74 protein-coding genes, 5 tRNA genes and 1 pseudogene are annotated in these 84,915 nt (G+C 41.1%); 35 read left to right on the top strand and 45 right to left on the bottom strand.

Annotated features, from left to right (window positions below):
• Positions 1-276: 276 nt before the first annotated feature.
• On the bottom strand, positions 277-741 hold the full coding sequence (gene sixA / locus QQJ93_RS16430; protein ID WP_089122580.1) for a phosphohistidine phosphatase SixA: 465 nt from the start codon (positions 739-741) through the stop codon (positions 277-279).
• 599 nt (positions 742-1,340) lie between these two features.
• On the opposite strand from sixA, the gene QQJ93_RS16425 reads away from it, so the two are divergent.
• Complete coding sequence (locus QQJ93_RS16425; protein ID WP_089122579.1) at positions 1,341-4,136, top strand: insulinase family protein; 2,796 nt, start codon at positions 1,341-1,343, stop codon at positions 4,134-4,136.
• Between the two features lie 240 nt (positions 4,137-4,376).
• Here the strand turns inward: QQJ93_RS16425 and fadJ are convergent, their stop codons facing one another.
• Both fadJ and fadI read right to left on the bottom strand, forming a co-directional pair.
• Positions 4,377-6,515 (bottom strand): fatty acid oxidation complex subunit alpha FadJ, encoded by a 2,139-nt coding sequence (gene fadJ, locus QQJ93_RS16420; protein ID WP_431313601.1) that lies wholly within the window; start codon positions 6,513-6,515, stop codon positions 4,377-4,379.
• Positions 6,516-6,520: 5 nt separating this feature from the next.
• Positions 6,521-7,873 (bottom strand): acetyl-CoA C-acyltransferase FadI, encoded by a 1,353-nt coding sequence (gene fadI / locus QQJ93_RS16415; protein ID WP_089122577.1) that lies wholly within the window; start codon positions 7,871-7,873, stop codon positions 6,521-6,523.
• Between the two features lie 298 nt (positions 7,874-8,171).
• Here fadI and QQJ93_RS16410 point away from each other — a divergent pair, with 298 nt between their 5' ends.
• The 3 genes from QQJ93_RS16410 to QQJ93_RS16400 all read left to right on the top strand — a co-directional run bounded on the left by QQJ93_RS16410 (position 8,172) and on the right by QQJ93_RS16400 (position 11,127).
• Positions 8,172-8,735 (top strand): sigma-70 family RNA polymerase sigma factor, encoded by a 564-nt coding sequence (locus tag QQJ93_RS16410; RefSeq protein WP_089122576.1) that lies wholly within the window; start codon positions 8,172-8,174, stop codon positions 8,733-8,735.
• The gene (locus QQJ93_RS16405; protein WP_089122575.1) at positions 8,728-9,447 is read left to right on the top strand and encodes a DUF3379 family protein; all 720 of its coding nucleotides are present in this window, start codon (positions 8,728-8,730) and stop codon (positions 9,445-9,447) included. The genes QQJ93_RS16410 and QQJ93_RS16405 overlap by 8 nt, the downstream gene beginning before the upstream one ends.
• 378 nt (positions 9,448-9,825) lie before the next feature.
• Positions 9,826-11,127: an outer membrane protein transport protein gene (locus QQJ93_RS16400; RefSeq protein WP_089122574.1), complete on the top strand. Its 1,302-nt coding sequence runs from the start codon at positions 9,826-9,828 to the stop codon at positions 11,125-11,127.
• Positions 11,128-11,213: 86 nt separating this feature from the next.
• Here the strand turns inward: QQJ93_RS16400 and QQJ93_RS16395 are convergent, their stop codons facing one another.
• The 10 genes from QQJ93_RS16395 to ccmA form a co-directional block, all read right to left on the bottom strand.
• Positions 11,214-11,960 (bottom strand): MlaA family lipoprotein, encoded by a 747-nt coding sequence (locus QQJ93_RS16395; RefSeq protein WP_089123559.1) that lies wholly within the window; start codon positions 11,958-11,960, stop codon positions 11,214-11,216.
• A 241-nt stretch (positions 11,961-12,201) separates the two neighbouring features.
• Positions 12,202-13,434 carry a c-type cytochrome biogenesis protein CcmI gene (gene ccmI, locus QQJ93_RS16390; protein ID WP_089122573.1) on the bottom strand — a complete coding sequence of 411 codons (1,233 nt, stop codon included), beginning with the start codon at positions 13,432-13,434 and terminating at the stop codon, positions 12,202-12,204.
• Complete coding sequence (locus QQJ93_RS16385) at positions 13,431-13,928, bottom strand: cytochrome c-type biogenesis protein (RefSeq protein WP_162497284.1); 498 nt, start codon at positions 13,926-13,928, stop codon at positions 13,431-13,433. Before QQJ93_RS16385 ends, ccmI begins: the two co-directional genes overlap by 4 nt.
• Positions 13,928-14,512 (bottom strand): DsbE family thiol:disulfide interchange protein, encoded by a 585-nt coding sequence (locus QQJ93_RS16380; RefSeq protein WP_089122571.1) that lies wholly within the window; start codon positions 14,510-14,512, stop codon positions 13,928-13,930. The genes QQJ93_RS16385 and QQJ93_RS16380 overlap by 1 nt, the downstream gene beginning before the upstream one ends.
• A gap of 2 nt (positions 14,513-14,514) precedes the next feature.
• Positions 14,515-16,491: a heme lyase CcmF/NrfE family subunit gene (locus QQJ93_RS16375; RefSeq protein ID WP_089122570.1), complete on the bottom strand. Its 1,977-nt coding sequence runs from the start codon at positions 16,489-16,491 to the stop codon at positions 14,515-14,517.
• 5 nt (positions 16,492-16,496) lie between these two features.
• Positions 16,497-16,982 (bottom strand): cytochrome c maturation protein CcmE, encoded by a 486-nt coding sequence (ccmE, locus tag QQJ93_RS16370; RefSeq protein ID WP_089122569.1) that lies wholly within the window; start codon positions 16,980-16,982, stop codon positions 16,497-16,499.
• Positions 16,979-17,185, bottom strand: coding sequence for a heme exporter protein CcmD (ccmD, locus tag QQJ93_RS16365; RefSeq protein ID WP_089122568.1), 207 nt, complete (start codon positions 17,183-17,185; stop codon positions 16,979-16,981). Before ccmD ends, ccmE begins: the two co-directional genes overlap by 4 nt.
• Positions 17,186-17,956, bottom strand: a complete 771-nt coding sequence (locus tag QQJ93_RS16360) for a heme ABC transporter permease (protein ID WP_089122567.1) — start codon at positions 17,954-17,956, stop codon at positions 17,186-17,188.
• Positions 17,957-18,074: 118 nt separating this feature from the next.
• Positions 18,075-18,743: a heme exporter protein CcmB gene (gene ccmB / locus QQJ93_RS16355; protein ID WP_089122566.1), complete on the bottom strand. Its 669-nt coding sequence runs from the start codon at positions 18,741-18,743 to the stop codon at positions 18,075-18,077.
• Between the two features lie 3 nt (positions 18,744-18,746).
• Positions 18,747-19,367 (bottom strand): cytochrome c biogenesis heme-transporting ATPase CcmA, encoded by a 621-nt coding sequence (gene ccmA, locus QQJ93_RS16350; RefSeq protein WP_089122565.1) that lies wholly within the window; start codon positions 19,365-19,367, stop codon positions 18,747-18,749.
• A gap of 350 nt (positions 19,368-19,717) precedes the next feature.
• On the opposite strand from ccmA, the gene QQJ93_RS16345 reads away from it, so the two are divergent.
• Genes QQJ93_RS16345 through QQJ93_RS16300 form a run of 10 tightly spaced genes read left to right on the top strand, consistent with a single transcriptional unit; the run spans position 19,718 to position 28,479 of the window.
• Positions 19,718-20,356, top strand: coding sequence for a sigma-70 family RNA polymerase sigma factor (locus tag QQJ93_RS16345; RefSeq protein WP_222104091.1), 639 nt, complete (start codon positions 19,718-19,720; stop codon positions 20,354-20,356).
• On the top strand, positions 20,353-21,024 hold the full coding sequence (locus QQJ93_RS16340) for a ChrR family anti-sigma-E factor (RefSeq protein ID WP_089122564.1): 672 nt from the start codon (positions 20,353-20,355) through the stop codon (positions 21,022-21,024). Before QQJ93_RS16345 ends, QQJ93_RS16340 begins: the two co-directional genes overlap by 4 nt.
• 40 nt (positions 21,025-21,064) lie before the next feature.
• Complete coding sequence (locus tag QQJ93_RS16335; RefSeq protein WP_089122563.1) at positions 21,065-22,015, top strand: YbgA family protein; 951 nt, start codon at positions 21,065-21,067, stop codon at positions 22,013-22,015.
• A 49-nt stretch (positions 22,016-22,064) separates the two neighbouring features.
• Complete coding sequence (phrB, locus tag QQJ93_RS16330) at positions 22,065-23,447, top strand: deoxyribodipyrimidine photo-lyase (RefSeq protein ID WP_089122562.1); 1,383 nt, start codon at positions 22,065-22,067, stop codon at positions 23,445-23,447.
• Between the two features lie 17 nt (positions 23,448-23,464).
• Complete coding sequence (locus QQJ93_RS16325; protein WP_284186121.1) at positions 23,465-23,899, top strand: nuclear transport factor 2 family protein; 435 nt, start codon at positions 23,465-23,467, stop codon at positions 23,897-23,899.
• Positions 23,896-24,627 (top strand): SDR family NAD(P)-dependent oxidoreductase, encoded by a 732-nt coding sequence (locus tag QQJ93_RS16320; RefSeq protein WP_089122561.1) that lies wholly within the window; start codon positions 23,896-23,898, stop codon positions 24,625-24,627. The genes QQJ93_RS16325 and QQJ93_RS16320 overlap by 4 nt, the downstream gene beginning before the upstream one ends.
• Positions 24,627-25,880 carry an NAD(P)/FAD-dependent oxidoreductase gene (locus tag QQJ93_RS16315; RefSeq protein WP_089122560.1) on the top strand — a complete coding sequence of 418 codons (1,254 nt, stop codon included), beginning with the start codon at positions 24,627-24,629 and terminating at the stop codon, positions 25,878-25,880. The genes QQJ93_RS16320 and QQJ93_RS16315 overlap by 1 nt, the downstream gene beginning before the upstream one ends.
• Positions 25,877-26,719: a DUF1365 domain-containing protein gene (locus QQJ93_RS16310; RefSeq protein WP_089122559.1), complete on the top strand. Its 843-nt coding sequence runs from the start codon at positions 25,877-25,879 to the stop codon at positions 26,717-26,719. The genes QQJ93_RS16315 and QQJ93_RS16310 overlap by 4 nt, the downstream gene beginning before the upstream one ends.
• 16 nt (positions 26,720-26,735) lie before the next feature.
• Complete coding sequence (locus QQJ93_RS16305) at positions 26,736-28,001, top strand: class I SAM-dependent methyltransferase (RefSeq protein WP_431313600.1); 1,266 nt, start codon at positions 26,736-26,738, stop codon at positions 27,999-28,001.
• The gene (locus QQJ93_RS16300) at positions 27,979-28,479 is read left to right on the top strand and encodes a DUF2878 domain-containing protein (RefSeq protein ID WP_089122557.1); all 501 of its coding nucleotides are present in this window, start codon (positions 27,979-27,981) and stop codon (positions 28,477-28,479) included. Before QQJ93_RS16305 ends, QQJ93_RS16300 begins: the two co-directional genes overlap by 23 nt.
• A gap of 38 nt (positions 28,480-28,517) precedes the next feature.
• Here the strand turns inward: QQJ93_RS16300 and QQJ93_RS16295 are convergent, their stop codons facing one another.
• The gene (locus QQJ93_RS16295; protein WP_089122556.1) at positions 28,518-29,786 is read right to left on the bottom strand and encodes a DUF2254 domain-containing protein; all 1,269 of its coding nucleotides are present in this window, start codon (positions 29,784-29,786) and stop codon (positions 28,518-28,520) included.
• A 190-nt stretch (positions 29,787-29,976) separates the two neighbouring features.
• On the opposite strand from QQJ93_RS16295, the gene QQJ93_RS16290 reads away from it, so the two are divergent.
• Positions 29,977-30,053: transfer RNA gene (locus QQJ93_RS16290), tRNA-Arg, on the top strand.
• 43 nt (positions 30,054-30,096) lie between these two features.
• On the opposite strand, the gene QQJ93_RS16285 is transcribed toward QQJ93_RS16290, so the two are convergent.
• The gene (locus QQJ93_RS16285; RefSeq protein WP_089122555.1) at positions 30,097-31,554 is read right to left on the bottom strand and encodes a diguanylate cyclase; all 1,458 of its coding nucleotides are present in this window, start codon (positions 31,552-31,554) and stop codon (positions 30,097-30,099) included.
• Between the two features lie 207 nt (positions 31,555-31,761).
• Positions 31,762-33,627: an ABC transporter ATP-binding protein gene (locus QQJ93_RS16280; RefSeq protein WP_089122554.1), complete on the bottom strand. Its 1,866-nt coding sequence runs from the start codon at positions 33,625-33,627 to the stop codon at positions 31,762-31,764.
• Positions 33,628-33,890: 263 nt separating this feature from the next.
• Here QQJ93_RS16280 and QQJ93_RS16275 point away from each other — a divergent pair, with 263 nt between their 5' ends.
• The 5 genes from QQJ93_RS16275 (at position 33,891) to QQJ93_RS16255 (ending at position 40,827) form a co-directional block, all read left to right on the top strand.
• The gene (locus tag QQJ93_RS16275; protein WP_170143415.1) at positions 33,891-35,990 is read left to right on the top strand and encodes a TonB-dependent siderophore receptor; all 2,100 of its coding nucleotides are present in this window, start codon (positions 33,891-33,893) and stop codon (positions 35,988-35,990) included.
• 88 nt (positions 35,991-36,078) lie between these two features.
• On the top strand, positions 36,079-36,849 hold the full coding sequence (locus QQJ93_RS16270) for an ABC transporter ATP-binding protein (RefSeq protein ID WP_089122553.1): 771 nt from the start codon (positions 36,079-36,081) through the stop codon (positions 36,847-36,849).
• Positions 36,850-36,918: 69 nt separating this feature from the next.
• A complete protein-coding gene (locus tag QQJ93_RS16265; protein ID WP_089122552.1) occupies positions 36,919-37,833 on the top strand; it encodes an ABC transporter substrate-binding protein in 915 nt (304 codons plus the stop codon).
• Positions 37,834-37,996: 163 nt separating this feature from the next.
• Positions 37,997-39,973 carry a Fe(3+)-hydroxamate ABC transporter permease FhuB gene (fhuB, locus tag QQJ93_RS16260; protein WP_089122551.1) on the top strand — a complete coding sequence of 659 codons (1,977 nt, stop codon included), beginning with the start codon at positions 37,997-37,999 and terminating at the stop codon, positions 39,971-39,973.
• Positions 39,974-40,302: 329 nt separating this feature from the next.
• Complete coding sequence (locus tag QQJ93_RS16255; protein WP_160117467.1) at positions 40,303-40,827, top strand: OmpA family protein; 525 nt, start codon at positions 40,303-40,305, stop codon at positions 40,825-40,827.
• Positions 40,828-40,984: 157 nt separating this feature from the next.
• Here QQJ93_RS16255 and QQJ93_RS16250 read toward each other — a convergent pair whose 3' ends face one another.
• Positions 40,985-41,569 (bottom strand): DUF938 domain-containing protein, encoded by a 585-nt coding sequence (locus QQJ93_RS16250; protein ID WP_089122549.1) that lies wholly within the window; start codon positions 41,567-41,569, stop codon positions 40,985-40,987.
• A gap of 443 nt (positions 41,570-42,012) precedes the next feature.
• Here QQJ93_RS16250 and QQJ93_RS16245 point away from each other — a divergent pair, with 443 nt between their 5' ends.
• Positions 42,013-43,617: an ABC-F family ATPase gene (locus QQJ93_RS16245; protein WP_089122548.1), complete on the top strand. Its 1,605-nt coding sequence runs from the start codon at positions 42,013-42,015 to the stop codon at positions 43,615-43,617.
• A 276-nt stretch (positions 43,618-43,893) separates the two neighbouring features.
• On the opposite strand, the gene yegD is transcribed toward QQJ93_RS16245, so the two are convergent.
• The 12 genes from yegD to QQJ93_RS16185 all read right to left on the bottom strand — a co-directional run bounded on the left by yegD (position 43,894) and on the right by QQJ93_RS16185 (position 58,337).
• Complete coding sequence (yegD, locus tag QQJ93_RS16240; protein ID WP_089122547.1) at positions 43,894-45,246, bottom strand: molecular chaperone; 1,353 nt, start codon at positions 45,244-45,246, stop codon at positions 43,894-43,896.
• 94 nt (positions 45,247-45,340) lie between these two features.
• Entirely contained in the window at positions 45,341-46,069 is a 729-nt protein-coding gene (locus QQJ93_RS16235; RefSeq protein ID WP_160117466.1) for a siderophore ferric iron reductase, read from the bottom strand.
• Positions 46,070-46,348: 279 nt separating this feature from the next.
• Complete coding sequence (locus tag QQJ93_RS16230; protein WP_089122545.1) at positions 46,349-48,520, bottom strand: TonB-dependent siderophore receptor; 2,172 nt, start codon at positions 48,518-48,520, stop codon at positions 46,349-46,351.
• 166 nt (positions 48,521-48,686) lie between these two features.
• On the bottom strand, positions 48,687-49,640 hold the full coding sequence (locus QQJ93_RS16225) for an AraC family transcriptional regulator (protein ID WP_244943692.1): 954 nt from the start codon (positions 49,638-49,640) through the stop codon (positions 48,687-48,689).
• A complete protein-coding gene (locus tag QQJ93_RS16220; RefSeq protein ID WP_284186120.1) occupies positions 49,640-50,941 on the bottom strand; it encodes a tetratricopeptide repeat protein in 1,302 nt (433 codons plus the stop codon). Before QQJ93_RS16220 ends, QQJ93_RS16225 begins: the two co-directional genes overlap by 1 nt.
• A gap of 44 nt (positions 50,942-50,985) precedes the next feature.
• Positions 50,986-51,672 carry an energy transducer TonB gene (locus tag QQJ93_RS16215; protein ID WP_089122544.1) on the bottom strand — a complete coding sequence of 229 codons (687 nt, stop codon included), beginning with the start codon at positions 51,670-51,672 and terminating at the stop codon, positions 50,986-50,988.
• A gap of 10 nt (positions 51,673-51,682) precedes the next feature.
• Positions 51,683-52,090 (bottom strand): ExbD/TolR family protein, encoded by a 408-nt coding sequence (locus QQJ93_RS16210; RefSeq protein WP_027697458.1) that lies wholly within the window; start codon positions 52,088-52,090, stop codon positions 51,683-51,685.
• A complete protein-coding gene (locus tag QQJ93_RS16205) occupies positions 52,087-52,596 on the bottom strand; it encodes a MotA/TolQ/ExbB proton channel family protein (protein ID WP_160117495.1) in 510 nt (169 codons plus the stop codon). The genes QQJ93_RS16210 and QQJ93_RS16205 overlap by 4 nt, the downstream gene beginning before the upstream one ends.
• Positions 52,597-52,631: 35 nt before the next feature.
• Complete coding sequence (locus QQJ93_RS16200) at positions 52,632-54,005, bottom strand: MotA/TolQ/ExbB proton channel family protein (RefSeq protein ID WP_089122542.1); 1,374 nt, start codon at positions 54,003-54,005, stop codon at positions 52,632-52,634.
• A complete protein-coding gene (locus QQJ93_RS16195; RefSeq protein ID WP_089122541.1) occupies positions 54,005-54,841 on the bottom strand; it encodes a DUF3450 domain-containing protein in 837 nt (278 codons plus the stop codon). The genes QQJ93_RS16200 and QQJ93_RS16195 overlap by 1 nt, the downstream gene beginning before the upstream one ends.
• A gap of 253 nt (positions 54,842-55,094) precedes the next feature.
• On the bottom strand, positions 55,095-56,519 hold the full coding sequence (gene gltX / locus QQJ93_RS16190; RefSeq protein WP_089122540.1) for a glutamate--tRNA ligase: 1,425 nt from the start codon (positions 56,517-56,519) through the stop codon (positions 55,095-55,097).
• Between the two features lie 348 nt (positions 56,520-56,867).
• Positions 56,868-58,337 carry an OprD family outer membrane porin gene (locus QQJ93_RS16185; protein ID WP_089122539.1) on the bottom strand — a complete coding sequence of 490 codons (1,470 nt, stop codon included), beginning with the start codon at positions 58,335-58,337 and terminating at the stop codon, positions 56,868-56,870.
• 544 nt (positions 58,338-58,881) lie between these two features.
• Here QQJ93_RS16185 and QQJ93_RS16180 point away from each other — a divergent pair.
• Positions 58,882-61,665 (top strand): heavy metal translocating P-type ATPase, encoded by a 2,784-nt coding sequence (locus QQJ93_RS16180; RefSeq protein ID WP_089122538.1) that lies wholly within the window; start codon positions 58,882-58,884, stop codon positions 61,663-61,665.
• 54 nt (positions 61,666-61,719) lie between these two features.
• Positions 61,720-62,601 carry a TraB/GumN family protein gene (locus QQJ93_RS16175; RefSeq protein WP_089122537.1) on the top strand — a complete coding sequence of 294 codons (882 nt, stop codon included), beginning with the start codon at positions 61,720-61,722 and terminating at the stop codon, positions 62,599-62,601.
• A 15-nt stretch (positions 62,602-62,616) separates the two neighbouring features.
• Here the strand turns inward: QQJ93_RS16175 and QQJ93_RS16170 are convergent, their stop codons facing one another.
• The 3 genes from QQJ93_RS16170 to QQJ93_RS16160 all read right to left on the bottom strand — a co-directional run bounded on the left by QQJ93_RS16170 (position 62,617) and on the right by QQJ93_RS16160 (position 63,921).
• Positions 62,617-63,129 carry an RNA methyltransferase gene (locus QQJ93_RS16170; RefSeq protein WP_089122536.1) on the bottom strand — a complete coding sequence of 171 codons (513 nt, stop codon included), beginning with the start codon at positions 63,127-63,129 and terminating at the stop codon, positions 62,617-62,619.
• A 273-nt stretch (positions 63,130-63,402) separates the two neighbouring features.
• Positions 63,403-63,479 (bottom strand) — tRNA-Pro (locus tag QQJ93_RS16165).
• A gap of 295 nt (positions 63,480-63,774) precedes the next feature.
• A complete protein-coding gene (locus tag QQJ93_RS16160) occupies positions 63,775-63,921 on the bottom strand; it encodes a hypothetical protein (RefSeq protein WP_284186119.1) in 147 nt (48 codons plus the stop codon).
• 139 nt (positions 63,922-64,060) lie between these two features.
• Here QQJ93_RS16160 and smrA point away from each other — a divergent pair, with 139 nt between their 5' ends.
• Both smrA and rluF read left to right on the top strand, forming a co-directional pair.
• Positions 64,061-64,642 carry a DNA endonuclease SmrA gene (gene smrA, locus QQJ93_RS16155; RefSeq protein ID WP_089122535.1) on the top strand — a complete coding sequence of 194 codons (582 nt, stop codon included), beginning with the start codon at positions 64,061-64,063 and terminating at the stop codon, positions 64,640-64,642.
• Positions 64,643-64,740: 98 nt separating this feature from the next.
• Entirely contained in the window at positions 64,741-65,799 is a 1,059-nt protein-coding gene (rluF, locus tag QQJ93_RS16150) for a 23S rRNA pseudouridine(2604) synthase RluF (RefSeq protein ID WP_089122534.1), read from the top strand.
• 84 nt (positions 65,800-65,883) lie between these two features.
• Here rluF and QQJ93_RS16145 read toward each other — a convergent pair whose 3' ends face one another.
• From QQJ93_RS16145 to QQJ93_RS16135, 3 genes are read right to left on the bottom strand one after another with little or no spacing between them, the layout of a single operon-like run.
• Positions 65,884-66,996 carry an ABC transporter permease gene (locus tag QQJ93_RS16145; RefSeq protein ID WP_089122533.1) on the bottom strand — a complete coding sequence of 371 codons (1,113 nt, stop codon included), beginning with the start codon at positions 66,994-66,996 and terminating at the stop codon, positions 65,884-65,886.
• Positions 66,993-67,937 carry an ABC transporter ATP-binding protein gene (locus QQJ93_RS16140; protein WP_089122532.1) on the bottom strand — a complete coding sequence of 315 codons (945 nt, stop codon included), beginning with the start codon at positions 67,935-67,937 and terminating at the stop codon, positions 66,993-66,995. Before QQJ93_RS16140 ends, QQJ93_RS16145 begins: the two co-directional genes overlap by 4 nt.
• Positions 67,937-68,896, bottom strand: a complete 960-nt coding sequence (locus tag QQJ93_RS16135) for an HlyD family secretion protein (RefSeq protein ID WP_089122531.1) — start codon at positions 68,894-68,896, stop codon at positions 67,937-67,939. The genes QQJ93_RS16140 and QQJ93_RS16135 overlap by 1 nt, the downstream gene beginning before the upstream one ends.
• A gap of 123 nt (positions 68,897-69,019) precedes the next feature.
• Here QQJ93_RS16135 and QQJ93_RS16130 point away from each other — a divergent pair, with 123 nt between their 5' ends.
• The 3 genes from QQJ93_RS16130 to QQJ93_RS16120 all read left to right on the top strand — a co-directional run bounded on the left by QQJ93_RS16130 (position 69,020) and on the right by QQJ93_RS16120 (position 69,779).
• On the top strand, positions 69,020-69,166 hold the full coding sequence (locus tag QQJ93_RS16130; protein ID WP_284186118.1) for a hypothetical protein: 147 nt from the start codon (positions 69,020-69,022) through the stop codon (positions 69,164-69,166).
• A gap of 307 nt (positions 69,167-69,473) precedes the next feature.
• Positions 69,474-69,560, top strand: a tRNA-Leu gene (locus QQJ93_RS16125).
• Between the two features lie 145 nt (positions 69,561-69,705).
• Positions 69,706-69,779 (top strand) — tRNA-Cys (locus tag QQJ93_RS16120).
• Positions 69,780-70,041: 262 nt separating this feature from the next.
• On the opposite strand, the pseudogene QQJ93_RS16115 reads toward QQJ93_RS16120, so the two are convergent.
• Positions 70,042-70,179 (bottom strand): annotated as a pseudogene (locus QQJ93_RS16115) (IS5/IS1182 family transposase); the annotation flags it as partial.
• 74 nt (positions 70,180-70,253) lie between these two features.
• On the opposite strand from QQJ93_RS16115, the gene QQJ93_RS16110 reads away from it, so the two are divergent.
• Positions 70,254-70,646: a hypothetical protein gene (locus QQJ93_RS16110; protein ID WP_089122530.1), complete on the top strand. Its 393-nt coding sequence runs from the start codon at positions 70,254-70,256 to the stop codon at positions 70,644-70,646.
• An 829-nt stretch (positions 70,647-71,475) separates the two neighbouring features.
• Here the strand turns inward: QQJ93_RS16110 and ybaK are convergent.
• The 8 genes from ybaK to hemA all read right to left on the bottom strand — a co-directional run bounded on the left by ybaK (position 71,476) and on the right by hemA (position 79,488).
• Positions 71,476-71,946 carry a Cys-tRNA(Pro) deacylase gene (gene ybaK, locus QQJ93_RS16105; protein ID WP_089122528.1) on the bottom strand — a complete coding sequence of 157 codons (471 nt, stop codon included), beginning with the start codon at positions 71,944-71,946 and terminating at the stop codon, positions 71,476-71,478.
• 99 nt (positions 71,947-72,045) lie between these two features.
• The gene (gene ushA / locus QQJ93_RS16100) at positions 72,046-73,707 is read right to left on the bottom strand and encodes a bifunctional UDP-sugar hydrolase/5'-nucleotidase UshA (RefSeq protein ID WP_089122527.1); all 1,662 of its coding nucleotides are present in this window, start codon (positions 73,705-73,707) and stop codon (positions 72,046-72,048) included.
• A gap of 187 nt (positions 73,708-73,894) precedes the next feature.
• Entirely contained in the window at positions 73,895-74,761 is an 867-nt protein-coding gene (gene kdsA, locus QQJ93_RS16095; RefSeq protein WP_089122526.1) for a 3-deoxy-8-phosphooctulonate synthase, read from the bottom strand.
• Between the two features lie 57 nt (positions 74,762-74,818).
• Positions 74,819-75,634 (bottom strand): SirB1 family protein, encoded by an 816-nt coding sequence (locus QQJ93_RS16090; RefSeq protein WP_089122525.1) that lies wholly within the window; start codon positions 75,632-75,634, stop codon positions 74,819-74,821.
• A 70-nt stretch (positions 75,635-75,704) separates the two neighbouring features.
• Positions 75,705-76,085, bottom strand: coding sequence for a SirB2 family protein (locus QQJ93_RS16085; protein ID WP_089122524.1), 381 nt, complete (start codon positions 76,083-76,085; stop codon positions 75,705-75,707).
• A gap of 70 nt (positions 76,086-76,155) precedes the next feature.
• Positions 76,156-77,004, bottom strand: a complete 849-nt coding sequence (gene prmC, locus QQJ93_RS16080; RefSeq protein ID WP_089122523.1) for a peptide chain release factor N(5)-glutamine methyltransferase — start codon at positions 77,002-77,004, stop codon at positions 76,156-76,158.
• Between the two features lie 5 nt (positions 77,005-77,009).
• Positions 77,010-78,098 carry a peptide chain release factor 1 gene (prfA, locus tag QQJ93_RS16075; RefSeq protein ID WP_089122522.1) on the bottom strand — a complete coding sequence of 363 codons (1,089 nt, stop codon included), beginning with the start codon at positions 78,096-78,098 and terminating at the stop codon, positions 77,010-77,012.
• A 130-nt stretch (positions 78,099-78,228) separates the two neighbouring features.
• Entirely contained in the window at positions 78,229-79,488 is a 1,260-nt protein-coding gene (gene hemA / locus QQJ93_RS16070; protein WP_089122521.1) for a glutamyl-tRNA reductase, read from the bottom strand.
• A 256-nt stretch (positions 79,489-79,744) separates the two neighbouring features.
• Between hemA and lolB the strand changes: the two genes are divergently transcribed.
• Genes lolB through QQJ93_RS16055 form a run of 3 tightly spaced genes read left to right on the top strand, consistent with a single transcriptional unit; the run spans position 79,745 to position 82,299 of the window.
• On the top strand, positions 79,745-80,407 hold the full coding sequence (gene lolB / locus QQJ93_RS16065; protein ID WP_160117465.1) for a lipoprotein insertase outer membrane protein LolB: 663 nt from the start codon (positions 79,745-79,747) through the stop codon (positions 80,405-80,407).
• Positions 80,407-81,327: a 4-(cytidine 5'-diphospho)-2-C-methyl-D-erythritol kinase gene (gene ispE / locus QQJ93_RS16060; protein ID WP_416376233.1), complete on the top strand. Its 921-nt coding sequence runs from the start codon at positions 80,407-80,409 to the stop codon at positions 81,325-81,327. The genes lolB and ispE overlap by 1 nt, the downstream gene beginning before the upstream one ends.
• A 27-nt stretch (positions 81,328-81,354) precedes the next feature.
• Positions 81,355-82,299 (top strand): ribose-phosphate pyrophosphokinase, encoded by a 945-nt coding sequence (locus QQJ93_RS16055; protein WP_027697493.1) that lies wholly within the window; start codon positions 81,355-81,357, stop codon positions 82,297-82,299.
• A gap of 65 nt (positions 82,300-82,364) precedes the next feature.
• On the opposite strand, the gene QQJ93_RS16050 is transcribed toward QQJ93_RS16055, so the two are convergent.
• Positions 82,365-82,583: a hypothetical protein gene (locus QQJ93_RS16050; RefSeq protein WP_089122518.1), complete on the bottom strand. Its 219-nt coding sequence runs from the start codon at positions 82,581-82,583 to the stop codon at positions 82,365-82,367.
• A 191-nt stretch (positions 82,584-82,774) separates the two neighbouring features.
• Between QQJ93_RS16050 and pth the strand changes: the two genes are divergently transcribed.
• The 3 genes from pth (at position 82,775) to QQJ93_RS16035 (ending at position 84,865) form a co-directional block, all read left to right on the top strand.
• Positions 82,775-83,365 (top strand): aminoacyl-tRNA hydrolase, encoded by a 591-nt coding sequence (gene pth / locus QQJ93_RS16045; protein ID WP_089122517.1) that lies wholly within the window; start codon positions 82,775-82,777, stop codon positions 83,363-83,365.
• Positions 83,366-83,434: 69 nt separating this feature from the next.
• Entirely contained in the window at positions 83,435-84,526 is a 1,092-nt protein-coding gene (gene ychF, locus QQJ93_RS16040) for a redox-regulated ATPase YchF (protein ID WP_089122516.1), read from the top strand.
• Between the two features lie 262 nt (positions 84,527-84,788).
• Positions 84,789-84,865: transfer RNA gene (locus QQJ93_RS16035), tRNA-Met, on the top strand.
• Positions 84,866-84,915: the final 50 nt, after the last annotated feature.

The following is an 84,915-nucleotide window of genomic DNA, read 5'->3' as shown; positions in this document are numbered from 1 at the left end:
GAAAGATTCGTGCAGGAATGTAATCACCTTTCAAATGAATCTGACGCAGTGTAAAGGCTTGGATGAAGCTCCCGAAGGGCAAGTTAAAACAAGCTTTATGCGGCGTTAAATTAAATAGAGATAGAATACTATGATCATATTCAATTTGCCTTGCCTAAAACTTGTTTTAATCTTGCTGAAACTCGCATCTTGAAGTTACTTGGGTATACAAGTAATTTAGGTATAAGGGAGACGACGTTAGCCTCCTTTAATGAAAATCTTGAATGCTCAAAACCATTACGGCTGAGCTTGCCATAACAACTGCCCTTTACGTGTATCGACATCGAAATCAATACAAGCAATACCTGAAGTAGGGAACATTGGGGGCGGAATGTCTGTGACAAAGTCTGCGGTTAAATACCCCACTAGAGGTAAGTGAGAAACTAACAAGATATTCTGCAAGAATTGTGTTTCTGCTAAAGCACACACGTACTCCACGACAGATTCAGAATCCCCATACGGTGTAATATCTGCACAGTCTTCAACCCTTTCCGCCTTTAATAAAGGTTCAATAGTTTGCCATGTTTGTTGAGCTCGTAAGTATGGGCTAACCAATACCAAATCAAACTCATCATAACCCTGCTCTTTACAATACTGCGCCATTTGATAAGAGCCATCTCGTCCTATTGAACTCAATGGACGCTCAGCATCCGATGCTGCAAAAGTTTCCGCATCACCATGGCGCATAATAAAAATTTGCATACTCAATCCTACATAACAACTTAAATATTGATCGAACCAGGTCGCCTAACAAAGCTAGACTTTAGTATAACAACTCCAAGATAAATATTATCTAAAATCGTAATTTTAAAATGAAAAAATGACAGAAATGATCACTTGACCACAATAATCGAGACTATTATTTGATTTCATCTTAATAACTCACATAAATCGTTTGCAGCCTAACGGCTAAGCGTCATAATTAATATACCCGAGTGACTTGGGTATATACCCAAGTGACTTCAAGATGCAGAATTCAGAGCTATCATCCAAGTTCTTAGACAAGGAAGATTTATGCGGAATGTAAACACCTTTCAATTAAATCTGACACTGGCTAAGAGCTTGGATGAAGCTCCCAAAGGGCAAGTTAAAACAAGCTTTATGCTGCGTTAAATTGAGCAGAGATAGAATCACTATGATCATATTCAATTTGCTTTGCCTAAAACTTGTTTTAATCTTGCTGAAACTCGCATCTTGAGGTTACTTGGGTATATATTCAAAGCCACATATGAAAGACGCACTAAGTCTTCTAACGGTTCATCGTTATTAGTGCCCTAAGGACTCATCTCAAGGAGTGTATCGTGCACATCAGTCCAAACGATCAAAAACAATATCGCCATATTACACTCAACAACCAATTGCGCGTATTACTCGTCCACGATCAACATGCGCAAAAATCCGCTGCTGCTCTAGCCGTTAACGTTGGTCACTTCGATGATCCTTATCATCGAGAAGGCTTAGCCCATTATTTAGAACACATGCTGTTCCTAGGGACAGAAAAATACCCTGCCATCGGCGAGTTTCAATCATTTATCAGTCAAAATGGTGGTAAAAATAACGCATGGACAGGTACTGAACACACCTGCTTCTTTTTTGATGTCGTTTCCGAAGCCTACCCAGAAGCATTAGATCGCTTCAGTCAGTTTTTTATTGCACCACTTTTCAATCAAGAAGCCTTAGAAAAAGAACGTCAAGCGGTAGAATCAGAGTTTCGTTTAAAACTTAAAGATGACATGCGACGCTTATACCAAGTGCATAAAGAAGTAGTTAACCCTGAGCATCCATTCGCTAAGTTTTCAGTCGGTAATGTTGAAACACTGAGTGATTTATTTGATGAGAATGGAGAACCAACAACATCCATTCGTGATGAAATTATCGAATTTTACCGTCAGCAATACTCTGCGGACTTAATGACTGTCACTTTAGTTGGCCCTCATTCACTCGCTCAATTAGAAGAAGCGGCCCACAACTATTTTACTCCCATCATCAATAATCAACGCTCAGGAAAAAGCATTAATATCCCACTGGTTCGCGAGCAAGATGCCGCAAAATTTGTTTGTGTCGAACCAGAAAAAGACTCCCGTAAATTGATGATGACGTTTAACTTTCCAAGTATGGACAAGTTTTACCAATCTAAGCCTTTATCTTATTTTGCCCATTTACTTGGTGATGAAAGTGAAGGTAGCCTACTTCAGCATCTTAAAACCAAAGAGCTGATTACTTCATTAACCGCTGGTGGTGGTATTAGTGGCAGTAATTTTCGAGAATTCTCGATCAGCTGTAGCCTCACTAAACAAGGCTTATCAGAAATTGAATATATTGTGCAGCGTATCTTTGAATTCATTGAGTTAATTCGCCAACAAGGACTTGCTGAATGGCGATATTGTGAAAAACAAGCGGTACTAGAATCTGCCTTCCGTTTCCAAGAAGCCTCGCGTCCCATTGATATTGCCAGCCACTTAGTCGTCAACTTACAAAACTACCAACCGGATGATGTCATCTATGGCGACTACATGATGAGTCATTACGATGAAGGCCATTTACGCCAACTACTACGCCATTTCACCCCATATAATATGCGCGTTATGTTGATCGCAAAAGGTTTGCAATACGATCGCCAAGCTAAATGGTACAACACGCCTTATTCGATTCGTTCGATTACTCAACAAGAGCTTGAAGCTTGGACACAACCAGAAAGTACAGGTGAGCTTAAACTTCCTGAGCCCAATCCCTACATTTGCTATGAACTTGATCCTGCACCGTTAGAAAGTGAATCAACCCTACCTGAGCTTATTGAAGATAAACCGGGCTTTCGTTTATGGCATCTACAAGAGCCAGAATTTCGCGTACCCAAAGGGCTTGCTTTTATCGCAATTGATAGCCCGCATGCCGTTTCAACAGCACGTACCATAGTCAAAACTCGCTTGTGTGTTGAAATGTTCCTCGACTCACTGTCTAAAGAAACCTACCAAGCTGAAATTGCCGGTATGGGTTACAACCTCTATGCACACCAAGGCGGCGTGACTTTGATGTTGTCAGGGTTCACACAAAAGCAAGCTCAATTACTCGATGTCATTATTGAACGTTTTGCCTCTCGCGAATTTAGTCAATCACGTTTTGATTCAATCAAGCGACAAATGCTACGTAATTGGAAAAATACCGCTAAAGATCGTCCCGTTTCTCAATTATTTAATGCGATGACCGGTATTTTGCAACCAAACAACCCACCCTACCCAGTACTGATTGAAGCATTAGAATCCATTGAAGTAGATGAACTACCTTCTTTTGTGAGTGCAATGTTGGCTGAATTGCATATTGAAATGTTTGTCTATGGTGATTGGACAAGGCAAGCAGCGACAAATCTGGCTACCAGCTTAAAGTTAGCGTTGCGTGTAAAAGACCAACAATACGAGGAATCACTGCGACCACTTGTGATGTTAGGTGACAGCGGAACCTTCCAGCGAGAAATTCATTGTGACCAAGCAGATTCAGCTTTGGTGGTGTACTACCAATCACCAGAAATTTCCCCCGAAAATGTTGCTCTATATACATTAGCTAACCATTTAATGTCAGCCGGATTCTTCCATGAAATTCGCACGAAGCAACAACTCGGCTATATGGTTGGCACAGGTAATATGCCACTTAATCGCCATCCTGGTTTAGCGCTGTATGTACAATCGCCCAATGCCGCACCTAGTGAGTTAGTCGCCTCAGTCGATGAATTTTTAAATGCCTTTTATATGGTGTTATTAGAGTTGAACGAACAACAATGGCAAAGCAGTAAGCAAGGCTTGCTCAATCAAATCATGTCACCAGACAGTAATCTACGTGCACGTGGTCAACGTCTATGGGTTGCGATTGGTAACAAAGATTATGAATTTAATAACCGAGAAATGGTCGTCGAAGAAATTTTGAAGCTAGACCGTAGCGAAATGATCCGCTTTGTCGTCAATACTTTAAAGCCAAGAACCGCCAACCGCTTAATCATGCATTCAAAAGGCACAGAGCATGCTGATGCACCCGATTTAGAGGCGGGATTAGAAATAGGTTCTATTGATGAGTTTCAATTGCGACCTAAAGATGTCGACTTAGGCTAGTTTCGAGTTTCGAGTTTCGAGTTTCGAGTTTCGAAAAAGTAAAAAGCTTTGCACTCAACATGCAAAGCTTTTTGTTTATTATCACCATTCAAATTTATACCCAAAGTAATTGGAGTTGCAGTGAGGCGGCAAGTGAAAGAGGCCCCATGAGCATAGCTCGCCTATGGCTTTCTTTATAAAAAGATAGAGGCGAAAGAACGCCGTCAACAAAGCTGCAGCTTCAAGTACAAAGGGTATAGACTATGGGTAGAACTTATCTCCTGTACCGGCACGAGTTAACAGCCCATCACACGGAGCAAAACGACTGCCGTATTTCTCAGCGTACTCGTTCATGGTATCGACTAATTTCACTGCGCCAATTTGATCAATATAACGGAATGGACCTCCAAGGAATGGTGGAAAACCAATACCGAAAATAGCACCAATATCACCATCTCTTGGGCTAGCAATAATACCATCATCTAAGGCTCGAACCGCTTCATTGATCATGAGAAGTACGCAGCGCATGGCGACCACTTCTTCATTAAGGATCGACTCAGGGCTAAGTTTAAGTAAGCGATAAACCGACTTATCAACTTCTTTCTTTTTGCCTTTATAGGTATAAAAACCTTTACCGCTCTTACGTCCTTTACGGCCATCTTTTAGCAAAGTATCAAACACATCTGGCGCTTTAAAACGTTCACCAAGTTCTTCAACTAGAATTGGGGTTATTTTAGCGCCGATATCAACGCCAACTTCATCAAGCAACGCAATTGGCCCAACTGGGAAACCAAAGTTGAGCAATGATTCATCAATATGTTCAATCGGCTCACCAGACAGCAAAATTTTTGCCGCTTCATTCATATAAGGCGCCAGAATTCGGTTAACGTAAAAACCTGCTTTATCTTTAACAACGATCGGCGTTTTACCTTGTTTACGAGCAAACTTCACCGTGGTTGCAATCACTTCCTCAGAGGTATCTTGGTGTGGGATCACTTCCACCAATGGCATTTTATCTACTGGACTAAAGTAATGCAGGCCAATCACATTCTCAGGTTTTGCCGCACCCTGAGCAATTTTACTAATTGGTAATGATGATGTATTAGTAGCAAAAATAACGCCTTTTTTAGCTTGGGCCTCAATATCACGCACCATGCTTTGTTTTAATGACAAGTCTTCAAACACCGCCTCAATTACCATGTCTTTTTGACTAAAGCCCGTAAAGTCCGTGCCACAAGAAATAGCCTGCATCTGCTTTTGTAATTGAGCTTTACTAATAGCGCGACGTTTCAGCAACTTAGTTAATAAGTTATAACTGTAGTTCATGGCATGTAACACACCATCATTCGAGACATCTTTAAAGCGTACTGGCACATTCGCTTTAGTAGCAGAAACATAGCCAATACCTGCCCCCATCAAACCACCACCAAGAATGCCCACACCTTGAACATTTTTAGGTTGTGCTGAGCTACCAAAATCTTTTTTCATTTCGGTAGTCGCAAAGAAAATAGAACGTAAAGCGCGAGATTCAGAAGTCATGACCAACTTACCAAATTCTTGCGCTTCTTTCGCTAAACCTTCTTTGATACCTTTCTCAAGACCGTATTGAATCACTTGTAAAATAGCTTTAATTGCTGGGTAATTGCCACGGCTCTTTTGATTGGCTTTTTTAGCCGCTTGTTCAAAAATCACCTTACGACCAAACCCCGTATTGGCCATTAAGGACTCTTTGATATCTTTCTTAGCTTTACGCTTAGATTTACTAATAAATTGTTGTGCAGCTTGCAACAAGATAGATTGCGGCACACAAGCGTCTGCTAAACCTAATTTTAATGCTTTCTTCGCGCGTAATTGCTTACCAGTTAAAATCATATCCAGGCTATCAAGTAAACCCACAAGACGAGGTAAACGTTGAGTACCACCCGATCCTGGCAATAAACCAAGTTGTACTTCAGGTAGACCTAAACGCGTCGCATCACTATCACTACAAACACGATAGTCACAAGCGAGCGCTAACTCCAAACCGCCTCCTAGACAAGGGCCATGAATCGCCGCCACAATGGTAAATGGTAGTGATGAAAGACGATTAAACATCTCTTGGCCTTGAGTCGCTAAGCTTTCCGCTTCTTGCGCAGATTGGCAAGCATCCAGCATTCGAACATCGGCACCAGCAATAAAGTTATCCGGTTTTAAAGAGTGGATGATCATTCCTTTGATATCAGATTTCTTTTGCTCTAACTGCTCAAAAATCGCCTGCATTTGTTCAGCAAACTCTGCCTGGAGAGTATTCATTTTTTCATTAGGTACATCCACCGCAAGCCAAGCAACTTGGTTATCATCCACGGTTAAAGTAAACGCATTATTGGTTGAAGCATGCTCTGCTGAAAGTTGATTATCCATAGTCATTATTCCACTCCTTCCATCTGTGCTTCATTTTTTTCAGCTTCTAATTTATCAACTTCTAGAATAACAGCAGCCCCTAAACCGCCGGCCGCACATGCAGTAGTTAATGCTAAGCCTCCGCCTCGACGTTTTAACTCACGTAAAGTTTGAGTCATTAAGCGTGCGCCAGTCGCAGCAAATGGGTGGCCGTAAGCTAATGAGCCACCAAGTACATTAAATTTATCCATATCAATGACGCCGATTGCTTTATCGCGACCAAGTTTTTCTTTGGCAAAAGTTTCTGAGGCAAACATTTTCACATTAGCAAGCGTCTGAGCAGCGAAAGCTTCATGCATCTCAATCAAGTCAAGATCGTCAAGCTCAAGCCCTGCTCTATCAAGAGCAATAGGAGTGGCATAAGATGGGCCCATTAACATATCTTCTTCTACTTGAATTGCTGAGAAAGCATAAGAACGAATATAACCCAGCACTTCTAAACCAAGTTCTTTCGCTTTACTTTCACTCATCATCAATACCGCCGCGGCACCATCGGTTAGCGGTGTACTGGTTGCTGCGGTCACGCTACCAAAATTACGGTCAAAGGCTGGACGAAGTTTGGCATATTGCTCAATCTGTGAATCTTGACGAATATTATTATCTTGATGAATCCACTCTTTATAAGGCTCAGGATAGGCAGTCATGACTTCATCTTGAATTAAACCATCTTCCCACGCTTGCGCTGCTAAAGTATGAGAACGGTGTGCTAATGCATCTTGATCTTCTCGGGCAATTTGATGAGATTTCGCCATTTGCTCGGCCGTTTGCCCCATTGATAAACCAGTCGAATATTCGGCAACGGCAGGTGGAACAGGCATAAGGTCTTTGAAAGATAACTTACGTAAAATCGATAACTTTTGAGGTAGGGTTTTTGCTTTACTCAGTTCTAATAAGCTTTGTGCAAGCGGCTTAGACACACCAATAGGAAGAACGGATGAAGAATCTGCCCCACCAGCAATCCCGATTTCAATATTGCCAGCCACAATGCTTTCAGCAACATTGATTGCAGATTGGAAACTCGTCGCACAAGCACGCGTAACGCTGTAAGCATCCGTTGAAACATTCATACCAGTGCCAAGTACTATTTCACGGGCAATATTAGGTGCTGCTGGCATTTGAACGACTTGACCAAATACCACTTGATCGACAAGTTTAGGGTCAATTTGAGTACGAGCAAGTAATTCACTCACCACCATTTTACCAAGATCAACCGCTGGTACTTCTTTAAAAGCAGTGCCTTGACGAGCAAATGGGGTTCGAAGACCGGAAACAATAGCGATTCGGTCACCATTGCGAGCTTTTACTTCCTGATGAGTCATATTCTTTCCTTTTTAATGTCCATATCTTTACGTTTCTAATTGCTTAACCGTAAAGAAAAATCACGTGGTCAGACCTCTGATTGTATACAAAGCTTTTTAAACATCAAACTAAAGAGGTCAGTTTACTAAAGTACAAATAAAAACTTGTGACATAAACAATCAAATACAGAATTAACAGTAAAACAACGCCACACATTCAGAAACACCACAAATGATCAGCAATTTTTACCTTTTCCTCTTCCTTTCTACAGCAAAAGCAAACACACTAATCATAATAAAGGCAATTTTAAGGATTTAGATGGCCATTTCTAAAATATTTGGAAAGAAAAAAGACCATAGCACGGTCAATAAGGATATGAATAAACAAAAACGTTATGAGTCCCTAGTTAGGGCGTACCATCGCGATTTATATCGTTATGCGTATTGGTTATGTAAAGACCAGCATATTGCCGAAGATCTGGTGCAAGAAACTTGTCTGCGTGCTTGGAAAGCCATCGATAGCCTAAAAGATGAGAAAGCTGCAAAGCCATGGTTGATTACTATTTTACGGCGTGAAAATGCTCGGCGATTTGAACGTAAACAATTCGATTTAGTCGATATTGATGAGCCAGGTAATAGTGGTAAAACAGATGATAATGAGCATCATCAGCAAAAATGGTTACAGAAACAAATCATGAATCTAGATATTGAATATCGAGAACCATTATTCTTGCAAGTGGTTGGAGGGTTCACTGGTGATGAAATTAGCCAAATCCTTGATCTCAATAAAAACACCGTGATGACTCGTTTATTCCGTGCTCGCAATCAAATCAAAGAGCAACTTGATGCAACTTCACCATCTCAGGGGGCCATACATGGATGATTTAGAATTTAGACGCCGTTTACTCTCTGATCCGAATGATAAGAGTGATGATATTTTGGCTGAACTTCGTACTAATCCACAGAATAAAAATTATGTCGAAAGCCTGCAAGAACTAGATAAAAAAATCGAACAAGCATTCAAAGTCGAAGTGCCTGATGACTTGGCAGATAAAATTATTTTCCAAAATGCTTCTATCAAGCCTACATTGCATCTAACCAGCAAAGCTTGGGCTTTAGCAGCTTCGATTATCTTTACTTTCGGTTTATTAATTGGCCAAGTCAATTGGGGTAACTTACTCATCAAACCCGCCTATGCTCAGCTCGATAAAATGGCTATCAATCATATTCTTGATGAAGAACCATTTATTGCCAATATGAATGAAGGAAGTACTAAACAAGAGATACAATCAAAACTCAATGTATATTCTTATCAGCTTAATGGTGATTTTCCATATCATATCTATTACTTGAATCATTGTGGTTTTAGCCAAGAGCACCATGCTCTACATATGGTATTTCAAGGTAAACAAGGCCGTGTTACTGCATTTGTTTCAAACATTGAAGCTAAGCAAACCAGTCAGTTTACGCAAGATAATATGCAAGGTGAAATCATACCGCTTACCCAAGGTAGCTTAATACTGGTTGGCGAAAAAGGTGAAGATATTGCCGCTTTATCGCAAAAAATTGCGCCGATGTTTCACTTTAACCAATAAAATTTAATAAAAAGCCACCATCGAGAATATAGTAACTACTGTCTCATTAAGTTGATAAGTAGTTACTATTACTTAAAAATGAACCAATCCATTAAAATCAAACACTTACCATACCCACACCATTTAGACCAATTCATACAGTAAATACCACCCCACAAGAAACCACGCAGCAGCAAATAAAAACACCAAAACCATTAACATTGAATTCACGTAAATTAACCGAAATTAGCATCACATTCCCTACTTTTAGCAGATTTTAATCAATGGTCGGATATGTTAAACACTTTGTTACTCCCATAATGCGCCTCCTTTATAAGATCCATCCCATTTTCAAACGCAACACGAAAATAAAACAAACCATAAAGTAGGTATTATCCAATGAAAAAGTTGAATGTGTTCACCACATCCACTCTTGCAAGCGCTTTATTAATCGCATCGCCATCTGTTTTTGCTGCAGGTTTTCAAATTGCAGCTCAGTCTGCAACAGGTGTGGGACGCGCATACGCTGGTGACGGTATCATTGCCGATAATGCCTCTGTAATGGCAATTAACCCGGCTGCCATGGCGTTATTTGATAAAACTTCTTTCACTATGGGCGCAACGGCAATTAAACCCAAAATCTCAGTGAGTGATGGTACTTACAATAGTAGCCTTAATGGCTCAAGCAATATGCCTGTTAGCTATGATGACGCAGGTAACCTCGCAGTCGCACCTAACATGTTTTTAGTTGTACCTCTCGATGATAAATGGGCCGTAGGTGCTGGTTTATATTCTAACTTTGGTACGGAATCTGAATTTGATTCTTCATTCCCAGGTGAATATGGTGGTACATCGAGTATAATCAGTGCTGAATTAGCACTAGCGGCTTCTTATCGCGTCAATGACCAATGGAGTTTTGGTGCAGGCTTAGACATTATCTATGGTCATGGAGAGTTTAAACGAAGCTTAGCCGTTGATGGTAATACCGATATCACAATTGATGTACCAGGAGTACCTTCAGGATTAGACCCTAGTTTTCCAGTAAATGTAAATAGAACTATTAATGCTGTAGACGTAGATGCATCTGGTGCAGGCCTTGGTTGGAACATTGGTACCACGTACGAGCTCAACGAAAATAACCGTTGGGGTATTTCTTACCACGCTAGTCCTGAAATTCATGCTAAAGGAAAAATTGATGGCCCAGCTGGGATCACTCTTGCCGATGAAATCGTGGTGCCTTTACCTGGTTTTGCACAGATCTCTGGTTACAATCGCTTTGAAGGCACTAAGTTTGCCATCAGCTACACGGTTCAATGGACAGACTGGAGCAAGTTTGATGAATTAGCGACTGCTGGACCTGATATCTCACTACAAAAATTTGAGTGGAAAGATACTTGGAGCTATACGATTGGCGGTACTTACTACTTAAATGATAAATGGACACTACGCACTGGTTATATGTTTGACCAAGGTGCTCAAGATGAAATCACTACCATTGCAGTTCCGGATTCAAACCGTAACTGGTTATCTGCTGGTTTCTCTTATGCGCCAACTAAAGACTCAAGCATCGACTTTGGCTTCACTTATCTATTAGGCGTTGATGTTGATGCCCATGAAGAGCACGAAGGGATTTCAAGTATTGATGCCGTAACACATACTGATGCCATCATCACAGGTGTTCAATACAACAAAACATTCTAATTTAAACTCTAAAGCTCAAGCCTTACTGCAATTATGTAGTAAGGCTTTTTGTTTAATTACTATTTAATTTCTTATGTAAATCACCCTTAGTAATCATGCCCTAAGTACTCTTCTAAAAGATCTTCATCTAAAGCTGGCTCTGGCTGTTTACTGATTTCCGCTTTAAAGTCTTGATGCTGTATGTAAATACTTTTACTTAATTTATAAGGATCTGGAGAATTACGTAGCAATCCTTCTTGGCTTATTAGTTCATAGCGTGACTCTAATCCTTGAAATGCCCACTTGCCAGCCTTTTGCCAGAAGGTTAGCCAGTTTAAAGGGATGTACAAGCCATCGATAGTATCAGCAGCATCGCGCACTGTGACAGGGCCGTAAGCTGGCAACATTAGATAGGCTCCATTACCAACTCCATAATGCCCTACTACATCACCAAACTCTCGACTAGTACTGGATATATTAGCCATCGATGCAACATCAATGAAACCGAGCAAACCAATCGTACTGTTGATCCAAAAACGGCTAAAATTCTCCACCGCTTGGTCACCATTGCCCATCAGTAAGTTATTCACTGCATTCGCCGGCTCATCAAGGTTGTTTAAAAAATTATTCAGTCCAGTATGGATTGGCCAGGGTGTCCATTCCATGTAGACAATAGACAACGGCCGAACAACATAAGGATCGAGCACCTCAAAGTTAAAATCCCACATCAAACGGTTGAAACCTTCAAAGAAGTCACCATCATCATGATCTGTGGTCGATTTCTCCGAGGAAGTAACCGTATTATTTGGAGTGGTAGAGGCTTGTTTTTCAGGCGTAGAGCTACAGCCTAGCATCAGAGTTGATGAGAGGAAGATAAGCGAAAATGAATAATTGTTTTTTATATCACCCAAGCCGCTACATCCTATGTTAGCTTAAAAAATTATTAACTTATCCCCAAATCAGAAACCTCAACAAAACTGCTGCTTCAAGTATAAAGGGTATAAAAAAAAGGCAACGTAATTCAATACATTGCCTTTCTATAATTAAAGAAGAATATGCAATAACGTTAATTGTATTGCATCTTAATGTTAATTATCAATATTTCTTCTCAATTGAAATTACCGCATCATCACCAAGATGAATTGGCAAACTTTCACCATGCCAATCACCTTCACGAGTAGCGACATTACCATCACTATCAATACGAGCTTTCACCATGATGTCAGACAAGCTTGATAACTTACGGCTTTCAATCATGCTGTTACTATCATCTAAAACTACGGTCACAGGGAATTGTGAGATTGGGTAACGTGCTGCCGCAACCGGCATAGGTGCACCATCCGCAGTATGTACAGAGACAATCAACACACCTGATTCTGGTAATTTCACTTCTGGTGATAAAGAGACCGTGACCTTAACCGGTGTGCCTTGGTAGGTTTTTTGCTCTGGATGATTCGTTGCATCTAACTCACGCTGAGCCGTTTTAATACTACGAGAAAGCATGTCGTAGCGGTCATCATCTTTTCCGATCTTATCTTGAAGCGCTTTCCAGTAGTCGATAGCTTTGGCGTAATCACCACTTTCATAGGCACTAAACGCCAATAATGAATAGACACGCAGGTCGACATCAGGCTGTTTTATTAATTGCGCTAAAATCGAATCGGCTTTTTGTAAATCAACTTGATCCGATGAGAACATTAACGCTTGAGCTAGGCTTAATTGCACATCTTGATTATTCGGCATCAAATTATCGGCTTTAGTCAATGCACCTATCGCGGTTTCAATATCACGATTCGCCAAGCCAATACGACCGAGTAATACCCAGCCCGTCGCATCGTCTGCATTATATTGCAAGCGAGAACGTAGCGCTAAAGTCAGATCCGTCATCTCCTGCTCAGTTAATTCAACACCTTGAGGGTTCATCAATTTTTGAGATAAGACAGGTAAGTTATTTTCAACTTGTTTCCAATGGGCAACCTTACTATGCGCACCATATAAGGCATACACCCCATAAGAAGCGATCGCCATAAAGATCACTAAAGGTATTGCCATCCACTTCACTGCAGCAGAATCTGTCTTTTGCTGTTCAGCAACCGGAATATCATCTAATAAAGACTGTTTTAAATCTAAAACCAGATCATCTTTATTACCGACAATACCGGCCTGGTCTTCAGACTCTAATTCTGCTAAACGATCACGAAAAAACGCTTTATTTAAATCATCACGTTGTTCCGCTTCATCAACCTCTTTAGGCTTTAATAGTGGGTATAAAACAAACACGCAAGAGATGGCGAGTAAGATAATTGTTCCAATCCAAAATGCTATCATGAATCACTGCCCTTCTTGTCGTTTGAATCAGATTCTTCTAAAAGCTCTTTTAAACGTTGCTCTTGTGCTTTATCCAATGATGTTGAATTTTTCACTTGAGCAGCGGCTGATTTTCGTCGGCTACGTATCACAATAAAACCGAATCCAAAGATCACTATGCCTAATGGCGCAAGCCACAAAACTGCCGTTGATGGAGTTAATGGTGGATTGTAGGTTACGAAATTACCGTAGCGTGCCACCATGTAATCAACGATCTCTTGCTTAGACTGACCGTCTTTTGTCATTTGATAAACTTTCAAACGCAGATCTTTTGCCAATTCCGCATTGGAATCTGAAATGGAGTTATTTTGACACTTAGGACAACGAAGCGTATGGCTTAACTCTTGAAACTGTGCTTCTTGCTCTGGTGTATCAAAATCAAACACTTCAATCGCAGACATCGCTGGTACGGCAAATAACATGCATAGCAGCATTAATAGTGAAGATTTTTTCATCATTGGGCACGCTCCATCGGAATTGGCTGCAATGGTGTTTTTTGACCTTCTAGTTTGTTATACAAAGGCAATAAGGTTTCGTTCCAGTTTTCAACATTCACATCACCCACGTGGCGATATTGAATATGGCCATTGGCATCAATCAGGAAGGTTTCTGGTGCACCGTAAACTCCAAGATCTAATCCAAACATCCCACTACCATCGAATAGCACGACTTGATATGGGTTACCAAGATCCCTCAACCATTTTTTAGCTTTTTCACGGTCATCTTTGTAATTCAAACCAACAATTTTTACGCCTTGCTCTGAAAGCTTATTTAAAAACTGATGCTCAGCATAACAAGTTGGACACCAAGTCGCCCACACGTTAAGTAGCAAAGGTTGTCCTTGAAATAAGCTTTGATCATAGGTTTTATTTTCTTGGAATAAATCTTCTAACTTAAATTCAGGTACTGTTTTACCAACCAATACTGATTCTAATTTGGTTGGATCATCACCATCAGCATTACGAGTGAGCTGCGTGGCAAACACCACAACCAAGATGGCAAATAATGCCAAAGGTGCAAACAAGATTTTACGGTTCATGGTTACGCCTCCTTCTCGGCTGATTCCGTTGATTTAGCAACTTTTTTACGGAATCGATAACGTTTGTCACTGATCGCTAACGCACCACCAATCGACATCAAAATAGCACCAAACCAAATCCAGCGAATAAACGGTTTATAGTAGATTCGAACTGCCCATGCATCCGTTCCTTCTAAACGCTCACCCATTGCAACATACAAGTCACGAGTGAAACCGCGGTCAATTGCTGCTTCAGTCATCATTGAACGAGCCGTATGATAGAAACGTTTTTCAGCATGCAGTTCGTTTACATAGTTACCATCTTCACTGATGATGAAATCGGCAATAAAACCTTCATAGTTCGGGCCGTCATGGTCACGTACACCAGCAAAATCAAACTGATAACCATGAATTTCAAACTTATCTCCAGGTGCTAAACGGACATCACGTTCAATGCTGTAGTTTTGTACCATCGCAATACCAATGATCGTGACAGCAAGTCCAATATGACCCAGCATCATCGCCCAATGGCTACGTTGCAACTTAGTTAAACCTTTAAAGAAGGTATGACGGTGTGTCGCACGTTGGTGTAATTCAAAGCCGTGCATCGTAAAGATCCAAATCGCCATGAACCAACCCAGTGTAGCAAGCGGCATAAATTGCTTAGACGAAATTAATGCAATCGCCGTTGCGCCAACCACTGAGACTACCAGTGACACAAGCATCGGTACTTTCACTTCCGATAAATTATCACGCTTCCAACGTACCATTGGACCAATACCAAGGATCAAGGTAAATGGCACAATTAACCAAGTGAATAAAGTATTAAAGAATGGCGCACCAATCGACACTGACCCCATACCAATTTGCTTATGCACTAGAGGTAACAAGGTACCAATTAATACGACGACTAAAGCGGCAATCAACAAAATATTGTTGGATAACAAGGCGTTTTCACGTGAGATAAGTGAGTAGTTACCACGCACACGCACTGACGCGCCTTTGAGTGCAAACAGCAATAGTGAGCCACCAATAACTAACGCAAGGAAAGCGAGAATAAACATACCGCGAGCAGGGTCCGATGCGAATGAATGCACCGAAACCAAGATGCCAGAACGGACCAAGAAAGTCCCCAACAAGCTCAACGAGAACGCACTGATCGCCAGTAATACTGTCCAAGCTTTAAAGGTGCCGCGTTTTTCGGTTACCGCCAATGAGTGCATCAAAGCCGTACCCGCTAGCCAAGGCATGAAAGAGGCGTTTTCCACTGGATCCCAGAACCACCAGCCGCCCCAGCCTAATTCGTAGTATGCCCACCATGAGCCTAGTGCGATACCAATAGTCAAAAATACCCATGCCGCAGTTGTCCAAGGACGAGACCAACGGGCCCAAGCGGTATCTAAACGACCAGTCATTAATGATGCAATAGCAAATGAGAATGCGACCGAGAAACCAACATAACCCATGTACAACATTGGTGGGTGAATAATTAAACCCGGATCTTGTAATAGTGGGTTTAAATCACGACCATCAATCGGGAAGTAAGGCAAGGTACGTAAGAATGGGTTCGATGTCAGAATGATAAATAGCAAGAAACCAATTGAAATCATCCCCATCACAGCTAATACGCGAGATACCGATTCTTGCGGCATTCCGCGACTAAACGTTGCTACTGCAACTGTCCAGATAGCTTGAATAAGTACCCAAAGTAACAAAGAGCCTTCGTGTGCGCCCCATACCGCGGTTAAGCGATAATACCAAGGCAGTAAACTGTTCGAGTTACTTGCCACATACTGCAAAGTAAAGTCATTACTGTAAAATGCCCAAAGCAGCGTCCCAAATGAAAACGCTAGTGTCAAAAACATCCCCCAAGACAGAGGACGTGCCATGCCCATTAAAGTGCGATTATTAACACTCGCACCATACATAGGCAATGCACTTAATAAAATAGAAAACCCTAATGCAAGAATTAAGGCAAAATGTCCAAGTTCAGCAATCATTGCACTTATTCCTGATTTTTCATGGTGTGGGTTTCATAGTCATAATCAGCATTATGGCCTTTATTCATGGCATCTTCGATTTCGGAAGGCATGTAGTTTTCATCATGTTTAGCCAATACTTCAAATGCTTCAATAGTTCTTTCATCAACCAGTGTACCTTGAGCAACGATGCCCTGACCTTCACGGAATAAATCCGGCAGAATACCTTCATAAGTCACAGTAACTGTAGGACCAATATCTTTTAGATCAAAGCTCACTTTCAACGAATCTGGATCACGCTTAACCGATCCTTCAACCACCATACCACCGATACGTAAACGCTCTCCGACATGAGGCATAGTGCCATCTGGTTTGCCATTGACTAACTCAGATGGCGTATAAAATAAATTCATATTCTGATTAAGCGCATACATGGTTAAACCAACCGTACCTGCTACACCAATCAGAATAGCCAAAATGATTGCGAGTCTTTTTTTGCGTCTAGGTGTCATAGTGTGTTTTCCATCTTTTTCGCCGCTTGACGACGTTCTTCACGGTCAATTTTTTGTTGAATTTCTTTCAATAAAGCTTTGCCATCTGAAACACTTTTCCAGTACACAACCAACATACTAAAAAATGTAATTCCAAAAGAAGCCCAAACATAAGCGGCATACCCACCCATGTTTAAAAAATCACTAAATGAGTCAAAGTACATTTATTTCACCTCTGCTGATTTTGAGCCTTTGGCTGCATTTTGTTTTACCAATTGCAAAACCCAAGGGCGGTGACTTTCACGGCGAATTATTTCAGTACGGAAACGAACCATAGTGACCGCACCGAAGAAGAAGGCAAAACCAAAAATATTACACAGTAAAGGCCATAGCATGTCTGGAGCAATAGAAGGCTTACCAATCTTGGTTATGGTGGCACCTTGATGTAAGGTATTCCACCACTCTACTGAATAGTGGATGATAGGAATATTGACTACCCCAACAATTGCCAAAATACCGGCAGCTTTTGCTGCGGTTTTTTGATCATCAAAAGCGTGATAAAGTGCAATTACACCTAGGTAGAGAAACAATAAAATTAGTTCAGAAGTTAAGCGAGCATCCCACACCCACCAAGCGCCCCACATTGGTTTCCCCCAAACCGCACCAGTAATGAGAGCAATAAAAGTATAAACCGCACCTATTGGTGCCATCGCAGAAGCCGCCATATTCGACAACTTAAGCTGCCAAACTAAGCCAATAAATGCGGCAATTGCCATTGACATATAAATGCCCATCGACCAGATAGCAGAAGGTACATGAATATAAATAATGCGAAAGCTATCGCCCTGTTGGTAATCGGCAGGCGCAAAAGCAAGCCCCCAAATGGTACCTACTAGCAATAACCCAAATGCCAAGACAGAAAACCAAGGCAATAACGTTCCGCATAGCTGATAGGTTCTTTCAGCTTTTGCGTATGGATGTAACCATTTCCACATTTTGCTTCTCACTTTGTTTTGTAGGCTATGTTTGCTCTACTTTATAATTTTTAACTTAAATCATATTCGCTTGCCGTTGATCCACCACAAGCACCATTTATCATTAATGGATTTATTATTAATTCACACTGATGCGTAACGATGCGCTAATCGCAAATGGAGTCAAAGTTGCTGCGCCAAGTAACATTGCCCCCAGAATCGCTAGTTGACCTGAATAACCAAAACCACTTGTCGCGGCTTCAATTGCAGAAGTGGCAAAAATAAGAACCGGAATGTATAAAGGTAAAACCAGCAAGCTTAACAGTACACCACCTTTTTGTAGCCCCACCGTTAGCCCAACACCAATCGCACCAATAAAACTTAAGGTCGGCGTACCAAGTAGTAAGGTAACCACCACAGCCAACCAAGTCTGAAAATCTAGCGATAACAGGACCGCGAGTAACGGACTAATTAAAATTAAAGGCAACCCGGTTAACAACCAATGAGCAATCACTTTAGAGATCACCACTAATGGCAAAGGAATTGGCAATAGCATTAATTGCTCTAATGCCCCATCATTAAAATCATCTCGAAATAAGCGCTCTAAAGATAACAGAGCCGAAAGCAATGCTGCTACCCAAATGATGCCAGCTGCAATACGTGCTAACAAATTCGGCTCTGGACCTATACTTAAAGGAAAAAGCGTAATAACAATAATAAAGAACCACAGAGGGTTAAATACATCGGCTTGACGACGATAAGCAATTAATAACTCGCGACGAATAATGGCCAGCATACTTGAGATCATTATTTACTCTCCCAACCGAATGGTTTTAAGTTGATCCATTTCGGCAAACATATCTTGGTGAGTGGTAAACAGTACCATCCCTCCCTTCTGCGTATGCTCCATAAACAAAGCTTCAATCACTTTAATGCCTTGCTTATCGATGGCAGTCAATGGCTCATCTAAAATCCAAAGTGGGTGACGGCTTAACCATAAACGTGCTAGTGCTACACGTCGTTGTTGCCCTGCCGATAACTTACCCGCTGGAATATCTTCTTTACCTGCCAAGCCAACTTTGGCCAACGCCATCCAAATGTCATCTTCTGTGACGTCTGTTGAGCCATTTAGTTTCTGATAAAATGAAAGATTCTCAAATGCAGTCAGTTCTTTTTTGACACCAGTTTGATGTCCGATAAATAATAAATCTTGATGAAAGGCATCGCGGTCTTTACGAGTTTCAACGCCTTTCCAAATAATTCTTCCGGCTTCACTATCACCTAAACCAGTAATAATTCGCAGCATCGTGGTTTTGCCCGAACCATTACGACCCTCAACCTGGACGAGATCACCAGCTGACACAGAAAAGCTTATTGACTCAAATAATTCTCTGTCATCACGAATCGCTGTTAAATCACGCACTTCCAGCATATATCTTCATCTATAGTTAAAGTTAAGGGGGCGCTTATGTTACCACAGGAAAACACTCTCGGAAGAGTTAACATGTAAAGCATCTAACGAATGTTCAGGTAATCACAAAAATAACCAAAATACGGCTTATTCTGTGAATAAAAACACAACGTCAGGTATAAATCCCTTATCGATAATAACGGACTGACATATCATACCCATAACCCTAAAGAGGTATAGTGGTTATCAACTGAGGTTTTAATGATTTGAGTCAAAGTTGGCTATATACCCAATCATAAAAAAATAAAAGTGATCCCATTATTAATCACACACGTAATACAGGTATCAATTGTTATTAGGTATTTGTCATTATGTATCCAGTCATTCAACAGCTAGGTGTTCAAAAACACGCTGGCAAGAAGATAACAATGAGAGCGGAAATCAACGACCATAATGAAGTGACACCACCGCTAGAGCAGTGGTTATGTGATATTGCCAATCAAAGAGACAAGCAGGCTTTTCAACGTCTGTTTATTTGGTTTGCGCCTAAAATACAGCGTTTTGGCATCAAACAATTCAATAACCCTGAAACGGCTAAAGAATTATTACAAGACACCATGACGAATGTGTGGCGTAAAGCTCATTTATTCGACATGGAAAAAGGCGCTGCCACCACTTGGGTATACACCATAATGCGTAACACTTCTTTCGACATGCTCCGTAAAATGCGCACTCACAAAGAAGATCAACTAAGTGATGATATTTGGCCACTCGTTGAAGCAGAAACAACCGAAACCCTCAGTTTTGATGACCACTTAATGAGTAAGAAAATTGAGCGATACCTTAGTCGACTTTCTCATGATCAACGCCAATTGATTGAAGGCATATACTTCAAGGATCTATCACAAGAGCAACTCGCTACCCAGTTTAATATTCCTTTAGGCACTGTGAAATCACGTTTAAGACTGGCAATCGCTAAATTGAAACATCTTATGGGAGAAAATTCATGAGACACCATCCAACACATGAATTAATGACCGTTTTCGCAAGTGGTGAGCTACCAGCATCATTGAGCATCGCCGTCGCAGCCCATCTTGAATTATGTCATGACTGTCAAACCCTTGCCGATCGCATTACTCAACAAGCTGCTCAGCAGGAATTCACTACACCGTCATCGACACCTTCTCAGCAAGATCATGAAGATGATTTCGCTGATATGATCGCGCAAATCACTCAAGATGATGCTCTATTAGATACCTTGTTTGATACCACCGAAACAGCAGAACAGACTATAGAATTTAAAGGCCAGCACTACACCTTGCCAAGAGCACTACAATCTCTGGTACTACAAAAACCGCAAAAGCTCGGCAAACTGACTCGTTCTCGAATTGACTTACAGGAAGGTAGTCTTAAAACCAGCTTATTACATATTGAACCCGGTGGTAGTGTTCCTATGCATACCCATAGAGGGTTTGAACTAACATTATTACTTGATGGTGAATTTGAAGATGAAATGGGTAAGTATCAAAAAGGTGATTTTATTTGGCTAACCGGAGAACATGAGCATACTCCAACGACCACAACCGGGTGCTTATGCTTCACGGTATCAAATGATGCGTTGCAATTTACTCAAGGGATTTCAAAGCTACTGAACCCTATCGGGCAATTTATTTATTAACCTCCGTTGATTTTACTAGGCAGCAAGGAGTAGCCATAGCATGAAACAACCAGAACAAAAGCCGCAAATTGGAATTAGTGCCTGTGTCGCCGGAGAGCAAGTGCGCTTTGATAAAGGACACAAGCGTTCTGATTTTTGTATGAGTCAACTCGCTCCTTTTGTTAACTACCAAACTTTTTGCCCAGAAGTAGCGATTGGCTTGCCAATCCCCCGCCCCACCATTCGTCAGGTTCAACTAGGTGACGAAATACATGTCAGCCGTCCTGATGGAGATGGCGATGTCACACAAGACTTAATCAAGTACGGTCAAACAGTGGCCAGTAAAATCGATCACCTTAGTGGATTTATTTTTTGTCAAAAAAGCCCGAGTTGTGGCATGGAAAGAGTAAAAGTTTATCAAGAAGACGGTAAAGGCAGTACCGCCTCTGGCATAGGCTTATTCGCCAAACAAATCATGACGCTTAATCCGAATCTACCTTGTGAAGAAAACGGTCGTTTAATGGATCCGGCACTACGGGAGAACTTTATGATTCGTGTGTTTACCTATCGCCATTGGCAAGATTTATTAGCCTCTGGGTTAACTAAACACAAACTAATTGAGTTTCATAGCGAACGTAAATATTTGCTAATGAGTCACCATCTCATTAGCTATAAAGAAACCGGCCGCCTACTTGCCCGTGCTGATCTCACACTAGAAGAAATGGCACAACAATATATTACGTTATTAATGTCGGGGTTAAAGCATGTGGCAACGCATAAAAGCCACACCAATACGCTGCAACACCTGCAAGGCTACTTCAAAAAAGTCCTAACAAAACAGCAAAAAAGCGAGCTATCCACTCATATTAATGACTTCCGTGCCGGGTTAGTTCCCTTATTGGTGCCACTCACTTTGATTAATCATTATCTAAAAGAATTTCCTCAACAATATTTAGCGGCTCAAGTGTATTTATCACCCTACCCACAAGAGCTTAAATTGCGCTACATCTGAAATTGTTGTTTTTCTTTATATAAAAAATTTATCAGCAAAAAGGTAAACCATGAATCTTGTTTGGTTTCGCAATGATCTGAGAGTCGACGATAACCCAGCCCTATACCACGCTATAAAAGCGGGTAAGCCATTTCACGCTTTGTTTATTTCCACGCCTTTACAATGGCAACAGCATGATATGGCACCAATAAAAATTGATTTGATTGAAAGACATATCAACTTACTGTCACAGCAACTAGGTTTGCATGGCATTCATTTTAAACACATTGAAGCCAGTGACTTTGCCGAGCAAGCACAAGCGCTCATCGCATATTGTCAGCAGCAACGTATTGAAAATATTTTTGCTAATCAAGAAGTTGAACTTAATGAACAACAGCGTGACCAAGTTTTATTAGATCATGGCTTATCCTTAACGCTGTTTGAATCTGACGTGATTGTCTCTAAAGGCGCTGTTCTCAATGGTCAGAACGAAATGTACAAAGTATTTACGCCATTTAAAAAAGCGTGGGCAAGTTCATTAGCAAGAACCCATGCCGCTCCTTTACAAGTTTCCTTGCCATCATTAAAACCTGTTAGCAACCCTGTCATTACGTTTAACATTACTAAGCAAGATTCTACCAAGTGGCCTTTGGCGAATACCGTATTGCAGCAAGTGCTTCCGAATTTTCTAACCACTAAATACCAAGACTACCATCAAGACCGAGACTACCCGGCGATAAAAGGAACTTCTGGTTTATCTCCCTACTTAGCGATTGGTGCAATCAGTGCAAAACGCGTGTTTGCTGAACTCTCTCACCATTACCCCAATGCTTTAGAAGTGATTTCACAGCCGCAAGGGAGTTGGCTCAACGAATTGGCGTGGCGTGATTTTTATCGTCATTTGTTGCATCACTTTCCAAAGCTAAACAAGCATCATAATTTCAATGACAAATACGACCATTTACCTTGGCCCAATGCTCCTGAATTATTAGCCGCCTGGCAACAAGCCAAAACCGGTTATCCGATAGTCGATGCCGCAATGAGACAGTTAGTACAAACCGGTTGGATGCATAATCGCTTAAGAATGATTGTCGCAAGCTTTCTCACCAAACATTGCCTCGTAGATTGGCGACTAGGTGAAACGTTTTTTATGCAACACTTAATTGATGGCGATCTCAGTGCCAACAATGGTGGTTGGCAATGGGCCGCGGGCACAGGTTGTGATGCGCAACCTTACTTTCGAATATTTAATCCGATCACGCAAAGTGAAAAATATGATCCAGATGGCAGCTTCATCCGTAAGTACTTACCAGAGCTGGAGAATGTACCCTTAAAACATTTGCATTTTCCGCACACTTACTTAAAGCAACACAGTATGGATACTTATTGGCCAGCGATTGTCGACCACCCCACCGCAAGACAGCAGGCGCTAAGTTTCTATAAAGCAGGATAGCAATAAGGAGACACCACATGATGCAGGCTTCGGAACGGATTTCCAGCTTTATCGAGACTTACCAAAAACTCAATAAAGACAATTTGCAGTTATTAGCGGATATCTATGATCCATCAATCCAATTTCAAGATCCGCTACACCAAATTAGTGGCCTAGATAGCCTACATCACTACTTTGAAAAACTGTATGCCAACGTTATCCACTGCCATTTTGATATTCACGATTCTTTTTGCCAAGACCAACAAGCTGCCATTTATTGGACTATGCATTTACAGCACCCTAAGCTCAAATCTGGCCAATTGATTCTGGTTGATGGGCACTCTCACCTTATCTTTGATGAGCAAAAAATTACACACCACCGAGATTACTTCGATATTGGCAGCATGCTTTATGAACAACTTCCCATCATTGGTACAGGCATTAAATACATAAAGCAGAGGGCAACCTCATGAATAATCAACCAAGCATTTTAATCACTGGTGCATCATCTGGTATCGGGCGTGCTTTAGCGCTGCATTACGCAAGTGCAGGTTATCAAGTATGGGCAGGAGGGCGTAGTATCGAAAAGCTACAGCAACTTTGCGAACTGCACCCAAATATTCTGCCACTACTGTGTGACATCACCAATTTTAATGCGGTTAAAGCGAGCGTCAGTCAATTACCTGCATTAGATATATTGCTACTCAATGCGGGCACTTGTGAATATATCGATGATGCCAAGCATTTTGATGGCGCACTTTTTGAAAGGGTTATCACTGCCAATGTCATCGCAATTGGTTATTGCTTAGAGGCTTGGCTTCCATTAGTTAAGCAAAGTGGCAACTTAGCGATAACCAGCTCCAGTGCTTCTTTTTTACCTCTGCCTAGAGCAGAAGCTTATGGTGCATCCAAAGCTGCTGCGACGTATCTAGCTCGAACTTTAAGCATTGATCTAAAAAAAGACAATATTCATGTCAGTGTGATCCATCCTGGCTTTGTAAAAACGCCGCTCACAGATAAAAATGATTTCTCAATGCCATTTTTAACTACCCCAGAAAAGGCGGCTGACATCATTTTCAAAGGTATTAATAACAATAAAAACGAAATTCATTTTCCTAGAGTATTCACTTGGTTACTCAAGGCCCTTTCTTTATTACCTTTCTTTTTATGGCAAAAAATAGCATCAAGGATGACTTCATAATGAAGAATATTGCGATCATTGGCTCCGGTATTTCAGGTTTAACCTCAGCATATCTTTTAAGCCGAGAGCATAACGTCACCGTTTTTGAAAAAAATAATTATATCGGTGGGCATACAGCAACCAAAGACATAGAAGTCGATGGTAAATGCTATGCCATTGATACTGGTTTTATTGTCTATAACGAACGCACTTACCCAAATTTTATTAAGTTATTAAATCAATTGGGTATTACTGAACAAAAAACCGAAATGAGCTTTAGCGTGATGAACCCTAGTGCTAACTTGGAATATAACGGCAGTACTATCAATACGTTATTTGCTCAACGTTCAAACCTATTCAAACCAAGCTTCTGGCGTTTAATCTTAGAAATTCTACGCTTCAATAAACTATGTAAAGCTTTATATGAACGAGATGATATCGATGTCGAATTAACTCTAGGTGACTTTCTCAAGCAACATAAATTTAATCAGGCATTTAGCCAAAACTACATTCTACCGATGGGTGCAGCTATCTGGTCAAGCAGCTTAGTAGAAATGACTCAATTTCAGCTCAAGTTTTTTGTGCGATTTTTCTATAACCACGGACTACTTGATATTCAAAACCGTCCGCAGTGGTTTGTTATCCCTGGTGGCTCAAAGCAATATATTTATCCACTTATTCAATCATTCGAAAACAATATCGAATTGAATAGCCAAATAAAGTCGGTCTCTCGAACCGATTCAGGTGTCACTTTACTGTTTGAAGATGGTCACTCTAAGCAGTTCGATGAAGTGGTATTTGCTTGTCATTCCGATCAAGCTTTACATTTATTAAGTGACTCTAATGCACAAGAACAAGAAATCCTATCTAGCATGCCCTACCGAGATAACCAAGTCGTGCTACATACCGACACCAATCTATTACCGAAACGTCGCTTGGCATGGGCAAGTTGGAATTATCATTTAGATTCAAACCAAAACCGCCCAGCTTGTGTCACCTATAACATGAACATACTACAAGGACTAGAATCGGACACCACGTTTTGCGTGACCCTCAACAACACGGACCGAATTGATACCAACAAAATCCTTCAGACTTTTAACTACTCGCATCCTATTTTTAATCAAAACAGTCTGGCCGCTCAACAACGTCGCTTAGAAATATGTGGTAAAAACAATACGCATTTTGCCGGTGCTTATTGGCATAACGGTTTTCATGAAGATGGTGTTCGCAGTGCAGTAGAAGTCGCTCAACGCTTTGGTATTTCATTATGACGACCACAGCGCAACCTTTCGATTTTCAACATGGTATCTACAAAGGCAAGGTGCGGCATCGTCGTTTTTCTCCGGTTCTACATAGCTTTAACTACCCGATTACTATGCTGGGCATTAATGTTGCCGAACTCGATAGCTTGAATGATCAACATTGGGCATTTGGCACTCAATGGTACAAACCGGTTCGCTTTGCGCAAAAAGATTACATTAAAAGTGAACCAGGTGAATTGCTGCAACGTATTAAAAGCAAAGTCGCTAATTTAGGTGGCGAGTGGGACGGTGAAAATGCAGTAATGCTGGCCCAATGTCGCTGTTTTGGTGTGTATTTTAGCCCGGTTAATTTCTACTTTTGTTTTGAAAAATCAGGGAATTGCAAGTACATGTTAGCTGAGGTAAGCAATACCCCATGGAACCAACGACACTATTATTTAGTAGACATGTACTTGGTGAATACCGAAAACGAGAAAATGACTGATAAAGCATTTCATGTGTCACCTTTTATGCAAATGAATATGCAATATAAATGGCGAGTAAATCCACCAGAAGACAAAGCCTTTGTTCATATCGAAAACCATGACAAAGACCAACAGAGTAAAAAAATATTTGATGCCACGGTGGCGCTTAGCAAGCTTGATATGAAAGGTAAACTGGACATGAAAGCCAGTCAATCAAAAACTAGGCAACTAAGAACTAGGCAATCAAACACAAGCCAACCTGCCAGCAAGCTAGATTGGCTAACACTACCTTTTATGAACTTTAAAGTTTTACAAGGTATTTATTGGCAAGCACTAAAGCTATTTAGCAAAAAAGTCCCATTTGTGCCTTATAGAAAAACATAACAACGGAGTGTTGATGATGGAACAAACTCAATCCCTACAAAACAATAAAAGTAAAAGTGGTTGGTTCGGCAATCAATGTCGTCACTTAGTGTTTAGCCTACTCAACAAAATGGATGATGCTTATATTGAAATCGATGAAGGTAGCCAAGCGACTTTCGTGGGAAATCCTAACGCACAATTAAAAGGTCACATCACCATTCACGATAACAACGTTTTCCGTGACATCATCAAAGGCGGGAGTATTGCCGCCGCAGAAGCCTATATCGCACAACGCTGGAGCACACCTGATCTCACTTCTTTGATTCGTATTTTTGCACGTCATCAGGTTCAACTTGATCAACTTGAAAAGAAAACCAGTTGGATTTATACCTTTAAAAACCTCTTAACGAATCGATTAAACGCCAACACAGTGTCGGGCTCTAAAAAGAACATTTTGGCACACTATGATTTAGGCAATGAACTCTACACTCGATTCCTTGATGATCGCATGATGTATTCATGTGCTCTCTACAACCAACCCAGTGATACTTTAGCTGAAGCGCAAACCAATAAGCTCCAAGCCATTTGCGATAAACTTGATTTACAACCAAGCGATCAACTGCTGGAAATAGGCACTGGCTGGGGTGGTCTGGCGATTTATGCTGCTCAACACTACGGTTGCCATGTCACCACCACCACCATTTCTGAAGAGCAATTTGTTTATGCTCAACAACAAGTTAAACAACTTGGACTTGAAGATAAAGTCACTCTACTTAAGCAAGATTACCGCCACCTAGAAGGTCAATACGATAAACTGGTTTCAATTGAGATGATTGAAGCGGTTGGACATCAATTCTTACCGACCTTTTTTAAGCAATGTAATGACCTATTAAAACCAAGCGGTAAATTATTGATACAAGCAATCACGATTGCCGATCAACGTTATGAACAGTATCGAAAAAGCACCGATTTTATTCAAAAATACATCTTCCCTGGAGGTTGCTTACCTTCATTAAATGTCATAAATCAGCAAGTTGCACAATCCACCGATATGATGATCGATAACATTGAAGATATCGGCCTGCACTACGCTAGAACACTTGTCGACTGGCGCAGCAATTTTGAACGCAATTGGCATAGTATTCAACCGTTTGGCTATGATGAGCAATTCAAACGCTTATGGCATTATTACTTCTGTTATTGTGAAGGGGCATTTATGGAAAGAGTGATCAGCACCCACCATATTGTGATGCGTAAACCTGGCTACTTAAGTAAACAAGATGCATCGATTCTCAATTATTAATTTCATAATATTCCAATCCTGTTGGGCGTTAGCGGCTTCGTTTCCTGCTAGCGCTCCTTTTTTTATGATTGGACTATTAGGTGTACATTTTGCCCTAACACCAACGCGCAAAGCTGATGGTTTTTTATTGATAGCAGCACTCGCTGGTATTTTGGTTGATCAATTCATGGTGTGGATTGGCATATTAGAAGTAGATCAACCGTGGATTCCAATCTGGTTAATACTACTGTGGGGCCACTTTATCTTATGTCTTAATCACAGTTTATTATGGTTAAGCAAATTAGCTTGGTATTGGGTGGCATTTTTAGGTGAAGTATTCGGAACCTTGAGTTATTGGAGTGGCCTGAAACTTGGTGTGTTTAACACTGAACTTAGTCAGCCATCCTTTATTCTTAGTTATGCGATTGCTTGGACAATTTTATTACCCATTTTAAGTTACTGGGCGAAAATAACTCGAGAGCGATATATACTTAAGTGACCTCAAGATGCAGAACTGACTTAGGTATATCTAATCGATTAATCTCGCCCAAGCATGCTAGCATTTCTAACCAATTGTAGATCTTCATCTAATGATAACGCTAATTGGCTGCGCTTTAATGAAAGCGTAGCATGACGTTTCGCTGCGGCTTTCATTTTATCATCTCCCACCATACACAACGCTGTTAAGGCTTTTTGCAAATGAATTCCCACTTCGACACAGCTTGCGCCATCACGAGCAATAGAAGTAAAAGCATCATCAAACATATCCTCTATATTGACTTCTGGCACTTGCACTCGGTCATAATATGATTGCTGTTCATCCTCTTCCGGAACGGGTTCACTCCAACACACAAACAATCTCACTAGACTGCCTATTACTTTAATCGCCGAACCCGGGTCATTGACCGCTGGCGATAATGCTTTACCTGCAATTTCAGATAGCACGATAAAACCAAAGCGCGGATCATCATCAAACAAACGGTCTGCCCCTATTTGATAAGCAGCTAATACACTTTTGTAATCAAACTCTTGCTCTGATTTCTCAGAGATCACTTTAGCAATCACCGTACCTGGCGCGACAAATTTACCGGGTAATACGGATAGCACCACCACGGCATCATTATCTTCAGCCCAATGGTGCAAACGACTAATATCAATATGTTGAATGTAACCAACCGATGTTGCTACCACCGCTTCTCCTTGCTCAGTATCCACACAAGGTGCACCTGAACGATTGGGAGCATTACGCAAACGAATTAATGACTGCATTGCCACACTCTCGACCCGATCAACTGTGTTCCCCACTCGACCAAGTCTAGCTAAGCGATCAACCCAACGAATAAACGTCAAAATAACTAACGCAAAAACTAAGCTGGTTAAAATAAACAATACAAATAAACCGGCGATGTCAAAAACATCATTTTTTATCGCAGTCAGGGCTACAATGCTAAAAATAAATGAACCAATAAACCGTGATAAAGCGTTTTTAGACACATCATCAGACACCACAACACTAAAAGCGCGTGGCGTGGCAGAAGTACTCGCAGAAGTATAAGCGGCTATCATCGAACCAACAGAAAAAGTAGCAATCATCAACATGCTCGACGACATAATCTCAAGCAAGGCCACAATAGAATCTAGGCTAATCGGTGGGACAAATAAGCCAGCATTATAATGATCAGCAAACTTAGCAATAAAGACTGCACATATGGAACAGAAACACATCCATAATGGCTTCACCCACAATTTATCTTTAAGACGATTATATAAAAAACGCAGGTGATCTCGAGAATAGCTAGCCGCCATAAATTACCCTTAACTCATTATTGGTACGAATTAATTAAAGAATTAAGCAGAAAATTAAGCAATTAAAATTCATCAAGAATTGAACTTGTGAGCAAAAAAACAACGCTTGTGCAGAATTCAGCTGAGGAAAGCTATCTGAGTATTGGATTATCTATTTAAAATCCGTATTATTCTGAAGGTTAGTCTTTTGGTCCCCATAGCTCAGCTGGATAGAGCGTCCCCCTCCTAAGGGGAAGGCCGTAGGTTCGACTCCTACTGGGGACGCCATTAGGCTAAAAATAACACCTATCGATAATGGCCTAACCAATTTCTAGCCCTTTTTCTCATACAGCAATTCATCAACTCTTTTATAAACTTGGTCGAAAGTCTCATTTGGTAGCATTTGAGTTGTCGCACTGGTGATTGTAACCTCAACGCCCACAGAGTCTATAGAGCGCTCCTGAACTTCTTTTTCTAAACGTGCCGCTATTTTATAAGCTGGCTCTAGAGGTAGATTAGGTAAAACAATTAAAAATTCATCCCCCCCCATACGTATACAATAATCGTGACAACGTGTGCATGTCGTTAAGCTGTCGGCTATGTGCAGTATTGCTTTATCTCCTATCTGATGACCATAATTATCATTGATTTTCTTAAACTTATTGGCATCAATAGCAATAATACAGACAGGGTTATTTTGTTTATTTAACAGATCAATTTCTTGGATCACCTGCTCATCTAAAATTCGGCGATTATATAGGCCGGTCATCGAGTCATGCGTAAGCTGTTCTTTTAGTAGTAATTTTTCTTGTTTTTGTCGTTGCAATGATGACCAAACTAGATGAAAGATTATCGATAGCATGACCAACAAACATAATTCAGGAAACAGTTTTGTAGAAAAATAAAGAACATCATAATATGCAACTAGTGCACCTAAATTTGGAACTTCATACTTATAATGAAATACATCCCAACTGTTATATCTCGCCTCGCTTACAGGAACAGAAATATCACTACCATTAAACACTAAATCTACTTGAATTGACTTTTTTAGATCTGGATAAAGCCGAATAATAGTTTTTAACTCATCAAGTTCAATATCCGTTCCAATATCAACAAATATCTCACCTTGATAATAAACAGGAGTAATTACTGAAAATACTTTACCGTCATCCAGTAAGTTTTGATAGGGCAAAGTAAAGAAAAAACCATATTGTTCAAGGTCTTTTATATATCGATCTTCTAATCCTTTACGGAACCTCTGAGGCTTAATCATTCCTTCTTTTATAAAATGTTCCCTATTTTCCAGTAGACGGATATTTGATGAGTAAACAAATTGATATTCATAGTTGACTACAAAATGATTGTGGAATTTATTCGCCTTACGGTAATTATTCCAAATTTTATCCATTGCCAAAAAACGATTACCATTTTCAACTAAAATTGCAGGTGGCTTGCCATAACCAATTAACATGCCATTAGCTGCCACATTTGGATAAACGCCTTGATTGAAGCCATATTCATTACGTGAAGGAAAGTAATGTAAATCTGCATTCGAGATCACACTCGGTGAGGTCTTAACTTTAGAGCCGTGTTCAATCATCATCTGCGCGTAGTTAGCATCGGAAACATTGTTATCACCAATTTGCTGTAAGGTAGATGTAAAAATATCAAAGACAGATTTCAAATAAGAACGAGATTTATTTACTTCATAAATAAAACTCATGGCTAAGATAGCAATAATCACGACTGTGTTGAGTAAAGCTCGAACGTAACATTTACCTAGCATATACAACCAACCTATACTTAAATGAGACGAGTTACCGACCTATTCGAGAAATTGAAAAAATAAGGGCGAGAGTATAGAGTGGTGACTCTTTAATTAATCTGCGCGAGCACGCAATAATGTAAAACTCCAAAAAATCCCTACAAAAAAAAGGCTTTTTACCAAAGTAACAAGCCTTTCATTTAATATCAATTTATCTAGAGCAATAAGTTATGATACTTTTGTATCCTCAAGCGAATCTGCTTCATCGCTTCCTAAAAACCCTCCGGTTTGATGCGCCCAAAGTTGTGCATAAATTCCACCTTGTGACAATAATTCTTGATGCGAACCCTGTTCAAGAATTTCACCTTGGTCAAGGACGATTAAACGATCCATTGCAGCAATAGTTGATAAACGGTGCGCAATGGCGATAACCGTTTTACCTTCCATCAATTCGTATAAACTTTCTTGAATAGCCGCTTCCACTTCTGAATCAAGTGCCGATGTAGCTTCATCCATAATCAAGATTGGCGCATCTTTTAGCAACACACGAGAGATCGCAATACGCTGACGTTGACCACCTGATAATTTCACCCCACGTTCACCTACTTGCGCATCGTAACCTACGTTGCCAAAAGTATCGGTTAGGCTTTCAATAAACTCATGCGCATGAGCCTGCTTAGTTGCCGCAAGAAGATCTTTTTCTGTCGCATCAGGACGGCCATATAGAATGTTCTCTCGAATTGTGCGGTGTAGTAACGAGGTGTCTTGCGTGATCATACCAATCTTACCGCGCAACGAGTCTTGTTGAACTTTAGAAATGTCTTGTCCATCAATACGAATCGTGCCACTTTCCAAATCATAAAAACGTAGCAATAAGTTAACCAGGGTTGATTTACCCGCTCCAGAACGCCCGACTAAACCAACCTTTTCACCCGGCTTAATATTCAAATTCAAATCGGTGATCACGGCTTTATTTGACTCGCCATAATGGAAGCTTATCTTATCAAAATCAATTTGGCCGTTATCGACTTTAAGTGCTGGTGCATTTTCAACATCTTGAGTCACAACGGGTTTAGACAGGGTATTCATGCCATCGACCACTGTACCAATGTTTTCAAAAATAGCGCTAATTTCCCACATGATCCATTTAGACATGCCTTGGATACGCAATGCAAGGCTGATCGCCACGGCAATAGCACCCACAGTGATCATACTGTTCATCCATAAGCCAATCGACAGAGCTGCGATAGAGAAAAGCAACAGGTAGTTGAGCATATCAATACTGAATAAGAACACCGTTGCGAGACGCATTTGCGCGTAAACGGTTTTCAAAAATGACTTCATACCCTTTTCTGCATATTCCGTTTCGCGGTTAGTATGCGAGAACAGTTTTACCGTTGCGATATTGGTATAGCTATCAACGATACGACCAGTCATTAATGAACGTGCATCAGCCTGTTCAGTGGCAATGCGTTTCATTTTAGGAACAAAATAAACTTGAGTTAGCACATAAGCCACTAGCCAAACGAATACCGGAACCATCAGCCATAAATCAGCCTGCGCCATTAATACAAACATAGACACAAAATAGACTGTGATATAAACCAGCATATCGGCAAATTTCATCACCGTTTCACGGATAGCGAGCGACGTTTGCATCACTTTAGTGGCAATTCGCCCTGCAAAATCATCTTGGTAAAACGTCACACTTTGGTTAAGTAGATAACGGTGTGCTAACCAACGAATCGACATAGGGAAGTTACCAAGTAACGTTTGGTGCATGATCATCGAGTGGAAAAAGCCAATCACAGGGATCACTACAATAATTACCAAGCCCATACCAATAATACGTGCTCCCTCAGCATCCCATAATGTTTCTGGCGTATGAGTCGAAAGCATATCCACAATCGAGCCCATAAAGCCCATTAAAGAAACTTCAATAATGGCGATACACGCACTCAAAATAGACATAAACAGAATAGGTAATAGAAAATCGCGGCTGTAATGCATGCAAAAAGCAAACAAGGTACTCGGCGGAGTATTGACCGTATCTTTAGGGAAAGGCTTAGTTAAACCTTCAAAAAACTTGAACATAAAATGGTTCCATTCAGAAATGAGGCGTTCAAAAGTTGAATCGAGTGAGACTCAATAAAGACATGTGCTACCGCCTAATCCGGCAGTAGAAATGTGCCGCTATCATAAAGGGAAAATGGTCAATTTCCCACCCCCTATTGATATCGATCATGATCTTCTTTCCTTTATTAATAATTTTGCAAATTAATTCTAGGCAGGGTCGTTGAAAATGAATACAATTTAAAACAATAATGATTCTCAATTAATAAACAATGGATTGATTTATGTCTTTCGCTTTGCACCCCGTTTCACAAGCAGTCTCTCGCACTATGAAACCTGCTCTTGGACTTTCTTTAGCGCTTATTGCTATGCCCTCTTTTGCTGAAGAAGAAACCTCAACTGAAAATTTAGATACCATTACAGTAACGGCTTCGGCGTTAAAGGTTGAGACACCACTCGCCGAAACCCCTCGCAGTGTGTCTGTGATTGATGAAGAGCAATTGTCAGTACAGCAGCCGCAAAAATTGGATGAAGCGCTGCGTTACCAACCAGGTGTAATGACTCAACCTTATGGTTCAGACAATAATACTGATTGGTTCAAAATTCGTGGCTTTGATGCGGCAACTTATCTCGACGGTAACCGTCTATTTAATACAGGCTATTATACTTGGAACCTTGAACCTTACGGCTTAGAACAAATTGAAGTGCTAAAAGGTCCAGCATCTTTACTTTATGGTGAAGCGCCTCCGGGTGGTGTTGTTAATGCAGTGAGTAAACGACCTGGGTATACCGAAGGTGGTCAACTAGAAGTGAAAGGTGGTAGCCGTAATCTCCATCAGATCGGTATTGATACAACGAGCTTTGTTGATGAAGATGGCGATGTGCGCTTTCGCTTAGTCGCTTTAATGAGTGAGCAAGATGGTACTTTAGATGACACTTACAATAATCGTGTTTATCTCGCTCCAAGCCTTGCATGGGATATAAACTCCGATACTTCAATTACCTTCCTTGCTTCATGGCAACAAGATGATGGCGTACCAACCGCTGGCTTCTTTCCAGCTTATGGCACTTTAATTGACACACCACAAGGTACAATCGACCCAAGCACCAACTATGGTGAACCTGGTTACGATAAAAATGAAAGTAATCAATACTCGCTTGGTTATGAATTAGAGCATTACATCAACGATACTTGGCAGTTCAAGCAAAATACTCGTTATGCATATACTGACTTACTACTTCGCAGTACTTATGCATTTGGTAGTGAAACCAGTGCAGATTTAGGTCGTGGAATTGTTTATCGTGATGGCTCAACGCAAATGTTAAGTATGGATAACCAATTCATCGCTAACTGGGGGCTAGGTAATACCGATAACACCACCCTGCTAGGCGTGGATGTGCAACAGTTCAAGAATGACAGTATGGAAGCTGATGACTGGGGGCCATATGGTGGCACCACACCAAACATTGATGCCTTCCACCCTCAGCATGGCAATATTGTTCCAATTGACGACCGCGCCACTCCAGTTCATATCAAAAAAGAACAGCTAGGCGTTTATGCTCAGCAACAAGTTAAATTCAATGAAAAATTTATTGCCAAATTAGGTGGCCGCTACGATATCGTTCGCCTCCAAAATGAAAATGTTACCAGCGACGAAGATATTCATAATGATCACTTCTCACTCAGCGGTGGCGTCATGTACATCACTGAGTTCGGATTTACACCTTATGTTAGTTATTCTGAATCATTTGAAGTGATCGCATCGGTGGATGCTTCAACCGGTAAAGCTTATAAACCACTAGAAGGTAAACAAACTGAAGCTGGCTTCAAATACGAACCATCTTTCTTTAATGGCTACTTTAACTTTGCTTGGTTTAATTTAAGCCAAGAAAATGGCCTAGTGTATGACCCGACAACGGCTCAACAAACTCAAACACAAGAATTAACATCACAAGGTGTTGAACTTGAAAGTGTTACCCACGTCACCAAAGATTTACTAGCAAGAGCAAACTACACCTATACCGATGCAAAATCGGATGATGGTCTAGGGAATGAACAGCGCACCGCTCTAATTCCTCGTCATATGGCATCAGGTTGGTTGGAATATGATTTTTCTAGCCTAGGCCTAGATAGCTTTGTGGTAGGTGCAGGCGTTCGTTATATGGGGACTTCTGTTGGCTCAACATCAGATGGTTCAGGTACACTACATGTTCCAGCTGTTACCTTATACGACGCCATGGCTCGCTACGACATCACTCCTAAATGGCGTGCGCAAGTTAACGTTAATAACTTGACCAATAAAGAGTACGTTTCAAGTTGTGACTATTACTGTTACTACGGTGAAGAAATGTCTGCAACAGCGACAATCAATTACACTTGGTAAAGAAACACCTTAAACTTACTAGGGCTATTGAGTACAATGGCCCTAGTTTTTGTTTTGTAGTACTCAATAAATAACCCCAGAGAAAAATATGTTCAAACTCAACCAAGTTCGCGTCCACCGAGATAATCGCGACATTCTATCAATAGATGAACTTTCCATTCCTAGTGATGGGTTGACGGTTGTGCTTGGCCATAATGGTAGTGGTAAATCGACACTAGTTAATCTGCTTTCAGGACAAGCGGAAGCAGACTCAGGACAAGTGACACTCAACGAGACTGAAATTTCTGAATTCTCCCAAAAACAACTCGCTAAAGAAATTGCTTTTTTACCACAAAAACTGCCAGATGTTGCAGGGCTTACGGTACAAGAATTAGTACGTTTAGGGCGTTTTCCTTGGCGTGGTGTATTTGGTCGTTGGCAAAATGATGATGAAAAAATCATTATCGAAGCTATGCAAAAAACGGGCGTTAAGCAATACGCCAATAACCTTGCCGATAAACTTTCTGGCGGTGAGCGTCAACGTGCTTGGGTTGCCATGTTACTCGCACAACAATCTCCGGTGCTTATTCTCGATGAACCCACTTCTGCCCTCGATATTCATCATCAATACCATTTAATGGATTTACTGCAAGAGCTAAATCAACAAAGCGGCTGTGGCATTTTAGTTATCTTGCACGATCTGAATTTAGCGCTCCGTTATGCCACCCATATTGTGGCTCTAAAACAAGGTAAGATAGCCTTTAGTGGTGCAAAGGAATTACTGCTCGATGATCAACGATTAACAGATTTATACGAAACTGATATCCAACTTTTAGATCACCCACAGCAAGATGATCAAAAAATAGCCGTCGTCATTTAAAAGCCAGAAAGATTTATCAATTATTGCTTTTCCTAGCGACTAGGAACTAGAAACCAGGAACTCTTCTACATGAAAATACGCATTCAATTCATCACATTTATGGCTGCACTTTTCTCTTTTTCCAGTGTTGCTTCCATAACTGTCACCGATAGCCTTGGCGAACATCAATTAGATAGCCACCCAAAACGTATTGTCGCTTTAAATTGGGATCTTGCAGAGCAATTACTTGAACTTGGCGTGACTCCAGTTGGTGTGCCAAATATCAAAGACTACACCACCTGGGTAGTCAAACCGACCATTCCTGAATCAGTGCAAGATCTTGGTACTCGCGCAGAACCTAATATGCAAAAACTAGCGGAATTAAAACCTGATCTCATTTTGGCGGCCTCACCACAAAAAGATCTGATTCCTCGTTTACGAACGATTGCACCAGTGCTGTATTACCAGACCTATAATGCCGATCAAGACAGCGCTAAAGCAGCCATTGAGAACTTCCGCAACATTGCGGCTGTTGTCGATAAAAGTGACATAGCGGAACAAAAACTCAATGCGATGGACCAACGTTTTGCCGATTTAAAAGCACAACTAGAAACTGCGTTTAATGGTGAAATGCCAAGTGTCGCTGCAATGCGTTTTGCTAACCAAACTTCTATCTATTTATACGCGAGCAATTCAACCACTGACTACGTGATCCATCAACTCGGTTTAACCACTGCGCTCCCTCAACCAGCCAAAGAATGGGGGATCGTACAAAAACGAATTACCGATCTACAACATATTAAAGATGGCTATGTGATCTACTTCGGTCCATTTACGGATGCGCAAAAAGATCAATTACATAAGTCTATGCTCTGGAAAGCGATGCCATTTGTTCGTAATGGCCATGTCAATGAAGCTAAATCGGTGTGGAACTATGGTGGTGCAATGTCAATGCAGTATATTGCAGAATCCATCACCGAAAGTTTGTTAGAGATAAAGCAATGAATAAAAGTTCCTAGGTTCTAGTCCCTAGTTCCTAGGAAAAGCTTGGTGGGTAAAAGTAATCGCTTTAATGCCAATCAAATCAACAACACCAAAATGTTATAAAAATCCACTAATCTGCTAGGCTCCAACCTAGGGACTAGGAACTCGAAACTAGGAACCCGACATGTCTTCCCTTCGCTTCCCTATCATCATTGCTACTTTCACCGCTTTATTGTTGATCTTGTTCGCTAGCCTCCAAATTGCTAACCCTTTGTCCATTTCTCAACAATGGCATTTATTGATGGGGGCAGAAGCACAAGAGTTTGCTGATTTCAATTTTGTTTACGCACAACTTCCTCGTGCAGTAATGGCCATTATCGTTGGGGCAATGCTTGGCCTAGTCGGTAGTTTGATGCAGCAATTAACTCAAAACTCATTAACTTCCCCACTCACACTTGGTACTTCTTCCGGTGCTTGGCTTGCTCTCATCGTGGTCAACGTATGGTTCCCTAACCTTGCAAGTGATTACATGGCACTTTCCGCAATGGTCGGGGCAATGTTTGCAATGGGGCTTGTTATCACGATAGCTGGGCCAAAAAATATCACTGGCTTACCGTTGATTTTATCCGGCATGGTCGTCAACATCTTATTTGGTGCAATTGCGACAGCGATTATTTTACTTAACGATCAATACGCTAAAAATGTGTTTATTTGGGGTGCTGGTGATCTTGCGCAAAATGGTTGGGAAATGGTGCAATGGCTACTGCCTAGGCTCTCCGTTGCTCTCGTATTACTGATTATTGCACCACGAATTTTAAACTTAATGCGTTTAGGGCATCAGGGCGCAGCCGCTCGTGGTCTCAATGTTATTCCTTATTTTATTGTTCTGATAGCTCTTGGATTATGGGTAGTCTCCGCTTCTATTACGGCGGTTGGTGTTATCAGCTTTATTGGTTTATTGTCACCTAATATTGCTCGTGCCCTAGGTGCTAGAACACCAAAAGCTGAACTTTATATCAGTATGATCATTGGTAGTATCGCACTTTTAACGACTGACATACTCGCGTTATCCATCAGCCAATTCACCCAAGAAATGATTCCAAGCGGAACCACTGCAGCAGCTATCGGTGCGCCCGCTTTGGTTTGGTTCAGCCGCCGAGCGTTAAAAGCACAAGATCAAATATCTATCAAACTCCCACCAAGTAAGGCACAACTTTCAAATTTAGTCATACCAAGTCTAATCATCATGACAAGTGTGATGCTCATTATCAGTGCCACACTATCAATGACAGACAATGGCTTACTCTGGGCAATTCCCGATAGCTTTACATGGGACCTTCGCTGGCCTCGCTTCGTGACTGCACTTGCCGCAGGTGTTGCATTAGCTGCAGCGGGTACCGTATTACAACGCCTTATCTACAACCCATTGGCTAGCCCTGATATTCTTGGTATTTCCGCAGGTGCAACCTTCGCGTTAGTTGCCGCTACCGTATTTTTAGGATCCAATATTTTTGCGTCAGGTTCATTAATTGCCTTTGCGGGTAGTATGATGGTGCTTGTAGTTCTACTACTTCTAGGACGTAAAAACCAATTTGCTCCATCGAGTATGATCTTAATTGGAATCGCCATCAGCGCATTAATCGAGTCTTTAGTTCAGTTTGCACTAGCAAAAGGAACTCAAGATAGTTACACCATTATCGGTTGGTTAGCAGGTTCAACATATCGAGTGTCAGGACAAAGTGCCATTATATTAGCCCTTAGTGTCACCGTGATTTTTACCGCCTTAATCAGCGTTTCTCGTTGGTTAACACTTATTTCAGCAGGTCGTCAATTTGCTTCCGCTCGCGGTTTAAATGTACAAGCTACCAGCGTAATCCTACTTTGTAGTGTCGCTTTACTCTGTGCTTTAGTTACTACCACCATGGGCCCAGTTGCATTCGTTGGTTTATTAGCACCACATATGGCCGTAATGCTTGGCGCTAAACAAGCACGATCTCAATTATTAGTGGCTGGGCTTACTGGAGGGTTACTTATGTTAATTGCAGATTGGATTGGACAAAGTATTTTATTCCCAATGCAAGTGGCAGCAGGCACCGTTGTTTCAATTGTTGGCGGAAGCTACTTTTTACTCTTATTAATCCGAGGTCAAAAGAAACATTAATTGTGAATTCCCTTTAAGGGTAATTTTCATATATATCCAAGTAATGATTACAACATTAAACTTGTCCTTTTTATGAAAAATAACATACATTTAACAAGGTTTATTTTGTAAATGCTTGTTTTTCATTTATTATTACCCATACTGTAAGTGGACGTTGAAGCGATACATAAATTAAATACAAGTAGTTGTAATTAAATGTAATCTTCAACTATATTTAGAATCACTAATTAAGTTCTCATTGATGGCTCTAAAAGAATCTGCTTAGCTGAAGGGCTACAAAACGACAACGTTTTATAGTTAAAATCGGAGTAATAATAATGGAAAAAAGTATGAAAAAGAATGTTTTAGGTATGGCTTGTGCTCTAGGTCTAATGGCAACATTAGCGGGTTGTAGCTCAAGCGAAGAAGTTGCTGAACCAGCAACTGAAACAACAACTGAAGCTCCAGCAACTGTAATGGCTCCAATTAGCCTAAGTGCTGATCTACTATTCGATTTTGATTCAGCAACACTAAAAACCACTGATTCAATTGATGAAGCTGTAAGCAAAGCATCTGATGCTCAACTTAAATCAATTACAATCGTTGGCCACACTGATAGCGTAGGTACTGATGAGTACAACCAAAAACTATCAGAAGAACGTGCTCAAGCAGTTGCTGACTACCTAGTAAACAAAGGTTTTGACTCAAGCTTAATCTCTGTTAGTGGTGAAGGTGAAACCTCTCCTGTTGCTGACAATGACACAGCTGAAGGTCGTTCACAAAACCGTCGTGCAGACGTAACGGTTTCTGCTGAAATTGAACAACCAGCGCCAGTTGCTGAAGATTCAATGGCTGAAGACGCAGCTGCAGAATAATAATCGTACTATCCACGGCTCACCTTGTTGGTGAAGTTAGCTAAATAAGTATGTTAGAGAGTGAAGTCATTATGGCTTCACTTTTTTATTTACCCCGTATTCATCTAATACCATCTATCTTCACTCCTTTTAGATTGATTACTTTAAATAATTGACCTTAATCTTTGAACCAGACTAAAAGGAAATTATTGGCAGGCATAGGATGAATCGCGCTTAATGTCATTCCTGCTGCCCATTCTTTTAGTTGTCCAATATCACGAATACCACCACGTCCTTCACTGCGAATCTTTAGATCGAACGCTTGATTACTCTCGCTCGTAAATTCGCCATTTACCTTCATCGGCCCATACTGACAAAACACGCCGCCTTTCGGTAAATGCTTGGCAACCAACGCCATCATCGTCTTGGCTTCTTGTGGTTGCATAATATGAGTAGTATTAGCGGTGAATACTGCATCAACATTGATAGGTGGCCATTGATCACGGCCGAGCATAAACTCCACAGGCGATTGAATATTGAATAGCGTACTCTCACTTATCCATGCATTAATACTGCCATGGTTTTCAACAACATCACTGGTTTGCCATATTAAATGCGGTAGATGTTGCGCAAAAAACACCGCGTGCTGTCCAGTACCGGAACCAATTTCTAAAACCTTAGAAGCATTTGAAAAATACAGAGCAATCACGTCTAAGATCGGTTGTTTATTTCTCTCACACGATGGTGCATTTTGCTTCGCCATTAATAAAACTCCCTAAATTAGAATAGTGAAATCAGAATAACATTTGTTATTCGTTAATCCTGAACTTTCTTGTCTGTTCTTTAAGCAATAAGTCTTTATACCCAAATGGCCTCAAGATGCAGAATTCAGAGCTATCATCCAGGTCTTTAAGCAAGGAATATTTGTGAAAGAATGTAAGTACCTTTTGAGTAAATATGACGCTGCATAAAGGCTTGGATGAAGCTCCCGAAGGGCAAATTAAAACAAGCTCTATGCAGCGTTATATTGAATAGAGATAGAATAACTATGATCATATTCAATTTGCCTTGCCTATAGCCTGTTTTATTTTTGCTGAAACTCGCATATTGAGGCCACTTGGGTATATAATCCGCCGCCTATTTACACTTCAATTTTGATGCGTTCTACCCGCTACTCAGAGCTCCCCATCACCTAAGGATATTTCTTTGATTTCAACCGCAAACATCACCATGCAATTTGGTGCTGAACCTTTATTTGAAAACATCTCAGCCAAGTTTGGCAACGGCAATCGTTATGGCTTAATCGGCGCTAATGGCTGTGGTAAATCGACTTTCATGAAAATCCTTAGTGGTGCACTTACGCCAAGCTCAGGCAATGTATCCATTACTCCAGGGCTAAAGCTGGGCGTACTGAGCCAAGATCAATTTGCCTTTGAACAACATAACGTCATTGATGTTGTGATCATGGGTGATCGCAAATTATGGGAAATAAAACAAGAACGTGACCGCATTTATTCTTTACCTGAAATGAGTGAAGAAGATGGCATGAAAGTGGCTGAACTTGAAAGTGAATTTGCTGAAATGGATGGCTACACAGCCGAAAGCCGTGCCGGTGATATATTGATCCAAGCGGGTATCGAAGAAGAATTCCATTTTGACCTAATGCAGCGTGTTGCACCGGGTTGGAAACTACGTGTGTTACTAGCTCAAGCACTATTTGCTAACCCAGATATTTTGTTGCTCGATGAACCAACCAACAACTTGGATATCCACACCATCAACTGGCTGGCAGAGGAATTGAATCAACGTAAATGCACTATGATCATCATCTCGCATGACCGTCACTTCTTAAACTCAGTGTGTACTCACATGGCGGATATCGACTACGGTGAACTTCGCATCTACCCAGGAAACTATGAATACTTCCTTGAAGCTTCTGGTCTTATTCGTGAGCAATTACTCGCGAGCAATGCTAAGAAAGCTGCGGAAATCAGCGAACTGCAAGATTTCGTCAACCGTTTTGGTGCCAACGCCTCAAAAGCCAAACAAGCCAGTTCTCGTGCGAAGAAGATGGATAAAATAAAACTGGATGAAGTGAAATCATCAAGCCGTATTAGCCCATCAATTGATTTTGGTGAGGGTAAAAAACTACACCGGTTAGCATTAGAACTTCAAGATCTTGGCCACGCTTTTGAAGATGAATTACTGTTTGAAGGCGGTAATCTATTACTTGAAGCTGGTACTCGCCTAGCTGTTATTGGTGAGAATGGTGTAGGTAAAACCACCTTACTACGTTGCCTAGTTAAAGACTTGGCACAAAACCAAGGTGTGGTGAAATGGTCAGAAAATGCTTCTATCGGTTACTGCCCGCAAGACAGTACCAAAGATTTCGATAACGACTTAAGCATTTTTGATTGGATTTCCCAATGGCGTACCACCAAACATGATGACTTAATGGTACGTGGTATTTTAGGTCGCCTTCTATTCACCGCAGATGATGCGAATAAAAAAGCACGTAACTGCTCCGGTGGTGAAAAGAACCGTCTATTATTTGGCAAACTAATGATGCAAGACATCAACGTTTTAGTAATGGATGAGCCAACTAACCACATGGATATGGAAGCAATTGAAGCCTTAAACTCAGCACTTAAAGTCTACAAAGGCACTTTAATATTTGTGAGCCACGATCGTGAATTTGTATCATCGCTTGCGACATCGATCATTGATATGAAAGACAAAAAACTAGTGAATTTCCAAGGCACTTATGATGAATACTTAGATCATCAAAAGAAAATGATGGCAGTCGCTTAGTAACAAAAGCAAAGCAACTAAATGAAGGCAGTGATCGCTAAAATCACTGCCTTTTTATTTGTATTATACCAATCACACTAATTAGATGGTCAGAAATTGCGTAGGAAAAAGGCTTGAGAACAAGGCGAAAATTTTCGATAAGTGGTTATTCTACAATCAACTTTCTTATAAACGAAAAGTGCAACGAAGTTATCGAGCTTTTTAACAAGCAAGAATGATTAGATAATTAGTACGATTGGTATTAGTTAAGACAAGACCGACTCACCAAAATTCAAATCAACCAAACACCGTTTGCGCCCAACGAGCTAAACCTGCGGTCACCGAGCCAAAATAGTTACCACTGACAATCGGCACATTAGGTAATTGTCGCTCTAATGCTTGGCGTAAAAAAGGCGAGCGAGCGCTACCGCCAGTCATAAAGATCACATCCGGTTTTCTGGCAGCTTGGCTCATCACTTCCGTTACCAAGTCCATCATTTTTTGCACAGGGGTATCAACCGCTTCTACCATTTGATCGAGGCTGATATCAAGCTCTAGCATCTCGGAAGCCACTGGCATTATCAATGAATGCTTTTGAGTATCCGATAAGCCGATCTTAGCCTCTTCCGCTTTGCGCACTATTTGATAGCCTAGCGTGTGTTGGTAAACGGCTAATAAGCGCGCTAACTTCTCTGGTTCTTTGGCTTCTTTTTGTAATAACTTTAATGACTTGAAATTCGCTGCTTCGTAGAAGTCTTTTTGTGCCACCACATTGTTAATTGCAATCGGGTTCCAAAACTGAGTGATCGGCATTTCAATACCACTATTCATTTGAGTACCAAAACCCATGAGCGGCATTATTTGTTTAAACGCTAGATAAATATCCAAATCGTTTCCGCCAACCCGTTGACCACTGTGACCTAACAAGCTTGCGCTACGGTCGGTTTTTTGTTGCCAATCTGGCCCCATTTCAATCAAGGAACAGTCAGTCGTACCACCGCCAATATCTACCACTAATACGGTCTGGTTTTGGCTTAAGGTACTTTCGTATTCTAAACCTGCTGCAACGGGTTCAAATTGAAATTCAATCTCTTTAAAGCCTGCGCGAGTTGCGGCGTGTAATAAAATACTTTCCGCTTGACGGTTGGCATCGATACCACCACGACCATGAAAATTAATCGGACGGCCAATCACGGCTTGAGTCATATCTTGTTGACTAGAAAGCTCAGCTTGGCTCTTGATGTTCTTCATCATGCTACAAACAAGATCTTCAAAAAACACCAGTTGAGTCGGATGCAAACCGCTCGCTCCTAAAAAGGATTTCGGCGATTTGACGTAGTAGACTTCTTGCGGATCGGAAAGGTAAGTATCCAGCGCCTGCTGACCAAATTGAACATCGCCCAGTTGCAGCTCAATATCTTCTTCACGGTTCAGATTAATTGCGCGTCGTAAGGCTTGCTCACCAGCGGTATCTTTCGGTTGAACTTGCATAAAACGATACAGATATTCGGCTACCGATTCACGAGTAGGAGCACAAATAGTCGAAGGGATAAAATGACTGTCACCTTCTAGTGGCAATAAGCGAGGCTTGCCATTTTCCATCATTGCTACAGAACAGTTTGCTGTCCCATAGTCAAAGCCAATAAACATACATACCTCTGCGACACTCAAAAAAAGGGGCGCTGATGGTAGCGTATTTGTTATATCAAATCCAATAAGTCAGAGAGCTAAACTCGCGCGGGAATTATTTTGCTCTTGGGCAGTTATCACACAAATTGCGACCATCACAGCGGTACACCATACAACAGGTCGTACGGACATAAAGCCATTTATTTTCGACTAAATCGTAATGCAGTGAGTCCATAGCCTTGGTCGATAAGCCAAACGCTTCTAACCAACGTTTAGCGTGTTGAGGGATATACTCTTGTGGTAGGTCTTTATGCAAATCTTGCAAGCGTAATAACGCCATCACCAATAAATCGGCAAGAACATGCTTAGTAAAGCCCGGGCGAATACGCACATTCTCATCAAGCTGAGTACGGTAATCTTCAAATAACGGTAATAACTCGTTAGCAGCAATCTTAATCAGCTCTTCAGGCTCGCCATCATGCATAGGTACATCTTGCAGTGTAAAGCCTGCCACAAAGTTTGCATCACCACGCCACTGTTGAGCAATGGTCGACATAGCAGGTAATGCATGAATGCCATAGATACTGATAAAACTAATATAAACAGGCTGCCAGACAAGTAACGTCCATGTGCGGTTTAACCAATACGCATGGCCTGCTTCAGGGTGAGAGAGCTGAAGTTTGGCGTAAATATCGTGCAGTAGTTCTTGGTTGTTATGCTCCGAAAGTAACCAGTCATCACCTAGTGGAGCTTGCATGAGTTCATTGTGGGACAATTCACCTCTAAGATAAGGCGTCACATGGTCGGCATAGTGGAATAATTGTTGATATCTAGGATCACTCACAGCAAGGCTCATTAAACTTAATTACGTTAAACGCAATGATACTAATTTTCATTTAGATTAAAAAGTAAAAAGATGCTTAAAATGCGCGAAAGTTGTTTCATGTGATGTGCTGCGAGTAGTATGAAAAGATATTACCGAAAGAAAACCGTCATCCTGAAAAACTAGGCTCGAGCGAAGCGTCCCCGGTTCTCATGACTTCTTATTTACTCGCATCAGTCAACAAAAAAGAGCCAACCAACGGCTAGCTCTTTACAGTAATGTGATAAGTGATGCTATACGCTAGAACTTATAATCAAACTTAAATTCTACGGTACGCTCTTCACCATACCAGCAGTTTGCTGAGTCGTAACAAGTGAACGTATCTTCATCAAATAAGTTATTGACGCTTAAATTAACCGCTGCACCTTGTAGGCTATTAGTTAAATACGCTAAATCATAACCTATAGATAAATCGACTACCGTGTAATCTGGCACGGTATCGGTGTTAGCTGCATCCATTTGACGCTCACCAATATAACGTGCACCTGCACCGAAGCGAGAACCACCTAAAATACCGTTATATACGTAATAGTTAGTCCATAATGTCGCGGCATTCTTAGGCACATAAATTGGTGTTTTGCCTTCTAACCCTGTCGTATCTTTTGTAATTTCCATGTCGGTATAGGTATAGCTTGCTGCCACATCCCAGTTATCTGTTAGCATAGTACGGGCTTCAAACTCTGCACCTTGTGAGCGGATTTCACCCACTTGGATTTTACCTTGGTAGCTTGGATCATTTGGATCCGGCACCACTACATCGCTTTTAATAATGTGGAACAATGAAGCAGCCATAGAAGTTGCATAATCTGAAGATAAGTACTTCACACCACCTTCAATTTGTTGGCCTATCGATGGCTCAAAGCTATCACCACTACTATCAACACCAGCTACCGGTTCAAAGCTAGTTGCATAGTTAACGTATGGCGACCATCCTGAATCGAATTCATACATCGCACCAACGCGATAAGAAAAGTTATTTTGATCCGTTTTAGTAATAGTACCAACATAGTCACTGGTGGCTTCATAATTATCAAGACGTCCACCTGCCATCAATACTATTCGGTTAATTCGCATTTGATCTTGGAAGTAAAAACCTAACTGTTCGACTTTCACATCATCTATATATACACCAGTAGCGGTTACTTTTGAGCGATCGATTTGATTGTTATTCGGTGCGAAAGCATTAAAACTTGGCGCCGTATAACCACCATCATACCCATAACTAGTATAGTTTGAGCTGCCTTTTAGGTGCTGATAATCAATACCAAACAATAAATTATGTTCAACTGGACCTGTAACTACTCGACCTGATAATTGGTTATCAATCGTGAAACCTTCTGAATCTTCATCTGTACTATAGATGTAACGGTCTAAGTTACCAGTAGAAGGATCCCAACCCGCTGCTGCGTGGTAAGTATTTTCCTGATAAAGGTCAGCTTTCATGAAACGAGCATTTTGTAAGAACGACCAGTTTTCATTGAATGAGTGATCGATCTTATAACCAGCCATCCAGAATTCACGTTCAAACTTGCTCCAGTTTTTATCCCCCATTGAGGCATTTTTATCTATGCTACCGTTCGGGTTATCCCATACAGAACCAGAAGCCGGCATTGCTGAGTTCATGCCCATATTAGGATCGTTCTGATAATAAAAATTGAAGTTCACAAGGGTATTATCAGTCACATACCAATCAATAGACGGCGCAATAACGTAACGTTCTTCTTCAGTGTAGTCGACTTGTCCATCTCGATGGGAAGCAGAACCGATCAAACGGTAATAAACATTTGAATCACCAAACTGGCCCGTTGTATCGATGGAAGCTTTGACTAAGTTACGAGAACCCGTCGCAATCGAAATATCAGTATTACGTTCTTTTTGTGGTGATTTGGCTATCAAATTGACCATGCCACCCGGAGGCATTGCGCCATATAAAACTGAACTTGGTCCTTTGAAGATTTCGACACGTTCTAAAGCAATTGGGTCAATTTGTGGCTGTAAGTTCCAACCGACCAAATACTGTAAAACTAACCCATCGTAGTACATTTGGTTGTTTTCAAAGCCACGGATGTTGTAGTTGTCATACATGGTGACACTGCCACCTTTTAGCTCTGCATTAACACCTGGAGCATAACGCAACGCTTGCTGAACAGATGTCACACCACGATTTTCAAAGTCATCAGAATTGATCACTGAAATAGCCTGAGGGGTTTCTTCAGGTTCAAGTGAAGTTTTAGTCGCAGTATTACGATAAGTTTGACCCAGTACCGTAATGGTCTCTTGTTCTGTAGCCGCTGTTTCTTCAGCCATCAAGTTAGGGGCAAATAAAATACTCGTAATTGCTAAAGCCAATGGGCTAGCAGTGAGCATCTTTGATGTGTGAGAAGCTGATTTTATATTTTTCAAGCGAGGCATTTTCCCTTCCTGCAAATGGTTGCTCATTATTCAACGATAATCATTATCATTTCTAAATGATATCTATTTGCAACAATGGAAAGTTAACAATTTGGTGCATCTTTAATATTTGAGGGAACTTTTTGTGGTGTCTACCAAGGCAGCTTCAAGGAGATGTCATTTGAGCTTAAGATTTATGATTCTCAATCGGTAACCAATACTCCATATAAGCATCCGGTGAGTTCAGTTGATAATTAGCCGAATAGATTTCCAATTCAAAACCGTCTACCCCACTATATCCACTTTGAGGTAACCAATCGCTAAATAACCATTCCAGTTTCGATTTAAGCTGCGCGATCTCACCGCGATGAGGTAGAACAACATACTCTTGATCGGGAATATATAACGGTTTTAAATTCTTAGGTAAGTTATTACTACACTCTTCCGATGCCCAATAGGTCAAACGGTCATCATGGAGTGATAAAGTATCAATAACGCCATAGCGAAGAGCAGGTGTAGTATTGCCTGCACCGTTGCTAATAGAGTCTTGTGATTTTAAGCGTTCAAATTCATGCCAAATAGTGGGTACTAATTGCTGAAAATCAGGCTGGGAAGAAAATAACCCCCCTATCTCTCCTTGATAGCCTGCTAAACAAAATGCTGGCTTGTATTCAATTCGAATTTGGGTGAAATCATGATCGCCTATCTTCAAGGGTAATGCTTGAACATTTGTGCTTGAGGGAGCAATAAAGGTGATAGGTTGGCGTAATCCAGTACGAATACCACGTTTACGGTACTCTCTTGGTGAACAACCAAAAAACTGCTTAAAGGAACGGCTAAAACTAATTTCAGAGTTAAAACCAAAAGCTAGTGCAACATCCAGCACTCTATCTGTAGACGAATCTAAAAGACTTTCAGCGGCGCCACTCAGTTTTAATTCACGGATATATTGCGCAACATTTACCCCTGTCTTGGCAGTAAATACGCGTTGTAGCTGCCAACGAGACCAACAGCTTTTTTGTGCAATATCATCCAAAGATAATGGTAGAAATAGGTGATGATGAATAAACTCTAATACCTTTTCGATTCGAGTAAATTGTGCTGATTGCACACTACACCTAACCATCTCAGTCTCTGCCATTAAGAAGACATTCCTTGAAGTTCATCTTGCGACTGACTTTGCAGTTTATTATTTAAGAATACAATCCAAGTTTGTGCAGAAGCCGATGGTTGCACTTCATTAAGACGCTTAGCCTCTGCAAGTGCATCGTTATATTTTTCTAAGCGATACAATAATTGAATTTTCGCTAAACCAAATTCAGATTTTTTAGCATAGGGTTGTGCTTTGTCGATCACTTGGTTGGCTTTATTGTAATCTTTTTGTTGAATATACAACTGCGTTAGGGGCCAGTAATATTGAGCATCACGTTTGGCTAATGCTTCCCAACTTGCAATAGCTTGGGGCCATTCACGCGCCATTTGATAGTAATAAGCTTGAGTCTTTTGGTTAGTAACTGTTTTACTCTCTGGGTAAGCTTGGAACATCTCTTCTAAAATTCGCGCACCACGCTCTGGAATTTTATTTTGCGCATACAACTGAGATAAGGACTTATAGTCATTGGCCGTAAATTCAAGATTATGCTTTTTAGCCAAAGAATAGGTTTCAAGTGCCGATTGATTTTTATGTTGTTGCAACTGAGTGGAAATTTGTTGTTGCCACCACGCTTTATTATTAGGCTCAAGACGGATCAAGTGCGTTAATGTACCTTCAGCATTTCCCCATTGCTTTAACCTAAATTCAGCGATCACTTGCATCCGTAATGCTTGTAAACGTTTTTTAGCATCGGGGGCTTGATATCTAATCACAGAACTCCGAACCTGTGCCCATTGCTGTTGTTGGTAATAAGCGGCTGCTAAACGAAAGTACACTTCATTGGTGTCTTTTTTAAATTGAGTTTTATCTGCACCACTTGGGGTATATTTGACGGCTAATGTATTGCGATATTCTTTGGCGGCATTAGCAAAGTCTTGCTCAGAATATAAGATATCGCCCAACATTCGATTGGCTTGCCACTGAACTTTTGGTTCTAAAACATTTAATCCAACCGCCTTTTTTAACGCTGTTATTGAAGATTTTGGTTGCTCGGCTTGCCAGTAATAGATCGCTAAAACTCGATTCACAAACGCTTTATCATAATCCGCTTTAGGATCATAAGACGTTAACACTTTAATCGCTTTATCGAGGTGGTCATTTTGTGCCAATTCACTAGCTTGAGTCAGTTTTTTACCGGTATAAGGCGTCACACCTGCGGCACTACTATTGAATGACACAGCAAATAGACTGATCAGAAGACACACCAATATTGCCTTCTTATTTAACAAAGAAAGCAAAAGATTGTGAAATAACTTATCCATACTCAACATCATAAGTTTGACCATCATTTTCTTTAGCCTTTATCCATTTACCATTAGTTATTAGTTACAGGCTATTGGTTTATCTTAAATTCAATTTTAACTTGTTGCCCTGGCTGCTTCACTGCGCTACCACCTTCAATTTGAGGTTGATACTTCCAATTACGTAAAGCTTGTATTGCTGGACGAACAAAAGCTTTCGAAGGCTCAGCTTCAACCACTTCAATATCTTCAGGGCGACCTTGTTCATTGATGGTAAATGACATCACCACATAGCCTTCCACTCGGCGCTTCAACATTCGTTGTGGGTAGGTTGGTTGAGCTCGATATAACGGCATTGCTTGCTGTTGTTGACCTACCCCTTGAGAAATATTATTGCTGACATTAATGTTGGGCATATTAATCGCCACGCCAACATCCGAGAATGCCATACTAGTATCAAGATCAACTTGAGGCGCCTGAACCGATGGCATTGAAGCTGCAGGCGTCGCTGGTGTTGATAATGCTTGTGGTTGCTCTGGTACTTTGGGCGGATCTGGTAATTGACGCTGACGGCGTTGTGAATCAGAATCTTGCTCTTGCATCACCACATCAAACGCAAGTGGTCCTTGGTCATCGGTTACGCCGGTTTTAACACTCCCAACCATCCAAGACATAAAAGAAAACAAGGCTATTGCGGTCACTAAACCAAGCGGGATTGCAATCAACAAGCGTAGCGATGCGTTATTCATATTGTGAGCTGTACTACTGTCACTCATCATTCATTCTCGCTTAAGACTTATCAGCCGTGGCTAAAGCAATTTTTGAAATACCAGCCCCTTTGGCAGCATCCATCACTTCAACAACCGTACCGTTATAAGCGTGTTTATCCGCCTGTATCACTAAGCTAGCATCAGGTTTATCAATCGCAATTTTTTCTAATGCTGCTTCTACTCGTTCGACGTCCACTCGACGTTTATCGATGTACACATCGTTCGCGGCGGTCACAGCAATAAAAATACCTGCATCTTTTTGCGCAGTCGCATGAGAGGCTTGAGGTCGATTAACCTCAACACCTGATTCATTCACAAATGAGCTGGTTACGATAAAGAAAATCAACATAATAAATACGATATCAAGCATCGAAGTTAAATCGACTTGCGCTTCTTCTTTTGCTTTTGTGGGACGAACTAATCTCATTCGCCGCTCCTTAATTGTTGTTCTAAGTGCAGCTCTTTACGAGTTGCGACTTTCACTAAACGAGAATGGGCAAACATTCCAGCTAACGCGGCGACCATGCCAGCCATTGTTGGTAACGTTGCCATTGAAATACCTGATGCCATTAATTTAGGATCATTACTGCCAGATATAGACATCAAATCAAATACGGTGATCATACCGGTTACCGTACCGAGTAGACCAAGCATTGGGCATAGGCTAACCAGCACTTTAATAAGGTCTAGGTTTTGCGTCAGCATCACATGAGCTTGCTGTAACATGCCTTGCTTTTGTGCCAGTGCGTACCAAGAATCATGTTCGTTGCGTTGCTTCCATTGACCTACCCAATCAGCCTTGGCATGACGATAAGACAAACTCAAAAAGAGAATACGCTCAATAATCAATACCCAGCATAAAAGCACAACCGCACCTAGCCACCACAACACTTGCCCACCACGCGCCATGAACTCTAAAAGATGAGAGTCCATCAGCTCAGGGAATTGAGTGGAAATCCAAGCCAACATTACGCATTAGCTCCGGCGAAATTTGTTGCCGATAAATTAGCTTTATCTGATTCAATTTCCGCGCGGCGAGCCACTAAGCTTACGCCTTGTTTTTCAAGCGTATTGCGGATCACTTCTGCGCGATTTGAAAGGATATTATGCGCTAGCAACAACGGCATTGCTGCCACCAAACCAAGTACAGTGGTAATCAAAGCCATTGAGATACCGCCAGCCATTACTTTCGGATCACCATTGCCAAATTGAGTAATAACTTGGAAAGTTTCGATCATACCGGTTACCGTTCCTAATAAACCTAACATTGGCGCAAGAGCTGCGAATAACTTCAGCATCGACAAACCACGCTCTAAGCCTTGTTGCTCATCGAGAATACTTTCTAGTAGGCGGAGCTCTAATGATTCAACTGACTGTTTTTTCTCTTTGTTATACACATTAAGAATACGGCCTAGTGGGTTATCATCGGTTGGGTTTTCCGGTTGTTTTAACTGCTTTGAGATTTGCTGCTGCGTCATTATTAAGCGAACACCGCGAACCAGAGCAATGATTAAGCCAATCACTAAAATTGCAATGATGATTTTACCGACAACTCCAGCTTGATCGATACGTTGCATCAAGGTTGGTTGATGTGCATATTGTTCAAGCATCACACCACGAGTAGGATCGATAAGTATGGCTTGATTCGCATCTTGCTTAAAGCTTGCCAGAGTTGGGGCATCCGATGGTAGCGCTAAATAGTTGGAAGCTTGCTGACGAGCAAAGTCCCATTTCACATAACCTTGCTCAGTGAGTAGTGCCATATCGCCAATACGTAGCGCATTCACTTGCTGAGTTTTACCATCACCTTGTACAAACGGAAGTGAAACAGGTGCGACTTCGCTGCCAGTAGTCACTTTGTATTGCATCGCTTGCCATAGGCCATTAAGCAGTTTTAAAGATGGTAGTGTATCGGTGCTGATCACTTTGTCTAATGTGGCATTAAAGGTTTTTCCTTGTTCGCCAAGCAGTGACGTTTCATAGCTTAACTGAACATCTTTAGCGGCTTGGCGTACTACACCAAACAATTCGCCTAAACTACCTGTCGCTAACTGAAGCTCTTTTTCTTTCTCTGCCAAAATTTCTTCATTGGCAGAAAAAGTATCACTCAATTGAGCATTTTCTTTTTCAATTTGTGCCAATTGTTTGGCAAGTTGGTCGCGCTTAGCTTGTAGCGCAGCACGTTGCTGAGCACTTAACGCAACGCGCTGTTGGTTATGTGCATTTTCCGTTTGTTGTTCCGCTTTCGCTTTATTGTCTAGTGTCGCGAGGTCATCGGCAGATGCACCCACACTCACAATCGCTAAACTGATTGAAGTAATAATAAGAGACAGTAACTTCATTATTTTGCCTCCTGAATAGAAGAATTAGATGCAGGAGCTTGAGTCACAGAAAGCGGTAAACGTAATAAACTTGGCGCTTGTTGCTTATTAGCTAATGCATAAGCTTGATTAATATCCGACTTTTGATCCGCTGGTACTTCTCGCCATTGTTGTTTAGTTTGAGACCATAACCATGCATGTTGTGAATCTTTACTGCGAGCGAGTAACACTACTTTACCGACGTACAATAAATCGACTTGGCGAGTATCATCTTGGTTTAGCTTAATTTGACCTTCATAGATGCCAAGCTTTGAGCCATAGTCCATTTCAATTTGGTAGGCTTCTAAAATTCTGCGGTATTTTTCTGCATCGGAAATATCTGAACGCCCCATTAGAGTTTTTAGTTCATCGAGACGCTTTTCTCGACTCACAAGACGAACAGGTACACCTTGCTCTAATGAAGATTGCAAACCATCAATCATGTGATACATCAAAGGGACTACCCCTTGGCGAGTTTCTTCTACATTAGTCAGTTGATCATCAATACTCACTTTTTCAGCTTCTTGACTTTCCACCAGCTTTTTCAAGTGAGTTTGATATAAAGATAGATTATCAACTTGATCTTGAAGGCGCTCTACTTCCGCTTGTAGTTGGAAACTCTGATCGGAATTAGAATCAATTTTTTGTTGTGCGTTTTTTGCCACTTGATTGGTTTGACGCTCAATACTGCGTGCATTATCCAAAGAGTCTGCCTGGGCTGAAAAACTAGAAATGACTAATAAAGCTAAAGTAATACCTTTAAGCTTGGTGCTCGCTTGCGCATAACGAGGAAGTGTTATTGATGATGGAAACTGCATGATTAAGTCCGTTCAATATAAGACGTCAGATAAACCAACGGATTTCAGTGAAGAAAACATTCTATATGATAAAAACGGAAAAGTTAATGATAATAGTTACCATTAAGAACAAATATCAAAAATAACCTTGATGTAAATCAGGTTTATTTGATTTTTATATCAATCAAAGCCATTAAATGGCGTAAAAAAAAAGCCGATCAATCGATCGACTTTTCATCAGGTGTTTTATACCCAAACCTTCAAGTACGCAGGGTTAAGCGTTTGCTTCACGTTCTGCAATAAAAGCTAGTGCCATTTTGATGCGAGAAATTACACGTTCTTGACCAATTAACTGCATTACTGCATCAACAGAAGGAGATTGACCACCACCGGTTACTGCAACACGAAGTGGCATGCCGATTTTACCCATACCGATTTCTAGCTCTTCACATACTTGTGCGATAACACCGTGTAAGTTTTCAGTTGTCCAATCGTTCAAGGCCTCCACTTTGCTTAACGCTAACTCAAGAGGACCTTTCGCGACGCCACGTAAATGTTTCTTTGCTGCGCCGGCTTCAAACTCTGAGAAATCTTCATAGAAATAACGAGATTGTTCAGCAAGCTCAATAAGAGTATTACAACGCTCACCAACCAATTTGATCACATCAGTAATCACTGGGCCATTTTCAATGTTGATGCTTTGGTTATCTAAGTGCCATTGCAGGTGCTCTGCTACGTATTCAGGCTCTGACGTTTTGATGTAGTGGTTGTTTAACCAAAGTAGTTTATCAGTGTTAAATGCTGATGCTGATTTGCTGATCGCATTCAAGCTGAAGAACTCAATCATTTCTTCGCGAGAGAAGATTTCTTGGTCACCATGAGACCACCCAAGGCGAACTAGGTAGTTATTGAGAGCATTCGGCAAGTAACCTTCATCACGGTATTGCATTACGCTTACTGCACCATGACGTTTTGAAAGCTTAGCGCCATCATCACCTAAGATCATTGCACAGTGTGCAAACGTCGGAACGGGTGCGCCTAGTGCTTCGTAGATGTTGATTTGGCGAGGTGTATTGTTGATATGATCTTCACCACGAACAACGTGTGTAATACCCATATCCCAATCATCAACCACTACACAGAAGTTGTACGTTGGAGAGCCGTCAGTACGACGAATGATCAAATCATCCAATTGACTATTTGCAATTTCGATACGGCCACGGATTTGGTCTTCAAAAACCACTGAGCCTTCTTTCGGGTTGCGGAAACGAATCACGCATGGATCACCGTCTTTTGCTGCTTGATTTACCGCAACAATTTTTGGATGATTCGCATCATAGCGAGCCATTTCTTTATTCGCTTCTTGTTCTGCGCGAATTTCATCAAGTAGTTCTTTTGATGCGTAGCACTTATAGGCTTTGTCTTCAGCTAGTAGCTTATCAACCATTTCGTTATAACGATCAAAGCGCTTAGTTTGGTAGTAAGGGCCTTCATCCCAATCCAACCCCATCCATTGCATGCCTTCTAAGATCGCATCAACCGCTTCTTGGGTTGAACGTTCAATGTCGGTATCTTCGATACGTAAAACAAATTCACCGCCTTGGCTTTTTGCGTATAACCAAGAATAAAGAGCAGTACGAGCACCGCCTACGTGAAGATAGCCTGTTGGGCTAGGAGCAAAACGTGTTTTAACCGTCATCAAAATTACCTTATCGAGTGTTTTACAAAGCAGGTTTTAACTCACTGAGTGGTGAAACCAATGCAGTGGCAAAATGTTGGGCACATTCTAGCACCCAATGCTAGGCACTAAAATAGCCAACCAATAAATTGACTCGAACAAGAAGAAAAAGGAAACATCAATAAGACATTTCCTCTTCTTATACCCAAGTGATTTCAAGATGCGAGTTTCAGCACCTTGAAATCACTTGGGTATAGCTATATCAATTTAGGATTTTGAATGAATGGCGGCCACCTTCATTCGGCAAGTGGCTCACAACATAATGCCATGAGACCACTTGATGTTGCTGTTAACTCAAGACTTCCGTAATTATTTCACTGTGAAAGGAATGGTTAAGGTTACTTTCAAGTCATTTTCATCTTGGAAGGCATTTGAGTAAGGAGCCCAGTCGTTTGCATTAGAGTCATTAACATAATGGGTGTAGTAAATTCCAAAGTTAGCCCCTTTTAATGCACCACTTTGAATTGAGTAGTATGCAAACGCACTACCTGAGTATTCTACTAAGTCATCAATACCTTGTTGGTCAGAATCCGCACCAAATGCATATACGCCATTAACACCGACTGTAAAGCCAGGTGCACCTAGATCGGAGAAGTCACGTTTTAACTCTGCGAAGAAACCTAGCTCGCCATCGTGGTTGAAATCCGAACGGTTATTCCACCAGATATCGTAAGCACCGTTTGAACCACCGTATGCTTCGGTTAAGCGATACGCCATATTACCTACGTTACCGCGAGTATCTTCTGAATCCGCTGAAGTGTAGGTACTTTCTAGACGTAGGCCGTATTGACCAAAAGTTTTAGATGTTAACAATACTGCTTGGAAAGCCGTTTTATCATATTGGTTGTCATCATCGACCACATACACTTGTGGAGAAATATACCAACCACCATCAGTGGTCATTTTAAATTTGGCGTGGGCATTTTTACGGTCACCATCCGTTAAACCAGCGTAAGCAACATCAATTAACATTTGATCATTAATGGTATAACGCATACCTACCGAGTAAGCATCACCGGCATCTTCAGCATTTGGTCCTGTACCTGTTCGGAAGCTGTAATCATGTTTGTACCAAGGCGCTTTATAGGCATCAGCATAGACAAAACCTAACGCAACAGGGCCAAAGTTCAGACCAACTTCCCCACCTTCATAAGTACCTGCGGCGTACGACCAGTTCACACCCATTGCAGTTGGTACTGTTGGTTGGAAGTAACCACCACGTGCAAAACCATATTCGCCAAGCTTCACTTTCACAGCAGCAGTTTGGAAAGCTGCGCCATTATCAGTACAGTCTGAGTTCCAAGTGCCCGAACACCCGGTGTTAGAACCAGGACTCATTTCGTATGGATTATTGACATTCCAGAAGTTCATTTCATGGTCTGGAGAACCGTTATTCCACATATCAAATGTGCCATACACGTTCAAATCCAAACCAATAATATCTTTTGCGTAACCCGATTTAATATCTAAACCGGCATAAATTGAACCATGGTCTAAGTTGGTATATTTAGAAGTGTCATGACCATTAGCATCAACTTTGGCTCGTGTACGGTCGCGCATCCAAACATTAATCGCACCATTTACCGTGGCATCTTCAAAAAATCCGCCTTCGTATGGTTTTTCTGCAACACCTTCACCAGCGACTGCTGGGTCATTCGGTGCAACATCATCCGCTGCATAAATTGCACTAGAATAAACTGAAGCACCAAGTAGTAAAGATGTAACAACACTACTGATTACTGTTTTCTTAAGTACAGTCCTTTGAGAAGTGATTTTCATATTTTTCCCCTATATTTTTATATTGTTCCTTAACAAGCTCTAGCTGGTGAACTTGTCTGGAAATGTTCCACGAGATAAGAATCCCACCTTTTTTTTAGAAGAAAATTAAATAAGAGATAAAATATGAACCAGCTCAAATCAAACACGGCATAAAAAAATATTATTAATAAAAAACAAATAGATAACTTAAAATAAAAAAACATAAAGCAAATATAAATGAGACATAGATCAACTTACTTTAGCTATTATTAGAACTATCAAGATCGAGTTCACACTCTTTTTATAGCCTTACTAATGTAATGAGTGTGTAAGCATCGGAAAGTTTGAATCTAAACACATTTCTTCTAACGTAAAAAACGTTAATATCGATTAAATTCATCAGGTTAAGAAATGAACACCTAGTTAGAGGTGAAAATAAAGTTTGATAAAACACCAGTCAATTCGCCAAACAATCAAATATATTGCACTCATCTTCTTGACCCTACCCTTGTGGGAAGGTTTATAGTGCAATCATTCCCCAGTAACGAATGTTTGAGAGGCCGCTATGAATCATTATCAATTAACATTGCATGGGCTAAATTGCATGGGCTGTGCTAAAAAAGCGCGCACTAAATTAGAAGCGCTCATCAATACCCAAGTTGATTCGATAAGTCCAACTCAAGCAGAGCTACATACAGAAGCAACATTAAGCGACATTAACCATGCGTTGAGTGAGTTTGGTTATCACGCAGAGCAGACCTTATGTTTTGAGCTCACTGGCTTAAATTGCGGACGCTGTGTGGCAAAAGTAGAAACCGCTTTAAATGAACTTCCTAACATTAGCCAAATGGAGGTTAGTAAGCATTCACTACGGATCACTAGTGTTTATGAAGCTTCTGATATTACTGATGTGATTAATCAACTTGATTATCAAGCCAAACAAGTAGAGAACGCATCATTCGAACCGGAAAAGCCATCCAATCAAAATGAAACGGCTGCTGCATCGCAAGTAGAACAACCTGCCCCTCAATTAGAAGACGTCAACGATTCATCCATCGCTTTGCATTTCTTAATTTCTGGCATGACGTGCGCCAGTTGCGTCTCATCAGTAGAAAAAGCCATCGCTTCACATCCACAAGTGAGTCGCGCTCAAGTCAATTTAGCCGAGCAAACTGCATGGGCTTACCTTGAACAAAACAATGTTGAGAAAGGTAACAATGCGAAAGAATCAGAGACTTTATCTGCACAGATTATTGAGCAGGTAAAAACAGCAGGGTACCAAGCAGAACGCATTCAAAATGACGACCAAATGCGAGAGCAACAACAAGCTCAATTTAGTAAAACTCAAAAGTCACATCGTAATAGTGCTATTGCAGGTATTATTATTGGTGTTCCTTTAATGCTGTGGGGCTTATTAGGTGGCAGCATGATGATCACTAACCCTCAATCTCAATGGGCTTGGGGAGTGATTGGCATTATTTGTCTCGCGCTACTGGCAACCGCTGGTAAACCGTTTTTCATTAATGCTTGGCAAGCACTGACTCACAAACGTGCCACTATGGATACCTTAGTCGCTCTCGGTACTGGCGCCGCTTGGTTATATTCTATGTTGGTAGTGATTGCACCAAACTGGTTTCCTGAACAAGCTCGTCATGTCTATTTTGAAGCCAGCGCAATGATCATTGGTTTAATCTCGCTAGGCCACTATATAGAAGCAAAAGCCAAAGCAAGGACGACCGATGCGCTGCAAGGTTTGATCAACCTACAGCCTAAAACGGCTACGCTCTATCAAAATGGTGAAGAAAAACAAATCGCCGTAAAAGATATTCAAACAGACATGATAGTGCGAGTGAAACCCGGTGAGCGTATTCCAATTGATGGTGTGGTTGTCGAAGGTTCATCTTATCTTGATGAAGCGATGCTCACTGGTGAACCCATTGCCGCACTTAAACAAAAAAACGACAAAGTGTTTACTGGCACCATCAACCAAGACGGTAGTTTATTAATTCAAGCGACTATGGTTGGCGAGCAGACTACTCTGGCACGCATCATTCAATTAGTGCGCCAAGCTCAAAGCAGCAAACCTGCGCTAGCTCGTTTAGCGGATCAAATCTCATCTGTATTTGTGCCGGTAGTCATTATGATTGCCATTATTGCCGCAGCAGTGTGGTATATATTTGGCCCAACACCACAAGCCAGTTATATGTTGGTTGTGGTGACTACCGTTCTAATCATTGCTTGCCCTTGCGCACTTGGCCTTGCCACTCCACTATCGATTACGGTAGGGGTTGGTAAAGCGGCAGAGCTTGGCATATTAATTAAAGATGCCGAAGTGCTACAAACCGCGAGCCAAATTCAAACCATCGTCTTTGATAAAACCGGCACGCTAACTCAAGGAAAGCCAAGTGTTCAAAGTGAATTCTGCTTAGTTTCAAACACAGAAAAACTGTGGAATGATGTTTATCAGTTGGAAGCTCAATCTGAACATCCATTGGCTCAAGCGGTTTGCCAATATATTAAACAGACATATACGAGTATTGATACCTCAAACACAAAGGTAGAGCACTACCAAACCGAACGTGGTTTAGGCCTACAAGGTAAAGTAAGCGGTCATCAGTACTGGATTGGTAGCCCACGTTACCTAGAAGATAACCAAGTATCGCTAACCGAGCATCGCAATTCACTCACACAGCTTGAAAAAAATGCCGAAACGCCAATTTTGATTGCTCAAGATGGTGAACTAGCTGCCATCATTGGGGTATCCGATCCATTGCGCGAAGAGTCGAAACAAACCGTCAACCAATTGCACAAAATGGGTATCGAAGTAGTACTGCTGTCGGGTGATCATCCATCGGTAGCCAATGCAATAGGTAAACAACTCGGGATTGATAAAGTCATTGCTGGCGTGCTGCCAGATCAAAAAGCACAACATATCAGCTCACTGCAAAATTCAACTGAAAATAAGCGAGTGGTTGCTAGACGTATAGTAGCGATGGTAGGCGATGGCATTAATGATGCGCCAGCATTAGCTCAAGCCGATGTTGGCATTGCGATGGGAAGCGGCTCAGATATTGCCATAGAAAATGCCAATATGACTCTACTTAAATCATCACCATTAGCAGTAGTGCATGGCATTGAGTTATCTAAAGCTACAGTAAAAAACATCAAGCAGAACTTACTCGGAGCTTTTCTTTATAACAGTTTAGGCATTCCAGTGGCGGCAGGTGTACTGTATCCATTTTTCGGTATTATGCTCAGCCCTGTTGTGGCTGGCGCAGCAATGGCGCTTTCATCCATCACAGTGGTGAGTAATGCCAACCGCTTAAGATTATTTAAACCCAAGCAGTAATCAAAATACAGTAGTATGCTTATGTGATTGATATTATTTACCTTCAAGGCTGATATGAAAAACTGGCGTCCTCTTCTACTTTCTTTATTGTCACTGCCCTCTTTATTATTTGCTACGACAAGTCACTCCGAACCATTGGTTTGGAAAGCAACTAAAGGGCAGCAGCAATTAATGCTGATCGGCACCATTCATTTGGGACATAAAAGTATGTACCCACTGCCGGAAGTGTTAGAGCAATTTTTAAAAACCAGTGACGGATTAGTATTAGAGGCCAACCTTGAAGAAGGCATGCCACCAATAAACTTTGATGGTGTCATACTTACTAAGCAAGTTCTCACTTCAGAGCAAAGAGAGCGACTTGATAAAACGGCGACAAAACTCAAACTCGACCCGATTATGTTACTCAATTTACCGCCTTGGTTAACTGCAGTCAGCATTGAGAATCAAACTTTTGAGTCACTTGGTTATGATGCCAGTGAAGGCGTTGATCAGACCATACAAAAGCAAGCTCAAGCATTAAAAATTCCATTGCTAACTTTTGAAACTCTTGCCCAACAACTCGATGTATTGCAAAACCTACCAGATAACGGCAAAAGCTTATTACTTGATGCAATCAGTGATGAAGATCAGCAAAGTGAAGATGTTTATTCATGCATGATTCAAAGCTGGCAAGATGGCGATCAAGACAACTTACTCAAACTACTGGAGACATCAGAGTGGGATCTGCAAACCAGCGACGCCCTTCTGTATAGCCGCAATCAAGATTGGATAAAGAAAATCACTGACCCATCGTTTCTATCTCCAACAGGTCAATATGTTATTGCGGTAGGCGCGTTGCATTTAATCGCCGAGCAAAATTTGATTCAAACACTGACAGAGCATGGTTACCACGTTACTCAGGTAACCACCAGTAAAGACAGTTATTGTCAGTTTTAGAGGCTATTGAAGAAATTAAACAACTTGCAAGTGATTACGATTATCACGACTTTTACGAATTAATTCATCGCCCTGCTCAACATTCGATGATTTAGCCAACCGGTCATACAGCAAGACATTAACCGTAGCGGCTAAATTCATACATCCTACTGTTGGTACATAAACGACTGCATCAGCTTTCGACACCACACTTTGCTCGATACTGCCATCTTCAGGACCAAACACATATAACGCTTTTTCTGGGTGCGAAAACTCAGGAAGAGCAATCGCCCCTTCAGCTAATTCAACACACACGATTTTAGTATCTTTATCTAAGCCTTGTAGCATGTCATCAACACCATCAAGTGGAATATGACGCGCAACACTTTTTGTATCAGTATGAAACTTAGCCGCTTTTTCATATCGAACACCAGTATAGCGCACTGCATCAGCACGATAACAACCTGCCGCGCGCATCACAGCGCCTACATTCGAAGGGCTCTTGGGATTGGTTAAACCTATAGTGACGTGATTATTTGAATTATTCATTATCAATAACTAGAAAAAATGGAAGTCGGATAATAGCAAAAAACATCACCATTTTTGGTATGTTTTTTAAGTGATCGGTGAAGAGCCAAGATTCTAATATCAGGCGAACCCCCGACTCGTCGGGACTAAATGCAAAAAAGGCTCTGCATTTCTGATGCGGATTTCTTAATATGGTCAGTGAAGAGCCAAGATTCTAATATCAGGCGAACCCCCGACTCGTCGGGATTAAATGCAAAAAAGGCTCTGCATTTCTGCAGAGCCTTTTCTTAAAAGTGGTCGGTGAAGAGGGATTCGAACCCCCGACCCTCTGGTCCCAAACCAGATGCGCTACCAAGCTGCGCTATTCACCGAAGTTTTACTTTCGCTTTTAGTTAATCAAACTAGAGGGTCGCCCTCTGGTCCGCTCATTCCTAAAAGCCGGAGATGCACTACCAAGCTGCGCTATTCACCGGAGATGCGTATATTACGGATTTTATTAGTAAGCGCAAGGGGTTTTAGGCAATTATTTTACGATTTTAAAAAATAACGTTCGTTTGCTGATTTTATAATCAGATGCGATTCCCATATTCCCCTGCACCGTTATAATTTATCTATATATACCCAAGTGACTTCAAGATGCAGGATTCAGAGCTATCATCCAAACCTTTAGGCAAGGAAGATTGGCGAAGGAATGTAGACACCTTTCAAACCAATCTGACGCGGCATAAAGGTTTGAATGAAGCTCCCGAAGGGCAAGTTAAAACAAGCTTTATGCGGCGTTAAATTGAGTAGAGATAGAATAACTATGATCATATTCAATTTGCCTTGCCTAAAGCTTGTTTTATTCTTGCTGAAACCCGCATCTTGAAGTTACTTGGGTATAGTCAAAGTAACTGACGTTTCAGCCTCAAGTACGAAGGGTATAACAGCTTTCCATCAAGTGGTGATGATTATGACAGACGATAACGATTTAGACTTATTCCAACAAATGATGGGCGATGTTAAACCGATAAAGCAAGATACGACTATTCGTACCAAAGAACGAACAATCACTGAAGCTCATTTGGCTAGACGCCAAGCCGCCGTCTCCCTATCTGAAGAGTATGACGAGTATCTGTCGCTAGATAATGCTCCTATGTTGAGACCTGATGATATTTTGGAATACAAAAAAGATGGCGTTCAAGATGGTGTATTTCGTAAGCTACGTTTAGGTAAGTACCCTATTACTGCTAAATTAGATTTACACCGTCGCACCTTGGAACAAGCTCGAGAAGATGTCGTCTCATTTTTACGCCAAGCACAACGTCTTGATACCCGAAGTGTCTTAATTGTTCACGGTAAAGGTGAACGTTCTAACCCACCAGCACTAATCAAAAGTTATGTCGCAGCATGGCTCGAGCAAATTTCTGATGTGATGTGTTTTCATAGCGCTCAACCTTTTCATGGAGGAAGTGGCGCAGTATATGTCCTTATCAAGAAAAGCGCCGAGATGAAATTAGATAACCGAGAGCGCCACCAAAAACGTATGAGTTGAATGAGTAAATCTGCTAAACTCTACTACCTTCATCGCTCAAGCTATCTTTTTGATATATCGCTGAGCATTTCCGTTGTGAAACGTCAAAAGAGATTATTATGACCCACCAAACTGCTGCTATTCGTTTAAATAAATTTATCAGTGATTCCGGTTTCTGCTCACGTCGTGAAGCCGACAAGCTTATCGACCAAGGCCGTGTAACCATCAATGGCATCGTGCCAGAAATGGGGACAAAAGTACTGCCTGGTGATGATGTTCAAGTCGATAACAAGCCGATAAAAAGTAAAGAAAAGCCTATCTACATTGCCCTAAATAAACCAACGGGGATCACTTGTACTACTGAGCGACACGTTGAAGGCAACATTGTTGATTTTATTGGTCACCGTAAGCGTATTTTCCCTATAGGACGTTTAGATAAACCCTCTGATGGTTTGATTTTCTTAACCAATGACGGTGATATCGTAAATAAAATCTTGCGTGCCGGTAATGCCCATGAAAAGGAATATGTGGTACGTGTTGATAAACCGATCTCTGAAGAGTTTATTGCTAAGATGGGGTCTGGTGTCGATATTTTAGATACCACGACTCTACCTTGTCAGGTTAGCAAAGAAACTGATTTTTCATTCCGTATTGTCTTGACTCAAGGTTTAAACCGCCAAATTCGTCGCATGTGTGAAGCGCTTGGTTACGATGTTTATAAACTGCGTCGCGTACGCATTATGAACATCACCATTGATGGTCTACCAAATGGTAAATGGCGTTATCTCACCGATGCTGAAATTACTGAAATTCATAATATGATTGAAGGCTCCGTTGGCACCGAAGAAGCCTCTAAAGTGGCAGCTGACGGTCACACCATCGCAAAAGCGACAGACGCAAAACTGCACGATGCTCGCAAGCAAGCACAAGCTGAAAAAGAACGGGAACTGAAAAAAGAACAAGCGGGGCAATTTAAAACTTACCGCGGCAAGGGTGAATTTGAACGTAAACCTAACAATTCACAAAGCCGCAATGGTGAACGCTCTGGTGGCAACCGTAGCCGCAATCAAGACACGCCGAAATCGGGTTCGAATTCTCAAGGCAAACCAACCAACAAAGGCTCTCGCTTCGGTAATTCAAACAGCAGCACCATCAAAAAATGGACGCCAAAGAAGTAACATCTAAGTCATGAAAATGAAGCCCATGAAATATTCACTTTCATGGGCTTTTACTTATCTGAAATTTTTCTACCTAAAATAAACTTAGTCCAAGGTTTTCTTAAATCGTAAAGCGGCAACAATAATTCCGCCAACCGTAAAACAAGACAACCAAATCACGTCTCTATACAAATCTCCCAAATCTGCCCCTTTTAATACTAAAGCTCGAATCAATGACATGTAATGGGTTGCAGGTAATATCTGGGAAATCCATTGGGCAATGACTGGCATGCCTTCAATCGGAAACATAAAGCCCGACATTAATATCGACGGCAAAATGACAAACAAGGTTAATTGCATTGCTTGCAGTTGGGTTTTCGCAATAGTGGAAATCAATAAACCGAGCGTCAAACTGGCAGAAATAAACACTAGTGAACCAAGGAAAATATCGATAATAGAACCGTTAATCGGTACACCAAATATCCAATGGCCAAGACTAAGTACTATGGTAACTTGCAACAAACCCACGAATATATACGGCACAATTTTAGCAATCATCAATTCCAACGAAGAGACAGGTGTGGTGATCAATAGCTCTAAGTTACCCTGCTCCGATTCACGCACTATCGCAATACTGGTAAACAGCACCATGGTCATACTTAAAATGACTCCCAACAAGCCGGGAACAATATTAAGTGCGGTTTTCTGGCTGGGGTTATAAAACACCGTCATAGCAAAAGTTCTATTGTCTGGGCGTTGGTCTGCTGAAATATTGCCAAGCTTTTCAGGATAAGAAACCGGCAAATTCTGCAAAGCTAAAATAGAGGAACTTATCATGCTATCCGAACCATCAATCATCCATTGACCAAGTTCTCGGCCTTGTGCTTGGCGCTGAGCTAAATCGTGAGGTAAAACTAACGCTGCGCGTATCTCACCAGATTCAATCGCTTGCTGAGCTTCTGTGGATGAGTCGTATTGATGAATGATATCTACCACCTGTGAAGCTTTAACCGATTCAATAATCCAACGCGACGCTTGAGTATGGCTTTGGTCGACAACCGCAACAGGAATATGTCGCACTACGGTATTTATCGCATAGCCAAATAACAAAAGTTGAATAAGCGGAAGCATCACAATCATGGCATACGTAAGCCTGTCACGAGATAACTGGCGAAACTCTTTCATCATGATGGCTTTCATACGAAATACGTTGATCATTGACGTCCTTCTCCCGTAACGCTGACAAATACATCCTCTAACGTAGGCCGTACGATTTCCATTTCTGCTGTAGCCAATTCCGGCATGGCTTGACGTAACCATTCAATTGGCTTGTCGATATCTTGATAAATCAACACTCGTAGGCGAACGCCTAACTGAGCTGCGGTTCGGATCTGCTCTTGCTCCAATAGTTTTTGCTTCAGCTGACGTAAGTTCTCCGCTTTTATCTCTACCACATTAACGCCCATTTGCAGCATCAAAGCTTCGGGCTCACCATCCGCCCGCATTTTACCTGCTTCCATAATCGCTAAACGGTGGCATTTTTCTGCTTCATCCATGTAATGAGTAGTGATCAAAATAGTAGTACCTTGATCGGAAAGATCGAAGAGTTTTTCCCAGAAATCACGACGATTTTCAGGATCAACAGCAGATGTCGGTTCATCCAAAAATAACAATTCTGGCTGATTCATAGTGGCAGATGCCAAAGATAAACGTTGCTTTTGTCCCCCACTCATCCCTTTAACTCGCTGCTTTCTTAACTGATCTAAGCCATAAGTTTGAAGCTGTTGTTCAATGCGTTGTTTTAGTTGTTCTTTCTCCATGCCATAAATTTGTCCCATAAAAGTGAGATTTTCTTCTACGGACAAATCATCATATAGCGAGAATTTTTGCGTCATGTAACCGATTTTTAAGCGTAGTTTCTCGGCATCTTTAGGAATTTGATAACCCAAAACATCTATTTCACCCGAAGTAGGTGTCAACAAGCCAGTTAAAGTACGAATAGTAGTAGATTTGCCGCAGCCATTAGGTCCTAAAAAGCCATAAATACACCCTTTGGGTACCGTAAGAGAAATATCATCAATCGCTTTAAAATTGCCAAACTTTTTCACAACATTTTTGGCTTGAATAGCGATCTCGTGCGGGGGATTGGATTGAGTCATTAGATTCCCTCCAAATCCACTTGCAAAGGAATGCCAGCCGGTAATGAATTTGCTGCTTCTGGTAGGTCGATTTCGGTTAAATACACCAAACGTGAACGATCTTCTTCCGTCATAGTGCGATATGGCGTAAATGCAGGTTCAACCGAAATCCATCGTACTGTGCCTTTCATCGCCTCGTCCACACCATCAATATGGACGTTCAACGAAACGCCAGCATGAATTTTATGTTTGTAAGGTTCGGGCATATACACTCGGGCATAAGGTTTTGCGTTGGCTTGTACTATAGCTACCACCGCACGATCCGGTACACGCTCTCCTAAATGATAAGGCAAGGAATCTAAAATCCCATCTCGTGTGGCAATAATAGAAAGTTCATCGAGTTTATGTCTTTGCAGCACAACTTCAGCTTTAGCGGCTGCCAATTGGGCTTGCGCCGATTCAATATCCTCAACTCGGTTACCTTTTGTGAGTTTTTGCCAAGTTTGATAAGCCGAATCATACGTCGCTTTGGTGGCATCACGCTCAGCCAAGGCATTATCACGTTCCGAAATCGACACAAGTTTTTTGCCTAGCAGTTCCGACATGCGAGTGTAATGCTTTTGTGCATCAATCAACTTAGCTTTAGCGTTAGCAAGGTTGGCTTTAGCCGCATCAATATCTTCAACTCGTTCACCATTGGACATTTTGGTCAAATTCGCCTTCGCTTGAGCCAACTCAGCTCTGGCTTTAGCCAAAATAGCTTTCTGGTTTTTATTATCTAGTTGCAGTAATAGTTGCCCCTTTTCAACCTTGGAACCTTCTTTTACCGGTAACTCAATGATGATTTCACTAGCTGTTGAGAGCAAACTAATACGCTCTCGTTCTAAGGTACCTGACGCTTGAGTTGAGTCTTGTGGTGAGCAACCAGAAATGAGTACCCCAAGAATCACTATTACAAAAGCACCTATTCTTTTAACCATGATTTTCTCACCCAATATTTATACCGCTGTTAAGTCTAATGATTCTCATCATTTATACCCAAGTAACTTCAAGATGCGAGTTTCAGCAAGATTAAAACAAGTTTTAGGCAAGGCAAATTGAATATGATCATAGTTATTGTATCTCTATTTAATTTAACGCCGCATAAAGCTTGTTTTAACTTGCCCTTCGGGAGCTTCATCCAAGCCTTTACACTGCGTCAGATTCGTTTGAAAGGTGATTACATTCCTGTACGAATCTTTCTTGTTTAAAGACTTGGATGATAGCTCTGAATTCTGCATATTGAAGTCACTTGGGTATAAACTTAGCTCTTGTTCTATAAATAAAAAAATAGTACCTCAAATTCTATGGATTACAGAAGTCAATTGAACAAAACAATAGCAATACTGGGTATAAAGGAAACAAAAAGCCCAAAAAGCAGGCACTTAAACGCATTTTTAATAAAAAAAGGTTTACCTATTCGCTCAATGCGCTAAAGTACGCCTCGTTCTCCAGACAAACGGGGAATGATGGTGTTCTAACTTTTCAGTTAAGTGCCCTGTAATTTAGATTACATGTGCCCTGGTGGTGGAATTGGTAGACACAAGGGATTTAAAATCCCTCGGCGTTCGCGCTGTGCCGGTTCAAGTCCGGCCCGGGGCACCATCTAAAAATCTGGATAATATGTTAAAGATAAAGACGTTAAGTTTTTCGGTTTAAAATCCAGTCAGTGGTTCCCACTGCGTCGGTTCAAGTCCGGCACATCATATAAACACTTCAAAAGTTCTATTCAAAAACACCTAAAAAAAATGGCGCCTTGGCAGAGTGGCTATGCAGCGGATTGCAAATCCGTGGACCTCGGTTCGACTCCGGGAGGCGCCTCCAAATTTAAAAAGCCTGACTAGAAATAGTCAGGCTTTTTGCGTTTATATGCTACGGTTTTTAGACTCAACAACACATTTTTGCCCCTTTTCTCGTTAGTACTTTTACTTGTACTCATTCACATCTTGTCAATACGAGCTTGCCCTACGAAAAGTTCTCCCTATCTTTTATTCGTTATCCGGTCGGTATCATGAGGCAGAGCGATTATATTGGGAAAAAACTTTATAACTGTGGTCAATGTTACTTGACTACTACAGTCACTTCATGGAATACCTGTTCTCATTTGGTAGAGTTCCCCATCAAAGAGCATTCGGTGTTCAGATTTGTTATAAATACGACCTATACTTTTCACTACTTTCTGTAGCAGTTCCCACCAAATATAGGCTAATATTGTTCTTGGCAAAAAATTATAACAGGCTAGTTGTGCCGCTCAAAAAACACTCACAAAAGATCTGCATGCCCTAGGAAACTGAAAAAATGAAACTATTAAATAAAGCAATTCTACTTATGGCACTTGCGGCTTTTGGTACTCAAGCAACTACCATAGTTCCTAGTGGTCAACTTTGTGATTTTGCTGCTAAGGAATATGGAGTCATGCATTCAAAGTTTAATGGGCATGACCTTGAAACGGAATATGTTAGTGAAGGTGATAACGTTTGTACTATAGTAGTAACGTTGAAAGGAGATGCGATTCAAGCGTATTACGACAAGTTAGATCCTAACCAAGTTTATGGCGACCTTGATGCTGCTATAGACAAGCTTACTGGTAATCTTAAAGAAGGTATTGTTTTGAAAGGTAAATTTATTACTATGTTAAAAGTAAAAGGTAATGGTTTGGTTACCACCTTTACAAAAAGTAAAAACTTTTAAATCAAGAGAAAATTGCTTTAGTGCTATCAAAGAGTAGTGAAACTTTTCTTAAATAGACAACACATATGACGAAAGGCAATATTCATTGGCTATTACACAAAGTCCTGCTGTGGGACAAGGTTTCCTCTATACTTCATACTTACCGCAGAGCGCGGTTGTTATACGCAAGGAGTCTGTTTGACACCGGAAACGATGAATTGGATAACTCAAAAGGTTCCTGAATTTTCACAACTCAGAGATGATGAACGAGAAGCTGTCAATGACTTTTCATTTCTGTGGAGCTTATTCGAAGGCAGTGTCCTAAACTGTCATTGCAATGTTGACAAGATTAGGCGCTTCGTAAGGAACCTTGAGCAAACTAATAGGTTGGCTACTATCAGTATGTCTCCCTATGTCGGTTACCTTCGTAATCGCTACTACGTCGATGGAACCCTTACAAATCATTATCAACATTTGCATATTGCACGAAGTGGTAATCCTTCAGAGGTGGTGCAAATGTTGTGCAATGAAAACAGTAGTCATTCTATTCAGTTAATTGGCTGCTTGGTTGTTATATTCCGGCTGAGAAATAACTTGTTCCATGGTGAGAAGTGGAGATATCGGTTACAAGGACAGCTTTATAATTTTCAACAAGCAAATCAGTTTTTGCGTAATGTCATGGACTGTGTATAACAAAGCTGTAGCGGATCAATTTACGTTGTGCTGGGCGTTGATGCGAGAAACTTATCTAGTATTCATTCAGTTGTAGTCTTTGCAATATTCAGAGTAATCAAAAAACTGGTAACTCACCACTTCTACTAAAACGAAATTGTCCAAAAATGCTTTACCCCTAACACAACTCCACAAACTTCGCTCTCGTTAAATTCGCCAGATCTTGTGGGTCAAGCTCTATCTCTAAGCCTCGCTTACCAGCAGAAACGCAAATAGTATCAAAGTCGAGGGCCGATTGATTAATGAAGGTCGGCAAGGCTTTCTTTTGTCCTAATGGGCTGATTCCCCCTACCACATAACCTGTGGTTTTCTGGGCAATATCAGGATCTGCCATTTCTGCCTTTTTTGCGCCCGCCGCTTTTGCGGCTTGCTTTAAATTCAACTTGTTCTCAACAGGAATAATCGCTACCGCAAGATTTTTCGCTTCGCCATTAAGGCAAAATAATAAGGTTTTAAATACTTGTGCTGGATTTTGTCCTAGTACCTCTGCCGCCTCCAGGCCATAACTTGCCGCATTAGGATCATGTTTGTATTGATGAACGGTATGAGGAATTTTTTTCTTTTTAGCGAGATTAATTGCCGGTGTCATAATTTGCCCTTAGAAGCGCTTATCTTTAGAAACTAAAACAGCGCTGAAGTGAGCGCTGTTTTATTTTAAATAAACTGAACTTCAGTTCAATGATTTAGCTTATTTGATATATTTAATCTCACCATCCGGCTCGTAATCGGCTGCATTGATTGGGTTATGTGTTTCTAGGTAGTCTTTTAATACTTCTGCATCAACAAACCCTGTATTCACAAAGCCCGGCTTATCATCAATTTTTGGATAGCCATCACCACCCGCAGCATTAAAGCTTGGGATAGAGAAACGGTAGATTTTATTTGAATCAAGCGGCTTGCCACCAATAACAACATTGCTCACTTTGTCTTTCGTAACCGTCATAGATATACCAGCAAATTGCACGTAGGCACCAGAATCAACAGGTTTAGTGGCCACTACATTGAGGTAATCCAACACATCACTGCCTTTCATATCCATATAGGTAACGATGTTGCCAAATGGCTGCACTTTAAGAACGTCTTTGTAAGTAATATCACCCGCAGCAATCGAGTCACGTACGCCGCCCGAGTTCATAATGGCAAAATCCGCGTTCACTCGTTCCATGTGCGCTAAGCCAATTAAGCGACCTAGGTTAGTTTGTTGGAAGCGCACTACGTTGCGATCCCCTTCAAGCTTGCCGTTTGAATAAGAAATTTGAACGTTTAGTTGCTCTTGGCCTTTGTCTTGATATGGCTGTAAGAAAGCTTTTAGCTCAGGATCTTGTGGGATTTCAGCTTGTACTAACTCTTTTTTCTTCTCACCATTTACGTTGATGGTTTTCTTTAAATTTACCGGAATAAGGTTATAGCTCACCATGTTGAGTTCACCATTTTTGAACTCAAAATCGGCGCGACCGACATATTTACCCCATTCGTGTGCTTGTACAATCCAAGTGCCATTTTGTTTATCTGGTGCACATTCATCACCCGGCTTGTAGTCTTGTTTTCTGTGGTTTTCAGATTCCATACACACTGGCTCTTGTGAGTGTCCACCGACAATCATATCCAATTCACCTTGGGGTAAATAGCGCGCTAGAGTGACATCACCCGGCGCATTGGCACCACTTAAACCATTGTCATAGTGGCCCATGTGAGTCACCGCGAAAATCAGATCGGGCTTTTCATTAGCTTGAAGTTGCTCAATCACTTTCTTAGCTTCAGATTTCGGATCTCGAAATTCAACATCGCCAATATATTCAGGGTTACCAATCTTGGCGGTATCTTCGGTAGTTAAACCGATGACCGCAATTTTGATCCCTTGTTCATCGAAAATTTTATAAGGCTGGAATAATCGCTCACCGGTTTTTTTATCGTAGATATTGGCAGAAAGCATTGGGAAATTAACCCAATCACGCTGCTTCATCAGTACCGATAATGGATTATCAAATTCATGATTCCCTACCGCCATTGCATCGTAGCCAATTTTATCCATGCCTTTAAAATCAGGCTCAGCATCTTGCAAGTCCGACTCAGGTACACCGGTATTAATATCACCACCAGAGAACAGTAAAACATTGCCCCCTTCTGATTGTACTTGCTTCCGAATGCTATCAATTAAGGTTTTACGTGCCGCCATGCCATATTCACCATCTTGGTTATGCCAGAAGCGACCATGGTTATCATTGGTATGCAGTACGGTAAGCTTATAGGTTTTGTCCGCTTGCCACTCATGCCCTGATTGATTAGAACAAGCGACAACGGAAGCTAAAGCAATCGCAACGACTGACGTTTTTAGTACAAAATGTTTCATCGATGAATACCTGTTAAGAGTGTGAAAAGAAAACTTTAAGTGACAAAAGTCTAATTCATTGAATATGCTTACGTATTAGAAACACATAAAAATGATAAATCGATCACAAATACATAGTGAGTAATATCAAAAACAAAAAAACCAGCCCGTTATAAGCTGGTTTCTAAAGAAGAGATTGAAAGTAGTATTATCGAATATCGATATGCTCAAAGCCTTTGATTAAATCATCAAGCTCTTTCATTTGCTTCAAGAATGGTTCTAGCTTATCTAGTGGTAATGCAGACGGGCCATCACATTTCGCTTGGTCTGGATTTGGATGTGCTTCGATGAATAGACCCGCAATACCGGTTGCTAGACCCGCTTTAGCCAGTTCTACTGTTTGCTCACGGCGGCCACCAGAAGCGGCACCAGAAGGGTCACGCATTTGCAGTGAATGCGTCACATCAAAAATGATTGGGCTACCGTTTGATGCATTTTTCATTACACCAAAGCCAAGCATATCAACCACTAGGTTGTCATACCCCATGCATGAACCACGCTCACATAAAATGATTTTATCGTTACCGCATTCTGCGAATTTATCAACGATATTACCCACTTGATTCGGGCTCATAAATTGTGGTTTCTTCACGTTAATTACTGCGCCAGTTTTTGCCATTGCTTCAACAAGGTCAGTTTGACGAGCTAAGAAAGCTGGCAATTGAATAACATCCACCACATCAGCAACGGGTTGAGCTTGTGCTTCAGTATGTACGTCAGTAATGATTTTCACACCGAAGGTATCTTTCAGCTCTTGGAAGATTTTCATCCCTTCTTCCAAGCCTGGACCTCGGTAAGAATGTACCGAAGAACGGTTAGCTTTATCAAAAGAGGCTTTAAATACGTATGGAATACCTAGCTTTTCAGTGACTTTTACATAGTGCTCACAGATTTGCATCGCAAGGTCACGAGACTCAAGTACGTTCATGCCAGCAAAAAGAGTAAAAGGTTTATCATTAGCAACTGGGATGTTGCCAATATTAACGGTTTTCTGTTGCCCTGTTTTGGATTGCATATTTGCTCGCTCCGTCGTTCAAACGTTTTGTTTGAAATTAATGAGTTATGTTTAATATTAATGAATAGTAACTTGATGCCCGCTTAATGCGTTCACCTGAATTTTAAGCATTTCAGAAGAGGGATCTTCCGGACAGCTATCAATGAAAAACTGGAAATCTTCCATTGCTAATTGCTGACAATCTAGCTGTTGATAAATAAAACCGCGATCGCGAATTTCATAAGGATCATCTGGTACAAAGCTTAGCGCAATATCGGTACACATTAATGCTTGAGCAAAATTATCTTCACGCAACAAAGCACCTTTAATGACCGCTAACCAACGACCTAATACACTAGGATTATCACAAGCGGCTAGATCTTGCGGCTTTATTTTGGCTAATGGGCCTTCATAACCAATCAACCAAGCACGTAAAATAGACTTAGACACATACTCGCCATTAAACGGGTTAATGTACAGTGGCGTCTCATGCGGCCAATTCACTTTAACAATAAATTGACTCGGAAAGCTTACACCTACAATCGGAAAACCTAAACGCTCACCAAAATAAACTAATAGTGCACCTAAACTAACCGGAATACCTTTACGACGCTTTAATACCAACTCAACTCGCGCATTACAGGAATCAAAAAATTGCTCACTGTCACCGGAAAAATTCCAATCGTGGTAAAAAAAGCGTAAGAAAGATTCGAACTTTTGCTTTTCATCAGTTTCATGCACTAGCGCATGTTCAAGCTCTTCAAACATGGTATTTAATGTATGCTTTACCCATTGCTTATCAGTTTCAGGAAAAATTAACGCATTTAACGCTAACGCACCTTCCACCAAGCTGCATTCATCAATTTCTTGTTCAAATAATTCTAAATCAGTCATTACGTCAAACTACTCAAGTTAAAGCTATCGGTTTCGAGTTGAAGTTATCAATTTCGAGTTAAAACCGTGTTTATAACGTCGGAACTTTAGTCATGGCAAGATGTGCTGCCCAATACAGCCAGCCTAAAGCACCAAAGAATGCCACGCTACGAATAACTTTATTCTTACCAAGCTTCAGAGCAACAAAGCCTAGTGCGATATACACTAAAACGCAGCTGATTTTTTCTGTTAACCAAGCACCAGCAGCGGTAAACGGCATAAAACCTGTGATAAAAATAAGCGAAATACCCGATAATAATAAAACGGTATCAACAATATGCGGCGTGACTTTAAAAAACTTTTTATGAAGTAATGGCGAATCCATCATCATTAAAATATAACGAACCGTTAAGAATAAAACACTGAGTGCAATGGCCAATAAATGTACATGCTTCATTGAGGTATATAACATTGTTTATCTCTTCCTTTGATAGTCAGCATCATGCTAACCGTTGTCTTTATTCAATCTTTAGTCGATAGTTTTAAGCGTTCAACCAACAACCCAGTGTTACACGGTCATTGTGACCATAATCTTGTTCCGTCGTAACTTGTTGATAACCAGCATCTATTAGAATTTGGCGCACATCAGCACCTTGATCGTAGCCATGTTCCATCAAAAGCCAACCACCCGATTTTAAATAATGACGCGCATTAGTAGCGATATATCCAAGATCAGCAAGCCCTTTCTCTTCAGCGACCAATGCAGTCAAAGGTTCAAATCGCACATCACCTTGGGCAAGATGCGGATCCATCTTATCAATATAAGGTGGGTTACTCACAATACAGGCAAATTCAGCCCTATCATCTAATGGTTCAAACCAACTACCTTGCAAGAACGATGCATTAGCTAGGTTGAGTTTTTGTCCATTACGTGTAGCAAGTTGTTGTGCTTGTGGTTGCAAATCGATACCAATCACATTACGTTCAGGAAATTCAGACGCTATCGCTAAAGCAATGGCCCCGGTCCCTGTACCTAAGTCAAGAATATCCCCTTCAACTGTGGAAATTTTTTCTAACGCTAATTCTACCAATCTTTCTGTATCAGCTCGTGGAATTAAAGTAGTAGGAGCCACTTCCAGTGGTAATGACCAAAACTCTCGTTCTCCCACAATATAAGCTACCGGCTGGCCCTCGATACGCTTAGCTAACAGTTCATCAAAGTGAACTTGTTGGGCAGTCTCAAGTTCTCGCTCTGGCCAAGTAAGCAAATAACTACGAGGTTTATCCAATGCGTGGCACAGCAGTACCGCGGCATCAAGAGCAGGCGTATCTGAACCACTGGCGATCAATGCTTCAATCGCCGTTTGTAGATTAGCTTCAATACTGGCCATTGAGGTTAGTATTGCTCGGATAGTGCAGCTAATTGATCGGCTTGGTATTCTTGAATTACTGGATCGACCAAGCTTTGTAGATCGCCTTCCATCACTTCACTTAAGCGGTATAAGGTTAAGTTAATACGATGATCAGACACGCGGCCTTGTGGGTAGTTATAAGTACGAATACGGTCACTACGATCACCAGAACCTAATAGATTACGACGAGTATCAGACTCTTCTGCCGCACGTTTAGCTTCTTCCGCTTGAATAATACGGGCAGCAAGAACCGCCATCGCTTTGGCTTTGTTTTTATGTTGAGAACGCTCATCTTGACACTCAACCACTGTACCCGTTGGTAAGTGGGTAATACGAATAGCAGAATCGGTGGTGTTAACGTGCTGACCACCTGCACCTGATGAACGGAAGGTATCAATTTTCAGATCAGAAGCTTTAATCTCTGGGATTTCAGCTTCTGGGATTTCGGCCATTACCGCAACGGTACAAGCTGAAGTGTGTACGCGACCTTGTGATTCCGTCGCAGGAACACGTTGCACACGGTGACCACCTGATTCGAATTTCAACACACCATAAGCACCATCGCCATTGACTTTAGCGATCATTTCTTTGTAACCACCATGCTCAGCTTCATTGCTGCTGATCACCTCAATTCGCCAACCTTTTTTCTCAGCAAAACGGCTATACATGCGGAATAAATCACCGGCAAAAATACCCGCTTCATCGCCACCAGCACCAGCGCGAATTTCTAAGAAACAGTTACGTTCATCATTGGGATCTTTTGGAATCAATAAGATTTGCAGTTCGTCAGATAGACGCTCAATCGCCACTTTTGATTCTTTAATTTCTTCTTGCGCCATTTCACGCATTTCAGCGTCATCTTCTTGCGCCATTTCTTCCGCTGCGATTAAGTCTTCTTGCGCTTGTTGGTAAGCTTGGAAGCATTTAGTCACTTCTTCTAATTGAGAATATTCTTTAGACAAAGTGCGAAATTTATTTTGGTCGCCAATGACATCAGGGTCACCAAGCAAATGTTGAACTTCTTCATAACGCTCAACCAGTGTTTCTAATTTAGTCAAAATTGACGATTTCATAATCTAGTTCTTTTTTTAATGTTCAATAAAAGGGGCGTTTCATAGCAACTGTGGTTAACAAACTACTGTGGTTAACAAGCTTCGTTGAATAAACCGCATTCAAAACTTAATAGTCATTGCTTTAATATAGCTAATGCTCTTCTAAACCTAAGCTTTGACGAATGATGGCAAGTTTTTCTGGTTCACCTTGCTCTGCAACGACTTGCATTGCTCGTGTTGGGGTATGAATTAAACGGTTAGTCAGTTTATTACTTAATTCTCGTAATACTTTTTCGGGATCACCACCGGCAGCGAGTGCATTGAGGCTTTTTTCCAGTAAATCATTTTTAATGCCATTAGCTTGTTCGCGATAATCACGGATGCTATCTACGGCTTGTAATGAACGCAGCCAAGTCATAAAGGCCGCACTTTCTTCCGAAACAATGGCTTCAGCTTGAATTGCTTCTACTTTTCGCTGCTCAATGTTCTTATTAACAATGCCTTGCAAATCATCCACGCTATACAAATAAGCGTCATTTAAATCGCCGACTTGGGATTCAATGTCACGAGGAACGGCAATATCGACCAATAACATGGGTTGATGTTTGCGTTTTTTCAACGCAGATTCAACCATACCTTTACCGATAATCGGTAGTGGGCTAGCAGTTGAGCTGATCACAATATCAGCTTCAGCTAAATGTTCTGGGATTTCCGATAAAGTAATGGTTTCACCACCAAATTGATCGGCTAAAGTTTTTGCGCGTTCAAGCGTACGGTTGGCGACAATAATCTTTTTACATTCTGTTGATGAAATATGTTTTGCGACTAGCTCAATCGTCTCACCCGCACCAACCAATAACACGGTAACATTTTTCATCGATTCAAAAATTTGTTTGGCTAAAATGCACGCCGCATAAGCAACAGATACCGCACTACCGCCGATTGCAGTTTCCGTTCTAACTCGTTTCGCCACTGAAAATGCTTTATGAAAGAGTTTTTCTGTCATGCCGTTAACCGCGTTAAGCTCGGTAGATTCAGCATACGCTTGCTTTACTTGACCTAAAATTTGCGGCTCGCCAAGTACTAAAGAATCTAAGCCACATGCCACACGCATTAAATGACGCACAGCAGCTTGTTCTTCATAGGTATATATACTTGACATCAATTCATCGGAATCTAGCTGATGAAAATTCATCAACCAATCAATAACATAACCTTTAGCTGTGCCTTTTTTTACATCACAATAAATTTCAGTTCGATTACACGTGGAAACAATCACACCGCTTTTTATGGTGTCACTAACCGCTATCTGCGCTAATGCTTCAGACAGTTTTTCCGGTGAAAATGCAATTTTTTCTCGCAACTCAACCGACGCTGTATTGTGATTGATACCAATAGCAAGCAAGGACATCTAGTGAGGACACTCTGAAATTTATTATAAAAGGGACGCAATTTTACTTGATGGGACATATTAATGAAAGAGGCATCAGTTTTTATTAGTACTTTTCTAACATCAAACCCCAAATAGAGTGATACAAAAGATTGAAATAACAGCACTGTCGACTATCAAATTACAGCTGAAGGTTAAATATTCCATTACTAATGCTCTCACCACGAATAGAATGGTATAGTTAACGCTCAACTATGAACTGCCAAAGGAAGCCGCTTTGTTTTCTCATTTCGCTTTTATTCGCACCACATTGAGTGCTCGTTCCCCTATTCAACACCTAACCACCATTTTATTGGCTACATTTGTACTTATTTTATCTGGTTGTAGCAGTGTACCGCCCACACAAGAAAACTACTCTGTCGATTGGCAAAATCAGAAAACGGTATTGGAACAACTCGACACCTTTAAAGCGACCGGTAAGATTGGCTATAAAGATCCAGAGCACCGTCAATCTCTGAACTTCATTCTCAAACATTCCAATTCTTTTAGTGAACTCAAGCTATTATCGGTTTTTGGACAAACCGTCCTCACTGTTCAGATGACGCCAACTGGCGCAATGGTGACTAATTCCGATGGTAAAGTTCAAACAGCGCAACAAGCTAATGCTTTGATTCAAAACTTAACTGGCTTAGCCATTCCAGTGAGTCAATTACCCGACTGGATTAAAGGTCTTCCGACCCAAGCGGATAACGTCACATTCAATCAATCGAATACAGTTGAAAGTTTAAATAAGATGATCGATGGCCGCGATTGGACACTGTCTTACTTAAATTATCAAAGCGTGATGAATAAACAACAAAACATCACTTTGCCAAAACAAATGCTATTACACCAAAGCGACACCGAAATTAAAATCTTGATCAGTAAATGGATTCTATAATGTCCCAACACTCAACGCTTACTCAGATTGAATGGCCTTCACCTGCAAAGCTGAATTTATTTTTATATATCACAGGTCGCCTCGATAATGGCTACCATGAATTACAGACTTTATTTCAATTTATTGATTTTGGTGACACCTTAAAATTCTCTACTAACCTACTTGGAAACATCACCATTAGCCCTGAAATTTCAGGAGTGCCACTAGAAAGCAATTTAATTTGGAAAGCGGCACAAGCACTGAAAGATGAAGCGAAATTACAAGGCATACCGAATGCGAAAACTTTAGGTGCCGACATTCATCTACATAAAGTACTGCCAATGGGTGGAGGATTAGGCGGCGGCTCCTCAAATGCAGCAACTACCTTAGTGGTATTAAATACTGCATGGAACTTGAATTTTTCACTCGACAAACTCGCTGAACTCGGCCTTAAACTAGGCGCTGATGTACCGGTTTTTGTACGAGGTCAAGCGGCATTTGCAGAAGGTGTAGGAGAAAAGCTCACCACAGCGACACCCAATGAGAAATGGTACCTTGTGATCAAGCCTGAAGAAAATATTGCAACAGCAGATATTTTCACTCACCCAAATTTAACGAGAAATACGCCAAAGCAAGATCTTACAACGCTTTTACAGCAACCTTACGGAAACGATTGCGAAAAAATCGTCACTTTGCTCTATCCGGAGGTTGCTAAGCAACTTTCATGGCTGCTACAATACGCGCCGTCGAGATTAACCGGAACGGGTTCATGTCTTTTCGCTGAGTTTGATACTCAAGATGAAGCTGAAAGTGTTCTTGAAAAGCTCCACAACCAAACAGAATCAAATAGTGTCTTCGGCTTTATTGCCAAAGGGGTGAATACTTCACCACTTCATAAGACTTTGGCTGACTACAAACAAGCCAACCACAACTCAATTTAAAACTGGACGCAACCCGAGGTTTCCACCGTGCCTGATATGAAGCTATTTGCTGGTAACGCCACACCTGAACTAGCCCAACGTATTGCAGATCGTCTTTACATTTCCCTTGGTGACGCAACTGTTAACCGTTTTTCCGACGGCGAAGTCGCTGTACAAATCAATGAAAATGTTCGTGGTAGTGATGTATTCATCATCCAATCTACCTGTGCCCCAACCAACGACAACTTAATGGAATTAGTCGTAATGATCGATGCAATGCGCCGCGCTTCTGCGGGTCGTATTACAGCGGTAATTCCTTACTTTGGTTACGCACGCCAAGACCGTCGTGTCCGTTCAGCTCGTGTTCCAATCACTGCAAAAGTTGTTGCAGACTTCCTTTCTAACGTTGGTGTAGACCGCGTTCTAACTATCGACCTACACGCAGAGCAAATTCAAGGCTTCTTCGATGTTCCTGTTGATAATATCTTCGGTACGCCAGTACTAATGGAAGATATGAAGTCTCGTAACCTTGAAGATCCTGTTGTTGTATCTCCTGACCTAGGCGGTGTTGTACGTGCTCGTGCAACAGCAAAAATGTTAGATGATACTGACATCGCTATCGTTGATAAGCGTCGCCCTCGTGCTAACGTTTCTGAAGTTATGAACTTAATTGGTGATGTTAAAGGTCGTGACTGTGTGATCGTTGATGATATGATCGATACCGGTGGCACACTATGTAAAGCAGCGGAAGCTCTTAAAGAGCGCGGAGCTAAGCGTGTATTTGCTTATGCCACTCACGCCGTATTCTCAGGAAAAGCTGCTGAAAACATCAAAAACTCTGTACTTGACCAAGTAATCATTACTGACTCAATTAAGTTATCAGAAGAGATGAAAGCAACGGGTAAAGTTACTCAATTAACGCTTTCAAGCATGCTTGCTGAAGCCATTCGTCGTATTAGCAACGAAGAATCTATTTCTGCGATGTTTAACTAAAGATTGGCAAATACTTAGATAAAAAGCCACTTTACTTCGAGGTAAAGTGGCTTTTTTTATTTAGTTTACTTCAACCAATCATTAACTCTTTTAGCTACATCTTCCGTAAAATTATGAGTAACATCTTTCAAGTGCGCTTTGGTTTTCTTTATTTTTTCTTCTAACTCTTTTGATTTTTGGCTAAAGTCTTCCAAAGAGTCAGCCTTGGCTTTAGCTAAATCTGCTTCAAATTCTTTTTTCTTGGCTTCAAGTCGTGCAGCTAGTTTTTCTTTTTCTGAGATCATAAAGTTCCCTTACTTTTATTAACTATCTTTTAATCTAGCACCATATAGCATATTAACCATCGAACCCATCACAATATGGCATATTTAAAAAACTCCCAAAGTCCTCAACGAAAAGCCATTACACCTACGACATCACGTCATAAAGTGTGTTATCATGCCGCGCTTTTTAAATTTGAAAAGAGAACTAGACTTTGATTCAACCTATCAAATTACTTGTTGGTCTGGCGAATCCTGGGCCTGAATATGCAAAAACACGCCATAATGCAGGTGCATGGGTGGTTGAAGAATTAGCTCGCGTCCATAACGTCACGCTAAAAGATGAAAGTAAGTTTTATGGTTACACCGGACGCATTCTGGTCAATGGCCAAGATCTGCGATTACTGATACCAACGACCTTCATGAATCTGTCTGGTAAATCCGTTTCTGCTCTCGCTAAATTTTACCAAATAAAACCTGAGGAAATCATGGTTGCTCATGATGAGCTAGACCTTCCTCCGGGTGTTGCTAAATTCAAAAAAGGTGGCGGGCATGGCGGCCATAACGGCTTAAAAGATATTATTGCCAAGCAAGCTAACAACAAAGATTTTTACCGTCTTAGGATAGGTATTGGCCACCCAGGACATAAAGACCGCGTGGCAGGTTATGTTCTCGGTAAAGCCCCAACCAAAGAGCAAGAGTTACTCGATGCAGTGGTCGATGAGTCAGTAAGGAGCTTAGACATCCTACTCAAAGACGGCTTAGCAAAAGCTCAAAATAGATTACATACTTTTAAAGCTGAATAAGTCATTTTACGAATCATCAAATTACAACATAAGTCGGCTAACGATGCCGAATGAAAGAAGGTTAATATCATGGGTTTCAAATGTGGAATCGTCGGTTTACCAAACGTAGGTAAATCAACTCTATTTAATGCACTAACCAAAGCTGGCATTGAAGCGGCTAACTTCCCTTTCTGTACGATTGAGCCGAATACGGGTGTCGTACCTGTGCCAGATCTACGTCTAGATGCGTTAGCTGAAATTGTTAACCCTAAACGAATTCTTCCAACGACTATGGAATTTGTTGATATCGCAGGTTTAGTTGCGGGTGCATCAAAAGGTGAAGGTTTAGGTAACAAATTCCTAGCTAACATCCGTGAAACTGATGCGATTGGTCACGTTGTTCGCTGCTTTGAGAACGAAAACATCGTTCACGTTGCAGGTCGCATCTCACCAATTGAAGATATCGAAATTATTAACCTTGAACTTGCTCTAGCTGATTTAGATAGTTGTGAGCGTGCAATTCAACGCCAAGCTAAAAAAGCAAAAGGTGGAGATAAAGACGCTAAATATGAAATCACAGTACTAGAGAAATTACTTCCAGTATTCACTGAAGGTGGCATGGCTCGCTCTGTAGAATTAAGTAAAGAAGAGCTTGCTGCGGTAGGTTACTTAAACTTCCTTACGTTAAAGCCAACCATGTACATTGCTAACGTCAACGAAGATGGTTTTGAAAATAATCCATTCTTAGATCAAGTGCGTGAATACGCAAAAGGCGAAAATGCAGTTGTAGTACCGGTCTGTGCAGCGATTGAATCTGAAATGTCAGAGTTAGACGAAGAAGACCGTAACGAGTTTTTGGCTGATTTGGGTATTGAAGAACCAGGTTTAAACCGTGTAATCCGCTCAGGTTATGAATTACTAGACTTACAAACCTACTTCACTGCTGGCGTACAAGAAGTTCGCGCTTGGACGATTCCTGTTGGTGCAACTGCTCCACAAGCTGCTGGTAAAATCCATACTGATTTTGAAAAAGGATTTATCCGTGCCGAAGTCGTTGGCTATGAAGATTTTATCCAGTTTAAAGGTGAAAGTGGCGCTAAAGAAGCCGGTAAATGGCGTTTAGAAGGTAAAGATTACATCGTAAAAGATGGCGATGTTGTTCATTTCCGCTTTAACGTATAAATAGCAAACATTCTTTTTTTTTAAGTTTGTATAAAGCCAGCCATTTGCTGGCTTTTTTATTATTTGAATTAAGTCTTTGAAAGACGGTTCTTTTGAGAAAAGTTCTCTTTAAGCACTAGTATTTGCTCACAAACAACGCTTTTTGTTTAAAAAAAAGTCGAACAATTCAAGAATGCCAATTTATTAAAAAAAACTGTTGACGCTTGCGGCCCAGATACGCATAATGCGCTCCGTCCTTGAGACACAGGGACAACAAAATTTAGGCTACGTAGCTCAGTTGGTTAGAGCACATCACTCATAATGATGGGGTCACAGGTTCGAATCCCGTCGTAGCCACCATATTTTAAACGATGCTTTTATAAAGGGTCGTTATTCGATAAGCAAGTTTA

This window comes from Vibrio algivorus (genome assembly GCF_030161215.1).
In the GTDB taxonomy this organism is placed as follows: Bacteria; Pseudomonadota; Gammaproteobacteria; order Enterobacterales; family Vibrionaceae; genus Vibrio; species Vibrio algivorus.
Note: the sequence above shows the minus strand (reverse complement) of the source record. Positions and strands in the feature narration are given on the sequence as shown.

Coding starts and splice junctions, on each gene's coding strand:
- fadI (WP_089122577.1), bottom strand. CDS start 7,873: ATGACTCATCAGGAAGTAAAAGCTCGCAATGGTGACCGAATCGCTATT.
- QQJ93_RS16400 (WP_089122574.1), top strand. CDS start 9,826: ATGAAAAAGTTGAATGTGTTCACCACATCCACTCTTGCAAGCGCTTTA.
- rluF (WP_089122534.1), top strand. CDS start 64,741: ATGACCCACCAAACTGCTGCTATTCGTTTAAATAAATTTATCAGTGAT.
- QQJ93_RS16255 (WP_160117467.1), top strand. CDS start 40,303: ATGAAAAAGAATGTTTTAGGTATGGCTTGTGCTCTAGGTCTAATGGCA.
- ccmD (WP_089122568.1), bottom strand. CDS start 17,185: ATGTACTTTGACTCATTTAGTGATTTTTTAAACATGGGTGGGTATGCC.
- QQJ93_RS16315 (WP_089122560.1), top strand. CDS start 24,627: ATGAAGAATATTGCGATCATTGGCTCCGGTATTTCAGGTTTAACCTCA.
- QQJ93_RS16145 (WP_089122533.1), bottom strand. CDS start 66,996: ATGATCAACGTATTTCGTATGAAAGCCATCATGATGAAAGAGTTTCGC.
- QQJ93_RS16210 (WP_027697458.1), bottom strand. CDS start 52,090: ATGAGATTAGTTCGTCCCACAAAAGCAAAAGAAGAAGCGCAAGTCGAT.
- ychF (WP_089122516.1), top strand. CDS start 83,435: ATGGGTTTCAAATGTGGAATCGTCGGTTTACCAAACGTAGGTAAATCA.
- QQJ93_RS16085 (WP_089122524.1), bottom strand. CDS start 76,085: ATGTTATATACCTCAATGAAGCATGTACATTTATTGGCCATTGCACTC.
- prmC (WP_089122523.1), bottom strand. CDS start 77,004: ATGGCCAGTATTGAAGCTAATCTACAAACGGCGATTGAAGCATTGATC.
- ccmE (WP_089122569.1), bottom strand. CDS start 16,982: ATGACACCTAGACGCAAAAAAAGACTCGCAATCATTTTGGCTATTCTG.
- ispE (WP_416376233.1), top strand. CDS start 80,407: ATGTCCCAACACTCAACGCTTACTCAGATTGAATGGCCTTCACCTGCA.
- QQJ93_RS16275 (WP_170143415.1), top strand. CDS start 33,891: ATGTCTTTCGCTTTGCACCCCGTTTCACAAGCAGTCTCTCGCACTATG.
- smrA (WP_089122535.1), top strand. CDS start 64,061: ATGACAGACGATAACGATTTAGACTTATTCCAACAAATGATGGGCGAT.
- QQJ93_RS16090 (WP_089122525.1), bottom strand. CDS start 75,634: ATGACTGATTTAGAATTATTTGAACAAGAAATTGATGAATGCAGCTTG.
- kdsA (WP_089122526.1), bottom strand. CDS start 74,761: ATGCAATCCAAAACAGGGCAACAGAAAACCGTTAATATTGGCAACATC.
- QQJ93_RS16395 (WP_089123559.1), bottom strand. CDS start 11,960: ATGCTAGGCTGTAGCTCTACGCCTGAAAAACAAGCCTCTACCACTCCA.
- QQJ93_RS16335 (WP_089122563.1), top strand. CDS start 21,065: ATGAAACAACCAGAACAAAAGCCGCAAATTGGAATTAGTGCCTGTGTC.
- QQJ93_RS16170 (WP_089122536.1), bottom strand. CDS start 63,129: ATGAATAATTCAAATAATCACGTCACTATAGGTTTAACCAATCCCAAG.
- QQJ93_RS16220 (WP_284186120.1), bottom strand. CDS start 50,941: ATGATGGTCAAACTTATGATGTTGAGTATGGATAAGTTATTTCACAAT.
- QQJ93_RS16050 (WP_089122518.1), bottom strand. CDS start 82,583: ATGATCTCAGAAAAAGAAAAACTAGCTGCACGACTTGAAGCCAAGAAA.
- QQJ93_RS16135 (WP_089122531.1), bottom strand. CDS start 68,896: ATGGTTAAAAGAATAGGTGCTTTTGTAATAGTGATTCTTGGGGTACTC.
- QQJ93_RS16265 (WP_089122552.1), top strand. CDS start 36,919: ATGAAAATACGCATTCAATTCATCACATTTATGGCTGCACTTTTCTCT.
- QQJ93_RS16200 (WP_089122542.1), bottom strand. CDS start 54,005: ATGAAGTTACTGTCTCTTATTATTACTTCAATCAGTTTAGCGATTGTG.
- QQJ93_RS16250 (WP_089122549.1), bottom strand. CDS start 41,569: ATGGCGAAGCAAAATGCACCATCGTGTGAGAGAAATAAACAACCGATC.
- ccmA (WP_089122565.1), bottom strand. CDS start 19,367: ATGCTGGAAGTGCGTGATTTAACAGCGATTCGTGATGACAGAGAATTA.
- QQJ93_RS16305 (WP_431313600.1), top strand. CDS start 26,736: ATGGAACAAACTCAATCCCTACAAAACAATAAAAGTAAAAGTGGTTGG.
- QQJ93_RS16280 (WP_089122554.1), bottom strand. CDS start 33,627: ATGTTCAAGTTTTTTGAAGGTTTAACTAAGCCTTTCCCTAAAGATACG.
- QQJ93_RS16385 (WP_162497284.1), bottom strand. CDS start 13,928: ATGAAAAAATCTTCACTATTAATGCTGCTATGCATGTTATTTGCCGTA.
- ccmB (WP_089122566.1), bottom strand. CDS start 18,743: ATGATCTCAAGTATGCTGGCCATTATTCGTCGCGAGTTATTAATTGCT.
- QQJ93_RS16160 (WP_284186119.1), bottom strand. CDS start 63,921: ATGATCATAGTTATTCTATCTCTACTCAATTTAACGCCGCATAAAGCT.
- ccmI (WP_089122573.1), bottom strand. CDS start 13,434: ATGATAGCATTTTGGATTGGAACAATTATCTTACTCGCCATCTCTTGC.
- QQJ93_RS16295 (WP_089122556.1), bottom strand. CDS start 29,786: ATGGCGGCTAGCTATTCTCGAGATCACCTGCGTTTTTTATATAATCGT.
- QQJ93_RS16300 (WP_089122557.1), top strand. CDS start 27,979: ATGCATCGATTCTCAATTATTAATTTCATAATATTCCAATCCTGTTGG.
- QQJ93_RS16380 (WP_089122571.1), bottom strand. CDS start 14,512: ATGAACCGTAAAATCTTGTTTGCACCTTTGGCATTATTTGCCATCTTG.
- prfA (WP_089122522.1), bottom strand. CDS start 78,098: ATGAAATCGTCAATTTTGACTAAATTAGAAACACTGGTTGAGCGTTAT.
- sixA (WP_089122580.1), bottom strand. CDS start 741: ATGCAAATTTTTATTATGCGCCATGGTGATGCGGAAACTTTTGCAGCA.
- QQJ93_RS16325 (WP_284186121.1), top strand. CDS start 23,465: ATGATGCAGGCTTCGGAACGGATTTCCAGCTTTATCGAGACTTACCAA.
- phrB (WP_089122562.1), top strand. CDS start 22,065: ATGAATCTTGTTTGGTTTCGCAATGATCTGAGAGTCGACGATAACCCA.
- gltX (WP_089122540.1), bottom strand. CDS start 56,519: ATGACGGTTAAAACACGTTTTGCTCCTAGCCCAACAGGCTATCTTCAC.
- hemA (WP_089122521.1), bottom strand. CDS start 79,488: ATGTCCTTGCTTGCTATTGGTATCAATCACAATACAGCGTCGGTTGAG.
- QQJ93_RS16270 (WP_089122553.1), top strand. CDS start 36,079: ATGTTCAAACTCAACCAAGTTCGCGTCCACCGAGATAATCGCGACATT.
- QQJ93_RS16345 (WP_222104091.1), top strand. CDS start 19,718: ATGTATCCAGTCATTCAACAGCTAGGTGTTCAAAAACACGCTGGCAAG.
- fhuB (WP_089122551.1), top strand. CDS start 37,997: ATGTCTTCCCTTCGCTTCCCTATCATCATTGCTACTTTCACCGCTTTA.
- QQJ93_RS16140 (WP_089122532.1), bottom strand. CDS start 67,937: ATGACTCAATCCAATCCCCCGCACGAGATCGCTATTCAAGCCAAAAAT.
- QQJ93_RS16215 (WP_089122544.1), bottom strand. CDS start 51,672: ATGATGAGTGACAGTAGTACAGCTCACAATATGAATAACGCATCGCTA.
- ybaK (WP_089122528.1), bottom strand. CDS start 71,946: ATGACACCGGCAATTAATCTCGCTAAAAAGAAAAAAATTCCTCATACC.
- QQJ93_RS16405 (WP_089122575.1), top strand. CDS start 8,728: ATGGATGATTTAGAATTTAGACGCCGTTTACTCTCTGATCCGAATGAT.
- QQJ93_RS16205 (WP_160117495.1), bottom strand. CDS start 52,596: ATGGACTCTCATCTTTTAGAGTTCATGGCGCGTGGTGGGCAAGTGTTG.
- QQJ93_RS16340 (WP_089122564.1), top strand. CDS start 20,353: ATGAGACACCATCCAACACATGAATTAATGACCGTTTTCGCAAGTGGT.
- QQJ93_RS16130 (WP_284186118.1), top strand. CDS start 69,020: ATGATCATAGTTATTGTATCTCTATTTAATTTAACGCCGCATAAAGCT.
- QQJ93_RS16225 (WP_244943692.1), bottom strand. CDS start 49,640: ATGGCAGAGACTGAGATGGTTAGGTGTAGTGTGCAATCAGCACAATTT.
- QQJ93_RS16360 (WP_089122567.1), bottom strand. CDS start 17,956: ATGTGGAAATGGTTACATCCATACGCAAAAGCTGAAAGAACCTATCAG.
- QQJ93_RS16320 (WP_089122561.1), top strand. CDS start 23,896: ATGAATAATCAACCAAGCATTTTAATCACTGGTGCATCATCTGGTATC.
- ushA (WP_089122527.1), bottom strand. CDS start 73,707: ATGAAACATTTTGTACTAAAAACGTCAGTCGTTGCGATTGCTTTAGCT.
- QQJ93_RS16110 (WP_089122530.1), top strand. CDS start 70,254: ATGAAACTATTAAATAAAGCAATTCTACTTATGGCACTTGCGGCTTTT.
- fadJ (WP_431313601.1), bottom strand. CDS start 6,515: ATGGATAATCAACTTTCAGCAGAGCATGCTTCAACCAATAATGCGTTT.
- QQJ93_RS16375 (WP_089122570.1), bottom strand. CDS start 16,491: ATGATTGCTGAACTTGGACATTTTGCCTTAATTCTTGCATTAGGGTTT.
- QQJ93_RS16310 (WP_089122559.1), top strand. CDS start 25,877: ATGACGACCACAGCGCAACCTTTCGATTTTCAACATGGTATCTACAAA.
- yegD (WP_089122547.1), bottom strand. CDS start 45,246: ATGTTTATTGGCTTTGACTATGGGACAGCAAACTGTTCTGTAGCAATG.
- QQJ93_RS16195 (WP_089122541.1), bottom strand. CDS start 54,841: ATGCAGTTTCCATCATCAATAACACTTCCTCGTTATGCGCAAGCGAGC.
- QQJ93_RS16230 (WP_089122545.1), bottom strand. CDS start 48,520: ATGCCTCGCTTGAAAAATATAAAATCAGCTTCTCACACATCAAAGATG.
- QQJ93_RS16175 (WP_089122537.1), top strand. CDS start 61,720: ATGAAAAACTGGCGTCCTCTTCTACTTTCTTTATTGTCACTGCCCTCT.
- QQJ93_RS16410 (WP_089122576.1), top strand. CDS start 8,172: ATGGCCATTTCTAAAATATTTGGAAAGAAAAAAGACCATAGCACGGTC.
- QQJ93_RS16185 (WP_089122539.1), bottom strand. CDS start 58,337: ATGAAAATCACTTCTCAAAGGACTGTACTTAAGAAAACAGTAATCAGT.
- QQJ93_RS16180 (WP_089122538.1), top strand. CDS start 58,882: ATGAATCATTATCAATTAACATTGCATGGGCTAAATTGCATGGGCTGT.
- QQJ93_RS16285 (WP_089122555.1), bottom strand. CDS start 31,554: ATGCTAGGTAAATGTTACGTTCGAGCTTTACTCAACACAGTCGTGATT.